Below are 115,343 nucleotides of genomic sequence, written 5' to 3' on the forward strand. Positions count from 1 at the left end.
CATCGAACTTCCTTGGTGCACCCATATCTGCATTCTCCTGGTGAGATCACAGTCTCCACCAGTCCCAGGACGGTTCAAGTTGCCCTGGGGCGGGTAGTTTCCGGGCGGGGGTGGGTAGCCACCGGGAGGCGGGTAGCCGCCCTGAGGTCCCTGCGGTGGGTAGTTGCCCTGCGGCGGATAGTTCCCGGGCGGGGGCGGGTACTGACCGCCGGCAGGCGGCGGGGTGTTTTCCGTGTTCGGCGGGGGAGTGTTCGGCGTTTCGGGGCGGTCGGGATCGGAACCCTGGCCGGGCCGCGGTTCGTCTGTCGGATCGTCGTTCACGTCGTTCTCCTGGTCTGTGGTCGGGACGCGTGGGGTGGTTCGGAGCACCGAGACCCCGTAACACTGTGAACGCAGACGAGCGGGCCTCCGCCTGATGTCGGAGGTCCGCTCGGGCGTGGACAGGTTGTTACGAGATGCTGATGACCTGGGTTCCGCCGGCGATCTCGTCGTGCTTGCCCTGTTTGGTCGGGCTGGAGTTGATGGTCACCGCAACGACGATGTACGCCACGATCACCAGGAAACTGCCGACGAACGGCACGATGTTGAGCAGAAGGAAGGCATTGCGCTTGGCCGCCTCGGCCTGAGTGGGCAGTCCGCCTGTTGGGCCGAGGGTGCGTAGGCCGAGGAGTTGCTTGCCCAGAGTCTGGCCGCGGGAGGACTCGAGCAGCGTGAAGTACGCGAAGCCGAGGAGCGCAGTCGCGAGACCCATCAGGAAAGTTCCGAAGAACCCGCTGGGGAGAATCAAGTACAGGATGATCTGGACGATCGCGAGAATGAGCAAGTCCAGGAAGCGCGCCGCGAAACGTGATCCGAGGCTGCCGGGCTGCGCGCCGCCGGGCAACTGCGAGCCCAGTCCGAATCCGGCGTTTCCGCCTACCGGTGGCGGAGGATAGTTGCCCGGGGGCGGGTAATTGCCGGGCGGTGGGTAGTTGCCGGGCGGTGGGTAACCGGACGCTGGATTCGTGGGGTACTGGGGTTGGTTCGGATCGGAGCCGTACTGCGGTCCGTTGGGTGAATTGTCACTCACGAGATTCCCTTTGGTTGCAAAGTGTGGCGTGCGTCGAACGAATACTCGATTCTCGCCGAGCGAACCCCACCACGGAGAGGGTGTCAAGCACTACACACCTGCCCGGTCAGTACATTTCGGACACGATTTCTCGCCGAGCGCACCGGGCCCGGTCCTACTAGGGTTGGGTGTTCTACCCATACCGGGACTATCACGAGGGGCTCGCCGTGGGCATCAAGGTTGCACTCGAACACCGCACCAGCTACCGATTCGACCGCACCGTCAAGATCTTTCCGCACGAAATTCGGCTGCGACCGGCACCGCATTCGCGTACTCCCATCGAGGCGTACTCGCTGAAGATCGAGCCGGCAGAGCATTTCGTCAATTGGCAGCAGGACGTGTTCGGAAACTTCCTCGCTCGGGTGGTCTTCCCCGAGCGAACCGATCACCTGTCGATCACCGTCGGACTCGTCGCGGACATGGCGTCGATCAATCCCCTCGACTTCTTCGTCGAGGAATGGGCCGAGCACTACGGCTTCGCGTACGAAGAGCACGACCTTCCCGACCTCGAGCCGTATCTACGGCCGGTGGACGAGGGCAAGGCCGGATCCGGACCGGGACCGGTGGTCTCGGCCTGGGTGGAGAAGCTGCAGGCGGCTGTCACCGAACGCGGAGAGTCGTTGCGCACCATCGATTTTCTCGTGATGGCAAACCAAGCCGTCATGGGCGACGTCGGGTACTCCGTGCGCATGGAACCCGGAGTGCAGACCCCCGATCTGACCCTGACGTCCGCTGTCGGGTCGTGCCGCGACTCGGCGTGGTTGCTGGTGTCGGTACTACGTCAGATGGGTCTGGCAGCGCGGTTCGTCTCGGGTTACCTGGTTCAGTTGTCCTCCGACGTCAAGTCGCTGGACGGCCCGTCCGGGCCGGTGGAGGACTTCACCGATCTCCACGCCTGGACCGAGGTCTATCTCCCCGGTGCGGGCTGGGTCGGGATGGACCCGACATCAGGCCTGTTCGCCGGCGAGGGCCACATTCCACTGTCGGCGACGCCGCACCCGTCGACTGCCGCCGCCATCTCCGGTGCGACGAGCAAGTGCAAGGCCGAACTCGACTTCTCGAACACCGTCGTCCGCGTCCACGAGGATCCGCGAACGACGTTGCCGTACACCGCCGAGCAGTGGGAATCGATCAAGGCCACAGCCGAGAAGATCGACGAGCGGATGCTCGATCAGGACATTCGGTTGACCGTCGGCGGCGAGCCCACGTTCGTCGCGATCGAGAATCAGGAAGCGCCCGAGTGGAACACCACGGCCGACGGCCCGCACAAGCGCAAGCTGGCAAGCGTGCTCGCCGAACGGCTTCGCACCATCTACGCACCGGACGGTCTGGTGCAGCGCAGCCAGGGCAAGTGGTACCCCGGCGAACCTCTGCCGCGGTGGCAGGTGGGACTGTTCTGGCGCACCGACGGTCAAGCTCTGTGGCACGACTCCGATCTGATCGCCGATCCCTGGTTGGCGGAGGACCTGCGCCCGGAGCCGGTGGACAATTCGGCGTCGCAGGCACTGATCGACGAGTTGGTCAAGGCGCTCGGACTGCCCGCCTCACAGGCGCGTCCCGCCTACGAGGACCCGTTGGTGAAACTGTTGGACCTGGTTCGCCAGCCCTACGGTGATCCGCCCGCCGACGACGAGGATCTCGAACCGGGAGCCGATTCCGCTGATGCCAGAAAGAAACTGCTCGAACGGCTCGATGCGAGTACCGACGAGCCTGCGGCATTCGTGCTGCCCATCTCGCGCACCGAGGACGGCTCCGGCTGGGAGAGCTCGGACTGGAAGTTGCGCCGCGGCCGAATAGTGTTGCTGGAGGGCGATTCTCCCGCGGGTCTGCGGCTGCCACTACGGGCGATCTCCTGGGACGGCGGTCCCGTCGAGAACCCGGCAGACCCCACCGCGCCCAAGCCGGATCTGCCCACACCGCAGCTGACTCAGCAACCGCCGCGAGCGGTGAACCCGGCCGAGTCGCGGTACGCGCAGTTGGTGAACGAGACGTCCGGGGTGGGCGGCACCTCCGTCACCGCACTGGTCGCCGAGGTTCGCGACGGCGTCCTGCACGTGTTCATGCCGCCGATGGATCGGTTGGACGATTTCGTCGATCTCGTCTCGCGGGTCGAGCAGGCGGCGTCGACCATCGACACGCCCGTCGTGATCGAGGGCTACGGTCCGCCGTCCGATCCGCGTATCCAAACCCTGACCGTCACACCGGATCCCGGTGTGATCGAGGTCAACGTGCAACCGACCTCCTCGTGGGCGGAACAGAACGATCTGATGGAGCGTCTCTACCTCGAGGCGCGTCAGTCCCGTTTGAGCACAGAGGGATTCGACAACGACGGCACCACACGTGGAACGGGCGGTGGAAACCACATCACCCTCGGCGGCGTGACGCCGGTGGATTCACCCGTTCTGCGTCGACCGGACCTGTTGGTCTCGCTGCTGACGCACTGGCAGCGGCACCCGTCGCTGTCGTACCTGTTCTCGGGCCGCTTCATCGGCACCACGTCGCAAGCTCCTCGCGCCGACGAGGGACGCGAGGAATCGCTCTACGAGCTCGAGGTCGCATTCAGCGAGATCGAGCGACTGACCGGGGCCGACCGATCGGCGTCGCCCTGGGTCGTCGACCGAGCGCTGCGGCACCTGCTCACCGACATCACCGGCAACACGCACCGCGCCGAGTTCTGCATCGACAAGCTCTACAGTCCCGATTCCACTCGCGGACGACTGGGACTGCTCGAACTGCGCGGGTTCGAGATGCCGCCGCACCATCAGATGGCGATGGTGCAGTCACTGCTCGTGCGATCGATGGTCTCGCGGTTCTGGGACACCCCGCTGAAGGCACCTCTCATCCGGCACGGTGCCAATCTGCACGGTCGGTACATGTTGCCGCACTTCGTCATCAACGATATCGGTCGTGTCGTCGAGGACCTCCGCGAGCACGGCATCGATTTCGACACCAGCTGGCTCGATCCGTTCACCGAGTTCAGATTCCCTCGAATCGGTACCACCGTGGTCGGTGACGCCGAGATCGAGCTTCGGGGTGCGATCGAGCCATGGAACACCCTCGGCGAAGAATCGACATCCTCGGGCACCGCCCGGTACGTGGACTCTTCGGTGGAACGAATCCAGGTTCAGGTCGCCGGAGCCGACGCGGGCCGGTACATGGTGACGTGCAACGGGGTGCCGGTGCCGATGTTGCGGACCGAGCGTCAGGACGTGCAGGTCGCCGGCGTGCGTTACCGCGCTTGGCAGCCGCCGAGCGCTCTGCACCCGACGATCGAGGTGCAGAGTCCACTTCGTTTCGATCTGGTGGAAATGCAGACCGGACGTGCGGTCGGTGGGTGCTCGTACCACGTCGTGCACCCGGGCGGTCGCTCGTACGAGGGGCCTCCGGTCAACTCGGTGGAAGCCGAAGCCCGCCGCAACGGCCGCTTCGAGGAGGGCGGGTTCACCTCGGGCAAGGTGGACGTAGCAAGATTGCTCGAGATGCACGCTCGCCAAGCGATCGATGTGTCCGCGCCCGGCATGCTCGACCTGCGCCGGACCGGAGTCATCACGTCCTGACGCGCGATTGCACAGGAGAACGAGTCGACCGGTAGCGATCTCGGTCCGACGCGTATCGGGTGGTTCCGCAGGCAGCGGAGTCACCCGGCGGCGGAGTGTGATCGACCGACGGAAGGAACAACGGCTCGATGGTGCCCGTGGATACCACCCTGAGTGGAGCCGGCAGGAACGAAGATGTTTCGGGTGGAGCCGGCAGGAACGAAGACGTTTCGAGTGGTGCCGGGTCGCCGTGGCTCGCGTATCGCGGTCGGCGTGAGGCCGTGACCGGTCGTGCCGATCGGTTCGACGAGATGCTCGATGCCGACGACTCCGTCCGTCCGCACTGGGCGGAGTTGGTCGACGGTATGCGCGAGGCCGGCTCGGGTGCCATGCAGACGTTGCAGTCGCGGGTGAGCCGTTTGGTCGACGACCACGGCATCACGTACAACCCGATTCCGTCGGGTGGCAGCGAGGCGTTGCCCAGTGCTGTTCGGTGGGGGTTGGACAGTGTTCCGTTGGTCGTCGCGGCCGACGAGTGGGACCGTTTGGAAGCAGGTTTGGTTCAGCGGTCGATGTTGCTCGATGCGATGCTCACCGACATCTACGGTGCCCAAGAAACCGTTCGTCGGGGGTTGATTCCGCCGGAGTTGGTCTTCGGCAATCCGGGCTATCTGCGGACGGCGCATGCGATCACCGTTCCGGGGCCGCATCAGCTGTTCATGCATGCCGCCGATGTCGCCCGAGGTTCCGACGGCGAATTCCGGGTCGTCGCCGACCGCACGCAGGCACCGTCGGGAGTGGGCTACGCGCTCGCCGATCGGCGGGTGATGTCGCGCGCGATGCCGGAGTTGTTCCAGGCCAGCAATCCCAGGCCGCTGTCCACGTTCGCTCGGGCGGTTCGTCTGGCGCTTCGCGATGCGGCACCCGCATCGGCGGAGAATCCGGTCGTGGTGGTGCTCAGTCCCGGTTCGCATTCCGAGACGGCATTCGATCAGGCCTATCTCGCAACGGTTCTCGGCTTTCCGCTCGTGGAGAATGCCGATCTTGTGGTCCGCGACGGCTGTCTGTGGATGCGGTCGCTCGGCAAGCTGCGGCGGGTCGATGTGGTGCTGCGCCGAGTCGACGCAGAGTTCGCCGACCCACTCGATCTGCGCCCGGATTCTCATCTTGGAGTCGTCGGCCTGGTCGAAGTGCTGCGGCGCGGGGCCGTGAGCGTGGTGAACACGCTCGGTAGCGGTGTGCTCGAGAACCCGGCTCTGATTCCGTTGCTTCCGGCGTTGAGTCGTGCCCTGCTGGACGAGGATCTGATTCTCGGTTCGGTACAGACCTACTGGGGTGGCGACCCGGATCAGCTCTCGCACATCGGAAGCCGGATGCGTTCGCTGGTGCTGCGCTCGACCACCTCACGTCGCACGGTGGTGGGGCACGATCTCACCGACGTCGCCGCGGAGGAGCTGTGGAAGCGAATTCTCGCCGAGCCGTGGAAGTGGACAGGGCAGGAAGTCCCCGAGTTCTCGTTGGCTCCGGTCGGTTCGTCGATCGACGGCGGCTCGGGTTCGCAGTTGTCGGTGGTGCCGGCGCAGGTGGGGATGCGGCTGTTCACGGTTGCGCAGCGGGGCGGGTACACGCCGATGCGCGGCGGCCTGGGGCAGGTGGTGCTCACCGCACCGGTCACCGAACCGCTCATCACGGTGGCGTCGAAGGACGTGTGGGTCAAGTCGGTGGAACGGGTCACCCCGGCCGACTCCGCTCCGCACACCCCGCCCGCCACGGTGGAGGAGTTGCCGCAGTACGCCGCGTCCAACGTCGATGTCGTCAGTTCCCCGCGTGTGCTCGGCGACCTGTTCTGGTTCGGCCGCTACAGCGAGCGTGCCGAGGACATGACTCGATTGCTCATCGCTGCGCGCGAACGCAATCAGGACTATCGATCGATGCCGTGGCTCGAAGGCAGCGAAAGTCTGCCGATTCTTCTCGAAGCGGTCACGAAGGTCTCGCGCACCTGGCCGGGGTTCCTCGACGAGAAGAACCGCGGTGATGCGAGCGTGGAAATGCGCTCGTTGATGCTCTCGACGGGACGTCTGGGTTCGCTGGCCCAATCGGTGGATCGGATGCAGCAAGCGGCGCGCGCGGTGCGCGACCAGCTCTCGAACGACACCTGGGCGGTGCTGAACCGCATCGACACCGCGCTCGAGGAGCTGGCCGAGTCGCCGGTTCACAACGGCGCGCAATTGGCGTCGTCGCAGTCGAGTGTGCTGCGCGGGTTGCTTGCGCTGGCCGGCTTGGCATCGGAATCGATGGTGCGAGACGCGGGCTGGTACCTGATGGATGCAGGCAAACGGATCGAGCGTGGTCTGCAGCTGACTGCGCTGCTCTCGGCCACGCTGAGCCACGCTCTCACGCCGTCCACCGAACAAGCGGTCATCGATTCGGTGCTGTCCGCGGCCGAGTCCTCGGTGATCTACCGCAGACGCAACAGCGGGCGCGCACGTCCGGCGGCCGTCGCGCAACTGTTGTTGTTCGACGAGGGCAACCCGCGAGCGTTGGTCTACCAGCTCGATCGGCTTCGGGACGACCTGGGTTCGTTGCCCGATGCCTCGGGTACGTCGCGGCCCGAGCAGCTCGTCGAGCAGATGCGGGTGCGGTTGCGGCGCGTGGACCCGGGCGATCTGGAATCGGTCGATGCGAACGGCAGGCGGGTGGAGTTGCTCGAGCTGGTGGACGGCATCCACGACTCGCTCGAGGAATTGTCCCGCGTCGTCCTCGCCACGCACATGTCGTTGCCCGGTGGCACGCAGCCGCTGTGGGGCAGCGCGAACATCCGAACTGCGAACGGGGTGCGGTGATGAGTCGTCGGTACCGAATCAAGCACATCACCACCTACACGTATTCCGACCGGGTCACCTCGTCCTACGGGCGCGGATTCCTCGCGCCGCGCGACATGGACGGGCAGCACTGTCTGGAGAAGTCGGTCACGGTGGAGCCGGCTCCCACCGATCAATCCTTCGGCGTGGACGTCTACGGCAACGAGGACGTGTACTTCCACGTCACGCACGACCACGAGAAGCTGGTGGTGACGGCGGATTCGCTGGTGGAGGTCTATCCCCGTCCGGCGGACGAGACGACGTCGTGGCCGGCGACTGCATCCTGGGAGTCGGCTCGGATGGCGCTGTTCGGTGCGAACGTGCCTGCGGATCCGGCCCGTGCGTCGGCCGTGGAGTTCGCTCTCGATCTGCCGACTCCGGAGATCACCGACGAGGTGCGCGCCTACGCGGCCCCCAGCTTCTGGCCCGGTCGTCCCCTCGCGGACGTCGTCGTGGATCTGACACATCGGATCTTCACCGATTTTTGCTATCTCTCCGGCTCGACGACGGTCTCGACCACCGTTGTCGACGTCCTCGCCGCGAGATCGGGAGTGTGCCAGGACTTCGCTCGCCTTGCGATCGCGTGCTTGCGGTCCCAGGGTCTGGCGGCCCGGTACGTGTCGGGATACCTCGCAACCGAGCCTCCGCCCGGCAAGGAGCGGATGATCGGTGTCGACGCGACCCACGCGTGGGCTGCGGTGTGGATGCCGAACGATCGGTGGCTCGCCTTCGATCCCACCAACGATCAGCTGGTCGACGAGCGATACGCGACCGTGGCGTGGGGACGCGACTACGCCGACGTGCCTCCCCTGCGCGGAGTGATCTACACCGAAGCGGAGGAGAGCACCATCGCCGTATCGGTGGACGTTGCACCGCAGTAGCGAACCCGGCATACTTCGGTGGCTCGGGGGTAACCGACCATCTGGTCGAATCTACGAATGCAACGTGCGAAAAGCCGCAAAACGGACAATCGTTTTCCATTCGTAGTCACCGAGACGGCACAGCAGAACACACCGAACGGGTAGCTTGGATATCGATGACCGCAACACTGGCAGACCCTGTATCAGAGGTAGTAGCAGCAGCCCAGCGACTCCTCACCAAACGCACCGGAGCTCCGGTGACGTTGATCGACCCGGTGAATCTGGGGGGTAGCGGCCAAGCGATCGTGTTGCGAGTCCGAGTGTCCGAGAACCCGTTTCAGCTGCCCCGCACCCTGGTGATCAAGCAGGTCCGGGACCTGCCCGCCGAATCGGAACTGCATGCCGAGCTCGCCGACATCTCCGGTTCCAGCGCCTTCCTGCGCGAGGCAGCGTCGTACCAGTTCGCCAACGCTCTGGCCACGGACAGCAGGCCAGGACCCGAGCTGCACGCGTACGACCTCGACGCGAGACTGCTGGTGCTCAGCGATCTCGGCGACGCCAGTCCCATCACCACTCTGCTGCGCAACTCGGACGAAGCCGCGGTGACTAATTCCTTGATGGCCATGGCGCAGGCGCTCGGCCGCATGCACGCCGCCACCGTCGGCCGTGAGGACGACTTCGCCGCTCTGCTGCGACGGGTGGGACAACCCGACTCCACCGACGGGATCTCCGCCCAGATACCCGACGCTCTCGCCGAGGTCCCCGGGCTGCTGACCGATCTTCTGGGCGTCGGAACGACCCCGGATGCAATTCTCGATCGCGTCTCTCGCAGCGGACGGCTGTTCGCGCATGGCGCCTTCCGCGCCTTCAGCCCGTCCGACCTGTGTCCCGACAACATCATCGTCAACGACGAAGGCGTTCGGTTCCTCGATTACGAGTGGGGCGGATTTCGTGACGCCACCCTCGACATCACCTACGCGTTGGCGTCGTTCCCCGGTTGCCTGTGCAGCTTCGACCTCTCGCACGCTCGAGAGCAGGCGATGATCGACGCGTGGCGTTCGGAAGTGGTGGGCATATGGCCCGCGTTGGCCGACGACACCACGCTGGCGAGCAAGATTCTCGACGCACGTCTGATCTGGGTGTGGCTGAGCACCTACTGGTTCCTGCCCGACGACCACACTCGCATCGCCGCGGCGCGTGCCCACCACCTGTCGGTTCCGCGGTCGCAGGCACTGATCTCGCGGTGGACGGCGCTGGCAGACAGTGCTGCTCGTGTCGGTGAGACCGGCATCGCCGACTACGCGACGTCGGTCGGTACCGCTCTGCGCACCAAGTGGGAGCGCTGAGCAAGACGTCGTTCGCGCATCCGCCGGTCGCATCGGTAGCGTTCGACGGGTGAGCGGCGGCATCGGTAGTGACTTCTCCGGCGGGGACATCTCGGGGAGCGACGAGTTGGGCGACGGGCTGTTCGACGCGCCTGCGCCCCCGAAGGCGATGATCGCCGAGTCCCGTCCGACGTCCACCTACGTCAGGCCCGACGCACCTCTGGCGGTGCGTATGCGTCCGACGAGCCTCGACGAGGTGGTGGGGCAGTCTCATCTGTTGGCTCCGGGTGCTCCACTGCGCCGCCTCGTCGAGGGCTCCGGTGCGTCCTCGGTGATGCTCTACGGACCACCGGGAACCGGCAAGACGACGCTCGCGTCGCTGATCTCGGGGGCGACCGGACGCAAGTTCGAGGCGCTGTCGGCCCTCTCGGCCGGGGTCAAGGAAGTGCGCAACGTCATCGAACTCGCGCGTCGCCGACTGCTCTCGGGCGAGCAGACGGTGTTGTTCATCGACGAGGTGCATCGATTCTCCAAGACCCAGCAGGATGCACTGCTTGCTGCCGTCGAGAATCGGATCGTGTTGTTGGTGGCCGCGACCACGGAGAATCCGTCGTTCTCGGTGGTGTCGCCGCTGCTGTCCCGGTCGTTGGTTCTGCAGTTGCAGCCGCTGGGATCCGAGGACATCGAGTTGTTGCTCACTCGCGCCGCGAACGATCCACGCGGCCTGGACGGTGCAGTGACCATCGCCGAGGACGCGATGGATCACCTGGTGCGTCTCGCGGCCGGCGACGCCCGACGGGCGTTGACGGCACTCGAGGCGGCAGCGGGCGCCGCGACCGACGGGATGCTCGATCTCGCGACGGTCGAGGCCAGTGTCGACAAGGCCGCCGTGCGCTACGACCGCGACGGAGATCAGCACTACGACGTCATCAGCGCGTTCATCAAGTCGATCAGAGGGTCCGACGTCGACGCAGCCCTGCACTATCTGGCGCGGATGATCACGGCAGGCGAGGACGCGCGGTTCATCGCGCGACGTCTCGTGGTGCACGCCAGCGAGGACATCGGGATGGCCGATCCCACGGCGTTGCAGACGGCGACCGCCGCTGCCAGCGCCGTGCAGATGATCGGGATGCCCGAGGCGCGGTTGGCGCTGGCGCAGGCCACGATCCATCTGGCGACTGCGCCCAAGTCCGGTGCCGTGATCGGCGCACTCGGTGCTGCCATGGCCGACGTGGCTGCAGGCAAGTCGGGGTCGGTGCCGCCGCATCTGCGCGACGGCCACTACAAGGGAGCTCAAGGGCTGGGGAACGCCGTCGGGTATCGGTACCCGCACAGCAGTCCCGGCGGCGTACTGGGGCAGCAGTATCCGCCGGACGAACTGGTGGGCGTGAACTACTACGAGCCCACCGAGCACGGTGCCGAGCGGGAAATCGCGACCAGGGTCGGGAAACTGCGCCGCATCATCCGAGGCCGATAGGCCCTCGAGTCGGTGCGGGGTCCGACGACGCTAACCTGTATCCGTGCAGACCCATGAGATCCGCAGGCGTTTCCTCGACCATTTCGTGAAGGCGGGACACACCGAAGTACCCAGTGCGTCGTTGATCCTCGACGACCCCAATCTGCTGTTCGTCAATGCGGGCATGGTTCCGTTCGTGCCGTTCTTCCTCGGTCAGCAGACACCGCCGTACAAGACGGCGACGAGCGTCCAGAAGTGCGTGCGCACCCTCGACATCGAGAACGTCGGCATCACCACCCGGCACAACACGTTCTTCCAGATGGCAGGAAACTTCTCGTTCGGCGACTACTTCAAGCGGGACGCCATCCGGCATGCCTGGTCTCTGTTGACCGACAGCGTCGAGGACGGCGGCTACGGGTTCGATCCCGAGCGGATCTGGGCCACCGCGTATCTCGACGACGACGAGGCGATCGAGCTCTGGAAGGAGATCGCAGGCCTGCCCGACGAGCGAATTCAGCATCGAGGAATGGCCGACAACTACTGGTCCATGGGCATTCCCGGACCCTGTGGCCCGTGCTCGGAGATCTACTACGACCGAGGACCCGAGTTCGGTGCCGAGGGCGGTCCGGAGGCCGACGAGGATCGATACATCGAGATCTGGAACCTCGTGTTCATGCAGAACGAACGCGGCAAGGGAATCAGCAAGGACGACTTCGAGATTCTCGGTCCGCTGCCGAAGAAGAACATCGACACCGGCATGGGCGTCGAGCGTGTCGCCTTCCTGCTCCAGGGCGTGGACAACGTCTACGAGACCGACCTCGTCCGACCGGTGATCGCCAAGGCCGAGGAACTCTCGGGACGCGCCTACGGTGCCGACCACGACAACGACGTGCGTTTCCGCGTCATCGCCGATCACGCCCGGACTGCCGCGCTGCTGATCTCCGACGGAGTCAATCCCGGCAACGACGGTCGCGGCTACGTGTTGCGCCGGTTGCTGCGCCGCATCGTCCGATCGGCACGCCTGCTCGGCGCACCCGACGAGACCATGGCGCAGTTCGTCACCGTCGTACGCGACACGATGGCCGAGTCGTACCCGAATTTGGTGACCGACTTCGATCGCATTCTGACCGTCGCAGTGGGGGAGGAGACGGCGTTCCTCAAGACCCTCACCTCGGGTTCGCGACTGTTCGAGGGCGCGGCGGAGGCAGTCAAGGCGTCGGGTGCGAAGAAGATCGGCGGTGCCGAGGCATTCGCGCTGCACGACACCTACGGTTTCCCAATCGATCTGACGCTCGAGATGGCCGCCGAGGCCGGCCTGTCGGTGGACGAGGACGGTTTCCGCTCGCTGATGGCCGAGCAGCGCAACCGGGCCAAGGACGACGCCCGTGCCCGCAAGCACGCACACGCAGACCTCACGGTCTACAAGGATTTTGTCGACGGTTCGCCGACCGAGTTCACCGGATTCGACGAACTCGGCTCCGAGGCAACGGTATTGGCCCTGATCTCGAACGGCGTCCGCGTACCGACCGCGGTTGCGGGAGACTCGGTGGAGATCATCCTCGACCGCAGCCCGCTCTACGCCGAGTCCGGTGGCCAGATCGCCGACATCGGCACGATCACCGCACCCGGCCTCGGCGTCAAGGTCAACGACGTGCAGAAGATCGCCAAGAAGCTCTGGACGCACAAGTCGGTGGTCGAGTCGGGTCAGATCACCGAGGGCGACACCGTGCACGTCGACGTCGACCACGCGTGGCGCAAGGGTGCGACTCAGGGCCACTCGGGTACTCACATGGTGCACGCGGCACTGCGACAGGTGCTCGGGCCGAACGCGACGCAGGCCGGATCGCTCAACAAGCCCGGCTACCTTCGGTTCGACTTCTCGTGGCAGGGTGCGCTGTCCGACGCGCAGCGCGACGACATCGAGAATGTCGCCAACGACGCGGTGGGATCGGACTTCGCGGTCAACACCATGGTCACCGACCTGGACAGTGCCAAGAAGATGGGCGCGATGGCCCTGTTCGGTGAGAACTACGGCGACGAAGTGCGCGTCGTCGAGATCGGCGGACCGTTCTCGATGGAACTGTGCGGTGGTACGCACGTGCAGCACTCGTCGCAGATCGGCCCGGTCACCATTCTCGGTGAATCGTCCGTGGGCTCGGGAGTGCGCCGAGTCGAAGCCTTCGTCGGCCTCGACTCGTACCGCTATCTCGCCAAGGAACGCGCGCTGCTGGCCGGCATCGCGTCCTCGCTCAAGGTGCCGTCCGAGGAGGTTCCGGCCCGCATCGAGACCCTGGTCGAGCGTCTGCGGGTCGCGGAGAAGGAACTCGACGCCGTCAAGGCCGCCGCAGTGCTGGCCTCGGCAGGTGAGTTCGTCGGCAAGGCCGAGCGATTCGGCGACGTGCGAGCGGTCATCGCGCAGGCACCGGACGGCGTCGGCGGCAACGACCTGCGCACCTTGGTCACCGACATCCGAGGACGGCTGGGCGCGGATCCGGCCGTGGTGGTGCTTTTCGGCACCGTGAGCGGCAAGGTCCCGTTCGTGGTCTCGACCAACAAGGCAGCTCAGGACGCCGGTATTGCCGCAGGCGATCTGGTGGGGGCCTTCGGTCCGAGCATCGGTGGGCGGGGCGGCGGCAAGCCCGAGCTGGCTCAGGGTTCGGGATCGGACGTCGCCGGAATCCCAGCCGGTATCGACGCAGCCCGGGCTCGATTGACCGAACTCACCACCCACTGACGATCGTGGTAGCTCAGGGGCGCGGCCCCGATCGGCCAGGAGTCGACGATCCCGGCCGCGGCCGTCGTATCGGCATCGACGTCGGCAGTGTGCGCATCGGTATCGCCTCTAGTGATCCCGACGGTGTACTCGCCACGCCGGTCGAGACCGTGCCGCGATCGAAGATCAAGGGTCCCGACGCCCCGGACGTGGCGCGGGTGGCGGAGATCGTCGCCGAATACGAGGCCGTCGAGATCGTCATAGGGCTTCCTCGGACGCTGCGCGGAGAGCGCGGCAATGCCGTCGACGCAGCCGAGAAATTCGGCCGCTCCCTGCACCGGCGATTGGGTGATGTGCCGATTCGGATGGCCGACGAGCGACTGACTACCGTGAGTGCATCGCGCGCGCTACGGGACAGTGGAGTGCGAGCCAAGAACCAACGATCGGTGATCGATCAGGCTGCGGCGGTCGCGATACTGCAGGGCTGGCTCGACGAGCGCCGTGCCGTATCGGATCGTGCAGCGAACAATTCAGGATCGACGGAGGTCGACGAGTGAACTACGAAGGGTCCGATCGGGACCGGCGAGATGCGCGCTCGGACGAGGCGCACACCGACCCGATCGGCTATCGCGTGGACGAGGGCAGCGAGTTCCACCGCACTGTGCACGGCCCGCCGCAGCGTCAGGAGCCGCATCCCCGGTCCTCTCGTGACGCAGATCGGGAGCCCGAGCACGAGGCCGAGCGCGGAGCGTTGCCACAGGAGGTCGGCCGCAGCCGTGCCGCGACCCGGAAGGACCGAGCTGCCTCCAGCCGCAAGCGCCGCGGCCGCCTGGTCGCTCTGGTACTCGGGCTCGTACTGGTCGTGGCAGTCGCGGGAGGAGCGTATTTCGCGGTGAACAAGTTCGGCAATCGCACGACACCGAACGCCGACTTCACCGCGGGCTCACCGGGCGACGGCGTTGTAATTCAGGTTCATCCCAACGACACCGCGCAACAGATCGGTACCCAGGCAGCGGACAAGGGTGTGGTCGCCAGTTCGGGAGCCTTCCTCGAAGCGGCGCTCCTGAACAACGCCATCACCTCGGTTCAACCCGGTTTCTATCTGCTCGCCAGCAACGTGCCTGCCTCGCAGGCCGTGAACGAACTCGTCGACCCCGCGTCCCGGGTGGGCAACATGGTGATCTCGGAAGGCCGTCAGCTGCACGACGCGCGCGACGTGAACACCGGTGCCGTCAAGAAGGGCATCTACACCCTGATCGCCGAGGCCAGCTGCGTGGACCGAACCGGCAGTGGAACCCCCACCTGCGTGAGCTACGACGACCTCAACGTGGCTGGAGCCGTGGACGACCCGGCCGCCTTGGGCGTGCCCGACTGGGCCACCGATCGCGTCGAGGGAGTCCCGGACCGCGATCGGCAGCTCGAAGGGCTGATCGCCGCAGGAACCTGGGACTTCGATCCCAGCGCGGCTCCGACCGACATTCTGAAGCAGCTGGTGTCCGAGAGCGCCACCCGCTACGAGGACACCGGAATCCTCACCGCGGGAGCCAACTCCGGGCTGACTCCGTACGACACCCTCGTCGCCGCGTCGCTCGTCGAGCGGGAGTCGCTGCCGCAGGACTTCAGCAAGGTGGCCCGGGTGATCCTCAATCGGCTCGCGGTGCCGCAGAAGCTCGAGTTCGACTCGACGGTCAACTACTCGCTCGATACGACCGAGGTGGCCACCACCGACGCCGATCGCGCCCGCGTCACCCCGTGGAACACCTATGCCAGCGAAGGGCTGCCGGCAACTCCGATCTCCTCGCCGAGTATCGGTGCGGTGCAGGCGGTCGAGATGCCCGCCGACGGTGACTGGCTGTACTTCGTGACCATCAACCAGGCGGGCGAAACCCTGTTCACCCGCAGCTACGAGGAACACCTGGCCAACATCACCAAGGTCGAGGGTGGCTTCCTCGACAGCGGCCGCTGACGTGCGCGCCGCTGTACTCGGAAGCCCTGTCGAACACTCGAAGTCGCCGGTGCTGCACTGTGCCGCGTACCGCGCGCTCGGCCTCGCCGACTGGACCTACGAGCGCATCGACTGCACCGGTGAGCAGTTGCCCGGCCTGCTCGACGGTTTCGGTCCCGAATGGGTCGGCGTGTCGGTCACCATGCCGGGCAAGGTCGCGGCTCTGGCGTACGCGACCGAGCGCACCGCGCGGGCAGTTCTGGCCGGCTCGGCGAACACCCTGGTACGCACCGAGTCGGGCTGGCGCGCCGACTGCACGGACGTCGACGGAATCGTGGGCGCACTGCGCGACGCCGGAATCGAGGACCTGTCCGGTCGCACCGTGACGGTGGTCGGCGCAGGAGGAACGTCGAGGCCGGCGATCGTGGCGCTGGCCGGACTCGGAGCGACTGCGGTCACTGTCGTCGCGCGGTCGGCCGACCGCGCCCGAGACACACTGGACTGCGCCGTCGCCGCGGGGATGCGCGCGGAATTCGCGGACATGACCGACCCTCGGCTCGCCACCGTCGCAGCGGAGTCCGCTGTGCTCGTCAGCACCGTGCCCGCGGCCGGGGCCGCGGACATCGCGTCGGATCTCGCCCATGCACCCCTGGTCCTCGACGCCATCTACGATCCGTGGCCGACGCCCCTGGCAACTGCCGTGGACGCAGCCGGTGGAACCGTCATCAGCGGATTGTCGATGCTGCTCAATCAGGCGTACGGGCAGGTGGAGCAGTTCACCGGCAGGCCGGCACCGCGAGCGATCATGCGGGACGCACTGTTCACCGCGTTGTGAGTTCGAGCCGGCAGTAGTCCACGGGCCGGAGTAGTCCACGGGCCGCGAGTTGTCCACAGGTTTCGAGTTGTGCACAGGGCAATGTTCCACCTGGGCTTTCGTCACAGTCGATCGCTGCCGTGGTGCAAGCCTTCGGTCATGATTGTCGTGGGTGGTGCGGTCGTGGTCGGTGCCGTTGTGGGGCTGACGATGCGCCGCTGTTTGGTCCGATGGAGTCCTCGGCTCCTACCGCTGCTGTCTGCGATCGGCACCGGATGGGTCTGGTGGCGTTTCGGCGGTACCGAGAACGCGGTTCCGTTGTGCGTGACGACGTGGTGGTTCGCCGCACTCAGCGCGGTCGACCTGCAGCGACGCCGGTTGCCGAACGCCTTGACCGTCCCCGGGGCGGTCGTGGTGACGATCGCGCTCGTGTTCACCGGTTCGCCGGGGGCACTGCTGGGCGGTGCTCTGTTGTTCGCGATCTATCTCGTCGTTCACCTCCTCGCGCCCGCGGCGTTCGGAGCGGGGGACGTCAAACTCGCCTGGTCGGTCGGCTCGATCGCGTGCGTCGGCGGCGGGGGAGGATGGGCGATCGCCGCGCTGTCGGCACCGGTGGCAACTGCCGTGGTGGGGTCGATCGCCGCGGCGTTGGGGCACAGGCGAGCCCGCATCCCGCACGGCCCGTCCATGTGCGCGGCCACCCTGCTGGCATCCGCGGCGTCCCTGGCGTGAAAAGATGTTCGAGTGCTGCGCTGGATAACTGCCGGAGAATCCCACGGACCCGCTCTCGTCGCCATTCTCGAAGGAATGGTCGCGGGAGTAGAGGTGACCTCGGACGACATTGCCTCTCAACTCGCTCGCCGTCGCCTCGGCTACGGCCGAGGTGCCCGTATGAAGTTCGAGGCCGACAAGGTGACCCTCACCGGTGGAGTCCGACACGGACGCACGATGGGTGGTCCGGTTGCGATCGAGGTCGGCAACACCGAGTGGCCCAAGTGGGAGCAGGTGATGTCGGCCGATCCCGTCGACGAGGCAGTGCTCGCGGATCTCGCGCGCAACTCTCCGTTGACACGGCCCCGGCCCGGCCACGCCGACTTCTCCGGGATGCTCAAGTACGGCTTCGACGACGCCCGGCCGGTGCTCGAACGCGCCAGCGCGCGTGAGACCGCCGCCCGAGTCGCCATCGGCACCGTCGCCCGCCTGTTCCTGAAGCAGGCGTTCGGAGTGGATGTCGTGTCCCACGTGATCTCCATCGGGGCATCCGACCCCTATGTCGGACCGCCGCCCGCAGGTGCGGACCTCGATGCCATCGACGCATCTCCGGTGCGCGCCTTCGACAAGGCCGCCGAAGAATCGATGATCGCCGAGATCGAGGCAGCGAAGAAGGACGGTGACACCCTCGGCGGCGTCGTCGAGGTCGTGGTGCACGGTCTGCCCGTCGGCCTCGGGTCCTTCGTCTCCGGAGAACGCAAGCTCGACGCAAGACTCGCCGCGGCATTGATGGGAATCCAGGCCATCAAGGGGGTCGAGATCGGGGACGGCTTCGAGACCGCGCGTCGACGCGGAAGCGTCGCTCACGACGAGATCAAGCCCGGTCCGGACGGTGTGTTGCGCTCGACCAACCGGGCAGGCGGCATCGAGGGCGGTATGACCAACGGTGAGGCCCTGCGAGTGCGGGCGGCGATGAAGCCCATCTCGACGGTTCCGCGCGCGTTGGCAACGGTCGACATGACGACCGGCGACGAGGCCGTGGCCATTCATCAGCGCTCGGACGTCTGCGCTGTCCCGGCTGCCGGTGTCGTGGCCGAGACCATGGTCGCCCTGGTCGTCGCGCAGGCAGCGTTGGAGAAGTTCGGTGGGGACTCGCTGGCGGAGACGACGAGCAACGTCGACCACTACGTGAAGGGCACCGCCGCCCGACCTCCACGATGACCCCGTACGCGGTCCTCGTCGGACCGCCGGGAGCAGGCAAGTCGACGATCGGTCGGCGGCTGGCACAGGCTCTCGACCTGGACCTGTTCGACACCGATGTGGCGATCGAGCGAGACACCGGTCGTACGATCGCGGATATCTTCTCGCACGACGGCGAACCGGCCTTTCGGCAGATCGAGGAGCGGATTGTCGCCGGTGCTCTGGCCTCGCACGACGGGATCGTCTCCCTCGGCGGTGGTGCTGTGCTGTCGCCCGCCACCCGCGCCCTGCTGTCCGGGCATACCGTGGTGTACCTGGAAATCAGTGTGGCCGAAGGGCTTCGGCGTACCGGTGCGAACACGGTCCGGCCGTTGCTCGCCGGTCCTGATCCGCGTGCGAAGTACCAGGAACTGATGCGTCATCGGCGACCTCTCTATCGATCGGTGGCCACGGTGCGCGTGCGTACCGACAGTCGCAGCCCCGCTCGGGTCGTGGGCCAGTTGGTGTCCAAGCTGACCGCCATCGCCCCTGTTCCCGGGCGCGATGCGAACGAGAAAAACCCCCAGTAGATGAAGGTGATTCGATGACAGAGCCAGTGCGCGTCCAGGTCGAGACTGCCAACCCGTACCCGGTGATCATCGGCCGAGGTCTGTTGACGGATCTCGTCGACCAGCTCGCCGGAACGGCCACCGTGGCGATCTTCCACCAGCCTCCGCTGGCAGAGACCGCGGAAGCAGTGCGAGCGGCTCTGGCGGACAAGGGAATCGACGCTCATCGCATCGAGATTCCGGACGCCGAGGACGGCAAGGATCTGGCCGTGGCCGGGTTCTGCTGGGAGGTTCTCGGCCGAATCGGTCTCACTCGCAGCGACGCCATCGTCAGTCTGGGCGGCGGCGCGGCGACGGACCTGGCCGGATTCGTGGCCGCGACCTGGATGCGCGGAGTTCGTATCGTCCACGTCCCGACGACGCTGCTGGCCATGGTCGACGCGGCCGTGGGCGGCAAGACCGGCATCAATACCGATGCCGGCAAGAACCTCGTCGGCTCCTTCCACGAACCGGCTGCCGTGTTGATCGATCTGGCGACCCTGGAGACCGTGCCGAAGAACGAGATCGTCTCGGGCCTGGCCGAGGTGATCAAGACCGGATTCATCGCCGATCCGAAGATTCTGGACATCATCGAAGCCGATCCTGCCGCGGCGCTGGATCCGACCGGCGAGGTGCTCCCGGAGCTGATTCGGCGCTCGGTCGAGGTCAAGGCGAAGGTCGTGGCGGCAGATCTGCGTGAGTCGAACCTGCGCGAGATTCTCAACTACGGGCACACGCTTGCGCACGCCATCGAGCGGCGGGAGCAGTACCGGTGGCGTCACGGTGCCGCGGTGTCGGTCGGTCTGGTGTTCGCGGCCGAGCTGGGACGCCTGGCCGGGCGCCTGGACGACGCCACTGCCGACCGCCACCGTTCGATTCTCGAATCGGTCGGCTTGCCGGTCACCTACGACGAGCATGCGTTCTCGGATCTGCTCAAGGGCATGCAGACGGACAAGAAGAACCGGGCCGGGCTGCTGCGGTTCGTGGTTCTGGACGGTTTGGCCAAGCCCGGACGGCTCGAAGGTCCGGATCCGGCACTGCTCGTCGCTGCATTCTCCGCGGTCGGCCGCGAGGCCCCGGCCGCAGGTGGGTCGGCCATCATGTTGTGACGCCGTCGGCCAGTCTCGGGGCCTGACGACAACGGGCGGTGATCGACGCGTACAGCGTCGATCACCGCCCGTAGGTCGATGTAGGGGAGTCAGGAACCGTCGGCGCTGCCGTGGCGGCCGCGCTTGTCGAGCCGCGGCTTGCCGTCCGCGTCCACTGCCGAGAACACCTCGGTGTCGGCGTCGCCGTGCTCGGGAGCCCACTGCGTGTCGGTCCGCGTGGGTTCGGTCCGCGTCGCCTCTGCCTGACCCGAACGGTTCTCCTGGCCGGCGTTGACCAGCTGGCGGTCGTGCGCGCGTTCGGCGTCCGAGGTGGCCAACTTCTTCTTGGCCTCGCGGTTGACGATCTGTCGTCCCACGAACACCGCGACGCTGGCGCCGATGAAGATGGTGAGAATCGTGAACGCGGCTCCGGACGTGAGCTCGAAGACCAGACCGTTCTGACCCAGGCTGAAATCGACGAAGAAGTCGACGATCCAGCTCAGGAGACCACCGAGGAGTCCACCGACCACAGCGGCTTTGAGCCAGACCATGGTGAGGTCCTCGCCGTCCTCGGGGTCGGGATGCTTGCGCCGGTCGCGGATTCCATCGATGCCGGCCCACACGATGATGACGAGCAGCACGAGGGCGTATGCCACCCAGCGCAGTGCCGATCCGCTCAGCGGCCACATCGACACTGCTGCCCCCAGCAGCAGTCGAACGACGACGTTGACCAATCCCATACTTATGCCACGCACTGCCCACCCAGTCATGCGGCACAGCATATCCGCACGTCGAAGTTTGTGTGTCGGGGCCCACAAGTTCGACGAGCCGGTCGAGGGAGGGGGAGCCTGTGGGGCGACCGGTAATGTCGGGCTCATGCCTGCCGATTTCGGTGCCCGTCGTGGTGCCCTACGAGAACTGTTGGCCGCCGACGGACTCGATTCGATGCTGATCACCGATCTTCTCAACGTGCGATATCTGACTGGATTCACCGGGTCCAACGCCGCGCTACTGGTCTCGGTGGCCGATTCGGCCGGTGACGAGGATCGGACGGTGATCTGCACCGACGGTCGGTACGTCACCCAGGTGGCCGAGCAGGTGCCGGATCTTCGGGCCGAGATCGACCGGGCGTCGGCGATACACCTGCTTCGATCGGGCGTGTCGGGTAGCGGCGGCCGGATCGGTTTCGAGAGTCATGTGGTGACCGTCGACGCCCATCGCGCGTGGTCCGAGCTCGACGGTGCTGCGGAGTTGGTGCGTGCACCGGGTGTCGTGGAGTCGTTGCGCATGGTCAAGGACGAGTTCGAGGTGGGGTTGCTCCGGGACGCCTGCCGCGCCGCCGACGAGGCCCTGGCTCGATTGATCGGTGGGGGCGGTATCCGGGCGGGCCGCACCGAACGTGAGGTCGCCCGCGAGCTGGAATCGGCGATGCTCGACCACGGTGCCGATGCCATCTCGTTCGAGACCATCGTTGCGGCGGGTGCCAACTCGGCGGTCCCGCACCACCGGCCCACCGATGCGGTGTTGGCCGACGGCGACTTCGTCAAGCTCGACTTCGGTGCACTCGTCGGCGGCTACCACTCGGACATGACTCGAACCTTCGTCATCGGCACTCCCGCGCAGTGGCAGCGCGATCTGTACGAGCTGGTGCAGCGGTCGCAGACTGCCGGTCGCGAAGCCCTGGCACCGGGAGTGACCACCGCCTCGGTCGACGCCGCGTCACGCTCGGTGATCGAGGACGCAGGGTACGGGGAGTACTTCCTCCACGGGCTCGGCCATGGCGTCGGCCTGGAAATCCACGAAGCGCCGGGAATCGCGAAGACGAGCACCGGTACACTGCTGAGCGGTGCAGCGGTCACCGTCGAGCCGGGTGTCTACTTCTCCGGTCGCGGCGGCGTTCGGATCGAGGACACACTCGTCGTTCGCGACGGGGGTCCGGAACTGCTCACCCTGACAAGCAAGGAACTCACGTCCGTCTAGCGCACGGGCGGGAGCGAATCCCGCACGTGACCGACGGCGCGTCACGCGCACAAACGATTGAGGAGACGCGAAGCAAGTGGCTTCCACCAGCGATTTCAAGAACGGACTGGTTCTCAACCTGGAGAACCAGCTGTGGTCGATCATCGAATTCCAGCACGTCAAGCCCGGTAAGGGACCCGCATTCGTGCGGACCAAGCTCAAGAACGTGCTTTCGGGCAAGGTCGTCGACAAGACGTTCAACGCCGGTGTGAAGGTCGAGACCGCAACGGTCGACCGCCGCGACATGACGTACCTCTACCACGACGGTAGCGACTACGTGTTCATGGACGCCGACACATACGACCAGCTCTCGATCGGTGAGGCCACCGTCGGTGACGGCGCACGCTTCCTGCTCGAGAACCTGCGCGTTCAGGTCGCCATGCACGAGGGCGTTCCGCTGTACGTCGAGCTCCCCGTCACCGTCGAGCTCGAGGTCAAGCACACCGATCCCGGCCTGCAGGGCGATCGCTCCACCGGCGGCACCAAGCCGGCGACCCTCGAGACCGGAGCCGAGATCTCGGTGCCGCTGTTCATCAACACCGGCGACAAGCTCAAGGTCGACTCACGTGACGGAAACTACCTCGGGCGTGTGAACTCCTAACGTGTCATCGAAGAAGTCGACATCCTCCGCCTCGCAGAACGGTGCCCCCGGTGCGAAGAAGCTGGGTGCACGTCACAAGGCCCGCAAGCGGGCGGTGGACTTTCTGTTCGAGGCGGAGGCGCGCAACGTCGACCCGGTGAACCTGACCACCGAGCGCATCGAACTCGCACGCGGCGACGACACGATTGCTCCCGTCAGTGAATACACCTCGACCTTGGTCGAGGGCGTAGCCGAGAATCTCGATCGCCTCGACGGCGTGATCGCCGATCACCTCAAGGACTGGACGCTCACTCGTCTGCCTGCAGTGGACAGGGCCATCCTGCGCGTTGCGGTGTGGGAGTTGTTCCACGCCACCGACGTCCCACCGGTCGTCGCCGTCGACGAAGCCGTCGAGCTGGCCAAACAGCTGTCCACCGACGATTCGCCCGGCTTCGTCAACGGCGTGCTGGGTCAGATCGTCCTGGTCGCGCCGCAGGTACGCGCCGCGGCCGCGGCCGTCTCGAGTCGTACGCAGTCCGATGCGTCCGGTGAAGCGTCGGTCGACGCCGAGCAGTGAGCGCACGGTCGACGCACGTGTGACCGAACGCTCTGCGAGCCTGCTGGTCTCGGTTCGCAGAGCGTTGCTAGGCTCTACGCAGTTGTTGTCAGACATCCTTTAACGATCCGTCCAGAGAGGCGGAGAAGGAGGTCGTAGTTTGCCTGCGCCCGAAAGCTCGTCCGCGAACCCCGCCGTTCGCGAATTGCTGTCCTCGGCCGATGTGGGACGCACCATCTCCCGCATGGCCCATCAGATCATCGAGAAGACGGCCCTCGACGCCGCGGACTCGCCGCGCGTGGTGCTACTGGGCATCCCCACGCGTGGGACCACGCTGGCGGAACGACTCGCAGAACGTATCGAGGCATTTTCGGGCGTGCGGCCTCCGCTCGGGTCCCTCGACATCACTCTCTACCGCGACGATCTGCGGAACAAGCCGCACCGACCACTCGAGCGCACCTCGGTGCCCACAGGCGGCGTCGACGACGCACTGGTCGTACTCGTCGACGACGTACTGTTCTCCGGGCGAACCGTACGGTCCGCGCTCGACGCACTGCGTGACCTCGGTCGCCCCCGTGCGGTGCAGCTGGCGGTCCTCATCGACCGCGGCCATCGCGAACTTCCGCTTCGTGCGGACTACGTCGGCAAGAACGTCCCCACAGCGCGCACCGAGGACGTGTCGGTGCTGCTCTCCGAACACGACGGCCGTGACGGCGTCAGCCTGTCCGAGGGAGGATCCGCTCGATGAAGCACTTGCTCTCGGTCGCCGACCTGACGGCCGAATCGGCCACCGAGATACTCGACGAAGCCGAACGGTTCGAGCAGGCGCTTCTCGGTCGCGAGGTCAAGAAACTACCGACACTGCGCGGGCGCACCATCATGACGGTGTTCTTCGAGAACTCGACGCGCACCCGCGTGTCGTTCGAGGTCGCAGGCAAGTGGATGAGCGCCGATGTCATCAACGTCAGCGCCAGCAGCTCGTCGGTGTCGAAGGGCGAGTCGCTCCGCGACACCGCGATGACGTTGCGCGCCGCCGGAGCCGACGCCCTCATCGTCCGACACCCGGCATCGGGTGCTGCACACCAGATCGCACAATGGACCGCCGTTCAGGGAACTGGCCTCGATGGTCGTTCCGCAGGCTCCACTCCTGGCCTCGATGGTCGTTCCGCAGGCTCCACTCCTGGTGGCGGCCCGACGGTGATCAACGCAGGCGACGGTACCCACGAACACCCCACCCAGGCCCTGCTCGACGCCTTGACGGTTCGTCAACGACTCGGGGACATCGCCGGCCGTCGGGTGGCGATCGTCGGCGACATCCTGCACAGCCGGGTGGCGCGCTCGAATGCGATCCTGCTGGCCACGCTCGGTGCCGAAGTGGTGCTGATCGCGCCACCGACGCTGCTGCCCGTCGGAGTGACCGGCTGGCCGGTGCGGGTCTCGCACGATATCGACGCCGAACTGCCCGGTCTGGACGCGGTGCTGATGCTCAGAGTGCAGGCCGAGCGAATGAACGGCGGGTTCTTCCCCTCCGCTCGTGAGTACTCGATCACGTACGGGCTCTCGCAGCGCCGTCTCGACCTGCTGCCCGAGCACGCCGTCGTCCTGCACCCGGGTCCGATGCTTCGCGGTATGGAGATCGCGTCCTCCGTGGCCGATTCTCCGAAAACTGCAGTTCTGCAACAGGTTACGAATGGAGTTCACGTGCGGATGGCGGTGCTGTTCCGATTGCTGGTCGGTTCGGACGGGGGTGCATCGTGAACGCACCTGCGACCTCCGTCCTGCTCCAAGGCGTGCTGCTGTACGGCGAGGGTCCCGAGACCGATGTTCTGATCACCGGCGAAGAGATCGCCGGAATCGGTGCGGACCTCGACGCCGACGGAGCCGAGGTGGTCGATGCCCGCGGCCAGATTCTGCTGCCCGGATTCGTCGACATGCACACGCACCTGCGCGAGCCCGGCCGCGAGGACACCGAAACGATCGAATCCGGTTCGGCAGCAGCTGCTCTGGGCGGCTACACCGCGGTGTTCGCGATGGCGAATACCGATCCGGTTGCCGACTCGGTGGTGGTCACCGATCACGTCTGGCGTCGGGGACAGGAAGTCGGCCTCGTCGACGTCCACCCGGTCGGTGCGATCACGGTCGGTTTGAAGGGCAAGCAGCTCGCCGAGATGGCCACGATGGCAGCGGGAATCGGCCGGGTCAAGATGTTCTCGGACGACGGCCACTGCGTCGACGATCCACTGATCATGCGTCGGGCGTTGGAGTACTCGAGTTCGCTCGGTGTCCTCATCGCTCAGCACGCCGAGGAGCCCAGGCTCACCGTCGGTGCCGTCGCCCACGAGGGGTCCACTGCGGCGCGGCTCGGACTGGCCGGTTGGCCGCGTGCGGCCGAGGAATCGATCGTGGCACGGGATGCCCTGCTGGCCCGTGATGCGGGTGCGCGGGTGCACATCTGCCACGCGTCCACCGCGGGCACCGTCGAGCTGATGAAATGGGCACGCGGACAGGGCATTTCGATCACTGCCGAGGTCACCCCGCATCACCTGCTGCTGGACGACTCACGGCTCGAGACGTACGACGCGATCAACAAGGTGAACCCGCCGCTGCGCGAGAAGTCTGACGTCGACGCCCTGCGCAGAGGCCTGGCCGACGGTGTGATCGATTGTGTGGCAACCGATCACGCGCCGCATGCCGAACAGGACAAGTGCTGTGAGTTCTCGATCGCCCGTCCCGGGATGCTCGGGCTCGAAACCGCACTGTCGATCGTCGTCGACACGATGGTGACCCCGGGCCTGCTCGATTGGCGCGGCGTGGCGCGGGTGATGAGCGAGCGTCCTGCCGCAATCGTCGGACTGGCCGATCAGGGTCGACCCATCGAGGTCGGTGAGATCGCCAATCTGACGCTGGTGGATGCGAATTCGAGCTGGACGGTCTCGGGCGCGAAGCTGGCCAGCGTCGCACACAACACGCCGTTCGAGGACATGACCTTCTCCTCGAAGGTGACCACGACGGTGTTGCGCGGACGAATCACCGTCCGCGACGGAGTCGTGGCGAACAGAGCGGGAGAGTAGAGCCGTGGACAGAGTTCTCATCGTCATCGGATTCGTCCTGTTCTGGGCGCTGATGATCGCCCTGATCTTCTGGGGTTGGCGAGGACGGCAGAAGCGTCAGGAAGAGCGAATCGGTGAATTCCCGGCCGTGCCCGAAAATCTGGGTGCCACTCACATCGAGCCGGCCACCGGCCTGTACGTCGGCAGCACCATCGCGCCGAGCTGGCAGGACCGCATCGCCGTCGGCGACATCGGCCATCGCGCCACCGGCGAACTGTCGCGGTACGAGAAGGGCATTCTGCTCGATCGAGACGGTGAATCTCCCATCTGGATTCCAGCGGAATCGATTCGTGCGATCCGCACCGAGCGCGGGTTGGCGGGCAAGGTCATGACCAAGGACGGGCTTCTGGTCATTCGTTGGGAGCTCCCGACGGGGACCGAGATAGACACCGGCTTCCGGGCCGACGACAAGCAGATCTACCCGGTGTGGACAGCGAGTTCCACCGGAGAAACCAAGGAGGAAACCGCGTGAGCAGCGCAGTTCTTGTTCTGGAGGACGGCCGGACATTCCGCGGCACCACATTCGGCGCACAGGGGCGCACCCTCGGCGAGGCCGTGTTCTGTACCGGAATGACCGGGTACCAGGAGACCCTGACCGACCCGAGCTATCACCGACAGATCGTCGTCGCGACCGCGCCGCAGATCGGCAACACCGGCTGGAACCAGGAGGACGGTGAAGCCGCCAGCGCGCAGGATCCCAACAAGATCTGGGTCGCCGGATACGTCGTTCGAGATCCGGCGCGCCGCACCTCGAGTTGGCGCTCGACCGGAACTCTGCAGGATCAGCTCGAGGCCCAGAACGTGGTGGGCATCGCCGGAATCGACACACGCGCCCTGGTACGGCACCTGCGCACCCGCGGCTCGATGCGGGCGGGAGTGTTCTCCGGCGACGCGCTCGGCACCTCGGAGGAGATGCTCGAGCAGGTGGTCGGTCAGCCGTCCATGCTCGGTGCCGACCTCGCCGGTGAAGTGACCACCGGAGCCGGCTACACCATCGAGCCGTCCGGTGATGCTCGGTTCACCGTCGTCGCAGTCGATCTCGGTATCAAGACCAACACTCCGCGGATGTTCGCCGAGCGCGGTATCCGAGTGCACGTGGTGCCGTCGAACACCACCATCGAGCAGGTTCTGGAACTGAACCCGGACGGTGTCTTCCTCTCCAACGGACCAGGCGACCCGGCCACGGCGGACACCAGCGTCGCGTTGACCAGGCAGGTACTCGAACGTGAGCTGCCGCTGTTCGGTATCTGCTTCGGAAATCAGATCTTCGGGCGGGCACTGGGCCGTGGCACCTACAAGATGAAGTTCGGCCACCGCGGCATGAACATCCCGGTCATCGAGCACACCACCGGACGCATCGCGATCACCGCGCAGAACCACGGATTCGCACTCGAGGGCGAAGCGGGCGAGGAGTTCGACACCGACTTCGGCCGCGCCCGCATCAGCCACACCTGCGCCAACGACGGCACCGTCGAAGGCGTCGAACTGATCAGTGGAAGCGCCTTCTCCGTGCAGTACCACCCCGAGGCCGCGGCCGGTCCACACGACGCCGCCTACCTCTTCGACCGTTTCACCAGCGTCCTTCAGGAGAAGAAGTAATGCCACGCCGCACAGACCTGAACCACGTCCTGGTCATCGGATCCGGCCCGATCGTCATCGGTCAGGCCTGTGAGTTCGACTACTCCGGCACCCAGGCGTGCCGAGTGCTGCGCGAGGAGGGACTGCGCGTCAGCCTCGTCAACTCCAACCCCGCGACGATCATGACCGACCCCGAGTTCGCCGACGCCACCTACGTCGAGCCGATCACCGCGGAGTTCATCGAGAAGATCTTCGCCCGCGAGGCCGAGCAGGGCCACCCCATCCAGGCCGTGCTCGCCACCCTGGGTGGACAGACGGCACTCAATGCCGCTGTCGCACTGCACGATCAGGGCATTCTCACCAAGTACGGCGTCGAGCTGATCGGTGCCGACTTCGACGCCATCCAGCGCGGCGAGGATCGCCAGAAGTTCAAGGACATCGTGGCCAAGGTCGGTGGCGAATCCGCCAAGTCGGCCGTCTGCTACACGATGGACGAGGTCCGTGCGACCGTTGCCGAGCTCGGCTTCCCGGTTGTCGTCCGGCCGTCGTTCACGATGGGTGGTCTGGGTTCGGGACTGGCATACAACGACGAGGATCTGACCCGGATCGCCGGCGGCGGGCTGGCCGCCTCGCCCACGGCGAACGTCCTCATCGAGGAGTCCATCCTCGGCTGGAAGGAATACGAGCTCGAGCTCATGCGCGACGGCCGCGACAACGTGGTCATCGTGTGCTCCATCGAGAACGTGGACCCAGTTGGCGTGCACACCGGCGACTCGGTGACCGTCGCCCCGGCCATGACGCTGACCGACCGCGAATACCAGAAGATGCGTGACCTCTCCATCGACATCCTGCGTGAGGTGGGCGTCGACACCGGTGGCTGCAACATCCAGTTCGCGATGGATCCGGCGGACGGCCGCCTCGTCGTCATCGAGATGAACCCCCGCGTGTCGCGCTCGTCGGCACTGGCGTCGAAGGCAACCGGTTACCCGATCGCGAAGATGGCCGCCAAGCTGGCCATCGGCTACACCCTCGACGAGATCGTCAACGACATCACCCGCGAGACCCCGGCCTGCTTCGAGCCGACCCTGGACTACGTGGTCGTCAAGGCACCGCGGTTCGCGTTCGAGAAGTTCCCCGGTGCCGACGGCACGCTGACCACGACGATGAAGTCCGTCGGTGAGGCGATGTCCATCGGCCGCAACTTCACCGAGGCATTCGGCAAGGTGATGCGCTCGCTCGAAACCAAGCGCGCGGGGTACTGGACCGGCCCCGAGGTCGAGGCAGAGAGCCTCGATGCGCTGCTGGCGGACCTGTCCGTTCCTCAGGACGGTCGGATGTACGGGATCGAGAAGGCCTTCGCGATGGGCGCCACCGTCGAGCAGCTCTTCGAGGCCACCAAGATCGACCCCTGGTTCCTCGATCAGTTCCAGCAGATCCACGAACTCGGCGTCCAGGTCCGCGAGGCGGCCGAATTCGACGAGGCGCTGCTGCGTCAGGCGAAGTACCACGGACTGTCCGACCGACAGATCGCCGCTCTGCGTCCCGAACTCGGCGGTGAGGACGGTGTGCGTGCGCTGCGTACCGAGCTCGGTGTGCATCCGGTCTACAAGACGGTCGACACCTGCGCCGCAGAGTTCGAGGCCAAGACGCCGTACCACTACGGCACCTACGAACTCGACCCCGACGCCGAATCCGAGGTGGCCCCGCAGCCGGACCGCCCCAAGGTGCTCATCCTGGGCTCGGGTCCCAACCGCATCGGTCAGGGCATCGAATTCGACTACAGCTGTGTGCACGCGGCGCAAACACTGTCCGAGGCCGGGTACGAGACGGTGATGGTCAACTGCAACCCCGAAACCGTCTCCACCGACTACGACACCGCCGACCGCCTGTACTTCGAGCCACTGACCTTCGAGGACGTCCTCGAGGTGTACCGGGCCGAGGCCGCGTCGGGCACGGTGCGAGGCGTCATCGTCCAGCTCGGCGGGCAGACCCCGCTCGGACTGGCCAAGCGACTGAAGGCCGCGGGTGTCCCGATCGTCGGAACGTCGCCCGAGGCCATCGATCTCGCCGAGGACCGGGGCGAGTTCGGCAAGGTGCTCGACGCAGCCGGATTGCCGGCAGCGAAGTACGGCACCGCAACGACGTTCGACGGAGCCCGTGAGATCGCCGCCGGAATCGGTTACCCGGTGCTGGTGCGCCCGTCCTACGTGCTCGGCGGACGCGGCATGGAGATCGTGTACGACGAGGCGTCGCTGGCCACGTACATCTCCAACGCGACGGAGATCTCGGACGACCGTCCGGTGCTGGTCGACCGGTTCCTCGAAGACGCAGTCGAAATCGACGTCGACGCACTGTGCGACGGCACCGAGGTCTACATCGGCGGCATCATGGAACACATCGAGGAGGCCGGTATCCACTCCGGCGACTCGGCCTGTGCGTTGCCGCCGATCACGCTGGGCAAGACCGACATCGAGAACGTCCGACGGTCCACCGAGGCGCTCGCGAAGGGCATCGGCGTACGCGGTCTGCTCAACGTGCAGTACGCACTCAAGGACGACATCCTGTACGTCCTCGAAGCCAATCCTCGCGCGAGCCGTACGGTTCCGTTCGTGTCCAAGGCGACGGCAGTGCAGCTCGCGAAGGCCTGCGCCCGCGTCATGCTCGGGGAGAGCATCGCCGAACTCCGGACCGCGGGAATCCTGCCCGAGACCGGGGACGGTGGCACCGTCCCGGCCGGGTCCCCGATCGCCGTCAAGGAAGCGGTGTTGCCGTTCAACCGGTTCCGCCGCGCGGACGGGACCGGAGTGGACACCTTGCTGAGCCCGGAGATGAAGTCCACCGGCGAGGTGATGGGAATCGACTTCGATTTCGGTACCGCTTTCGCCAAGAGTCAGACTGCGGCGTACGGCTCGTTGCCTGCGGGTGGCGCGGTGTTCGTATCGGTGGCCAACAAGGACAAGCGATCACTGATCTTCCCGGTGAAGCGACTGGCGGATCTGGGCTTCACGATCCTTGCGACAGAAGGAACCGCAGATGTGTTGCGGCGCAACGGAATCAAATGCGAGCAGGTCTACAAGCAGTCCGGTGAGGACGTGCCCGCAGGGGAGCGGACCGTCGTCGACCGGATTCTCGCCGGTGATATCGCCATGGTGATCAACACCCCGTACGGCAACTCCGGCCCCCGCGTCGACGGGTACGAGATCCGTAGCGCGGCAGTTGCGCAGAACATTCCGTGCATCACCACGGTGCAGGGTGCGTCGGCAGCAGTGCAGGGCATCGAAGCCGGCATCGCCGGAGGAATCGGTGTTCGCTCGTTGCAAGACCTGCACGCCGGTCTGAAGCAGGGGCTGGGAGTGGAGTGAGCCATCACACCTGGTCGGATCGGTTGCGCGCCGCGGTTGCGGCCCGTGGTCGACTGTGTGTCGGAATCGATCCGCACCCGGCGCTGCTCGAGGCGTGGGACCTGCCTCGCTCGGCGGACGGTCTCGAGGTGTTCGCCGAGCTGTGCGTCGAGGCGTTCGTCGGCGAGGTGGCCATCGTCAAGCCTCAGGTGGCGTTCTTCGAGGCGTACGGATCTGCCGGGTATGCGGTGCTCGAACGCACTGTCGGTGTGCTTCGGGATGCGGGCACCATGGTGATCTCCGATGCGAAGCGCGGCGACATCGGAACCACGATGGATGCGTACGCGCAGGCCTGGCTGGAACCCGATTCTCCGTTGTCCTCGGATGCTGTGACGGTGTCGCCGTACCTGGGCTTCGATTCACTGGGGGAGACCGTCGATCGAGCGGTGCGACACCGGCGCGGTCTGTTCGTGCTGGCTCGGACCTCGAATGCGGAGGGCTCGGCCCTGCAGCAGGCGGCGACCTCGGACGGCGAGACGGTGGCTCAGTCGATCGTCGACGCGGCGGGGAAGCGCAACCGCGTCGACGCCGACACGGTGGGCTTGGTCGTCGGTGCCACTCGTGATCACGGTCTCGACCTGTCGAACTACACCGGACCAATCCTCGCGCCGGGTCTGGGAGCGCAGGGAGCAACGGTTGCAGATCTCGCGGAGATCTTCCGCGATTCGCGTGAGCTGTTGCTTCCCAACTCCTCTCGGGGTGTCCTGGCGGCAGGCCCGTCGGTGACGGCATTGCGCGACGCGGCGACGCGGTTGCGCGACGAGATCGAAGCCGGTCTCGCATAGTCGACGCTGCCGCGCTCCGGCATTCGGGGGCGGGTTAGCGGTGAGCGGCAGTCGTCGGTACGGTCGCTAGCGCTGCCGACGAACAGTGCGGATCGCCGGTGCGGAGCGCCGATGAACGTGGTCCGTGGCAGTGGAACATCGATGGTCGACGTGCCGACAGCGATCGTGCACGTCGTATCGCCCAGAACGAGAAGACGGAGGAACCGACAGTGGCCCTTCCCCAGTTGACGCCCGAGCAGCGTGCCGCTGCCCTCGAGAAGGCAGCGATCGCCAGGAAAGCGCGCGCCGAGCTCAAGGAGCGCCTCAAGCGCGGCGGCACCGACCTCAAGCAGGTGCTCACAGATGCCGAGACGGACGAGATTCTCGGAAAGATGAAGGTCTCCGCGTTGCTCGAGGCCCTGCCGAAGGTGGGCAAGGTCAAGGCCGCGGAGCTGATGACGGAATTGGAGATCGCGCCCACCCGTCGACTGCGCGGTCTCGGAGATCGGCAGCGCAAGGCGCTGTTGACGAAGTTCGATTTCGAGGCCTGACGACGGTGAGTGACACTGCGGCGACTTCGGTCCCGGAGATCGAGCGCGGCCGGTTGGTGGTGTTGTCCGGCCCCTCCGGCGTCGGCAAGTCCAGTGTCGTTCGGCTCGTGCGTGCTGCGCTGCCCGAGCTGGTGTTCAGCGTGTCGGTCACGACGCGAGCACCGCGGCCCGGTGAGGTGGACGGTCAGGATTACCACTTCGTGTCGGCCGATGAGTTCGATCGGATGATCGCCGACGACGAGTTGCTCGAGTGGGCGAGCATTCACGGTGGTCTGCAGCGGTCGGGGACTCCGGCCGCACCGGTGGAGGCCGCGCTGGAGGCGGGTAGCCCGGTGTTGCTCGAGCTCGATCTGGCCGGTGCCCGTGCCGTGCGGGTGTCCAAGCCCGAGGCGATGCTGGTGTTCATGGCTCCACCGACGTGGGACGACCTCGTCTCTCGTCTGGTCGGGCGCGCGACCGAGGAGAGCGCGGCCACCGAGCGGAGATTGGAGACCGCACGGGTGGAATTGGCCGCACAGGACGAGTTCGACACGGTGGTTGTCAATACCGATGTCGACCATTCGTGCGAACAGTTGGTATCCTTGTTGGTCGGTAGGTCGTCGGTCGGCAACAGCTGACCATTTTCACGGCGCACGAGGCCCCGACCAGCTAGTTCGTAGCACCAACGATGCAATTTCAGGAGATCATCAGTGAGCAGCATTTCAGCGGCCGTTTCCGACTTCGACGGACGCAGCGCTCTGCCGGCCTACGACACGCCGCTCGGCATCACCAATCCGCCCATCGACGAGCTGCTCGCCCGCACCTCGTCCAAGTACGCCCTCGTGATCTACGCAGCCAAGCGTGCCCGCCAGATCAACGACTACTACAACCAGCTCGGTGACGGCATCCTCGAGTACGTGGGACCGTTGGTCGAGCCGGGTCTGCAGGAGAAGCCGCTGTCGATCGCTCTCCGCGAGATCCACGCGGACCTGCTCGAGCACACCGAAGGCGAATAAGAACCTCACAGAGGACATCTGACTTGCACGTTGTCGTCGGAGTCGGCGGAGGTATCGCCGCCTACAAGAGTTGTTCGCTCATCCGCAGTTTCACCGAGAGCGGGCACCAGGTCCGGGTGATCCCGACCGCATCCGCCCTGGAGTTCGTCGGGCGCGCGACATTCGAGGCGTTGTCCGGCCAACCGGTGCACACCGGCGTCTTCGCGGACGTGCCGGAAGTCCCGCATGTGCGACTGGGTCAGGAGGCAGACCTCGTCGTCGTCGCGCCCGCCACCGCGGACCTCATGGCCCGCATCGCCGGGGGACGTGCGGACGATCTTCTGACGGCCACCCTGCTCACGGCGCGGTGCCCGGTGGTCCTGGCCCCGGCGATGCACACCGAGATGTGGGAGCACCCCGCGACGGTCGCCAACGTCGCGACCCTTCGTTCTCGCGGTACACACGTGATCGAACCGGCATCGGGGCGTCTGACCGGGCGAGACACCGGGTCGGGTCGGCTACCGGAGCCGGACGAGATCTTCGCGCTCTCCATGCTGGTGACCGAGCGAGGGGATGCGCTCCCTCGGGATCTCGAAGGACGTCGTGTTCTTGTCTCTGCCGGGGGCACTCGCGAGCCTCTCGATCCGGTTCGTTTTCTGGGCAACCGAAGCTCGGGCAAGCAGGGATATGCGCTTGCGCGAGTGGCAGCGCAACGAGGAGCCCAGGTGACGTTGGTCGCCGGGTACACCAGCGACCTCGACGCCCCGGCCGCGGTCGACGTGGTGCACGTCAAGACGGCGTCGGACATGCAGGAAGCCGTTCGCAAACTTGCCGTCGGTGTCGACGCCGTGGTGATGGCGGCCGCGGTCGCCGACTTCCGCCCCGAATCCATCGCGGGCAGCAAGATCAAGAAGGGGGCCGACGAACCGTCGTCGATCCCGCTGGTCCGCAACGACGACATACTCGCCGGCCTCGTGTCCGCTCGCCGCGACGGTGAACTCGAACCGTCGACGGTCATCGTCGGATTCGCCGCCGAGACCGGGGACGCGAACGGAGACGTGCTGACGTACGCGCGGGCCAAGCTCGAACGCAAGGGCTGCGACCTGCTCGTGGTCAACGCCGTCGGGGACGGCAAGGCGTTCGAGGTCGACCACAACGACGGCTGGCTGCTCGGTTCCGACGGTTCCGAAGCGGCGCTCGGCGAGGGCTCGAAAGCACTCCTCGCGAGCCGCGTGCTGGATTCTGTGGCGCAGATGCTCGATGCGCGGAGTGCTCGACCGAAGTCGAATTCGTGACGATGCTGAGAGTGCACGATCGATGTCGTACCGGCTACCGTGCTGGGCACCACGTGTAGTGCCGTAGAGGTTTGCGCGGCTCCGGCAGGGGCGATAACACCGAAGGAACGTCAATTTTCGTGGAGTGCCCGACCGGCGCGAGGCGTCGGGTCGGGCAGGAACATGCGTCGAGAGGAAGTCCGTGAGCAAGTCCGGTAGTCGGCTTTTCACCAGCGAGTCCGTCACAGAGGGTCACCCCGACAAGATCTGTGACGCCATCAGCGATTCCATTCTCGATGCTCTGCTGACGGAGGATCCGCGTGCCCGTGTGGCCGTGGAGACTCTGGTCACGACCGGCCAGGTGCATGTCGCGGGTGAGGTCAACACCACCGCATACGCCGACATCCCCAAGATCGTGCGCGAGAAGGTGCTCGAGATCGGGTACGACTCGTCGGCCAAGGGGTTCGACGGAAATTCGTGCGGTGTCAACGTCGCGATCGGCGCGCAGTCTCCCGAGATCGCTCAGGGCGTCGATCACTCGCACGAGGCCCGAGTCGAGGGACTGTCCGACGACGAGATCGACCGTCAGGGCGCGGGGGATCAGGGGTTGATGTTCGGCTACGCCAACACCGACACTCCCGAGCTGATGCCGCTGCCGATCGCGTTGGCGCACCGGCTCTCTCGGCGACTGACCGAGGTCCGCAAGAGCGGAGTGCTGCCGTACCTGCGTCCGGACGGCAAGACGCAGGTGACGATCGAGTACGACGGTGACAATGCCGTTCGTCTCGACACCGTCGTGATCTCGACTCAGCACGCAGCCGACATCGATCTCGACAACCTGCTCACTCCCGACATTCGTGAGAAGGTGCTGGGCTCGGTGCTCGCCGAGTTGGACGTGCCGACACTGGACACGTCCAACGTGCGTCTGTTGGTCAATCCCACCGGAAAGTTCGTCCTCGGTGGACCGATGGGCGACGCCGGACTGACCGGCCGCAAGATCATCGTCGACACCTATGGCGGCATGGCACGGCACGGTGGCGGTGCGTTCTCCGGCAAGGACCCGTCCAAGGTGGACCGCAGTGCTGCGTACGCGATGCGCTGGGTCGCGAAGAACGCTGTTGCTGCCGGTCTCGCCGATCGCATCGAGGTCCAGGTGGCGTACGCCATCGGCAAGGCGGCACCGGTCGGGTTGTTCGTCGAGACGTTCGGCACCGAGAAGACCGATCCCGCGCGCATTCAGGCGGCGATCAGCGAGGTGTTCGACCTGCGTCCCGGTGCCATCATTCGTGATCTGGACCTGCTGCGACCGATCTACGCGCCCACCGCGGCGTACGGTCACTTCGGCCGCACCGACATCGATCTTCCGTGGGAGTCCACCGACCGCGCCGGCAAGCTCCGGGAGGCTGCCGGACTCTGAGTTCGGTTTCGACCGTTCTGCACGTACCCTGCTCGCACCGACTCGGTGCTCCGACATCGAGTGTGGGGTGAGAATCGAGGAGGAGGTGCGGTGGCGGGCGTAGCGCGGGTGGCGGCGTCGGATCTCCCGATCGCGCGCATTCTTCCGATGTTGCCGCTGCCGCATCTCGACCGCGAGTTCGACTACCTCGTGCCCGAAGAGGTGAGCAATGATGCTCAGCCGGGTGTCCGAGTTCGGGTGCGGTTCGCGGGCCGGCTGGTCGACGGTTTCGTGCTGGCCAGACTGGCCGAGACCGAGCATTCCGGCAAGCTCGGCTGGCTCGATCGGGTGGTGTCCGCGGAGCAGGTTCTGACTCCGGAGATCGCTGAACTGGCCGTGGCGGTGGCCGATCGATACGCCGGGACCAGGGCGGACGTGCTGCGGCTGGCGATCCCGGCTCGCCACGCCCGAGTCGAGGCGGAACAGACACCCGCCGTCGAGCCCCCGGCCGAGCCCGACATCGACCGGGCAGCCTGGTCGGCCTACACCCACGGCTCGAACTTCCTCGAGGCGTTGGCGTCGGGACGCATACCGCGCGCGGTATGGCAGGCGTTGCCCGGTGAGCTGTGGCCGGTGCGGTTGGCGGAGGCCGCCGCCGTGACCGTGGCCGGCGGTCGGTCCGCGGTGGTCGTGGTGCCCGATCAGCGAGACCTCGATCGTCTGGAGACGGCCTGCACGGCTCTGCTCGGTGCCGACCGGGTGGTGGCGCTGTCGGCCGGTTTGGGCCCGGCGAAGCGGTATCGGCAATGGTTGCGTGGTCTGCGATCGGGCCCGGTCGTCGTGGTGGGGACACGAAGCGCCGTGTTCGCTCCGGTGTCCACTCTCGGCATGATCGCCATCTGGGACGACGGTGACGACAGTTTCGCCGAGCCCCGTTCGCCGTATCCGCATGCCCGAGAAGTGGCGTTGCTGCGAGCGCACGTCTCCGCAGCCGCGGTGGTCATCGGCGGACATGCGCGGACTGCGGAGGCGGAAGCTCTCGTGGATTCCGGTTGGGCACACGACCTGGTGGCTCCACGTGAGCTTGTCCGTGAGCGTCAACCCCACGTCGTGGCCTTGGCCGACTCGGACCATGCGCTCGCGCGGGATCCGGCAGCCCGTGTCGCCCGGTTGCCCGCGATCGCGTTCGAGGCGGCGCGGGCCGCGCTGAAGGCCGATTCGCCTGTGCTGGTTCAGGTTCCGCGCGGGGGCTATGTGCCGTCACTGGCGTGCGCGAAGTGTCGACATCCGGCTCGGTGTCGCCGGTGCAACGGTCCGTTGGCGCTGCCGTCGGCCCCGGGGAGCGACGGAGCAGGGAGTCCGACGTGCTCGTGGTGCGGAATCGCAGACACCGCGCATCGGTGCACGGTATGCGGATCGCGCAACCTGCGTGCGGTCGTGATCGGCGCGGGCCGCACCGCCGAAGAACTCGGACGGGCATTTCCCGGTGTACCGGTTCACAACTCGGGAGGCGCCGCCGTGCTCGACGCCGTCCGACCCGGTGCCGGTCTCGTCGTGTCCACCGTCGGTGCCGAGCCGACGGTCGACGGTGGATACGGTGCGGCCCTCTTGCTGGACGGCTGGGCCCTGCTCGGCCGGGCAGACCTGCGCGCGGCCGAGGAGACACTGCGCCGGTGGATGACCGCCGCCGCTTTGGTTCGGCCGGGCACGGCAGGCGGCCGAGTGGTCGTCGTCGCCGAGTCCGAGATACCCACGGTGCAGGCACTGGTTCGCTGGGACCCGCTGTGGCACGCCAGAAGTCAGTTGGACGAACGAGTGGAGGTACGGTTCCCGCCCGCCGTGCACGTTGCGGCCGTCGACGGAACCACCGATGCGATCTCCGCGCTGGTGGAGAGCGCAGATCTGCCCGAGTCGGTGGAAATACTCGGTCCGGTCGATCTGCCGGACGGCCAACGGGCACCGGCGGGCGGTGGTGAGGACGCACTTCCCGGTGATGTGCAGCGGTTGTTGATACGCGTGCCGCGCAGCACCGGGGCGGCGTTGGCGCGCGCACTGACCACCGCGCAGGCATCGCGCAGTGCCAAGAAACTCGGCGGCGGAGTGCGGGTCCAGATAGACCCGATTCGAATCGGCTGATTCCGCCGTCCCGGCTCGACGTGGCCTAGGGTTGCCTCGGGGCGGCGCACGGGGCGCCGATGAAAGGTGGGTCGGGGACATGAAGAGAAGGCAGCTCTTTCGCCGTGCGACAACAGGTTTGGCAGTGGTGATCGGTGCCCGTCTGGCCGCACCTGCCACCGCCGACGCCCTGCCCGGTACCGGCTCGGCGCAGCCACCGACACCGACCGTTCCGTTGGACCGACTGCTACGGATCGTGTCCCTGTCACACGTCAACGATCCGGCGCTCACCCCGATCTTTCCCGGCGATCCCGAATTCTCGCTCGAGACGGCGTTCACCGTCGCAGACGACGGCTTCTACCTCCAGTACGTCAAGGAGGGCGAGCACACCGGCACGCACTGGGGCGCACCCGCGCACTTCCAGGAAGGTGGCCTGACCGCCGACCAGCTCGATCCGGAGGATCTGTTTCTGCCCGCGGTGAAGATCGACATTCGTGATCGGGCGGCGGCCGACGCCGACTACGCCGTGACCGTGGCCGACCTGCAGAACTGGGAAGCAGTCAACGGTGCCATTCCACCAGGGGCGGCTGTCGTTCTGTGGACCGGATGGGCGTCACGCTGGGGGACCGATGCGTACGCCAACGCGGACGCGGACGGTGTGACGCACCAACCCGGGTTCTCTCCGGAGGCAGCACAGTGGTTGATCGACACGGGCAGGCTAGCCGAAAGAGGTGCCCTCGGCACCGACACCTTCGGGCCCGATCTGGGCAACGACGACACCTATCCGGTGTCGGTCAAGCTCTACGACCGGCGTCGGATCAGCCTGGAGAACCTGACCAATCTGGAGTCGATTCCTACCACGGGTGCCTACGTTCTGGTCGGCGGCCCGATCAACCGAGCCGGATCCGGTTCACCTGCAACCATTTTCGGCCTGGTCCCCAGGGTCGCCTGATCGGAGGTGCTCGGCACCGCGGTGAGTGCACCCGCGGTGTCGTAGGCGTAGATGCCGGCCTTGCCCTCGCGTTTGGCCTCGTACATCGCTCGATCGGCCAGCCGCATCAGCTCGTCCTCGTCGGCGGTGTCGGAGCCGGCCACGGTCGTGGTGTCGTGGGGTGTGCGGTCGAGCTGACCGATCTGCACCACGCCCACGCACACGCCGACCGACACCGAATGGCCGTCGATCTCGTGGGCGGTCCGCATCGTCTCGGCGATGCGGACCGCCGTCGCGCGACCGGCATCGAGGTCGGCGTACACCAGGGCGGTGAACTCGTCGCCGCCGAAGCGCGCCACTACTCCGTCCACGACGCATCGGTCGAGGCGGCGTGCAAGTTCGACCAGTAGTCGGTCACCGCCACCATGTCCGAATCTGTCGTTGACGCTCTTGAAGTCGTCGAGGTCGATCAGGAGCAGGACGGCGCGGCCCCCGCCCGCTCGGGCGTCGTGCACCGCCGCTCGAAGGTGCTCGTCGAACGACGACCGGTTGAGCAATCCGGTCAGCCCGTCGTGATGCGCGCGGTACGTCAACTCGGCCTGCGCCCGAGTCAGGCTCCGCAGCAGATTGTCGTTCTGCACCAGGGTGATCACCTGGCGAACGAGTGAGAGCAACACCACTGCAACCCCGAGTACCACCACGGTCGAGTCCAGCTCCCCGGTCTGCACACGCAGTATCGCCAACACGATCCCGATCGCACCCATGAGTGCGTACGGCAACAGCAATTGCGTTCTCGCGCCGGTGACGGCCTCGGTGCAGTCCGACTCGGTGGGCTGCGATCCGTACCGCGACGATCCGTACAGCGACGAGCCGTGTGTCGACGAGTCATGCGGTGCCGGGTTGTCGTCCACGGTCCTCGGGGCAGCGGCCGCGAGGGCGATGAGCGCTGTGCCTGCGATGAATCCGCCGTCGGTCAGAACCGGCATGAAGTCCGCACCGGTGGCGACGAGATACGCGTAGATGCTGTCGGATATCGCCATCATCAGGATTCCGGCGCCGAGCAGGGTGAGCTGCGTCCGATATCGCGCGGCGATCCTCGGGATCACGGCGAGCAGCACGATCATGGCCACGAGTACCAGGTCGGTGATGGGGTACATGATCGCCACCAGGAACTCGATCGATTCGGATTCCGACGAATGCACGACCGCGCCGAGCACGGTTGCCCAGGATAGAACGAAGAGCGACCCGACGACGACGGCCCCGTCGAGCAACGACATCACCCAGACATGGCGTGCACTCGAGGCAGCCCGCCAGGGCGAAGGGCCGACGAAGGCCAGCAGGGCAGGCACGGCGAAGATCGGGAAGAGAAAGAATCCGACGTCGGCGACGGACGCGGTCGGCAGCGGCATGCCGAGAGCGGATCGATAGAAGGCCCAGACCGCCATGCCTGCACTCCAGCAGGCCATTCCGGCGGCCATCAGAACGCGCCACTGCCGTTCGGTGTCCGTTCTTCTCGACGCCGTCCGCCAGCAGACGATCGTCGCGGTAATACCTCCCGCGAGCTGTGCGATGTCGTCGATCAGTACGGAGGTTCGTTGGCCGAGAACGTTGGAGCCGGCGAGCAGGACGATGGCGAGGACGCATCCGAGCACGACGGTCACGCGTCGCCTCGTCGATCCGGCCACACGGCCTCCCTCGTTGGTGCGCGAGCGCGGTTGCGCGAGCGCGGTAGAGCCGGCCGCTGTTTCGGTCCGTTGGACGAGAGCTCGTACCGACCGCGTCATCCTAGCGAGCGTGAGCCGTCCGGGGCGCGTTCCTCGCAGTCGGGATACGTGGAGGTTGCCTCTGGACCTTGCCGAAGATCTATTGTCGATATATCGTCGACATGTCAATCGATACGAAGGAGCAGGACATGAATTACGCATTCGAAGGATTCGCACACGAATTCGGACGTCGCGCAGGAGCACGTCGACACATGCGTGGCGCGCCGTTCCAGATGTGGGTCGCGCAGAGTGAGGACCGCGGCCCGTCGGACGATCACGGTCCACGAGAGCGCGGCCGCGGCAGGAGAGGTCACGGTGAACGGAGCAGGCACGGTGCCGGTGGGCCGTTCGGACGGGGACCGGAAGGCATGCGCCCCGGCTTCGGTCCCGGTGGTTTCGGGCCGAACGCAGATTTCGGTCGAGGTCGCGGTCGGGGAGGGCGAGGGCGTCGCGGGGACGTGCGCGCTGCAATCCTCCTGCTGCTCGAGGAACGTCCGATGCACGGATACGAACTGATCCAGCAGATCGCCGAGAAGAGCAACGGCACCTGGAAGCCGAGCCCGGGCTCCATCTATCCGGCTCTGTCGCAACTCGAAGACGAGGGCCTGGTCCTCATCGACAAGGTGGCCGGTCGCAAGACCGCTGCACTGACCGACGAGGGTCGAACGCATATCGAGGCCCATCGTGCCGAACTGGGCAGCCCGTGGGACGACGTGGCAGAGTCCGTCGGAGTCGACGCCCGGGATCTGCGGGCGCTCATCGGCCAGTTGATGGGCGCAGCCGGTCAGGTCGCCGGAGTGGGCACACCGAAACAGGTGGAGCAGGCCGCCGAGATTCTCACCGAAGCCCGCAGGTCGCTGTATCGGATACTCGCCGAGGACGGTTCGACCGATCGAGATCCCGACGACACGGTCGACGCCCCCGACGCGCCGTGACCGGCAGGTGCGGAATCGTCCGCAGTGCTCGCGACTCCCTAGGATGGACACCCGAGATCCTTTCGTCCATCCCAGGGAGTTGCTCGAGTGCGCGTCGTCTTTGCCGGTACACCGGAGCCCGCGGTCCCGTCGCTGCGGGCACTGCTCGAGTCCGAACGCCACGAGGTGATAGCGGTGGTGACTCGGCCCGACGCCGCTGCCGGTAGAGGTCGCAAGACGATGCGGTCACCGGTCGGGCAGCTGGCCGACGAGCACGAAATCCCTGTGTTCACGCCCGTGAAGCCCTCGGATCCGGATTTCGTCTCACAGCTCACCGAACTCGCACCCGACGTGTGTCCGGTGGTCGCTTACGGGGCACTGCTGCCGCAGCCGGTGCTGGACATCCCTCGCTTCGGCTGGATCAATCTGCACTTCTCGTTGCTGCCCGCATGGCGAGGTGCCGCGCCGGTACAGGCCGCCATCGCCGCAGGCGACGAGATCACCGGTGCCTCCACCTTCCTGCTCGACGCGGGAATGGACACCGGCCCGGTACTCGGCGTCGTCACCGAGCGGGTACGCGCAACCGACACGACAGGTGACCTGCTCACCCGGCTGGCGTCGAGCGGAGCAGACCTACTCGCTGCCACCCTCGACGCGATCGAGGACGGGACGGCATCGGCGCATCCGCAGCCCGAGGACGGGATCTCCTACGCGAGCAAGGTCAGCGTCGACGCTGCCCGTATCGACTGGACTCGATCCGCAGCATTCGTCGATCGGCACATCAGATCGGTCACCCCCGCACCTGGCGCATGGACGACGATCGGTGAACTCCGCGTCAAGATCTCACCGGTTCAGCACTCCGAGGACACGCTCGCGCCAGGTTCGATCGAGGTGCGCAAGTCCGGCGTGCACGTCGGAACAGGTACGACGGCCGTGGTTCTCGGCGAAGTTCAACCGCAGGGCAAGAAGCTCATGAAGGCACTCGACTGGGCGCGCGGCGCTCGGCTGGACGATACGGCGGTAGCGCGATGACAGAACCCGACAGGCCTCGAAAGCGCGAGTCGAGTCCGGCCCGAAAGACCACCAAGAAGTCGCCCGGTGCGCGTGGTCCGAAGGGAAACCGGCCCCCGCAGGGCGGGGGACCTCGTGCCGTCGACGCGATAGATCCGGCCCGTCGCGCGGCCAGGGACGTGCTGAAGGCCGTTCGCGAGCGGGATGCCTACGCCAACCTCGTGCTGCCCGGTTTGCTGCGAGAGCGCAAGCTCGACTCACGCGACGCGGCACTGGCCACCGAACTCGCGTACGGCGCGTCCCGAGCGCGTGGTGTGCTCGACGCCGTGATCGCCCACGCCGCCGGTCGGCCCGCCGCCGAGATCGACGGACCACTACTCGACATTCTGCGGCTCGGCTCATACCAACTGCTGCGTACCCGGGTGGCTCCTCACGCCGCCGTCGCCACGTCGGTCGACCTGGCTCGGTCCGAATTCGGTTCCGGCAAAGCAGGTTTCGTCAACGCCGTATTGCGGCGCGTGTCCGAACGCACGGCGGCGCAGTGGGTCGACGAACTTGCGCCCGAGGCGGGGGTCGATCCCGTCGGTCACCTCGCGTTCGAGTACGCGCATCCCAAGTGGATCGCGCAGGCCTTCGCCGATGCGCTCGGTGCCGACGCCGGTGAACTCGCCGCTGTCCTCGAGGCCGACGACGCGCGCCCCTCGGTGCATCTGGTCGCCCGGCCCGGTGAGATCTCCGCCGAAGAACTGGCGCTGATCACCGGGGGAGAAGAGGGGCCCTATTCGCCGTACGCCGTGCACCTCGACGGCGGTGATCCCGGCAAGATCGACGCCGTCCGTGACGGGTTGGCCGGAGTGCAGGACGAAGGCAGTCAACTCGTCGGCCGGGCGCTCACTCTGGCGCCGCTCGTCGGCGAGGACGGTGGCCGGTGGCTGGACCTGTGCGCCGGACCGGGCGGTAAAGCTGCCCTGATCGGTGCCATCGCCGAGATCGACGGTGCCATAGTCGACGCGGTCGAACCGACCCCGCACCGAGCCGATCTGGTGTCGAAGACGACGAAGGATCTCCCGGTGACGGTGCACACCGTCGACGGTCGAGCGTCCGGACTCGACGGCGGCTACGACCGAGTGCTCGTCGATGCGCCGTGCACCGGACTCGGTGCCCTGCGCCGCAGGCCCGAGGCACGCTGGCGTCGACAACCTTCCGACGTGGCGGCCCTCGTCACGCTGCAGAAAGAACTGCTGGCAGCGGCAATAGAGCTGGTTCGCCCCGGTGGAGTGGTGCTGTACTCGACCTGCTCGCCGCATCTGTCCGAAACCACGGCCGTTGTCGCCGACGCGATCCGCCGCTACGGCGTCGAGCCGCTCGATACCCGTGAGCTGGTGCCGGGCGTGCCACAGCTCGGTGACGGTACGTCCGTGCAACTGTGGCCGCACCGACACGGCACGGATGCAATGTTCATGGCGGCGCTGCGTAAACCGATGTGACCAGCAAACCGATGTGACCGGAAAGCCGATGTCATCAGTCGCCGGCCAGGAACGTCTCGGCCACGGTTCTCGGGGCGTAGACGAGCCACCCGTCGACGATCAGTTCTCGCAGTTCGTCGTCGCCGGTGTTGTCGATGTCGACCAGAACGGCGGCGAACCCGTCGAAGTGCGGGATGGTGAAGCACGTCCGCGGGTGGGCTGCGAGGATGGCTTCCTTTTCGTTCAGATCAGCGGTGCGGACGGCGAGGATCGGCCCGCTGGGCGGGATCTGGCTGCCGAATCGCTTCAGATCGGCCTTGCTGAACGGCCGAATCCATGCGAACACGTTCTTGCCCACCGACCACGCCGGATGGCCGTACCGAACACCCTCGGTGACCTCGGGCAACTCGGCGATCACCGTCGCCGCGTAATCCATGGTGGTCATGGGCGAACGATACCGGCTGGGCTAGGCTCGTCAATCGTGGTTTCCCCGATGATTGCCCCCTCGATCCTGTCCGCTGATTTCGCTCGTCTGGCTGCCGAAGCCGAGGCGGTGGCCGGAGCCGACTGGCTGCACGTCGACGTCATGGACGCGCACTTCGTGCCGAACCTCACCCTGGGTCTGCCGGTAGTGGAGAGCTTGCTGAAGGCGACTGACATCCCCCTCGACTGCCACCTGATGATCGAGGACCCGGCCCGCTGGGCTCCGCCCTACGCCGAGGCCGGGGCGTACAACGTCACTTTTCACGCCGAGGCAACCGACGACCCGTCAGCAGTGGCACGCGATATCCGCGCCGCGGGTGCGAAAGCGGGCCTGTCCGTCAAGCCCGGAACACCCATCGAGCCGTACCTCGAGATCCTGCGCGACTTCGACACCCTGCTGGTGATGAGCGTGGAGCCGGGCTTCGGCGGACAGTCGTTCATGCCCGAGGTGCTCTCCAAAGCAAAAGCTGTTCGGGCACTTGTCGATTCCGGTGATCTCCGTCTGATAGTGGAAATCGACGGCGGCATCAACTCCGACACGATCGAGCAGGCCGCGGAGGCCGGAATCGACTGTTTCGTGGCCGGATCTGCCGTCTACAACACCGCCGACCCCGCGGTCGCCGTGCGCGACCTCCGTGCCCGCGCCGCCCGCGCATCACACCACCTGTCGTAATGAACGGCCGGGGCGCAGCACTGTCCGTCGCGGACGCCATGGCCCTCGCCGTCGAGGCATCCGAAGCCGCCCGGGGCATCAGCAGTCCCAACCCCCCGGTCGGCGCGGTGATCCTCGATGCCGACGGCATCGTCGTCGGCATCGGTTCGACTCGCCCGCCCGGCGGGCCACACGCCGAGATCGTCGCGCTGGCCGAGGCCGGGGACCGAGCTCGCGGCGGTACCGCGGTGGTGACCCTCGAACCCTGCAACCACACCGGCCGCACCGGACCGTGCTCACAGGCCCTGATCGCTGCCGGCATCGCCGCGGTCGTGCACGCCGTCGCAGATCCGAATCCGCTCGCATCGGGCGGCGGGGCAGCCCTGCGAGCGGCGGGCATTCGCGTCGAACAGGGGACCGGCGAGACCGAGGTGCGGCAGGGGCCGCTGCGCGCCTGGTTGCACAAGCAACGCACCGGGCGGCCGCACGTGACGTGGAAATATGCCGCCACCCTCGACGGACGTAGCGCGGCGGCGGACGGCACGAGCCAGTGGATCACCGGACCGCAGTCCCGGGCGCACGTCCACGCCGAACGGGCCAAGCTCGACGCGATCGTCGTCGGTACCGGGACCGTCTTGGCCGACGACCCGCGCCTGACCGCACGACGTCCCGACGGCACCCTTGCACCCCACCAACCGGTGCGCGTCGTCGTCGGATCGCGGCCGATTCCGTCGACCGCGGCAATCCGTGGATCCGACGCACCCACCGTGTTCCTGGACACACACGATCCCGCCGCCGTGATCGACGCTCTGCACGAGCACACCGACATCCAGCTCGAAGGCGGTCCGACGTTGGCCGGAGCGTTCCTCGCCGCCGGGCTGGTGGACCGCGTCGTGGCGTACGTCGCGCCGGCCGTGTTGGGCAGCGGGCCCGCAGCGGTGGAGAATGCGGGTATCGGAACAATTGCCGACGCAATTCGGTTCCGCACGGAGACAGTCACCATGATCGGCAACGACATTCTGATCGGCGTCGTGCCCGAAGGAGCGAAGTAGATGTTCACCGGAATTGTCGAAGAGCTCGGCGAGATCGTGGCCAAGGACGAACTTCCCGACGCCGCGCGGTTCACCGTCCGCGGACCGGTGGTGACCTCGGATGCAGGCCACGGCGACTCCATCGCCGTGAACGGCGTCTGCCTGACCGTCGTCGAGGTGCTGCCGGACGGCGGATTCACCGCCGACGTCATGCAGGAAACGCTGAACCGCTCGAGCCTCGGTGCCCTCGACGTGGGCAGCCGCGTCAACCTCGAACGGGCAGCCGCGCTCGGCAGCCGTCTCGGTGGGCACCTGGTGCAAGGCCATGTGGACGGCACCGGGACCATCATCGGCCGGTCCCCGTCGGAGAACTGGACGGTCGTACGCATCGCGTTGCCCACCTCGGTCGCACGCTACGTCGTCGAGAAGGGCTCGATCACCGTCGACGGCGTCTCGCTCACCGTCTCCGGACTCGGCGCCGACGACGGTGCGCACTGGTTCGAGATCTCCCTGATCCCCACCACCCTCGACCTGACCACTCTCGGCACGGCCGAGGCCGGAACGCCGGTCAACCTCGAAGTCGACGTCATCGCCAAGTACGTGGAGCGGCTGCAGACGATCGACGCACAGTAAGTACTGTTGACGTGCACGCAATCGATGGTGCATCGGAGAATTTCCAGGGCGCTGAGCCAGGCCCGAGACGTATGGAGCACACCGTGGTGACCAGGTTCGACAGTATCGAGCGCGCAGTTGCGGACATCGCTGCGGGCAAAGCAGTGGTGGTCGTCGACGACGAGGACCGCGAGAACGAAGGCGACCTCATCTTCGCCGCCGAGAAGGCCACCCCCGAACTGGTCGCCTTCATGGTCCGCTACACCTCCGGTTACCTGTGCGTTCCGCTCTCCGGTGAGGACTGCGACCGGCTCGGCCTGCCACCGATGTTCGCCACCAATCAGGACAAGCACGGCACCGCGTACACCGTCACCGTCGACGCCCGCGAAGGCATCGGCACCGGAATCTCGGCCTCCGACCGGGCGGCCACGATGCGACTGCTCGCCGATCCCGACACCGGTGCCAACGACTTCACCCGGCCGGGCCACGTCGTACCCCTTCGCGCCAAGGACGGCGGAGTGCTGCGTCGCCCCGGCCACACCGAGGCGGCCGTCGACCTCGCCCGCATGGCAGACCTGAGGCCTGCAGGCGTCATCTGTGAAATCGTCAGCCAGAAGGACGAGGGCGCGATGGCCCAGACCGACGAACTGCGCGTCTTCGCCGACGAACACGACCTCGCTCTCATCTCCATTGCCGACCTCATCGCCTGGCGTCGCAAGCACGAGAAGCACGTCGTTCGCGTCGCCGACGCCCGAATCCCCACCAGCCACGGCACGTTCCGCGCCGTCGGCTACCAGAGCATCTACGACGAGGTCGAACACGTCGCGCTCGTCCGCGGCGACATCGCGGGCCCCGACGGGGACGGCAACGACGTGCTCGTTCGAGTGCACTCCGAATGCCTCACCGGCGACGTGTTCGGATCACTGCGCTGCGACTGCGGACCACAGCTGGACGCGGCCCTGGAAATGGTCGCCGCCGAGGACCGCGGCATCGTGCTGTACATGCGCGGACACGAAGGTCGCGGCATCGGTCTGCTGCACAAGCTCCAGGCCTACCAACTCCAGGACGCAGGCTCCGACACCGTCGACGCCAACCTGCAGCTCGGACTCCCCGCCGACTCGCGCGACTACGGAATCGGTGCCCAGATCCTCGTCGACCTCGGCGTGTCCTCGATGCGGCTGCTGACCAACAACCCCGCCAAACGAGTGGGACTCGACGGCTACGGGCTGCACGTGACCGAGCGAGTGCCGATGCCGTTGCGTGCCAACGCCGAGAACCTCACCTACCTGCGCACCAAGCGCGACCGCATGGGCCACGACCTCACCGGGCTCGACGACTTCGAAAATGGGACCACCTCATGAGCGGCGAAGGCGAACCCACCCTGCAGCTGGCAGGCGCGAGTGATCTCAAGCTGGCGATCGTGGCCGGTCAGTGGCACCAGAAGATCTCCCAGGCGCTGCTCGACGGTGCACTTCGCAAAGCCGAGTCGGCGGGGATCGAGGACGTCACGGTCATCCGTGTCGCCGGAGCCATCGAACTGCCCGTCGTCGCGCAGGCGCTGGCCCGCAACCACGACGCCGTCGTCGCTCTCGGCGTCGTCATCCGTGGGGGAACACCACATTTCGAGTACGTGTGCGACGCCGTGACGGCCGGGCTGACGCGTGTCTCGCTCGACGAGGGCACTCCGGTCACCAACGGTGTGCTCACCACCAACGACGAGCAGCAGGCGCTCGATCGCGCCGGACTGCCCGGTTCGTTCGAGGACAAGGGCGCACAGGCCACGGCGGCCGCGATCGATACCGCGCTGACTCTCAAGCACCTCCGCCAACCCTGGACGAATCAGGAGTTCACGTGACCGGCAGCGCACCGTCCGCCGAGTGGGACATGGTGGTGAAGTCGCGCAAGTCGGCCCGCTACGCCATCGCGACCGCGGTACTGCTCGTGGTGGCGCACTCGACCGTCGCCGTCCTGCTGCGAGTGTCGCCGACCGGGGTGTACTTCAGGACCGCCGACCAGCTCGCGATGGCGGGAATCGGAGTCCTTCTGGGAGGCCTGGCGCTGGTGCTGACGCGCCCGCGCATTCGCGTCGGGCCGGCCGGTGTCGCGGTACGGAACCTGTTGTCGGAGCGTCTGATCGAGTGGGATCTGGTGCAGGGGCTGTCTTTCCCGGACGGAGCGATGTGGGCCAGGGTCGACATTCCCGACGACGAGTTCATCAACGTGATGGCCATCCAGTCCAACGATCGTGACCATGCGGTCGCGGCGGTCCGACAGTTCCGCACCCTCGAACGCAAATACGCACCCGCCGCCTCCGTTCCGGACGTCGCGGCCGATCAGGACTGACGTCGTACCTCCGCGCCACAGCTGAGCTGCGGATGCGGAGAACGTCGGACCCGACGGCTAACGTGGATGCCGTGTCCGACCCCGCTACCTACCGCCCGGCCACCGGAACCATCCCAGTGGAGCCGGGGGTGTACAAATTCCGCGATCCGCACGGTCGCGTCGTCTACGTAGGAAAGGCCAAAAGCCTCCGCAGTCGGCTCAATTCCTACTTCGCAGACATCGCCTCGCTGCATCCACGTACTCGCCAGATGGTCACCACCGCAGCATCGGTGGAGTGGACCGTGGTGACCACCGAAGTCGAGGCCCTGCAGCTCGAGTACAACTGGATCAAGGAATTCGATCCACGGTTCAACGTCCGCTACCGCGACGACAAGAGCTACCCGATGCTCGCGGTGACGATGAACGAGGAATACCCGCGGTTGTTCGTCTACCGCGGACCGAGGCGCAAGGGCGTGCGGTATTTCGGCCCCTACGCGCACGCGTGGGCCATTCGGGAGACGCTGGATCTTCTGTTGCGGGTGTTCCCCGCGCGCACGTGCTCGACCGGAGTGTTGAAGCGCCACAGTCAGATCGGCAGACCCTGCCTGCTGGGATACATCGACAAGTGCTCGGCACCGTGCGTCGGCCGAGTCAGCGCCGACGAGCATCGGCGCACCGTCGAGGACTTCTGTGACTTCCTGGCCGGTAAGACGGACAAGCTCGTTCGTCAGCTCGAGAAGAAGATGCAGGCTGCGTCCGAGGACCTCGATTTCGAGACCGCCGCGCGTCTCCGAGACGACGTCGGTGCGCTGCGTCGAGCACTGGAGAAGCAGGCAGTGGTGCTCGGCGACGGCACCGACGCCGATCTCGTCGCCTTCGCCACCGATGCCCTGGAAGCGGCAGTTCAGGTATTCCACGTCCGCGGCGGCCGTGTGCGAGGGCAACGCGGCTGGGTGGTGGAGAAGGCAGGCGAGGTGATCGAACGCCAGGACGAGGCCGATCTGCCCGCTCTGGTCGAACAGTTCCTGACGCAGTTCTACGGCGAGCAGGCCGCCCTGTCCGCACAGGCACCGGGCGGCGACGACGGTGGATCCAATGCCGTCCCGAGGGAAGTACTGGTTCCGGTCCTGCCGGACAACGCCGACGAGGTTCAGGTCTGGCTCAGTGAACTCCGTGGCTCGAACGTGACCTTGCGCGTTCCGCAACGCGGCGACAAGAAGGCGTTGGCCGAGACCGTCGAGCGCAACGCCAAGGAGGCCCTGCAGCAGCACAAGCTCAAGCGTGCAGGCGACTTCACGTCCAGATCGGCTGCGCTGCAGGGTATTCAGGAGGCGCTGGATCTGGATTCCGCACCACTGCGTATCGAGTGCATCGACATCTCCCACGTGCAGGGAACCGACGTGGTGGCCTCGCTCGTCGTCTTCGAGGACGGACTGCCCCGCAAGAGCGACTACCGCCACTACGCGATCAAGGAAGCGGCAGGCGACGGGCATTCCGACGACGTGGCGAGCATCGCCGAGGTGACTCGTCGCCGATTCCTGCGACATTCGGCCGACGGTACGGCCGAGGGGACAGGGGGCGATCTGGCCCCCGAAGCGGCCTTGGATCCGCAGACCGGCAGACCACGAAAGTTCGCGTATCCACCCAACCTCTTCGTCGTCGACGGCGGTGCCCCTCAGGTGGCCGCCGCCGCAGCGGTACTGGACGAGCTCGGCGTGACCGACGTCGCTGTGGTCGGTCTGGCGAAGCGTCTCGAGGAAGTATGGGTTCCGGGGGAGGAGGATCCGGTCATCCTGCCGCGCACGAGCGAATCGCTCTATCTGCTGCAACGGGTCCGAGACGAAGCGCACCGGTTTGCGATCACGTTCCATCGCAGCAAGCGATCACGGCGGATGACGGCGTCGGCCCTCGATTCGGTTCGCGGACTCGGTGAGTCGCGTCGAACAGCGTTGGTGGCACACTTCGGTTCGGTCGCCAACCTCAAGCGTGCGACGGTCGCGGAGATCGTCGAGGTTCCGGGAATCGGAGAGACCACGGCCAAGTCGGTGCTGGCCGCGCTGGGTTCCGACACGGACGACGCCGATGTAGGCGATGATGGCAACGCAAGTGCAACGACATCGGGCGAGAACACGGCGGAACATGCGATCGCACCGCGTGTGGAATCGGCGGGACAGGCTTCGTAGTGAGCGAACACCAGACACAGAGACATCCACCGTCCGAAGAACACCTCGAGCAGTCCATCGAGGGGGAGTCGCAGCACGACGAGATCGAGGTGGCGTTGGTCACCGGGGTGTCCGGCGCAGGATTGCGCACTGCGGCCAAGATTCTCGAGGATCTCGGCTGGTACGTCGCCGACAACCTACCGCCGGAGCTCATCTCCAAGATGGTCGATCTCGGACGCGAGTCCAAGCCCAGAATCGAGCGTCTGGCACTGGTGATGGACGTTCGAAGCCGCCTGTTCACCGGCGATCTGGGCTGGGTGGTGAAAGAACTCGACTCCAAGGGCGTGCGCAACAGAGTGCTCTTCCTCGACGCGTCCGACGCCGTGCTGATCCGTCGATTCGAGTCCAACCGGCGTAGCCATCCCCTGCAGAACGACGGTCAGGACGGAACGCTGACCGAGGGCATCACCGCCGAACGGTTGCGACTCGCTCAGGTCAAGGCAGCTGCGGATCTCACGGTGGACACCACGTCCCTGTCCGTGCATCAACTCCGGCGCAAGATCGAGACGGTGTTCGGTGCGGCCGAGACCACAGGAGTGGGCGTCACCGTGCAGTCGTTCGGCTTCAAGTACGGCCTGCCGATGGACGCCGACCTGGTCTGCGACGTGCGCTTTCTGCCCAACCCACACTGGGTGCCCGAGCTGCGCGAACACACCGGCCAGGACGCGGACGTTCGCGATTACGTGTTGGGGCAGGACGGGGCACGCGACTACCTGCAGACGTACACGCACCTGCTGAATCTGACCATCGAGGGATACGTGCGGGAAGGCAAGAGGTACATGACGGTGGCCGTTGGCTGCACCGGAGGAAAGCATCGAAGTGTCGCGATGACCGAGGCACTGGCGGCAATACTCGCCGACCAGGGTGATGTGTCGGTGCGCGTGCTGCATCGGGATCTGGGTCGCGAATGAGCGAGGTCGACACCGAAGTACCGGCAGCGGGCCCCAGGATCGTCGCGCTCGGCGGCGGGCACGGCCTGTACGCCACGCTGTCGGCGGCCCGGCTGCTCGGTCCCGACGTCACCGCCATCGTCACGGTCGCCGACGACGGGGGATCCTCGGGGCGTCTGCGGGCCGAGCTCGGCGTCATTCCGCCCGGAGACCTGCGCATGGCACTGGCTGCGCTGGCACGATCGGACGAGAGGACGCAGCTCTGGACGGACGTCCTGCAGCACCGCTTCGGCGGCACGGGCGCTCTGGCCGGACATTCGGTGGGCAACCTCATCCTCGCCGGCCTCACCGAGGTACTGGGCGATCCGATCGCCGCACTCGACGAGATGGTGCGGATGCTCGGAATCGACGGACGGGTGCTTCCGATGTCGCCGATCGCACTCGACATCGAGGCCGATGTCTCCGGTCTGGAGGACGACCCACGCGTGAGCCGCGTCATTCGCGGACAGGTTGCGGTGGCGACGACTCCGGGCAAGGTTCGCCGCGTTCGACTGTTGCCACCCGAACCGCCTGCCTCGGCGGATGCACTCGCTGCGATCGAGAAGGCCGACCTCGTGGTGCTCGGACCGGGATCGTGGTTCTCCAGCGTCATCCCGCACGTGTTGGTGCCCGATCAGCTCGCCGCGCTCGCTCGCACGAGCGCGCCGAAGGTACTGGTGTTGAACCTCGCACCGGAGCTGGGGGAGACCACCGGATTCTCCGCCGAGCGCCATGTCCACGTACTCTCCCAACACGCACCGGATTTGGGAATCGACTACGTGTTGGTCGATTCCGCCTCGGTCCCGGAAGGCAGCAACCGCGAGCACGTGGCGCGGGCAGCGGCCCGGCTCGGTGCCGAGGTCGTTTACGTCGACGTTGCCGAAAACGGCACCCACGCACATCATTACGGCAAGCTTGCTGCGGCTCTCGGTTCCATCGTGTCGTCCACCGACGGCACCGCACCGACTACCGCACGCAGAGAGGGGATCACTTCGTGGCCATGACAGCGGAGGTCAAGGACGAGCTGAGCAGGCTCACCGTCAGTCAGGTCAGTTGCCGCAAGGCCGAGGTGTCCGCACTCCTGCGATTCGCCGGCGGATTGCACATCGTGGCAGGCCGAGTGGTGGTCGAGGCAGAGGTGGACCTCGGGTCCATTGCGAGACGGCTGCGTCGGGAGATCTTCGAGCTGTACGGCTACTCCTCCGACGTGCACATGCTCGGAGCGGGCGGGCTCCGCAAGACCTCTCGCTACGTGGTGCGCGTGGCCAAGGACGGCGAGGCACTGGCGCGGCAGACCGGCCTGTTGGACCTGCGCGGTCGCCCGGTTCGCGGCCTGCCCGCCCAGGTGGTCGGCGGCACGGTGGGGGACTCCGAGGCGGCATGGCGGGGCGCATTCCTGGCGCACGGTTCACTCACCGAACCGGGTCGGTCCTCGGCTCTGGAGATCAGCTGCCCGGGTCCCGAGGCAGCTCTCGCGCTCGTCGGAGCCGCTCGACGCCTCGGCGTGGCCGCCAAGGCACGCGAGGTCCGCGGCACCGATCGAGTGGTCGTCCGCGACGGCGAGGCGATCGGGGCACTGCTCACCCGCATGGGCGCACAGGACACCCGGCTCATCTGGGAAGAACGACGGATGCGACGCGAGGTCAGGGCCACCGCGAACCGGCTCGCCAACTTCGACGACGCCAACCTGCGCCGCTCGGCCAGGGCCGCCGTCGCCGCCGCAGCGCGCGTCGAGCGGGCCCTGCACATCCTCGGCGAGGATGTGCCGGATCATCTGGCCGCCGCGGGCTCGCTCCGAGTGCAGCATCGCCAGGCGTCGCTCGAGGAACTCGGCCAGTTGGCCGACCCGCCGATGACCAAGGACGCCGTGGCAGGCCGAATTCGACGCCTGCTGTCCATGGCCGACCGCAAGGCGAAGGAAACCGGAATTCCGGACACCGAGTCCGCCGTCACCGCCGAGTTGCTCGACGAGGCATGACCGGCCCGATCACGTGATGCGCGCGCTCTGCCTGCGCGCACACTAGGGTGGGAACCGCGTGTGGCACCCCGCACGCAGGCACAATCAGACATCTGTTTTCACAACTTTTAGGAGCGAACAGTGACGATCCGGGTAGGCGTCAACGGCTTCGGCCGCATCGGGCGTAACTTCTTCAGGGCTGTCGATGCGCAGAAGGCGCTCGGTACCACCGACATCGAAATCGTTGCTGTCAACGACCTGACCGACAACGCATCGCTCGCACACCTGCTCAAGTACGACTCGATCCTGGGTCGCTTGCCGCACGATGTCTCGCTCGAGGGCGAGGACACCATCGTCGTCGGTGGCCAGAAGATCAAGGCGCTGTCGCTGCGTGAGGGCCCGTCCGCACTTCCGTGGGGTGACCTGGGTGTCGACGTCGTCGTCGAGTCCACCGGCATCTTCACCGACGCTGCGAAGGCACAGGGCCACATCGACGCCGGTGCCAAGAAGGTCATCATCTCCGCGCCCGCCAAGGGCGAGGACATCACCATCGTGATGGGCGTCAACGACGACAAGTACGACGGCAGCCAGAACATCATCTCCAACGCGTCGTGCACCACCAACTGCCTCGGCCCCATCGCCAAGGTTCTCGACGACGAGTTCGGCATCGTCTCGGGTCTGATGACCACCATTCACGCGTACACGCAGGACCAGAACCTGCAGGACGGGCCGCACAGCGATCTGCGTCGCGCCCGCGCCGCAGCCCTGAACGTGGTGCCGACCGGCACCGGCGCGGCCAAGGCCATCGGCCTGGTTCTCCCGCAGCTGCTCGGCAAGCTCGACGGCTACGCGCTTCGGGTACCGATCCCCACCGGCTCGGTCACCGACCTGACTGCGCTGTTGAAGAAGAAGGCCAGCGCCGACGACATCAACGCCGCCATGAAGGCCGCAGCCGAGGGCCCCCTCAAGGGCATCCTGAAGTACAACACCGATCCGATCGTCTCCTCGGACATCGTCACCGACCCGCACTCGTCGATCTTCGATGCGCCGCTGACGAAGGTCATCGACGACCAGGTCAAGATCGTCTCCTGGTACGACAACGAGTGGGGCTACTCCAACCGCCTCGCCGACCTCATCGGTCTCGTCGGCAAGTCCCTCTGACACCGATGGCTGTCAAGACACTGCAGGATCTGCTCGATGCCGGTGTCGAAGGCCGTGGCGTCCTCGTGCGATCGGACTTCAATGTCCCGCTCGAGGACGGCACGATCACCGACCCCGGCCGCATCCAGGCGTCGATCCCGACTCTTCGGGCACTGGTCGAGGCGGGTGCCAAGGTCATCGTGACCGCGCACCTCGGTCGTCCCGACGGCAAGCCGGACGCGAAGTACAGCCTGGCTCCGGTCGCAGCGAAGCTCGGCGAACTGCTGGGCCGCCATGTTCAGCTCGCGGGCGACGTGGTGGGTCAGGACGCCGAGGCTCGGGCCGAGGGTCTGACCGACGGCGACGTGCTGCTGCTTGAGAACATTCGCTTCGATCCGCGCGAGACCAGCAAGGACGAGTCCGAGCGAGCTGCTCTGGCTCGTGAGCTCGTTGCTCTGGCCGGCGACGACGCAGCATTCGTCTCAGACGGATTCGGCGTCGTGCACCGTAAGCAGGCATCGGTCTACGACGTGGCGCAGTTGCTGCCGCACTACGCGGGCACTCTCGTCGCTGCCGAGGTCGAGGTACTGGCCAAGCTCACCGAGGACGCTGCGCGTCCGTACGCGGTGGTGCTCGGCGGCTCCAAGGTCTCGGACAAGCTCGGCGTCATCGAGGCGTTGGCCCCCAAGGTCGACACCCTCGTCATCGGCGGCGGTATGGCGTTCACTTTCCTTGCCGCGCAGGGGTATTCGGTCGGCAACTCGCTGTTGCAGGAGGATCAGATCGGGGTCTGCAAGGACCTGCTCGAGCGTTTCGGCGACGTGATCCACCTGCCCGTCGACATCGTCGTCGGAGACAAGTTCGCGGCGGACGCCGAGGCGAAGACCGTGAAGGCATCCGAGATTCCGGACGGCTGGATGGGTCTGGACATCGGACCCGATTCGGTCAGCCGTTTCGCCGTCGTCCTCTCGAATGCCAAGACCGTCTTCTGGAACGGACCGGCCGGAGTGTTCGAGTTCGACAAGTTCTCGGCCGGCACCAAGGGCATCGCCGAAGCGATCATCGGAGCCACCGAGAAGGGCGCGTTCAGCGTCGTCGGTGGCGGCGACTCGGCCGCTGCGGTACGCACCCTCGGACTGCCCGACGACGGCTTCTCGCACATCTCCACCGGCGGCGGTGCATCCCTCGAATACCTCGAAGGCAAGCAGCTCCCCGGCCTATCCGTCCTGGAGGCGTAACGCATGGCACGTAAGCCGCTCATCGCGGGCAACTGGAAGATGAACCTCAACCACCTCGAGGCCATCTCGCTGGTGCAGAAGATAGCATTCTCGTTGCCCGAGAAGTACTTCGACAAGGTCGACGTGACGGTGATCCCGCCGTTCACCGACATCCGCAGCGTGCAGACCCTGGTCGAGGGCGACAAACTCCTGCTCACCTACGGTGCACAGGACGTCTCGTCCGAGGACAAGGGTGCCTTCACCGGTGAGATCAGCGGATCGATGCTGGCCAAGCTGGGGTGCACCTTCGTCGTCGTCGGTCACTCCGAGCGACGCACGCTGCACAGCGAGGACGACGCCGTCGTGCTCGCCAAGACGAAGGCGGCCCTGAAGAACGGGCTCACCCCGATCGTGTGCATCGGCGAGGGTCTGAACATCCGTGAGGCCGGCGAGCACGTGGCCTACAACGTCGCACAGCTGCGCGGGTCACTCGAAGGACTGTCGGCCGACGACATCTCCAAGGTCGTCATCGCCTACGAGCCGGTGTGGGCCATCGGTACCGGCCGGGTCGCGTCGGCGTCGGACGCTCAGGAAGTGTGCGGTGCCATTCGTGAGGAACTGAAGGCGCTGTCCTCGGACGAGGTTGCTGCGGGCGTGCGAGTGCTCTACGGCGGCTCGGTCAACGCGAAGAACGTCGGCGAGATCGTAGGACAGCCCGACGTCGACGGCGCACTCGTCGGTGGCGCTTCGCTCAAGGCGGACGAGTTCGCCACGTTGTCGGCCATCGCCGCAGGTGGACCCCTGCCCTGATCGGCCATCGGCAACGCTGTACCGAACGGTTTTCGGACACCTCGCTTCGGCGGGGTGTCCGAAGCCGTTCGCGGGGCCAGGTAGGCTGCTGAAGGCATCGAATCGAGTTTGAGGTGGACATGGATCTGTTTCTGGATATTCTGCTGGTCGTCACCAGCCTGGCACTGATCTTGCTGATCCTGCTGCATCGCGGCAAGGGCGGCGGATTGTCCAGCCTGTTCGGTGGCGGAGTGCAGTCCAGCCTCTCCGGTTCCACCGTTGTCGAGAAGAACCTCGATCGCCTCACGGTCTTCACCGGCATCATCTGGCTCATCGCCATCCTCGGTATTGGTCTGGAGATCAAGTACAGCTGATCGGATTCGGCTCCGAGTGCGAGTTGGTGACGGAGCGACGATACTGGGTGGATGAGCGAATCCTCCTACGAGTCAGTCGGTTCCCCAGCCTTCGTCCCACCGACAGCTCAGGGTCGGGAGTTGACAGAGCCTCTCCGTGAGGACATCCGCTATCTCGGCGGCATCCTGGGTGAGATCATTCGCGAGCACGAGGGCGACGACGTCTTCGAGCTGATCGAGTCGGCTCGCGTCGAATCCTTCGCGGTACGCAGGTCGGAGATAGAACGCGACGATTCCGTCGGTCGCTACACCGACGTCGAAGTGGCACAGGCAGTTCCACTGATTCGCGCGTTCAGTCACTTCTCGCTGCTGGCCAATCTTGCCGAGGACCTGCACCGCGAACGTCGTCGAGCGATTCACCTCGACCGCGAGGACCCGCCACAGGACAGCAGTCTCGACGCCACCTGGCTCAAGATCGATGCCGCAGCACCGTCGCGTGAGCAGGTGGCCGCGGCCCTGACGGATGCGTTGGTCGCGCCGGTGATCACCGCGCACCCCACCGAAACACGTCGACGCACCGTGTTCGATGTGCAGTCGAAGATCACCGAGCTGATGCGGCGCCGCGATGTCGCCGCTGCGGCACGTGAGGGCAAGGCCGCCACTGCGGCGAAGGAACTGGCCGCCATCGACGTGCAGATCCGCAGGCAAGTACTGACCCTGTGGGAGACGGCTCTGATTCGGTTGTCGCGGTTGAGGATTCAGGACGAAATCGAGGTCGGCCTCCGGTACTTCGAGTCCTCCCTGTTCGATGTCATGCCGGCGTTGAACGCCGACGTGCGGGCAGCGCTGCGGGCACGGTGGCCCGAGGACGATCTACTGCCTCGCCCCATTCTCCGGCCCGGTTCCTGGATCGGCGGCGACCGCGACGGCAATCCGAACGTGACCGCAGAGGTGGTCCACACCGCGACCCATCAAGCGGGATACGTGGCGTTCGAGCATTACCTCGACGAATTGGTCGCGCTGGAGAAGGAATTGTCGATGTCCGCGCGTCTGGTGGATGTCACCGAGGATCTCAAGGCTCTGGCCGGCGCATCGACCGAGCCGGACGACCGTCGATCGGACGAGCCGTATCGCGTCGCCGTCGCCGGTATTCGGGCGCGGCTCACGGCCACCGCCCGGGCGGTGCTCGACGCGGTGCCGGTCTCCGGGATCGACCTCGGTGCGCAGAAGTACGCCGGTCCGCAAGACGTTCTCGACGACCTCGACGTCATCGATCGGGCTCTGCGGGCCGACGGGGATGCATTGATCGCCGATGATCGTCTGCTCCGGCTTCGGCAGTCGGTCGAGACGTTCGGATTCCATCTGCAGGCGTTGGACATGAGGCAGAACTCCGAGACACACGAAGAGGTGGTCGCCGAGCTGTTGGCCTGGGCCGGTGTCCACTCCGATTACATGTCCCTCGGGGAGGACGAGCGGGTCTCGGTTCTGTCGCAGGAACTTGCGACCAGGCGGCCGCTGGTCGGCCCCAACGCGCAGCTCAGTGAGCTCGCCACCAAGGAACTGGGCATCGTCATGGCCGCCAAGGAGGCCATCGACCACCTGGGCCCCGACACCATCCAGAACTACATCATCAGCATGTGTCAGTCGGTCAGTGACATGCTCGAAGCGGCGTTGCTGCTCAAGGAAGCGGGCATCTTCGACCCCGGCACCGACGGCTCGGCACCCACGTCGACGGTGGGTGTCGTGCCACTGTTCGAGACCATCGAGGATCTGCAGCAGGGTGCCGCGACCCTGCTCGCCACGCTCGACGTTCCGATCTATCGCGCGCTGGTCGCTGGGCGCGGCATGAACCAGGAAGTCATGCTGGGGTATTCGGACTCGAACAAGGACGGTGGATACCTCGCGGCGAACTGGGCGCTGTACCGCGCCGAGTTGGATCTGCTCGAGGCCTCACGCAAGACGGGTATTCGCTTGCGGCTCTTCCATGGTCGCGGCGGTACGGTCGGCCGCGGCGGCGGTCCCAGCTACGACGCGATCCTGGCGCAGCCGCCCGGAGTGGTACAGGGATCGTTGCGGCTCACCGAGCAGGGCGAGATCATCGCGGCGAAATACGCCGAGCCGTCCATGGCGCGCCGAAACCTCGAGTCTCTGGTTGCGGGAACCCTCGAATCGACTCTGCTGGATGTGGAGGGTCTCGGAGACGGCGCAGAAGCCGCATACGACATCCTGGACGACCTCGCCGCGAAGGCGCGTGCGGCCTACGGCCGGCTGGTGCACGAGGAGCCCGGTTTCGTCGAGTACTTCCGAACGTCGACGCCGGTAGCCGAGGTCGGCGAGCTGAACATCGGCTCCCGTCCGGCATCGAGAAAGCCGACGAACTCGGTGTACGACCTGCGTGCCATTCCGTGGGTGATGTCGTGGAGTCAGTGCCGCGTCATGCTCCCCGGGTGGTACGGCACCGGTTCGGCGTTCGAGGAGTGGGTCGGAGACGACGATTCCAAACTCGAGGTGCTGACCGACCTGTATCGAAAGTGGCCGTTCTTCCAGACCGTTCTGTCCAACCTCGCGCAGGTCATGGCCAAATCGGACTTGGGCATCGCGGCTCGGTACGCGGAGTTGGTTCCCGACGCAGACCTACGCGCGCGAATTTTCGGGATGATCGAAGCCGAACATGCCACGACGGTGCGGATGTACCTGAAGATCACCGGTCACAGTCGCCTGCTCGAAGACAACCCGTCGCTCGAGCGCTCGGTGCACAACCGGTTCCCGTACCTGGAGCCGCTCAATCAGATGCAGGTCGAGATGCTGCGTCGATACCGCAACGGTGACGACGACGAACGGGTCAAGCGAGGAATTCTGCTGACGATGAACGGTCTCGCGACGGCGCTGCGCAACAGCGGTTAGCCACGCACGAGGGGCGAGGAACCGGTTGTCGGTCGATCGCGTCCAACGAGGTATGACGCAGTGCTGCAGTTCGATCGATACCTGGAGAGACGGATCCGCCTACCGCATCAGCAGTAGGCGGATCGGTCGTTCGATATCAGGATATGCCCGGAGCGTCGGCGACTACGACTGCGAGCGGCCCGGATGTGACCCCGACGCTGCCGACCCCGATTAGTCGGGTGGGATCAGACGGTGTCCAGCTTGGACGCCGCGCCTGCATCGAGGAACCAGACCGTCGATTCGGTACCCAGTGCGCCGGCCGACGGGACGTCGTCGGAATCGGCCCCACCCACCGCAGCAGCGACGGCATCGGCCTTGTTCGCTCCCGAGACGAGCAACCACACGTGCTGTGCGCGGCGAACCGCAGGCAGCGTCAGGGTGATGCGTACCGGCGGGGGCTTGGGGGAGTCCTCGACCGCCACGACGAAGCGATGCTGCTCGCGCACCGCATCGGTGTGGGGGAAGAGCGAATTGATGTGGCCTTCGCCGCCCATGCCGAGGAGATGGACGTCGAACCGGGGCGTCGGCTCACCTTCGGATCCGGAATGCAGGATCTGCGCATACGTTGCCGCGGCCACCTCGGGGTCGCTTCCGTGCGGTCCGTCCGATGCGGCCATCCGGAACACCCGATCCGGATGGACATCGACGTGATCGAGCAGCGCCTCCGCGGCCTGAACCTCGTTGCGCTCGGGATCGCCCGAGGGCAGGAAGCGTTCGTCACCGAAATAGATGTCGACTCTGCCCCAGTCGATCGAGCCGGAGTCCGTACGCAGCGCCTCCAGCAATGCGATTCCGGTGCCGCCGCCGGTCAGCACCACCGACGCGGTGCCTCGCTCGGCCTGGGCGGCTGTGACCACGTCGACGAAGCGAGATCGTGCTGCGTCGACCAGTGCCTGCGCGTCCAAGTACTGAAGTACCGATGTCTTACTCATAGCTCACTTTCGACAGTCCGTGCAGGGCGAGTTCGTAGATCTCGTCCGTGTCGAGTCTGCGTAATTCCTCGGCGAGGCACTCGCGCGTGTTGCGCCGAGCGAGTGCAACTTCCGCGTCCGGCTGACCGGTCCGCCGCAGGGTTGCGGTCTTTCCGGTCTGCGGGCGCGTCAGCGAAATGCTGCTGTTCTCTCGGATCAGCTCCACCTTCAGCTCACCCGCCCGGCGGTAGACCGGCACGTCCAGTTTTGCCGCCAGCCAGCCGGCCAGGATGTCGAGTGCGGGCTCCTCGGCCAGTCCCGACACCGTGGCCGAGACGACGGCCTCGAACGGGGCCTGGTCGAGCGCGGTGGCCAACAGACCACGCCAGTAGGTGATGCGACTCCAGGAGAGATCGGTGTCACCCTCGGTGTAGCTGCTGAGCCGTCCCTTGATCGTCGCGGTGGTGTCGGGGGAGTTCGTCGCATCGGTGATCCGCCGAATTGCCAAGCGCCCCAACGGATCCTTCGCCGGAACGGTCGGTGCCTCGTCCGGCCACCAGGCCACGATCGGGGTATCGGGCAGCAGGAACGGGATGACGACACTGTGCTCGTGATCGGCGAGTTCGCCGTTCAGGCGCAACACGACGACCTCCGATGCACCGGCGTCTCCGCCCACACGGATCTGTGCGTCGAGGCTCGATTCTGCGGATCGGTCTCCGTGAATGAGCACGATGACGCGGCACGGATGCTCGCGGCTGGCCTCGTTCGCTGCGTCGATCGCCCGTTCGGCCTTGGCCGGATCACGGCTGGCGACGATCAGTGTCAGCACCCGGCCGATGGTCACCGCACCGCCTGCTTCGCGCACCTCCACCAACTTCTTGCCGACCTCGGCCGTCGTCGTGGCGGGGATGTCGACAATCACGGTCTTCTCCATTCGCGTCCGGTGCGGTGCATCATCTCGTCACCCGAGGAAGGCCCCCAGGTACCGGCTTCGTACGGTTCCGCGGTGCCGCCGGAAGCCCAGAATTCCAGAATGGGATCGAGGATCTTCCACGACAGTTCCACTTCGGCATTGACCGGGAACAGCGACGGCTCACCGAGCAGCACGTCGAGGATGAGGCGTTCGTACGCCTCGGGCGAGGATTCGGTGAACGCCTGGCCGTAGCTGAAGTCCATGCTGACGTCGCGCACCTGCATGCTCGAGCCCGGCACCTTGGAGCCGAACCGCATCGTCACGCCCTCGTCGGGCTGGACTCGGATCACCAACGCGTTCTGACCGAGTTCCTCGGTCATCGTGGCGTCGAACGGTAGGTGCGGAGCGCGTTTGAACACCATCGCGATCTCGGTGACTCGACGCCCGAGTGCCTTGCCGGTCCGAAGGTAGAACGGCACCCCACCCCAGCGTCGCGTATCCACCTCCAGGGTGATGGCGGCGTAGGTTTCGGTGTTCGACTCGGAGTCGAAACCCTCTTCCTCCTTGAGCCCCTTCACCTTCTGGCTGCCCTGCCACCCCGCGGAGTACTGACCGCGCGCCGAGGTTCGATCGAGTGGCTCGGCAAGTTTGGTTGCCGAGAGCACCTTGATCTTCTCCGACTGCAGTTCCTTGGGGTTGAAGCTGACCGGCTCCTCCATCGCGGTGATGGCGAGAAGCTGCAGAAGGTGGTTCTGGATGACGTCGCGGGCGGCACCGATTCCGTCGTAATACCCCGCGCGACCGCCCAATCCGATGTCCTCGGCCATCGTGATCTGAACGTGGTCGACGTAATGCGCATTCCAGATCGGATCGAACAGCTGGTTGGCGAAGCGCAGTGCCAGGATGTTCTGCACTGTCTCCTTGCCGAGATAGTGGTCGATCCGAAACACGGTGTCCTCGGGGAACACTCGGTTCACGACCGCGTTGAGCTCTTTCGCGCTCTGCAGATCGTGTCCGAACGGCTTCTCGATCACCACGCGTCGCCAATTGCCGTCCTTGCTCTGCGCCAGTCCCGAGCGCGAGAGCTGCTCGAGGACGACGGGGAACGCGCTGGGTGGGATGGACAGATAGAAGGCGTGATTGCCGCCGGTGCCGCGGGTCTCGTCGAGCTCGGTCAGTGTTCGTGACAGCTCGTCGAACGCGTCGTCGTCGTCGAAGGAGCCTTGGACGAACCGGAATCCCTCGGCGAGGGTGTTCCACACCTCCTCGCTGAACGGCGTTCGCGCGTGATCGCGCACGGAGTCGTGCACGATCTTGGCGAAGTCCTGGTTCTGCCATTCCCGCCGGGCAAACCCGACCAGGGCGAAACCGGGGGGTAGAAGCCCCCGGTTCGCCAGGTCGTACACCGCAGGCATGAGCTTCTTACGCGCGAGATCGCCGGTCACTCCGAAGATGACCATGCTGCACGGGCCCGCGATGCGGGGGAGCCGCTTGTCTCGCGCGTCGCGGAGAGGGTTGAGCCAGTCCGCGGAATGGAGAGGTTCGGTTTCTGCGGTGGGCACAGTCGATCAGCTCTTCTGACCTGCTTGGCGAAGCTGCTCGCCGGTGGCCTCGAGCAACTCGTTCCAGGCGGCCTCGAACTTCTGGACGCCTTCGTTCTCCAACGTCAGGAAGACGTCGGTGATGTCGATACCGAGCGCCGAGATGCGGTCGAAGATCTCCTGCGATTCCGGTCCCTTGCCCGAAACGGTGTCGCCGACGACCTCGCCGTGATCGGCAACCGCGTCCATGGTCTTCTCCGGCATCGTGTTCACCGTGTTCGGTGAGACGAGCTCGGTGACGTACATGGTGTCGGGGTAGGCGTCGGACTTCACGCCGGTCGACGCCCACAGCGGACGCTGCGGACGCGCGCCGCTACCGACGAGCTCGCGGAATCGAGGAGCGACCTCGAAGATCTGCTGGTACGCCACGTAGGCGAGGCGCGCGTTCGCCAGAGCGGCCTTGCCCTTGAGTGCCTCGGCATCGGGGGTGCCGATCGCATCGAGTCGGGAATCGATCTCGCTGTCCACGCGGGAGACGAAGAACGACGCGACCGAGTGGATCTTGTCGAGGTCGTGACCGGCTGCGCGCGCCTTTTCGAGACCCTCGAGGTAGGCGTTCATCACCAGTTCGTAGCGCTCGACGGAGAAGATCAGCGTGACGTTGACGCTGATTCCCTCGCCGATCACCTTGGCGATTGCGGGGATTCCGGCCTCGGTGGCCGGGATCTTGATGAGCAGATTCGGGCGGTCGACGATCTTCCACAGCTCGACGGCCTGCTCGTACGTCTTGTCGGCATCGTGCGCCATGCGGGGATCGACCTCGATCGACACCCGGCCGTCCACGCCTGCACTTGCCTCGTACTGAGGCATCAGGATGTCGCAGGCCTCGCGAACGTCGTCCGTGGTGACCGTGCGGATCGTGGTCTCGACGTCGGCACCTTCACCGGCGAGCTTGGTCACCTGCTCGTCGTAGGCATCGCCCGTGCTCAGGGCTGCCTGGAAGATCGACGGGTTGGTGGTCACTCCGACGACGCTCTTGGTGTCGATCAGGTCTTTCAGGTTGCCCGAGCGGATGCGATCACGGGACAGGTCGTCCAGCCATACCGAGATTCCGGCGGCGGAGAGCTCTGCGAGATTCTTGTTCTGGGTCATGAACTATCCCTTCACATTGGTGATGGAGCGCTGTGCGGCTGCGGTGACGGCCTCGGCCGTGAAGCCGAACTCGCGGAAAAGTGTTGCAGCGTCGGCAGATTCGCCGTAGTGCTCGAGCGAGATGATCTCGCCGAAGCCGCCGACGATCTTCCACCACGGCATCGCGATGCCGGCTTCGATCGACACCCGGGCCTTGACGGTGGGCGGGATCACCTGGTCGCGGTAGTTCTGATCCTGGCTCTCGAACCACTCGACGCACGGCATCGAGACGACGCGGGCGGCGATGCCCTGCGCCTCGAGCTGCTTCTGTGCCTCCACGGCGTACTGCAGCTCGGAACCGGTGCCGATCAGCACGACGTCGGGGGTCGCCTTGGACGACTCGACGAGGATGTATCCGCCCTTGGAGACGCCCTCGTAGCTGGTGCCCTCGAGAATCGGGATGCCCTGACGCGTCAGTGCGAGGCCGACGGGTCCGCTGCTGCTGGACTTGGCCAGCACTGCCTGCCATGCGAACGCGGTTTCGTTGGCGTCACCGGGGCGTACCACCGACAGGTTGGGGATGGCCCGCAGCGCGGCGAGATGTTCGACCGGCTGGTGCGTCGGGCCGTCCTCGCCGAGGCCGACGGAATCGTGTGTCCACACGTAGATGGGGTCGATGTCCATCAACGACGCGAGCCGAACTGCGGGCCGCATGTAGTCGCTGAACTGCATGAATGTTCCGCCGTACGCGCGGGTCGGTCCGTGCATGACGATGCCGGACAGGATGGCACCCATCGCGTGCTCACGGATGCCGAAGTGCAGCGTGCGGCCGTACGGCTCGGCGTCCCAATCGTCGGTGGAGATCGACCTGGGGCCGAAGGACTTCGCGCCCTTGATCGTGGTGTTGTTGCTGCCTGCGAGGTCGGCGGAGCCGCCCCACAGTTCCGGAAGAACCGGTCCGACGGCGTTGAGAACCTCGCCCGACGCCGCACGTGTCGCGACGGCCTTGCTGCCGGGCTCCCAGGTGGGCAGAACGTCGGTCCAGTTCTCGGGCAACGTGCCCTGGGTAAGGCGATCGAGCAGCTTCTTGCGCTCGGGCTCGCGCGCGGCCCAGGCGTCGAACTCGACGGTCCACTCGGCGTGGGCCTTGCGGCCGCGTTCCTGCAACTTGCGGGTGTGGCCGATGACCTCGTCGGTGACCTCGAACGTCTTGGCGGGGTCGAAATCGAGTGCCTGCTTGACCTTTGCGATCTCCTCGTCGCCCAGTGCGGCACCGTGGACGGCACCGGTGTTCATCATGGTGGGGGCCGGGAAGCCGATGATGGTGCGCAGCACGATGATCGACGGCTTGTCGGTGACGGCCTTGGCAGCCTCGACGGCCTCTTCGATCGCGGTGACGTTCTCGCCGCCCTCGACCACCTGGACGTGCCAGCCGTAGGCCTCGTAGCGCGCGGCGGTGTTCTCGCTGAGGGCGATGTCGGTGGAGTGCTCGATGGAGATCTTGTTGTCGTCGTAGAACAGGATCAGGTTGCCGAGCTGCTGCGTACCGGCCAGCGACGACGCCTCGGACGTGACGCCTTCTTCGATGTCGCCGTCGGAGGCGATCACGTAGATGAAGTGGTCGAACGGACTCTCGCCGAGTGCAGGCTCGGGATCGAACAGGCCACGCTCGCGGCGCGCCGCCATGGCCATACCCACGGCGGAGGCGAGTCCCTGACCGAGCGGGCCGGTGGTGATCTCGACGCCGTCGGTGTGGCGGAACTCGGGGTGCCCGGGAGTCTTGGACTTGTAGGTGCGCAGCGCCTCGATGTCGGCGAGCTCGAGTCCGAAGCCGCCCAAGTAGAGCTGCAGGTACAGCGTCAGGCTCGAGTGTCCACACGAGAGGACGAATCGGTCGCGGCCGATCCAGTGCGTGTCGGTGGGGTCGTGGCGCATGGTGCGCTGAAAGAGGGTGTAGGCGAGAGGGGCCAGGCTCATCGCGGTTCCGGGGTGGCCGTTGCCGACCTTCTGCACTGCGTCCGCTGCCAGAACACGAACGGTGTCGACCGCTCGGGTGTCCAGGTCCGTCCAGTCGCTCGGGTGGTGCGCCGTGGTGAGGACGTCAATATCGTCTGTGATCGACACGAGCAGAAATCTCCTGACATTCGTTCGAGTTGTGGCTCCGAGGATCGTCGCTCGGCGACCTCTGCGATGCGCCTGGGTGGAGCGCGCACGCAGTCGGTGCCGAAGGACGTCCCCCACCAGCCTAGTTCCGTCCGACCCTACTGTCGTGCCTTCCCCCGGGCGATTGCGCGCGGGTTACTCGTAGGCGACGTATTCCTCACTTTGGGTGCCCTGCGAATTGGAGGTGCAAACCCAGCCGTCTACCATCGGTCGTAGTAGGCGTACGTTCGTCGGCTGCCGCGGTAGCGAGCGCGGGGGTCGGCGCGTGCGCGAAGGCGCCGAAGTGTCGCCATCGAGAGTCAACCCGCGTGCCGGTGGCATGCGAGCAAGTGGCCGAGCGCCAGAGAACGACAGTCGTGCGAGGAGACGCAGTGCGAATTGGGCAGCAGCCGGGCGGACACGGTTTCGCCGGCGGCCCCGGATTCGGAGCAGACGACGAGGGTGAGCCCACGCAGGCCGCGCCGGCGACGTCCGCCCCGCGCAGAGCATTCGCACTCTTTCTTGCGTATGTCGCGCTCACGAAGCCCCGGGTCATCGAACTCCTCCTCGTCACGACCATTCCGGCGATGCTGCTGGCCGACCGAGGAAACGTCGATCCCTGGCTGATCCTCACCACCCTCTTCGGCGGAATGCTGGCCGCAGCCAGCGCCAACACTCTGAACATGGTCGTCGACGCAGACATCGACAAGGTGATGAAGCGCACCGAGAAGCGCCCACTCGCGCGCGGTGCCATGCCCGTCTCGCACGCCCTGATCTTCGGGCTCGTCCTGGGCGTGTTCTCGTTCTTCTGGCTGTGGGCCACCACGAATCTGCTCAGTGGCGTGCTCGCCGTCGTGACGATCTGCTTCTACATTTTCGTCTACACGCTCGTGCTCAAACGGCGCACCTCGCAGAACGTGGTGTGGGGCGGCGCGGCCGGATGTATGCCGGTGATGATCGGTTGGTCCGCCGTGACCGGCACGATCGGGTGGCAGGCGCTGGTGATGTTCCTGGTGATCTTCCTGTGGACACCGCCGCACACCTGGGCCCTCATGCTCCGCTACAAGGAGGACTACCAGGCCGCCAACGTGCCGATGCTGCCTGCTGTCGCCTCGGAAACGAAGGTCACCAAGCACATCGTGCTCTACGCGTGGGCCACCGTTGCCGCAACGCTCGCGTTGGCCCCGGGCTCGGGCATCGTCTACGCAGCCGTCGCTGTGGCGTCGGGAGTGTGGTTCCTCGTCGTGGCCCACCGTCTCTACGCAGGCGTGCGTGCGGGAACTCCGGTCAAGCCGCTCAAGCTGTTCATTCTCTCGAACGAATACCTGGCACTGGTGTTCTGCGGCTTGGCCGTCGACTCTGTTCTCGGCTGGCAGACGCTCGCTCAGGTCCTTTCCTGAGCGAGCCGTCCGGCACAGTCGGCGTCAGGGAACCAGCACGATGGACCCCATCGTCTTGCGTGACTCCAAATCGATGTGGGCCTGAGCCGCGTCTTCCAGCGCGTACTGCGTACCGATCTCGACCGTCAGAGCGCCGCTGGCCATCGCTGCGAACACATCTCCGGCGCGCCACTCCAGCTCGTCCCGGTTTCGGATGTGATGTGCGAGCGTGGGCCGGGTCAGGAACAGGGAGCCTGCGCCGTTCAGGCGCTGCGGATCCATGGGCGGGACGGGACCGCTCGCGGCACCGAACAGAGCCAGAGTCCCTCTGATCCGAAGCGACGCAAGACTTGCCTCGAACGTGTCGGCACCCACGCCGTCGTACACCGCATGGACACCCTCGCCGTCGGTGATCTCACGCACGCGGGCGGCGATGTCGTCCTCGTAGCGCAACACGTGGGCGGCACCGGCCTGCGTCGACCGCTCGGCCTTGGCATCCGTGGAGACCGTGGTGATCACGTTCACGCCCTTCGCCACCGCCATCTGCGTCAACAACAGTCCGACGCCACCTGCGCCTGCGTGTACCAGCACTGTGTCGCCCCGCTGGGCAGGATAGGTGGACTCGATCAGGTAGTGCGCCGTCATGCCCTGGAGCAGCGCAGAGGCGGCCTGATCGGCCGGAACGTCGTCGGGAACCGCGATGGCCGACGAAGCGTCCACCAGGACGTATTCGGCGTAGCTGCCGGGTGCCGCGGCCCAGGCGACGCGAGCTCCCGGAGCAAAGTCCGTGACGTCCGCCCCGGCCTGATCGATCACTCCGGACCCTTCGTCGCCGGGAACGTAGGGGAGTGCGCGCGGATACAGGCCGCGCCGAAAGTACGTATCGATGTAGTTGATGCCGATGGCGTCCGTCCTGACCAGGAGTTGAGCAGGTCCTGGCGTCGGTATCGGAACATCGACGACGTTCATGACCTCGGGTCCGCCCGTGTTGTCTATTCGAATGGCACGCATGAAGACCGTTCTACACCGGCGCGTCGCACCCGGTGGCACGGATCCGCTCGATGCACGCACGCGGGCGAAGTTACCGATCAGTAACGGCTCGACGGGTCGATGCGGGAATTGCGAACGGTCTCGGTATCGTGTCGGCATGGCTACCGAAATCGACAGTGCGGGCATCGAGAAGAACGAGTCGAACGACGTTCCCAAGGGAACGCTCGCGGCGGTGAAGAGCTTCCTCGCCGACCACGGCAACTCTGCCAACGTGGTGATTCAGCCGGTCGGTCGCGCCGGGACTCGGCTCACCATGGTCGGTGCCGACGGAGTTCTGGGGGACCAGGTGGTGGCGAGTACCGCCATCGCCCGCGCGATCGTCGACGGTCTCGACCAGTTGACCGAGGCCGAATGGGACCGCGAGTTGACCAGTTCGGTCAATCCGGCACCCGGACACCACGAGAAGATGGCCGGGTGGGTAGCCCATCAGAAGAAGTTCCCGAAGGCGCGTAACCAGGCGATCGTCTGAGCGGAAAAAAGTCGCAAAACTTGTTCGATTAGGCGGGAACCATCTGGGCACCCGGTGCGTCGAAGTCAGTGGAGGGGCAGTCGGCCATCTGAGGGGGAGGTCGGCTGCCCCTCCACCCTGTTCGAAGATCGATCGATCGTCACGAGTGAACTGCGACGTCCTCGGTGGTCTTGATCTTGTCGGCCGCGGCCGGGCCGCGAGTTCGGCAGGCCGCCCAGACGGCAGCGGTTGCGGCGGTACACGCGCCCGCACCGGCCACATGGAAGGCGACGAGTACGGCTGGGACCCCGGTGAAGTACTGGACCAATCCGATCAGAGACTGTGCCAACACCAGAACGATCAGGACATTGAGTCGAAACGTGACCGTCTTGGGCGCACGAACGGCATACAGGGCGAAGGCCAGTCCGACGAGCAGCGCCAGGTAGCCGACCAGGAACTGCGAGTGCGCGTGCACCAGCGTCACGATCTCGATACCGAGGCGCGGTACCGGTTCCTCGATGCTCTTGTCGCCTGCGTGCGGACCTGCTCCGGTCACCATGGTGCCCGCGATCAGCACACCCGCCAGAGCGATCCCGGACAGTCCCGTCAGCGCTCGCAGAGCACCGGGCACCGTCGGCGTCGACTCCGATGCCGCATCGCTCTCGCGCACCTTGGCGTACAGCAGCGTGGCCAGCCAGACCATCGCCATCGAGACGACGAGGTGAACGGCCACGGTCCACCACAGCAGTCCGGTCAGCACGGTGAATCCACCGATGACGGCCTGCACGACGGTACCGAGTGGCATCAGCCACGCGAAGAACAGCACTCCGCGACGACGCCGCGCCCTGGTGACGGCGATCACGACAGCGGCGGCCGCGAGAACGACGACGAACGTGAGCAGGCGGTTACCGAACTCGACGGCCTGATGCAATATCGGTACCTCGGACACCCCGACGGGAGTGAAACTACCGGGGAAGCACTGCGGCCACGTGGGGCAGCCGAGACCGGATCCGGTGACGCGAACGACTGCACCGGTGACGGCGATGCCGCCCTGCGTCAGGATTGCGATGAAAGCCAGAATTCGCTGCACACGAAGCGACGGCAGTGGCAGGAGATCGACGACGCGCAGGAATACGCCATAGAGCTTCCGTAGGAGGTAAGGCACTCCACGATGGTAAACGCCGATCAACTACACAGCGTCGTTGGGTAGCGAGCGTGACTCAGGTGAACTTGAACGTGCGCACGGCGAGCGTGCTGCACACCGCAGCCCACACCAGCAGTACGACCACACCGAACACGTCGAACGACGACGCCACACCCCTGCTCAGTGCCTCGCCCAGTGCGCCGGACGGAACGATGCGCGCCACGTTCTGCAGGCCCTGCGGGATCTGGTCGTCCACGAACACCACGCTGCCGACGCCCAGCATCACGAACCAGGCGATGTTCGCCAGCGCCAACACGATCTCGGCGCGCAGGGTGCCGCCCAGCAGCAACCCCATGGACGCGAAGGTGACGGTTCCCAGAGCGATGATGACGGCACCGAGCAACAGACCCGTCACGCTCGGGCGCCACCCGAGAGCGACGCCGATCGAGCCGAGCAGAATCGACTGCAGGATCACCACGATCACCACGGCGGCGGATTTGCCGCCGATGATGCCCCACCGCGGAAGTGGTGTCGCCCCGAGCCGCTTGAGAGCGCCGTAGCGGCGATCGAAGCCGACGGCGATCGCCTGACCGGTGAACGCCGTCGACATGATGGCCACCATCATCACGGCCGGGACCACTCGGGCAACTCGGTCGACGCCGAGCTCGCCGAAGGGCAGCAGGGTCAATCCGATCAGCAACGTGATCGGGATGAACATCGTCAGCAGCAACTGTTCACCGTTGCGCAGCAACAACTTCAGCTCGAGGCGGGTCTGCGCGAGCAACATACGTGCAGCCGACGCGGGCTGCGGGCGAGGCGCGAACAGACCTGTCTCGAATCGGTTGTCGGCGAGCCGGGCTTCTCTGCGCACGGTCACTTCCTCAATTCTCTGCCGGTCAGTTCGAGGAACACGTCCTCGAGGCGGCGCTGGTCGACCTGCAGTTCGGTCGCCAACACGTCCTGCTGTGCACACCAGGACGTGACGATCACCAGTATCTGCGGCTCGATCACACCGGCGACCACATAGGAACCGGGCGTCGGTTCCGACGGTACGTACCCCGGGGGAAGAGCCGCGTCGAGCATGGAGAGTTCGAGTCCAGGGGGTGCGGTGAAGCGCAGTTGGCCCTCGGCACCCTGCTTGGTCAGCTCCGAGGGGGTGCCCGAGGCGACGACGCGGCCGTTGTCGATGATCGTCAGCCGGTCTGCGAGCTGCTCGGCCTCGTCCATCAGATGTGTCGTGAGCAGAACGCCGACTCCGTCGCGGCGCAGGGCGTCGATCAGCTCCCACACGAGCAGCCGGGCCTGGGCGTCGAGCCCGGCGGTCGGTTCGTCCAGGAACACCAGTTCGGGCCGTCCGACGATGGCGCACGCCAGGGCGAGCCGCTGCTGCTGCCCACCGGAGAGCCGCCGGTACGGGGTGCGGACGGCCGAGGTGAGGCCGAGGCAGTCGAGCAGCCATGCCGGATCGAGGGGGTCGGCCGAGTACGAGGCGACGAGTTGGAGCATCTCGCCGGCTTTGGAACCGGGGTACGCACCTCCGCCCTGGAGCATGACGCCGATGCGTGGCCGCAGCTGCGCCGACTGCGCGACGGGGTCGAGTCCGAGGACTCGGACCGAGCCGCCGTCTGGTACGACGAATCCTTCGCACATCTCGACGGTGGTGGTTTTTCCGGCACCGTTGGGGCCCAGCAGTGCGAGAACCTCGCCGGGGCCGATGTTCAGGCTGAGTCCGTCGACGGCACTGACACCGTCGTACGACTTGCGTACGTCGGTCAGCTGTACGACAGGTTGCGTCGCGTCGGACGTCCCGGAGATCACGAGGACTCAGCGTATTCGTCTGCGCTGCGGTCGCGTGCCGGTGGTCCGGTGCGGGTGGGCCACGGCAGCCGGTTTCGCGTGAACAGGTAGAGCACTGCGATCGTCAGGATGGTCATGACTGCGGCCTGCACGATCTGGAACGGCTGGTACTCACTGCCGTTCGGCATCAGGATCACACTCACCAACGAGGAGAAGGCGATGGCCGGACGCCGGAACGAGGAAGTGGTGGCCCATGCCGCGAGCGGAATCACCGCCCACAGCAGGTACCAGGGTTGGACCACGGGGAACAACAGGACGACGGCACCGAGCGCGACGCCGAGTGCGCCGACCGGATGCAGACGGCCGCGCAGAACGGCGATGAGCATGCGGACGACGATGATTCCCGCGACGACGGCAGCGATCGGGCGAGTGAGACCCAACACAGCGGTGGTGTGGTCGCCGAGGCCGAGGAGTACGCCAACGAATCCGGTGCCCAGCCCGAGAATCGTGGGAATCGACATCCAGCTGCGCACCACGCCGGCGGTCCCCAGAGTGTTGATCCAGCCGAAGCCGAGCCCACTGCCCAGGCTCACCGCGACTTGGACCGCGACGGCTATGGAGCCGAGCAGGATTGCGGCGTACACCACGGATCTGAGGGTCCCGCCCCACCTCCTCGACAGGGCCATTCCCACGAAGCCGAGCGCGATGAGCGAGGGGATCTTGATCGAAGACGACAGTGCGATCAAGCCTGCACCGCCGACGAGGAACGCGATATCGCTGTTGCGGAGGGGACCCGAACGCTCGATCGCGCGAAGCGCCAGTTCGGTACCGGCCAGCATCAGCCCGATCATCAGGGCCTCGTTGTGGATACCGGCCACCAGATGGAAGAGCAGCAACGGATTCGCGGCACCGAGCCACAGTGCCGTCACCGACGCAACCCCGCAGCGTCGGGCGAGGCGGGGCAGCGACCAGACGATCAACGCCACGCCCGCCAATGCGAGCAGGCGATGCAGAAAGATGCCGGCGACGATGTTCTCGCCGGTCAGGTACGTGATGCCACGCCCCATCCACAGGAACAGCGGGCCGTAGGGTGCCGGGGTCTCCCGCCAGATGTTGGGAACCGTTCGGGTCAGTACGTTGTCGGCCCCGAGTGCATCGACCGGACCGACCTCGTACGGGTCGAGTCCGCGTGCGGTGATCTCGCTCTGAGCCAGGTACGAGTAGACGTCGCGCGAGAACATCGGCGGTGCCACGCACAACGGCAGGATCCACAGCAGCAACGTGCGGTCCATCTGGGAGCGGGTGAGTCGCCGCGGGGTCGCTCCCGATCGCAAGCGTCCCAACGCGAATCTTCCCAGCAGCAACCACGCGAGCACCACGATGACGGTTCCGGTCATCGTGACGGTCAGTGCGGTGGTCGCCATCCGGGACGGCAGGCTCAGGAGTCGGACGCCTGCGATCGGGTTCTGCAGCACCGGCTGCGCGCCCGCGCCGAGGGCACCGATCGCCATCAGCAGTGCGCCCGCGGCACCGAAACGGCGGATGTTCCTGAGCTGGTTCGTCTCCGCCGGATTCAGCCCCGGTGCCTCCTGCTCGTCTCCGTGCAGGGTGGCGACCACCCCGCCCGGAGGCGTGGGCTCGAGGCCGATGACTCGACGTGCCGGGGCCACGACGAACCTGTGGACGAATGCAGCCGGCGCGGACTTCGATGTGCCGGACACCGGGGGAGAACCGGGACCGCCCGCGGAAGGTGAGCTCTCGAAACTGGGCTCACTGTCGGTCGATGGCACAGTGGGAGCGTAGCGGGGCACTCGGTCACCACCTGCACGGTGCTCCACCCGACGACATGCGCATCGGCCACCGCGCTGGGTGAGTAGCCCGCATAGGGCACCCTTGCTGGACCGAGTACAGCAATTCCGTCACACTGGTGTTGTGAAAACAACCGAGAGCTCGCTCGTGCGTCCGGGAAGTGTCGAGTCGTCGGCCTCCGGCGCAGGCGTTTCGTCGGTGCGACCCACGTCGGCGCCCGAGGGGCAGACGCGGAGCGCTGTGGTCACGCTGCTGCTGGAGGAAGGCCCCATCACCGCCTCCGACATCGGCACTCGACTGGGGTTGAGCGCGGCGGGTGTCCGACGTCACCTGGACGCACTCATCGACGCGGGCGAGGCCCGCATCACAACCCCCGCAGGTGCCCGGCAACGGGGCCGAGGCCGACCGGCGAAGCACTTCCAGCTCACCGCAGCCGGGCGTAACCGTCTCGGCCACACCTACGACGATCTTGCCGGTGCCGCCATGCGGCAGTTACGCAAGATCGGCGGGGATGCGGCCATCGAGACATTCGCGCGGCAACGCGTCAACACCATCGTGGCCGACGTGGAGCCGGCCACGGGTTCCGATGCGCATGCCGTGGAGGACGCTGCCGACCGGATCGCCGACGCGTTCAGCGCGGCGGGCTTTTCTGCCACCACCCGTCAGGTGGGCAACGGTGTGCAGATCTGCCAGCACCACTGCCCGGTGTCTCACGTCGCCTCCGAGTTTCCGGAGCTGTGCGAGGCCGAGCAAACCGCGTTCGCCGAGATCCTCGGCACGCACGTGCAGCGTTTGGCGACCATCGCAAACGGCAATTGCGCCTGCACGACGCACGTACCGCTGTCACCGACGCGGTACTCGAACACCGATAGTTCCGACAAGAAGACTCCCGACGCGCAGCCCCGTGTCGGAGAACGCCCACGCCTCCGGAAGGAGCCCGCATGACCGTCACACCAGACCAGGTGACACCCACCGCGCCGCTGACCCAGGACGAGACCATCGCCTCGCTCGGCACCTACGGATACGGCTGGGCCGACTCGGACGTAGCCGGTGAAAGTGCCAAGCGCGGTCTTTCCGAGGCCGTCGTTCGGGACATCTCGCAGAAGAAGAGCGAGCCCGAGTGGATGCTCGAGGCACGCCTGAAGGCGCTCAAGACGTTCGAGCGCAAGCCGATGCCGAACTGGGGTTCCAACCTCGACGGCATCGATTTCGACAACATCAAGTACTTCGTGCGGTCCAGCGAGAAGCAGGCTGCCACGTGGGAAGACCTGCCGGAAGACATCAAGAACACGTACGACAAGCTCGGCATCCCCGAGGCGGAGAAGCAGCGCCTCGTCTCCGGTGTCGCTGCTCAGTACGAGTCCGAGGTGGTCTACCACTCGATCCGTGAGGATCTCGAGGCCCAGGGAGTGTTGTTCCTCGACACCGACACCGCCCTGAAGGAGCAGCCGGAGCTGTTCCGGGAGTACTTCGGCACCGTCATCCCCGCAGGCGACAACAAGTTCTCCGCATTGAACACCGCGGTGTGGTCCGGTGGATCCTTCATCTACATCCCGCCGGGCGTCCACGTGGACATCCCGCTGCAGGCCTACTTCCGGATCAACACCGAGAACATGGGTCAGTTCGAGCGCACGCTGATCATCGTCGACGAGGGTGCCTACGTGCACTACGTCGAGGGCTGCACCGCACCGATCTACAAGTCGGATTCGCTGCACTCCGCCGTGGTCGAGATCATCGTCAAGAAGGGTGGTCGCTGCCGCTACACGACCATCCAGAACTGGTCGAACAACGTCTACAACCTCGTCACCAAGCGTGCCAAGGCCGAGGCGGGCGCAACCATGGAGTGGGTCGACGGCAACATCGGCTCCAAGGTCACCATGAAGTACCCGGCCGTCTGGATGACCGGTGAGTACGCCAAGGGTGAGGTTCTCTCGGTCGCGTTCGCAGGCCCGGACCAGCACCAGGACACCGGCTCGAAGATGCTGCACCTGGCACCGCACACGTCCTCGAACATCGTCAGCAAGTCCGTCGCTCGCGGCGGTGGCCGGACGTCGTACCGCGGTCTGATCCAGATCAACAAGGGTGCGCACGGCTCGCGCTCGACGGTCAAGTGCGACGCGTTGCTCGTCGACACGATCAGTCGTTCCGACACGTACCCGTACGTCGACATCCGCGAGGACGACGTGTCGATGGGCCACGAGGCCACCGTCTCGAAGGTCAGCGACGATCAGTTGTTCTACCTGATGAGCCGCGGCATGACCGAGGACGAGGCCATGGCGATGGTCGTGCGCGGCTTCGTCGAGCCGATCGCTCGCGAACTGCCGATGGAATACGCGCTCGAGCTCAACCGGCTCATCGAGCTGCAGATGGAAGGGTCGGTCGGATAAGTGAACAACCCCCTCACCGGAGTCATGGGTGCTGTGGCATCCGAGAATCCAGAGTCGGCCAAGGAAGACAAGTCGAAGCTCGTCGAGAACAAGGGCACTCAGTTCACGTCCTACGACGTGAATGCATTCGAGATCCCGTCCGGCCGTGACGAGCTGTGGCGTTTCACGCCGCTGCGTCGGCTGCGCGGCTTGCACGACGGTTCCGCTGTCGCCGACGGGGCCGCTCGGGTCACCGTCGGCGCCCCGGAGTCGGTGGTCGTGGAGACCGTCGGCCGCGACGACGAGCGACTGGGCAAGGCCGGTGTCCCGGCCGATCGTATTGCCGCACAGGCATTCTCGGCGTTCACCGAGGCCACGATCGTCTCCGTGCCGAACGAGGTCGAGGTGGCCGATCCGATCGAGATCACCGTCGACGGTCCCGGGGTCGACCACGTCGCCTACGGCCACGTGCAGATCAGGCTCGGCACGTTCGCTCGCGCCACCGTCGTGATCGACCAGCGGGGTAGCGGAACGTACGCCGAGAACGTCGAGTTCGTTCTCGGTGACAGCTCGCAGTTGCACGTCGTACTGATCCAGGACTGGCAGTCCGACGCCGTGCACGTCGCCGCACACCACGCGATGCTCGGACGCGACGCCGTGCTGCGGCACTACAACGTCAGTCTCGGCGGCGACCTGGTGCGCATCAGCCCGACCGTGCGCTACAGCGCACCCGGCGGCGACGCGAACATGCTCGGTGTGTATTTCGCCGACGCAGGCCAGCACCTCGAGCAGCGACTGCTCGTCGACCATTCGGCACCGCATTGCAAGTCCAACGTGATGTACAAGGGCGCGCTGCAGGGCGAAACCGGACCCGGAACCGTCGACGCGCACACCGTGTGGATCGGCGATGTTCTGATCCGAGCCGAGGCCGAGGGCACCGAGACCTACGAGCTCAACCGGAACCTGGTCCTGACCGACGGCGCTCGCGCCGACTCGGTGCCGAACCTCGAGATCGAGACCGGGGAGATCGTCGGAGCAGGCCACGCCAGCGCCACCGGCCGGTTCGACGACGAGCAGCTGTTCTACCTGCGCGCTCGTGGCATCTCGGAGGAGGTTGCTCGCCGACTCGTCGTCCGGGGCTTCTTCCACGAGATCATCGACAAGATTCCGGTCCCCGCCGTACGCGAGCGTCTCGACGCCGCCATCGAGACCGAACTCGCCGTCGCCGGCGCGTAGGTCTCACCCGAACCTTTCTCGACTGCACAAAGGAACTGTGATGTCCACACTCGAAATCCGCGATCTGCACGTCAGCGTCGCCAACTCCGACTCGACCGCGGAGCCCATCAACATCCTCAAGGGCGTCGACCTCACCGTGAAGTCCGGTGAGACGCACGCGATCATGGGGCCCAACGGTTCCGGCAAGTCCACGCTGTCCTACGCCATCTCAGGCCACCCCAAGTACACGGTGACCTCCGGCACCATCGCCCTCGACGGTGAAGACGTGCTCGAGATGAGTGTCGACGAGCGCGCTCGTGCCGGCCTGTTCCTGGCGATGCAGTACCCGGTGGAGGTGCCCGGCGTCTCGATGTCGAACTTCCTGCGTACCGCCGCCACCGCCGTGCGCGGTGAGGCCCCCAAGCTTCGGCACTGGGTCAAGGAAGCCAAGACCGCCATGAGCGAGTTGGAGATCGAGGCCAACTTCCTCGAGCGCAACGTCAACGAAGGCTTCTCCGGCGGCGAGAAGAAGCGTCACGAGATTCTCCAGCTGGGACTGCTCAAGCCGAAGATCGCCATCCTCGACGAGACCGACTCCGGCCTCGACGTCGATGCTCTGCGCGTGGTGTCCGAGGGCGTCAACAAGTACAAGGAGCGTGAAGACGGCGGAGTGCTGCTGATCACGCACTACACCCGCATCCTGCGCTACATCAAGCCCGACTTCGTCCACGTCTTCGTCAACGGCGAAATCGTGAAGTCCGGCGGTGCAGAGCTGGCCGACGAGCTCGAAGCCAACGGATACGCCGGTTACGCGCAGGCCGCGACCACCGGAGCATGAGTATGGCTGCACCCGCAGCTGCGGCGGTGGCGACATCGTTCGATGTCGCCACGGTTCGTCGCGATTTCCCCATCCTCTCGCGCACCGTCCGCGACGGGAAGCCGTTGGTGTACCTCGATTCCGGTGCCACCTCGCAGCGGCCCGTGCAGGTACTCGACGCCGAGCGTGAGTTCCTGACCACATGCAACGCCGCTGTGCATCGCGGGGCGCATCAGTTGGCCGAAGAGGCCACCGACGCCTACGAGGGTGCGCGCGCGGCCATCGCGTCGTTCGTCGGGGCGGATGTCGACGAGATCGTGTTCACCAAGAACGCGACCGAGTCGCTCAACCTCGTGACGTACGTGCTTGCCGATCAGCGATTCGATCGCCATCTCGGTCCCGGCGACGAGATCGTCGTCACCGAACTCGAGCATCACGCCAACCTCGTTCCGTGGCAGGAGCTTGCCGCTCGAACCGGTGCAACGCTGCGCTGGTACGGCGTGACCGACGACGGACGCATCGATCTCGATTCGCTCGAGTTGTCTTCCGCCGTGAAGGTTCTCGCGTTCACACATCAGTCCAACGTCACCGGCGCGGTCGCTCCGGTCGAGGAATTGGTGCGTCGGGCCAGGGCGGTCGGTGCACTCGTCGTCCTCGACGCATGCCAGTCGGTGCCGCACATGAAGGTCGATTTCCACGCGCTCGATGTCGACTACGCCGCGTTCTCGGGTCACAAGATGCTCGGACCCTCGGGAGTGGGCGTGCTGTACGGCAAGGCTGCACTCCTCGCAGCGATGCCTCCGTTCATCACCGGCGGTTCGATGATCGAGACCGTCACCATGGAGAAGACGACGTTCGCCGCGCCTCCGCAACGATTCGAGGCCGGGGTTCCCATGACCTCGCAGGTCGTCGGACTCGGTGCCGCTGTGCGGTACCTGGAGAACATCGGCATCGATGTCATCGCCGCGCACGAAAAGGCTTTGGTCGCAGCAACTCTCGCCGAGTTCGCGAAAATCGACGGTGTTCGCGTGATCGGTCCGACCGAGAACGTCGACCGCGGTTCGGCAGTGTCGTTCGTGGTCGACGGCATTCACGCCCACGACCTCGGACAGATCCTGGACGACGAGGGCGTCGCCATTCGCGTCGGGCATCACTGCGCGTGGCCCTTGCACCGACGGTTCGGTGTGGCTGCGACAGCGCGTGCCTCGTTCGCGCTGTACAACACGGTCGAGGAAGTGCAGGTTCTCGCACAGGCGATTCGCCGCGCACAATCGTTCTTCGGAACCGCTCGCTCCGACGATCACGGCGGGGGAGGGCAGCTCTAGATGCGGATGGAACAGATGTATCAGGAAGTGATCCTCGATCACTACAAGCACCCGCACGGCCGCGGACTGCGTGAGCCGTTCGGCGCGGAGGTACATCACGTCAACCCCACCTGCGGCGACGAGGTCACCCTGCGCGTGCAGATCGAGGATGGCGCCGTCGCAGACGTCTCGTACGACGGCCAGGGTTGCTCGATCAGTCAGGCAGCGACGTCCGTTCTCACCGATCAGGTCGTCGGTCTGAGCGTGGCCGATGCACTGAAGACGGTCGACGCATTCAGCGACATGGTCGGCAGCAGAGGTACCGTCGAAGGTGACGAGGATGTCATCGGTGATGGAATCGCATTCGCCGGTGTGGCCAAATACCCGGCCCGCGTGAAATGCGCTCTGCTGGGATGGATGGCTTTCAAGGACGCGGTTGTTCAAGTAGTGGACGCAGATTCGACAGCCACGACGGGCGAGACCGCCCGGTCGGCACTTTCCGGAGGACAGCAATCATGACCGAAGCAACAGAGACGACGCAGGCAGTGACAGCCGAGACCACGCCGGTGGAATTGACTGCCGACGAGATCAAAGTGCTCGAGGACCTCGAAGAAGCGATGCGCGACGTCGTCGATCCCGAGCTCGGAATCAATGTCGTCGATCTGGGACTGGTGTACGACATCAAGATCGACGCCGACGACATCGTCACCGTCGACATGACGCTCACCTCGGCGGCATGCCCGTTGACGGACGTCATCGAGGATCAGGCGCGCGGCGCGCTCGTGCGCAGCGGACTGGCCGCCGATCTCAAGATCAACTGGGTCTGGATGCCGCCATGGGGCCCGGACAAGATCACCGACGACGGTCGCGAGCAGCTCAGGGCCCTCGGCTTCACCGTCTGACGCACGGCCGAATCGGCCCCCTCACGCACCCTTTGCTTCGTCGGCTTTCGAGTCGGCGGACTTGGCCGAGGCTTTCTTCGCAGCCGCCTTCTTGGCCGGAGCCTTCTTCGCAGCAGCTTTCTTGGCGGGTGCCTTCTTCGCCGGAGCCGATGAGGCCGACCCGGACTTCGCGTTCTTGCCGGCCGCCTCGACGCTCCGCTGCAAGGCCGCCACGAGATCGACGACCTCGGCGTCCTCGCCGTCGTCGTCTTTTTCCGTTTCGGTGTGGATGACCTTCTCACCGCCGTTGGCGAGCGTCTCGTCGATCAGCTTGCGCAGTTCGGTCTGATAATCGTCCGTGTACTCGGTCGGATCGAATTCCGAGGACATGCTTTCCACCAGGGACGTCGCCATTTTCACTTCCTGCGGGCGCGCGGACGGTGCGTCCTCGAGCGAAGGAAATTCAGCGGCCCTGACTTCGTCCGGCCACAGCAGTGTCTGGATCACCAGGACGTCGTCGCGCACGCGCAGTGCGGCCAGGCGGGTCTTCTGTCGCAGAGTGAAATGCACCAACGCGGTGCGCTCTGTTTCTTCGAGAGTCTCGCGCAGCAGCACATAGGCCTTCGGTGAGGCAGAGTCCGGCTCGAGGAAGTAGCTCTTGTCGTACAGGATCGGATCGATCTGCTCGGTCGGCACGAATTCCAGAACCGGAATCTCGTGTTTCTCCGCCGCAGGCAGCTTGTCGAAGTCCTCGTCCGTGAGAATGACGCGTTCACCGTCGGGGGAGTCGTAGGCCTTGTCGATATCTGCGAACTGCACCGACTTGCCGCATTCCTGACAGATCCGGTCGTACTTGATGCGACCGCCGTCCTTCGCATGCACCTGATGGAACCGAATGTCGTGCTGCTCGGTGGCCGAGTAGACCTTCACCGGAACATTGACCAGTCCGAAGGCGATCGAGCCCTTCCAAATGCTGCGCATCTGTCCATGATCGCCGACCGGGCGCCCGCGTGTCGACCGTTGGCGAGAAACTCAGCCGCGGCCCGGCGTGCGCACTATCGTGCGCGCGATCGCGAGCCTGGCCGACGCCGGAAGCGTCGGAAACATCTTCAGCATCGCGGTCATCGTCCCGAATGCGTCGTCGTGGCCGGACAGGTACGAGCGTTGCAGTTCGACCGGGAGCGAGAAGAAGCTGGAGAAGAACTGGGGGACCATCTCGGGTTCGAGAGCCAGTGCCGTGCGCAGTCCGAGGTTACGAAGCTTCTGGACCGTCCAGACGTGCACCGGGCGGATCGGGCGCGACCGACCGCCACCTCGGAATCGCTCGACGAGGTGATCCGCCGACGCCAGCGACGCCGCGACGCTGTACCCGGTGGCGGGATGCATCAGATTCGAGCGAGAGCCGAACAGCACCGGACCGCCTCGCCCGGTGTGCAGTCGGGACCGAGGCGGCGGTTCGACCGAGAAGCGGACTCGTTCGACATCCTCGTGGCCGGTCGGTTCCAGATTGCGATGGGTCAGACGGTGGTGCAGCCGCGATCGAAGAACTGCGAGTTCCAGCGGGGGTCGGCCCACCAAGCATGTCTCTTCGAGGAGGATTCGATCGTCGTCGAGTGCCACGGCGTACAGAAAACTCGGGGCTTCACCGTGCCGAGCCCCGTTGTCGGTGCGCCAGTCCATGAACCACGCGTCGGCCCCTTCGAGGATCGGTTCGGCGCGGTCGCGTTCGACGACGATCCCGTAGGCGGTCTGCTGGGCGAGGTCGCGCGAGTCGAGTGTGCCACGGGCGTCGACGACGTGACGGGCATCGACGATCGAGCCGTCGGCGGTCGTCACCCGGGAACCGGTGACGTCGACAGCTGTCGCGGCCAGCACCCGCACGCGGTCGACAGACAAGGCCGCTTGCAGCGCAGGTGTGTCCAGCACGCAGTACGTCCGGTCGATGATCCGCTGGTGATCGGTCCACACCGCGGGTTTGCGCGCAGTCGAGGCGACCGCGGTCTCGGGCAACCACGACGGCAACTCGTCGGCCCAGGCGGAGTACGTCGGTGTCCACGTGCGCGACGGGTGTGGATCGACTGCGATCACATCGAGTCCGGCCTCGGCACATCGATGGGCGACCGCCCGCCCGGCTGGACCGAGTCCGACGACCGCGACGTCGGCCGAGAAATCGTTCACATTCCGCCGGTGGCGAGCAAACCACCGTCCACGCGCACGGTCTCGCCGGTGATCCAGGAGGAGGCGTCCGAGACCAGGAAGGCCACCAACGCAGCCACGTCCTCCGGGTTTCCCAGACGCTTCATCGGGTAGCCGGCCGCTGCCGCGTCTTCTCCGTTGGCGACGAGGGCCTCGGCGAATTTGGTTTTCACCACGCCCGGTGCCACGGCATTGACGCGAATGTTCGGACCGAGCTGCCAGGCGAGCTCCTCGGTGAGGCGGATCAGAGCGGCCTTGGATGCGCCGTACGCGGCGATCACCCCGGTCGAGCGGATGCCGGCCACGCTCGCGATGTTGACGACCGCGCCGCCGTGCTCGCCCATCCAGGCATGGAACGCCTGCTGGACGAAGCCGAGAGTCCCCACCACGTTCGTGTCGAAGATCTTGCTCACACCCGCCAGGTCGGCATCCATCAGCGAGCCGTAGACGGGATTGATACCGGTGTTGTTGACCAGGATGTCCAGCGAACCGAAGGTCTCCACCGTGCTCGCCACCGCGGTGCGTCGGTGCTCCGGGTCGCCTGCGTTGCCGTCGATCGCGAGCACGGAATCGCCGAGCTCTGCTGCCGCCGCAACGAGTGGTTCGCGCTTGCGTGCGGTGATGGCGACGTTCGCGCCGCGAGCGAGCAGTTCCGCGGCGATGGCCTTGCCGATGCCTCGGCTGCCGCCGGTGACGAGTGCGGTGCGCCCGGCGAGGTCGGGGATCGGCGCGCTGGACGGGCTGACGGTTTCGGGGGCGTCGGTCATCGATCAGACGTTACCGGTGTCACCGTCGTTCCTGGGTGAGGGCACGTGAATGCTGAGCTAAAATGGGAGTTTGCTGTGCCGTTCGACGGCACACCTGAGTTCGCTCGTCGGTCGACGGGCAACGGTCTTGTTCGGCAATCGCTAGGAGCGCACGCGTGATCACCGCCACCGACCTGGAAGTTCGTGCCGGTGTGCGGACCCTTCTGTCCACCGAGGGGCCCGCGCTCCGCGTACAGGCAGGCGACCGCATCGGGTTGGTGGGCCGCAACGGGGCAGGCAAGACCACCACGCTGCGCATCCTGGCAGGTGAGGGAGAGCCGTATGCGGGCGAGGTCGTACGTACCGGAGAGCTCGGCTACCTTCCACAGGATCCCAAAGAAGGCGACCTCGACGTGCTGGCCAAGGATCGAGTGCTCTCGGCCCGGGGCCTGGACACCCTCCTGCACAGCATGGAGAAGCAGCAGGCACTGATGGCCGAGGTGGCCGACGAGGCGCTGCTCGACAAGGCCGTGCGCAAGTACGGCGAACTCGAAGAGCGGTTCGCATCCCTCGGCGGCTACGAGGCCGAGAGCGAGGCGGCCCGAATCTGCAACAGCCTCGGTCTGGCCGACCGCATCCTCGGTCAGCCGCTGCGGACCCTCTCCGGTGGTCAGCGCCGACGCGTCGAACTGGCTCGAATTCTGTTCGCCGCGTCCGACGGCAGTGGCGGACGCTCGAACACCACATTGCTGCTCGACGAGCCCACCAACCACCTCGACGCCGATTCCATCACCTGGTTGCGCGGATTCCTGCAGAGCCACGAGGGCGGACTCATCGTGATCAGTCACGATGTCGAACTGCTCGGAGACGTGGTGAATCGGGTGTGGTTCCTCGACGCAGTGCGCGGCGAAGCCGACATCTACAACATGAACTGGAAGAAGTACCTCGACGCCCGCGCCACGGACGAGCAACGGCGTCGTCGCGAGCGCGCCAACGCCGAGAAGAAGGCGGGCGCACTACGCGTCCAGGCCGCCAAGATGGGGGCCAAGGCGACGAAAGCCGTTGCGGCACAGAACATGGCGAAGCGCGCAGACAAGCTGATGGCCAACCTCGATGCGGAGCGCGTATCCGACAAGGTTGCGCACATTCGCTTTCCCGAGCCGGCTCCGTGCGGCAAGACACCGTTGATGGCCAAGAACCTCACCAAGATGTACGGGTCGCTGGAGATCTTTGCCGGCGTCGACCTGGCCATCGACCGAGGAAGTCGAGTTGTCGTGCTCGGCCTCAACGGTGCGGGCAAGACGACGCTGCTGCGGATCCTCGCGGGCACCGAGAAAGCCGACACCGGCGAGATCGAGCCGGGCCACGGCATGCGTGTGGGCTACTTCGCCCAGGAGCACGACACCCTCGACGATCACGCGTCGGTATGGGAGAACATCCGGCATGCGGCACCCGACACCGGCGAGCAGGAGCTCAGATCGCTTCTCGGTGCCTTCATGTTCACCGGGCCCCAGCTCGAGCAGCCGGCAGGAACACTCTCGGGCGGTGAGAAGACCCGCCTGGCACTCGCCGGCTTGGTGTCCTCGGCGGCGAACGTGTTGCTGCTCGACGAACCGACCAACAACCTCGACCCGATCTCACGCGAGCAGGTCCTCGACGCACTCCGCAGCTACAAGGGTGCCGTCGTACTGGTCACCCACGATCCCGGTGCCGCCGAAGCGCTCTCACCCGAGCGGGTGATTCTGCTTCCCGACGGTACCGAGGACCACTGGTCGCAGGAGTACCTGGAACTGATCCAGTTGGCCTGACCTGCTCGCCAGGGTCATTCCGATCGGTCTTGCCTGCGAACCGACTCCTCGACCAAGTCCAGGATCGCCGAGAGGTTGGACCTACCGTGGCCCGACGCGATGCGCGCCACCAGGCCGTCCAGCACGAGATCCAGGTAGTCGGCGAGGACGTCGTTGGGAATGTCGTCGCGCAGTCTTCCTGCGGTCTTCTGACGCTCGAGTCGCCCCAGCGTCGCGTCGGTCAGCTCTGCAGACCGTTCGGCCCAGCTGCTCCGGAAGTCCGCGTCCGTGCGTAGTCGTCGGGTGATCTCGAGCCGCGTTCCGAGCCACTCGAATTGTTCGGGTTGCGCCAACATGTCTCGCATCACCTGCACCAGGCCCTGGGTGGACGCGACCTCGGCCATGCGTCGGGCATCTTCCTGCGCCAGCGCGAGGAAGAGACCGTCCTTGTCCTTGAAGTGGTGGAATATGGCTCCGCGCGACAGGCCGGTGGCCTCTTCCAGGCGCCGTACCGTCGCGCCCTCGTAACCGAACTCGCCGAAGCACTTGCGCGCGCCGTCGAGAATTTCGCTTCGACGGGCGGCCAGGTGGTCTTCGCTGACCTTGGGCACGTGTGGGTTTCCTACTTTCGATGAGGGCCTCGACCGATACGGCGATGGGCCCGGAAACACGTTGTCGGTTCCGGGCCCATCGCCGTTCGAGGCATACGTCAGACGACGCGCACTCAGCCTCTGATCATGTTGCGCAGCACGTACTGCAGGATGCCGCCGTTGCGGTAGTAGTCCGCTTCACCCGGGGTGTCGATGCGAACCACGGCCTCGAATTCGACCTTCGTGCCGTCTTCCTTGGTGGCGATGACGGTCATCGTCTTCGGGGTGGTGCCTTCGTTCAGCTTCGCGACGCCGACGATGTCGAACGTCTCGGTGCCGTCCAGCTTGAGCGACGCTGCGCTCTCACCGGCCGGGAACTGCAGGGGAACGACGCCCATGCCGATGAGGTTGGAGCGGTGGATGCGCTCGAACGACTCGGTGATGACGGCCTTGACGCCGAGGAGCGAGGTGCCCTTGGCCGCCCAGTCGCGCGAGGAGCCGCTGCCGTACTCCTTGCCGCCCAGCACGACCAGCGGGATGCCGGCCTTCTGGTAGTTCTGCGACGCGTCGTAGATGAAGGACTGCGGTCCACCGTCCTGCGTGAAGTCACGGGTGTAACCGCCCGAGACGTCGTCGAGGAGCTGGTTCTTCAGGCGAATGTTCGCGAACGTTCCGCGAATCATGACCTCGTGGTTTCCACGACGCGAACCGAGCGAGTTGTAGTCCTTGCGCTCGACACCGTGCGAATCGAGGTACTGCGCGGCAGGCGTGCCTGCCTTGATGGGGCCTGCCGGGCTGATGTGGTCGGTGGTGACCGAATCGCCGAGCAGGGCCAGCACGCGTGCGCCCTTGATGTCCTCGACCGGAGCCGGATCCATCGTCATGCCGTCGAAGTACGGAGGCTTGCGCACGTACGTGGAGTTGGGATCCCACTCGAACGTGTCGCCCTCGGGGGTGGAGAGATTCTGCCAACGGCTGTCGCCGGCGAAGATGGTGTCGTAGGACTTGGTGAACATGTCCCGGCTGATCGAGGACTGGATGGTCTCTTCGATCTCCTGCGTGGACGGCCAGATGTCCTTCAGGAACACCGGGTTGCCTTCGTGATCCTCACCGAGGGCGTCGGTCTCGAAGTCGAAGTCCATCGTGCCCGCGAGGCCGTACGCGATGACCAGCGGCGGTGAGGCCAGGTAGTTCATCTTGACGTCGGGGGAGATGCGGCCCTCGAAGTTGCGGTTACCCGACAGCACAGCGGTGACCGAGAGGTCGTTGTCGTTGATCGCCTTCGAGATCGGCTCGAGCAAGGGACCGGTGTTGCCGATGCACGTGGTGCAGCCGTAACCGCCGAGGTAGTAGCCGAGCTTCTCGAGGTACGGCCATAGGCCGGCCTTCTCGTAGTAGTCGGTGACGACCTGCGAGCCGGGTGCCATGTTGGTCTTGACCCAGGGCTTGGTGGACAGGCCCTTCTCGACGGCGTTGCGGGCGAGCAGTGCCGCGCCGAGCATGACCGACGGGTTCGAGGTATTGGTGCAGGAGGTGATGCCCGCGACCACGACGGCGCCGTGATCGAGCACGAATTCGCCTGCCTCGTCGGTGGTGACGCGAACCGGCTTGCTCGGACGACCCTCGGAGCCGTATGCGGCAGAACGAACGTCGACGGAATCCTCTTCGGCGAAGCTCAGCGAAGCGGAGTCGCTGGCCGGGAACGATTCGTCGAGGGCCTCGTCGAGCTTGCTGTCACCCTCGTGCTTGGGGTGGTTCTCCTCGACGTAGTTGTGGATGTCCTTGCGGAACGCAACCTTGGACTCGGACAACAGGATTCGGTCCTGCGGGCGCTTCGGGCCTGCGATGGACGGAACGACCGTGTTGAGGTCGAGTTCGATGTACTCGGAGTACACGGCCTCGTTCTTCGGGTCGTGCCACATGCCCTGTTCCTTGGCGTACGCCTCGACGAGAGCGAGCTGCTCGTCGCTGCGGCCGGTCAGGCGCAGGTAGTTGATGGTTTCCTCGTCGATCGGGAAGATCGCTGCGGTGGAACCGAACTCGGGGCTCATGTTGCCCAGGGTGGCGCGGTTCGCCAGCGGAACCTCGGCCACGCCTTCGCCGTAGAACTCCACGAACTTGCCGACGACGCCGTGCTTGCGCAGCATCTCGGTTGCGGTCAGCACCACGTCGGTCGCGGTGACGCCGGGCTGGATCTCGCCGGAGAGCTTGAAGCCGACGACGCGGGGGATGAGCATCGAGACGGGCTGGCCGAGCATGGCCGCCTCTGCCTCGATACCGCCGACGCCCCAGCCCAACACACCGAGGCCGTTGACCATCGTGGTGTGCGAGTCGGTGCCGACACAGGTGTCGGGGTAGGCCTGGCCCTTGCGGGTCATGATCGTCGGTGCGAGGTACTCGATGTTGACCTGGTGCACGATGCCCATGCCCGGGGGGACGACCTTGAAGTCGTCGAATGCGCCCTGTCCCCAACGCAGGAACTGGTAGCGCTCACCGTTGCGCTCGTACTCGAGGTCGACGTTGCGCTCGAGAGCATCGGCGCGGCCGAAGACGTCGAGGATGACCGAGTGGTCGATGACCATGTCGGCGGGGGAGAGGGGGTTGACCTTGTTGGGGTCGCCGCCCAGGGTGGTGACGGCTTCACGCATGGTGGCGAGGTCGACGATGCACGGAACACCGGTGAAGTCCTGCATGATGACGCGTGCAGGGGTGAACTGGATTTCGAAGCTCGGCTCTGCGGACGGATCCCACGAGGCAATCGAACGAATGTGGTCGGCGGTGATGTTCGCACCGTCCTCGGTGCGAAGGAGGTTCTCCGCGAGGACCTTCAGTGCGTAGGGCAACTTCTCGGCACCGGGCAAAGCCGACAGTCGGAAGATCTCGTACGAGTTCTCGCCGACTTCGAGGGTGCCCTTTGCACCGAATGAATCTTTACTTGCGGTCACTTCAGCTCCACTCGTCTATGAGGCACACCGCCGACGGGGCTGTGTCGACGGTTGAAGCGAGGCTCCGGCTGCGGGCCTCGGCCTCGAATCTCGGTAACGAGAGTTCGAGGCGGACGCACAGTCGGTGTCTCGATGGAAGTCTAACAGTACGCTTGTCCTGTGAAAACCTGCGGTCCGGTCCTCGGTGGGTGTCGCGAGACCGATCCACAGGACGATCCTCACGTAGTGCTCCCGGCTGCGCAATGAAGGGCGACCTCAGTAGTTGCGTCGGACCTGCGGGCCTACCAGGTACGGGCGCGGCGGTGACGTAGGGTTCGATCCGACTGGTTCCTACCGACTGGACGAGAGATGCCTGAGCCGATTCACGCCGTTTCCCCACTTGCCACCGACATACCGGCAGGTCTGGACGTCGACAGCATCGTCGCCACGGTCCGCGAGTCCGGTGTCAGTGCCCCCGCCGACGAAGAAGCAGGGTTGTCCGCGGCCGTTGCGCGCGCCGAGGACCACGGCATCGACCTGAGCATCGTGATCGTGCCGACCGAACCTCGTCACGACTCGCAACTTCGCGACCTCGCCACCGCTGTCGGAGCGCGTGAGGGTGGCACGGTTCTCGTGCTCAGTCCCGGTCAGGTGGGCACGTTCAGCGACTCGATCAGTCGGGTGACCCTCGAAGCAGGCCAGGACCGTACCTACACCGGCAACCACGTCGTCGCCGCGGACAACTTCGTCGACACCCTCGTCGAGGACCAGGCGCCGTGGGGCCTACTCACCGGCGGCCTGGTCATCGTCGTCGCCGCGGTTGCGACCCTGACCGCTGCCGTCAAGGTCCGCAGATACCGCTCTCGTTCGGAGTCGAAGGATCACGCTCACAGCGAGTCCGTCAGCGACTGAGCGCTCTGCTGCGCGTGTCGTTCGAGTGACCGACACCCGCACTGTCGGACCCGGTCGCGATCATGACCGTGAGGTCGTCCGAAAAAGTCGGAAAAATTGTTTCCGGTAAACCCCGAGTTCACGGCGTTGTGCCTGGTGGAATTACCAATGTGTCATTTGTGACTGGAGTTTCCTTAGGGTGCGAAGTGTCGTACGGTGCCATTGGCACTGCTGGGGAAGGAGTGTCGCAGAAGGCGGTTGTCATCCGTGGGGAACTCGGGAGGCCACTGCTTCGGGTGTGACTGACGTGGTTCGCACCTGTCGTATCGCTGCGTGTTTCTTTCCTGCCCGGCGAGAACGCTCACCGTCACCTGCGATCGGGGTGGAGGACGGAGAGCACCTCGACGGCACGACGGTTCGACGCGAACCCGAGTGAGTGCCGGACCCGAGGGAGACATTTGTGAGCCGACGTCAAGTCCGCGGAACTCACCGCCGTGCACTCGTCCGTACCCGATTCGTGCTGGTGGGCGTAGGCCTCGTTCTCGCGTTGACGGCGACCCTTCCCGGGGTTGCCGCCGCGGTACCTCCGCCACCGCCCAACCCCTCGGACACCGATCTCGCCGCCGCAGGCAGCGCCGTCGATTCGAGCCTCGGCCAGGTGGGTCAGCTGATCGACGCGATCGCGTCGGCCAACCAGCAACTCGCCCAACTCGACGACGAGGTGGCGTCGAAGCGGGAAGGCGTCAACAAGGCCCTTGTAGATCTGCAGAATGCGCGTGACGCGGCCGATGTCGCTGCGGCCGTCGTCGGTGCCGCGCAACAGGCTCTTGCCGATGCGGGCACCCAGATCCAGGCAGCCCAGAAGAAGTTCGACGAGTTCGCCAAATCCAGCTACACCCAGGGCTCCGGGGTTGCCTCGATGGCATCGTTCCTCGGATCCAGCGGACCCGACGATGTCCTGGACCGCGCCCAGGTCCTCAAGGTGCTCTCCAACAGCCAGAACGCGGTACTCGACGGCTTGCAACGGGCCCGTACCGAGCAGGCGAACCGCGATTCGGCGGCGCGTGAATCCAAGCAGCAGGCCGACGCGGCCGCCTCGGAAGCCGAGGCCAAGAAAGCAGAGGCCGAACAGGCCATCGCCGAGGCGCAGGCAGCGCTGCAGGCAGAGGCCGACCGGAAGGCCACGATCGAATCACAGCGCGACTCGGCGCAGTCCGAACTCGACGCCGCCCGCAGCAACGTCGCCGGTCTGCAGGATCAGCGTGCGGCGTACGGCACCTGGGAGGCGCAGAAGGCGGCCGAGGACGCGGCCATCGCCGCCGCCACGGCCGCAGCGAAGGAAGCTGCCGTGCAGGCAGCGGCGCGAGTATCGGCCAACCTGGCGGCGCAGCAACGCGCGGCGGCCATCGCCGAGGGCCAGCGTTCACACGTGGACGTGGACGAGGATTCGAGCGCATCGACCGACTCGGACAGTTCCACCGCGACCACCCCGACCACGCCGAGCACTCCCACCACGCCGAAGACGCCCGCCAAACCGAAGACGTCCACGACCCCGTCGGTGACCGGAAGCGCAGCCGTCGAATTGGCGATCGACCGCGGCATGAGTCAACTCGGCGTGCCGTACTCGTGGGGTGGCGGCGACGAGAACGGACCGACCAAAGGCATCAGGGACGGCGGAGTAGCGGACAGCTACGGCGACTACAACAAGGTCGGCTTCGATTGCTCGGGGCTGATGATCTACGCCTTCGCGGGCCTGGGGATCTCGCTGCCGCACTACACCGGTTACCAGTACACAGCGGGTAAGCAGGTGCCGTCCTCGGAGATGAAGCGGGGCGACATGATCTTCTACGGACCCAACGCCAGCCAACACGTCGCGCTCTACCTCGGCGACGGCAAGATGCTCGAAGCTCCGCAGTCGGGTTCGGTGGTCAAGGTGTCCGACGTGCGATACAGCGGAATGACGCCGTACGCCGTGCGCATGGTGTCCTGAGCGCGGATCCGGCGCGCGCGTCGGGGGTGCCTTTCGGCGCGCGTGCCGAACACCTGGAATAGTTGATTGCGGCGGTATGAAACGTGCCCGACGACGATCGACTGAAAGCGGTGAATTCTTGGTGACATCACGTGACGGCCGGATTTCGAACGACGAGGGGTCGACGCGAGTCGAGTCCGAGACGTCGAATCCACCGGGTGTGGAGCCGAAGCGGGTGGACAGTCCGGCCTTGGCCGAGGACGTCCAGCTTCTCGAGAAAGCCGTGTACGAGGTCAAGCGCGTGATCGTCGGTCAGGATCGGCTGGTAGAGCGCATTCTGGTGGGGTTGCTCGCCCGCGGACACGTGTTGCTCGAGGGTGTTCCCGGCGTCGCGAAGACCCTTGCCGTCGAGACGTTCGCACGTGTGGTCGGTGGCTCGTTCTCGCGAGTTCAGTTCACGCCCGACCTTGTTCCCACCGACCTCGTCGGCACTCGCATCTACCGTCAGGGTCGTGAGGAGTTCGACACCGAACTCGGACCCGTCGTGGCCAACTTCGTGCTGGCCGACGAGATCAACCGTGCACCGGCCAAGGTTCAGTCCGCTCTGCTCGAGGTCATGGCAGAACGACACGTGACCATCGGCGGCAAGACGTTCCCGATGCCGGATCCGTTCCTGGTGATGGCAACGCAGAACCCCATCGAGAACGAGGGTGTCTACCCCCTTCCCGAAGCGCAGCGAGACCGATTCCTGTTCAAGATCGTGGTCGACTACCCGACGGTCGAGGAAGAGCGCGAGATCGTCTACCGCATGGGAATCAAAGCCCCCGAGCCCAAGCAGATCCTGGACCCGGTCGAGTTGGTTCGCCTGCAGAATCTGGCCAGCTCGGTGTTCGTGCACCATGCGCTCGTCGACTACGTGGTGCGGGTCATCTCTGCTACTCGAACTCCCGAGCAGTTCGGCATGGACGACGTGGCCAGCTGGATCGCCTACGGTGCATCGCCGCGTGCGACGCTCGGCATCATCGCCGCCTCTCGCGCACTGGCTCTGCTCCGTGGTCGCGACTACGTCGTTCCCCAGGACGTTCTCGAGGTCATCCCCGACGTGCTCCGGCACCGTCTCGTGCTGTCCTACGACGCTCTGGCCGACGAGGTGACCCCGGAGACGGTCATCTCCCGGGTGCTGCAGACCGTCGGGTTGCCGCAGGTGTCACCGCAGGCGGTACCGGTGCCGCAGGGCAACGGAGCCGGTCCGGACGGCCCACACTTCGACGGACGTCAGCCACAGGGTCCCTACCCGAGCCAGGGTCAGCATCCTGGCCAGTTTCCCGCTCCGGGGCAGTTTCCCGCGCAGGGCCAGATGCCTCCGTCGCAGCAGCCCGGACCCCAGCAGCAGCCGGGACCCCAGCAGCAGCCGGGACCTCAGCAGCCACAGGGCGGTCAGTACGGTCAGCCGGCACCGTCGTTGCAGAAGCCGTCGGGTGACGGATCGGCGATCGGTACGCCGGGGCAGTGAGCGGATCCGACACCGCTTCCGTGACCGCATCCCGTGCCGTCGTCTCTCGGCCGCCGTCCTTCCGATCGGGTGAACTGCGCGATCCGAAACTGGCTGCCGCGCTGCGGACCTTGGAGCTGACCGTCCGCCGCCGATTGGACGGGGTGCTGCACGGCGATCATCTCGGGCTGATTCCCGGTCCCGGTTCGGAACCGGGCGACGCCAGGGAATACCAGCCGGGCGACGACGTCCGCCAGATGGACTGGTCGGTCACCGCGCGTACGACGCATCCGCACGTGCGGCAGTCCGTGGCCGACCGCGAGCTGGAGACCTGGCTCGTCGTCGACTTGTCGGCCAGCCTCGACTTCGGCACCACCGGGTGCGAGAAGCGCGATCTCGCGGTCGCGGCCTCGGCCGCCATCACTCATCTGTCCGGCGGTGGCGGTAATCGAATCGGCGCGGTGGTGGCCACCGGTTCCGAGACCAACCGCATTCCGGCACGCGGCGGACGCGTGCACACTCAGTCGATGCTCCGTGCCATTGCCACGACGCCGGCTGCGGCCGACGGTGTGCGCGGTGACCTGCGCGCTGCCATCGAAGCGCTGCGACGGCCCGAACGCCGCCGCGGGATGGCTGTGGTGATCAGCGACTTCCTCGGGCCGATCGATTGGGAGCGGTCGCTTCGGGCCATCTCCGCTCGACACGACGTGCTGGCCGTCGAGGTACTCGACCCACGTGATCTGGAACTGCCCGACGTCGGTGACGTGGTTCTCCACGATCCGGAATCCGGCCGCACTCGCGAATTCAGTACCACGCCTCGGCTGCGTGCAGATTTCGCGCGCGCAGCTGCAGCACACCGCGACGACGTCGAGAAGGCGCTACGTCGTTGCGGCGCACCCCGATTGACGCTCCGCACCGACGGTGACTGGATCGCAGACGTCGTACGGTTCGTGACCGCACGCAGGCACACCATCGGGTCCGGGTTCACCAACACTGCGCGGGCACCGCGATGAGCCTGACCGATTTCGCCTCGCCGTGGTGGCTGGGCTTTCTCCTCGTCGTCATCGCACTGACGGTCGGCTACGTCGTGATCCAGCGGCGCAAGCAGAAACACGTGCTGCGGTTCTCCAACATGGAACTGCTCGAGTCCGTTGCGCCGGATCGGCCCAATCGGCTGCGACACCTGCCGACGGCACTGGTTCTGGTCGGCCTGATGTTCCTGACCGTCGCGTTGGCCGGTCCCACAGCGGACCAGCGGGTGCCACGGAACCGAGCGACCGTCATGCTCGTCATCGACGTGTCCCTGTCGATGGAGGCCACCGACGTGGAGCCGACTCGGTTGGCAGCCGCGCAGGAAGCAGCCAAGTCCTTCGCCGACGGACTGACGCCCGGCATCAATCTCGGATTGGTCGCGTTCGCCGGAACGGCGTCCGTCCTGGTCTCGCCCACGGCCAACCGCGAAGCCACCAAATCCGCCATCGACAGGTTGCAACTCAGCGAACGAACGGCCACCGGCGAGTCGATCTTCACCTCGCTCCAGTCGATCGACACTCTCGGCGCGATACTCGGCGGCGGCGACGCGGCGCCGCCTGCGCGCATCGTGCTGCTCTCGGACGGTAAGCAGACCGTTCCGCAGAACCTCGACGACCCCCGCGGCGGGTACACCGCGGCGCGTGCCGCCAAGGACAAGAACGTGCCCATCTCGACCATCTCGTTCGGCACGAGCTACGGCTCCGTCGAGATCGAGGACGAGAACGGCGTCGAACGTGTACCCGTACCGGTCGACGATCCGTCGTTGCGGGAGATCGCGAATCTGTCCGGCGGCAGCTTCTTCTCCGCGTCGTCGCTCGAGGATCTCAGAGACGTCTACGACACCCTCGAGGAACAGATCGGGTTCGAGATCACCCGCGGAGACGCGTCGCGTCCGTGGCTGATACTCGGCGTCCTGTGCATCTCGGTCGGCCTCGGTTCGGCATTGGTGATGCGGCAACGTCTCCCGTGATCGTTGTTCTTACTCACCAGTAAGTTTCGCTTTGTCATTCCAGGACGAACAGATAGGTTGCTAGGCATGTCCACACCTGACTTCATCGCGCGATCGGTACTCGTCACCGGAGGTAACCGGGGAATCGGTCTTGCCATCGCCCAGCGACTCCAAGCCGACGGCCACAAGGTGGCCGTCACCCACCGTGGCTCCGGCGCTCCCGACGGGCTGTTCGGAGTCGTCTGCGACGTCACCGACTCCGCCTCGGTGGACGCGGCCTTCAAGGAGGTCGAAGAGAAGCAGGGACCGGTCGAGGTGCTCGTGGCCAACGCCGGTATCACCGACGACACACTGCTGATGCGTATGACCGAGGACCAGTTCCAGCGTGTGATCGACGCGAACCTGACCGGAGCCTTCCGCGTCGCCAAGCGCGCCAACCGAGCCATGTTGCGCGCGCGCTGGGGTCGGATGATCTTCCTGAGTTCTGTCGTGGCCATGGCCGGCGGACCGGGGCAGATCAACTACGCAGCGTCCAAGGCGGGCGTCATCGGAATGGCTCGATCGATCACGAGGGAACTGGGTTCGCGTTCCATCACGGCGAACGTCGTGTCCCCGGGTTTCATCGAAACCGACATGACGGCAGAGCTCTCGGACGACTTGCGCGGCAAGGCGAAGGAATACATCCCCCTCCAGCGTCTCGGTCAGCCCGAGGACGTTGCGGCAGTGGTGAGCTTCCTTGCCGGACCTGACTCGTCGTACGTGTCCGGTGCGGTCATTCCCGTCGACGGTGGTATGGGCATGGGGCACTGAAGTCCTACTCGCACAACGATTTCGACAGACGTACACCTCCGAATTAAGGAATACAGCACTATGGGCGGATTGCTCGAAGGCAAGACCATTCTCATCACCGGCATCATCACCGACGCCTCGATCGCTTTTCACGCTGCAGCCATGGCGCAGGAGCAGGGTGCCAAGGTGATCATCACCGGGTTCGATCGACTCCGACTCATCGACCGCATCGCGCAGCGTCTGCCCAAGGAGGTGCCCCCGGCGATCGAGCTCGACGCCACCAACGAGGAGCACCTCGCGGCGCTGGCCGACCGCGTACGCGAAGTGGCACCGGAAGGTATCGACGGGGTTCTGCACTCGATCGCATTCGCGCCCCGCACCCTCATGGGCCCCGATGCGAAGCCGTTCCTCGACGGCCCCGGACCCGATGCCGCGAGGGCATTCGAGATCTCTGCGTGGAGTTACGCGTCGCTGGCGCGCGCCGTGCTCCCGGTCATGAACGAGGGTGGCTCCATCGTCGGAATGGACTTCGATCCGCGCACCTCGATGCCGTACTACAACTGGATGGGTGTGGCGAAGGCCGCCCTCGAGTCCGTGAACCGTTACGTGGCACGGGAAGTGGGCGCAGCCAAGCGCATCCGCTCCAATCTTGTTGCAGCAGGGCCGATCAGGACTCTTGCCGCCAAGGCAATTGCGGGTACTGCGACCGGTGATGCCGCCAAGATGGACCAGCTCAACGTCTACTGGGACGGCGCCGCTCCCATCGGTTGGGACGTCAACGATCCCACTGTCGTCGCGAAGTCGATCGTCGCGCTGCTGTCCGATTGGCTGCCCGGCACCACCGGATCCATCGTGTACGTCGACGGTGGAGCCAGCCACAACACGTACCTCCCCGAGAACATGTGACACCGCGGTGGGCGGAACCGCACGTGGTTTCGCCCACCTAGAGGTTTCGATCGCCGATCGGACCCCCACCGGGGCCGGTCGGCGACGGGGGCACAATGGACACATGACCACCCCTGGAGACTTCGACGCATTGTTGGTGCTCTCGTTCGGCGGGCCGGAACAGCCCGCCGACGTACGCCCTTTCCTGGAAAACGTCACTCGCGGACGTGGAGTGCCGCCCGAGCGGCTCGACGCGGTCGTCGAGCATTACATGCACTTCGGGGGCGTCTCGCCGATCAACCGGCTCAACCGAGACATCATCGACGCCCTCCGTGTCGAATTCGATTCCGCCGGAGTGGATCTGCCGATCTACTTCGGGAACCGCAACTGGCATCCGATGATCGAGGACACCGTCGCGACCATGAAGTCGGACGGAATCAGGAACGCACTCGTGTTTCCCACCTCCGCGTGGGGCGGATACTCCGGATGCAGGCAGTACCACGAGGACATCGCCCGGGCCCGCGCCGCCGTCGGTGACGATGCGCCGCATCTGCTCAAGATCCGGCAGTACTACGACCACCCGCTGATGGTCGACGCGTTCAGCGACGCCGTCGCATCGGCGCGAGCCACACTGCCCGAGGAGCACCGCGCCGGCGCGCGTCTGGTGTTCACCGCACACTCCATTCCCTCGGCCGCCGACGCCAACGCCGGCCCGCCTGAGGACGGCGGTCACCTCTACAGCCGTCAGGTGGCAGAGGCCTCGAGGCTGGTCGCAGCCGCGTCGGGCGTCGACGACTACGACCTGGTCTGGCAGTCCCGCTCCGGGCCCCCTCAGGTGCCGTGGCTCGACCCCGACATCTGTGATCATCTCGAAGCGCTGTCGGAGAAGTCCGTCGACGCCGTGATCGTGTGTCCGATCGGATTCGTGTCCGACCATCTCGAGGTCGTGTGGGATCTGGACACCGAAGCGGAGGAGAAGGCCCGCGAACTCGGCATGGCCTTCGCGCGCGCAGGCACTCCCGGATCCGACGCGCGTTTCCCACGGATGATCCGCGAGCTGGTGGACGAATACCGAGTAGGCGGCCGATGCCGCGGTCTCGGCAGTGTGCCCGGCTACGGCTCGACACTGGACGGCAGTCGCTGCGCCGTCGGGTGCTGTGAGCAGCCCACCAGGCCCTCCCGGCCCGCCGCTGCCACGTCGTGAACGTTGCCGCCTGACACCGCGTCCGGACGCGGTGTCAGGCGGAATGCATCGCCGCTTCGATGCTCGTCGCGACCGCGATGGTGCGTGCGGTGCGCACCGCAGCCCAGAGCGGTCGAACGAGTTCTTCCCGTGCTGCAGCTGCCGACGCGGTCGGTGCCTCCGACGGAGCCGATCCCGCTGCAACCGTCAGAATGGCGGCCACCCGATCCGCCGATTCGAGGACGCGGAACGCCCTGTCGGACATGTCTGCGGGGTAGCGATGCCGCGCCGCGTCGGCGATCAACTCGGCGATACGAGTGCGCGGATCGGCGTCGAGGGTTCGGGTGGGTAGCGACTGCATCCGTGCGAGAGCGTCGGCCGCACCGCGTACGGCCTCACGCATCTCGTACTCGGCCTCACCCAACCCCCGATCCCGATGACCGTGCTCGGGGACGACGATCGAGTAGACGGTCCAGCGCAACGCATCCGGCCCCTCGACGACGGGTACCAACCCGATCCCGGTGTTGCCCGAGGTACCGATCACCACCGCCTGACCGGTGTTCAGGGCAGCTCGGGAGAAGTCCGTGTTGGCGGGGAGGCCGCTCACCGCGCCCGGGGCGGGCAGAACGAGCTTGATCCGATCGTCCCCGGCCGTGGGCGTCGACGCAGTTGCGGCCGCTCTGATCGCAGGCAGCAAGCCCGCTATTCCCTCGGCGTAGCCGGGGTACTGCAGCCCGAAATCGTTGGCAGCGTCCGGATCACCCGCACCGACGAGATGCATCGGTGCCCACTCGGACATCGCGTCGATGACGTCGTCGGGCGAGCTGGAACCGGCCAGCCAGGAACCGGCCCACAGGGCGAGACTTGCGCTAGAGGAACACACGACTCACGAGCATAGGTCGGCGTGGCGAACCGTGCTGGAGACGCCGGTGTCGCTAGCGTTGGTCGCCGTGAACGACATGTACGGCGGAGACATTCTCAGAGGGCACAGTCGCATGCGCAAGGTTCCGGCACCGGAGGTGTCGGCCGACCGTGGATTGGTCGTCGAAGATGCCGGTACCGGGTACTGCGGTGCCGTGGTCGGCTTCGAGCGCACCTACGACGGAGATTTCGTCCGTCTCGAGGACGGTGCCCGAACGACGCGGCTGTTCGCCCTGCGCGAGGCGGCATTCCTGATCGACGGACGCCGGGTGACTCTGGTGCGTCCGAAGCCCGCCGCTGCAACGCCGCAGCAGACGCGCTCCGCGTCCGGTTCGACCAAAGTCGAGGGGCTGCGGGCACGGACGGCCCGTGCCAGCCGCATCTGGGTCGAGGGCGTGCACGACGCGGCCCTGGTGGAAAGTGTGTGGGGACACGATCTTCGGGTGGAGGGCGTGGTCGTCGAACATCTGGAGGGTCTGGACAATCTGGGGGAGCGGTTGGCCGATTTCGGTCCTGGCCCCGGCCGTCGCGTCGGAGTGCTGGTGGATCATCTGGTGACCGGGTCCAAGGAGTCGAAGCTGACGAGGTCGCTGGGTGAGCACGTGTTGGTCACCGGTCATCCGTTCATCGACGTCTGGGAAGCGGTGAAGCCTGCGGCCGTGGGAATCGCTGCGTGGCCGAAGATTCCGCGCGGCGAGGATTGGAAGACCGGGATCTGCCGAGAGCTGGGGTGGGGTACTCCCAGGGAGGGGTGGCGTCGGGTGTATTCGTCGGTGTCGAGCTTTCGGGATCTCGAGGCACCGTTGATCGGTGCCGTCGAACAATTGGTCGACTTCGTGACCGAGTAGGGCTGTGTCCAGCAACGCACCGGCAATTGTCCGATTCATGATTGTATGGAGGCTGTGGCAGCGATCATTTGGCTCATAGCGGCAGTGGTGCTCGCCGGTGCCGAGGCACTGACGGGCGACTTCTTTCTTCTGATGATTGCCGGCGGTGCGCTCGGCACTGCCGGTGTCTCTGCTCTGACGGATTTCCCGGTGTGGGCCGATGCGATCGTCTTCGGTGTCCTGTCACTGGCGTTGGTGCTCGGGTTGAGGCCGATTCTGTTGCGGCGCTTCGCGAATCCGCCCGATACCCCGATGGGCATGGCGGCGCTCACCGGTAAGAGTGCGGTCGTTCTCGAACAGGTCACTGCCCACGAAGGCCAGATCAAGCTCGGTGGTGAGGTGTGGACGGCTCGTCCTCTCGACGAGACCGAGGTCTATGCCCCTGGCACCACCGTGACCGTGATGGAAATTGACGGCGCTACCGCCGTCGTATGGAAGGGACCGTAGCCAAGTGGAAGCACTCATCGCACTGGCTGTCATCGTCGCGTTCGTTGCGGTGTTGATGGCCAAGTCCATCTCGATCGTCCCGCAAGCCGAGGCCGCCGTCATCGAACGGCTGGGCCGCTACACACGCACCGTGTCCGGACAGCTCACGTTCCTGGTGCCGTTCGTCGACCGCATCCGCGCCAAGGTCGACCTGCGCGAGCGGGTCGTGTCGTTTCCCCCGCAGCCGGTGATCACCAAGGACAACCTGACCGTGTCGATCGACACCGTCGTGTACTTCCAGGTGACGAACCCGCAATCGGCCGTGTACGAGATCAACAACTACATCGTCGGCGTCGAGCAGTTGACGACCACCACACTGCGTAACGTCGTCGGCGGAATGACGCTGGAGGAGACGCTCACCTCGCGTGATTCGATCAACGGTCAACTCCGCGTCGTGCTGGACGAGGCGACCGGCCGCTGGGGTCTGCGAGTGGCCCGAGTGGAGCTCAAGAGCATCGATCCGCCGCCCTCGATCCAGGAATCGATGGAGAAGCAGATGAAGGCCGATCGCGAGAAGCGAGCGACCATCCTCACTGCCGAGGGCCATCGCGAATCGGCGATCAAGACCGCCGAGGGCGACAAGCAGAGTCGGATTCTCGCGGCCGAGGGTGGCAAGCAAGCGTCCATCCTCACCGCCGAGGGTGAGCGGCAGTCCCGCATCCTGCGGGCGCAGGGTGATCGAGCTGCGAAGTATCTCGAGGCCCAGGGCCAGGCCAAGGCCATCGAGAAGGTGTTCGGTGCCATCAAGGCCGGCAAGCCGACCCCCGAGTTGCTCGCGTACCAGTACATGCAGACCCTGCCGCAGATGGCGCAGGGCGATGCGAACAAGGTGTGGATGATTCCGAGCGATTTCGGCGATGCGCTCAAGGGCTTCGCCAAGACCCTCGGTGCGCCCGGCGAGGACGGTGTCTTCCGCTACGAGCCCAACGAGTCGGCGGGCAACGAGCCCAAGCCGGAGGACGACTCCGACGAGGTCGCCGAATGGTTCGAGACCAAGACCGATCCGGCGGTCGCCGAGGCGGTCAAGGCGGCAGAAGCAGTGGCGCGCAAGCCGGTCGACACGTCGCTGGCTGCGTCTCCCGAACTGTCCAAAGGGTTGGACCTCGGTGCCCTGGCGGCGTCACCCGAGGCGGAGCCGGAACAGCGCTGAGGTCCGCCCTGATCAGCTGATCAGGGCAGTTCCGACGCCGGCAGCGGCCAGGGCCCACAGCACGCTGGCGAAGGTGCCGATGATGAACTGTTCGGAGGCATGGGATTCGCGCAGTTCGGGATAGCGCGCGAGTCCCTTGACTGCCAGCACGATGGCGATCCCTTCCGGCCAACCGGCGAGAATCGACACGGCAACGGCCACGCGTTCGAGGATGCCGATGGTCAGTCCACCACGAAGCGGCTCGACCGGATCTTCTCCGGTCGAGTCGCTTCGTCGTCGTGCGACGCGAAAAACGGTGGGCACCATCGCTGTTCCACCCAAGGCCGCAGCGACGACGCTCAGGACCACTCCGATGGCGTGGCCGAGACCGTAGGCCGGTCCGGCGACAGTGGCCAGGACTGCCGCTGCCGCGAGCAGACTCGACGCGGCGGCGGTGGGCAACCATCGGCGAATTCCGGTGCCGGCGGGGACCGTAGCGGCGATTGCGGTCAGTGCAAGCAGCACGAGGGTGGCGACGATCATGACCGATGGCTTTCCGTCGTGTTCGCGGTGTCGAGCAAGCGAGTCGCCAGGGTGCGGCCCGCGTTCTCGACGTGCCAGCCGGCTACCGAGAGTCGTTGCGACATGGCTTGTTTGCTGATCTTCAGTCGTTCGGCCGCGTCGGTCTGCGACAACCCGCGAGCCATGAGTTCGACTGCTTCTCGGCCCTGGTCCGAGCGTCTGCCGACGAGCAGCGCAACCAGGGTCGATGCGGTCTCCGCATCCTCGGCTGCAGCGGCGTCGGGGCCGCTGACGGCGAGTGCAGCCGGTGCGTTCTTGGCTCTGGTCACGGCGTCCCGGGCTGCCTCGAACGCCGGTCCGCGTCCGGCGCGCGTGGTCTCGGGCAGCGGGAGTTCGACGGAGCCGATGCCGATGCCCACGCTCCAGTGCGGGGTGGATACCAGTTCGAGGGCGATCGAGACGACGATGGCGGCCTCCTCGCAGACGGCTTGCACTTCGTCTCCTGCGGTTCGCTCGAAGGGACGGATCAGCTCGTGGTCGCGGTAGCGATCGAGCAGTTCGGGTACGCGATCGATATCGCGCCTACTGCGGCGCTGGTCCACGGTCAGTACGAACATCGGACAAGGCTAGATCGTTGATGTGACCCAGTCAAGCTTCAAGGCTTGATTAGTCAGAATCAAGGTTCCCGGCCTGTCGACTGCCCGCGGGTGTGGGCTCGGGTCGCGAACCGCGCGACAGACGCCAATCCACGACCAGCCCACTGAGGCCGATCGCGATACAGACCGCGGACAGCACCAGCAGCGCCGGATGTGTCTCGCCCCCGATCGCTCCGCCGATCACGACGATTCCGAGAGTGCCCGGCAGCATCCCGACGGCCGTCGCCAGCGCGAACGGGACGGGCCGAACCGCCGACACGCCACACGCGTAGTTCACCACCGAGAACGGCACCGGCGCTATCAGGCGCAGAGAGCCGACGGCCAGCCATCCGCGCCGCCGCAGACTCTCGTCCACCGAATCCAGGACCGAGTGCGACATCCGCGCTGCCACGGCTTCTCGACCTATCGCGCGGACCAACAGCAGAGCCAGAATCGCACTGACCGTCGACGCGCCGATGGTGACCGCCAATCCGGTAAGGGGCCCGAACAGCACTCCTGCGCTGAGCGTGAACAGTGTTCTCGGGACGGGTGCGACGGTCACGATCGCGTGCACGCCGAAGAACACGAGCGGGAATGCCGGGCCGACTGAGACGCCCCAATCGCGAATCTGTTCGACACTCGGATGGGGAGCGAACACCGCCACGAGAGCGAAGACGGCAACAACCGCCAGCAGCGCGATCAGTCGAACGTCACGCAGGTGCCGGGTCACGAGAGACCAGCGTACCGGCGCGAGACGACACCTCGGTGTTTCGGCGAGTGCGAGAGCTGAGCCGTCCTACCGAACGTGAGGTGATCCTCACGATAACCTGCAAGGCGGTGGGGTTAGCATCACTTCAAGTCGGGCGCAGGACTACCCGCCGAACCGAGGGAGCAGCACACGTGTCCATCGCGTCGCACGAAGATGCCGCACGCAGCGCTCATGCGGCCTGGCAGAAGGCAGTGGCCGGTGTCCTGGCCAAATCTCGTCGGGTCGAGGTGGCCGATCTGCCCGCCGACGCCGAACATCTACTCGATTCGACGACGTACGACGGGGTCACCGTGTCCCCGCTGTACACCGCGTTCGACGAGCGCCCGGAAGGTCCACTGCCGGGGCAATTTCCCTACTTGCGGGGCCGCGACCCCCACCGCGACGTCAACGCCGGCTGGAAGGTGTGCACCCGCCACGGCTCGGTCCGCGGCGACGGTGCCGACGACGCGTCGACCCTCAACACGCAGATACTCGATTCCCTCTCCAACGGCACCAGCGCTCTGTGGTTGACGGTCGGCACCGGTGGTGTGGATCCGACTGCGCTCCCGGAGGTTCTCGGTGGAGTGTTTCTCGAGCTCGCACCGCTGACGCTCGATGCGCGCGGGGATGTTCGGGCAGCAGCTGCAGCAGTGTTCGGGGTGCTCGACTCGGCCGATATCGACGATCGCGCCGCAGTCGACATCCGACTCGGCGCGGCCACTCTCACAGCGCCGTTGGGTGGAACCGAGTCGATCGAGATGGACGAGGCACTCGAACTGGTTCGTGAATCGATCGGTCGCACCGAGACAGTTCGTGCGATCACCGTCGACGGCACCGTGTTCCACAATCTCGGAGGCGGCGACGCGCAGGAGCTCGGTGCTGCGATCGCCGCAGGCCTCGAGTACCTCCGGTCCATGACCGATGCCGGTATCGGCATCTCGGATGCCCTGAGACAGATCGAGTTCCGATTCTCCGCCACCGACGACCAGTTCCAGACCATCGCCAAGTTCCGGGCCGCTCGCACGTTGTGGGCGCGCATCGCGCAGGTCTGCGGAGCCCCCGACGCCGGTGACGCTCCTCAGCACGCGGTGACCTCGGAGGCGATGATGTCGCAGCGGGATCCGTGGGTGAACATGCTGCGGACCACGCTGGCGTCGTTCGGAGCGGGAGTCGGCGGTGCCGATTCGGTGACCGTGCTCCCGTTCGATGCGGCACTCGACGGCGGCGCAGCCGGGGTATCGAAGACGTTCGCGGCACGCATCGCCCGGAACACCCAGCTGCTGCTGCTCGAAGAGGCGCATCTCGGACGGGTCCTGGATCCGGGTGCCGGGTCCTGGTACATCGAAGAACTGACCGCTGCGGTCGCCGCGAAGGCTTGGGAGTTCTTCCAGACCATCGAAGCGTCGGGCGGATTCCGTGCCGCTGTCGCCGACGGTTCGCTCGTGGCCGCGATCGAGAAGACCCGCGCCGAACGCGATTCCGACATCGCTCACCGAGTGACCCCGCTGACGGGCGTCAACGAATTTCCCAACCTGGCTGAGGCACCACTGACCCCGGAGCAGACCGAGCCGCAGGATTCGGCAACCGTGTACAGGTACGCCAGGGCTTTCGAAGCTTTGCGGGATCGCTCGGATGCTCATCTGGCTCAGCATGATTCACGGCCGACCGTGCTTCTGGTACCGCTGGGCAGCGTTGCCGAACACAACGTCCGGACGACATTCGCGTCGAATCTGTTGGCGTCGGGCGGGATCGAGGCCGTCAACCCGGGTCCGCTCACCGTCGAGGCTGTTGCCGGAGCAGTGGAGGCGTCCGGAACTCACATAGCGGTGGTCTGCGGAACCGACAAGAGATACGCCGACGAGGCCGCCACTGCCGTGGAGGCACTGCGGGCAGCAGGCGTCACGCAGGTGCTGCTCGCCGGCCCCGAGAAGATCTTCACCGGCGTCGAGGGTGACTCGCGTCCCGATGGATTCCTGACCGCGAAGGTCGACGCCGTCGCCGTGCTGACCGAACTTCTCGACACCCTGGGAGCCTGAGATGAGCGAGCCTGAAGTGAATACCGACGAGCGCAGAATCTCGCACACCATCGGCAGTTTCGCCGAGGTGCCACTGGTCGATCCCGACGAGCCGACTCCGCCGCCGCCGTCGGCCGAGGACGTCGCCGCTCACGTGGAGAAGGGCGCGAAGGCCAACTTCTACACGCCCGAACAGGTGGTGTGGTCCACCCCCGAGGGCATCGACGTCAAGCCGGTGTTCACCGAGGCCGATCGCGCCGCCGCCGAGGCCGAGGGCTACCCGCTGCACAGTTACCCGGGTGCCCCGCCGTTCCTTCGCGGGCCGTATCCCACGATGTACGTCAACCAGCCGTGGACGATTCGTCAGTACGCTGGCTTCTCCACCGCGGCTGAGTCCAACGCGTTCTACCGTCGGAACCTCGCGGCCGGCCAGAAGGGTCTGTCGGTTGCGTTCGACCTGGCCACCCACCGCGGCTACGACTCCGATCACCCGCGAGTGCAGGGTGACGTCGGAATGGCCGGTGTCGCCATCGATTCCATCTACGACATGCGTCAGCTGTTCGACGGCATCGACCTGGGCAGCGTCTCGGTCTCGATGACCATGAACGGTGCGGTGCTGCCGATCCTGGCGCTGTACGTCGCGGCCGCCGAGGAGCAGGGCGTCGGGCCGGAGAAGCTCGCCGGCACCATCCAGAACGACATTCTCAAAGAGTTCATGGTGCGCAACACCTACATCTATCCGCCCAAGCCGTCGATGCGCATCATCTCGGACATCTTCGCGTACACCAGCGAGAAGATGCCCAAGTACAACTCGATCTCCATCTCCGGCTACCACATCCAAGAAGCCGGAGCCACTGCCGATCTCGAACTCGCGTACACCCTCGCGGACGGCGTCGAGTACATCCGGGCCGGTCTGGATGCGGGCATGGACATCGATACGTTCGCGCCGCGACTGTCGTTCTTCTGGGCCATCGGAATGAACTTCTTCATGGAGGTCGCCAAGCTTCGGGCCGGGCGTCTGCTGTGGGCCGAACTCGTCCAGCAGTTCGAGCCCAAGAGCGCCAAATCCCGCTCGCTGCGCACTCATTCGCAGACGTCGGGTTGGTCGTTGACGGCACAGGACGTGTTCAACAACGTCGCCCGCACCTGCGTGGAGGCGATGGCCGCAACCCAGGGACACACCCAATCGCTGCACACCAACGCCCTCGACGAGGCTCTCGCCCTGCCGACGGACTTCTCGGCGCGGATCGCCCGCAACACCCAGCTGCTCATCGCTCAGGAGTCCAACACCGTTCGCCCGATCGATCCGTGGGGCGGCTCGCACTACGTCGAGTGGCTCACTCATCAGCTCGCGAATCGGGCCCGGGCACACATCGCCGAGGTCGAGGAAGCGGGCGGCATGGCTCAGGCCATCGGCGAGGGCATTCCCAAGCTACGCATCGAGGAGGCGGCGGCCCGCACCCAGGCGCGTATCGACTCCGGCCGTCAGCCCCTGGTGGGCGTCAACAAGTACGTGCCCGACGAGCCCGACACCATCGAGGTGCTCAAGGTCGAGAACTCCAAGGTTCGACGTGAGCAGATCGAGAAGCTCGAGCGGCTGCGGGCCGAGCGGGACACCGCCGAGGTCGAAGCCGCTCTGGCGAACCTGACCAGAGCTGCGGCGTCGGATCAGCCGGGTATGGAGAACAATCTGCTGGCCCTCGCCATCGACGCGGCACGCAAGATGGCCACCGTCGGCGAGATCTCCGACGCGCTCGAGAAGGTCTACGGGCGCCACCAGGCCGAAATCCGGACAATCAGTGGTGTGTACCGCGACGAGGCAGGCAAATCCGAGAACATCACCCGCGCCACGACGCTGGTCGAGCAGTTCGCCGAGGACGAGGGCCGTCGGCCTCGCGTCCTGGTGTGCAAGATGGGTCAGGACGGACACGACCGCGGTCAGAAGGTGATCGCCACGGCGTTCGCGGACATCGGCTTCGACGTGGACGTCGGCCCGCTGTTTCAGACCCCCGAGGAAGTGGCCCGCCAGGCCGCCGACAACGACGTTCACGTCGTCGGAGTGTCGTCACTGGCGGCAGGCCACCTGACGCTGGTGCCCGCCCTGCGGCAGGCCTTGGCCGACGTCGGGCGCGAGGACATCATGATCGTCGTCGGTGGCGTCATCCCGCCCGGCGATTTCGACGAGCTGTACGCCGCGGGCGCCGCGGCGATCTTCCCTCCGGGCACCGTCATCGCCGACGCAGCGATCGGCCTGGTGGAGAAGCTGTCCGTTGCGCTCGGGCACGCACCACGCGAGGCCAACGCCTGAGCATGGGTTCTCCGAACGACAACACGAGTTCCTCGACCGGTGCAGCGTCGCCGAGAGGCCGAACCATCGACATCGATGCGGTGGCCGACGCTGTCCGAGCGAACGAGCGATCCGGTTTGGCGCGTGCTATCACCTTGGTCGAGTCGACCCGATCGGATCATCGAGACCTGGCTCAGCAGTTGCTGCTGCGGGTTCTGCCCGATGCCGGTGGCTCCCATCGAGTCGGCATCACCGGCGTGCCGGGGGTCGGCAAATCGACCTTCATCGACGCGCTCGGAATGCGGTTGATCGAGAAGGGGCACCGAGTCGCGGTGCTGGCCGTCGATCCGTCGTCGACGCGGACCGGTGGTTCCATCCTGGGTGACAAGACCCGGATGTCGCGTCTCGCCGTGCAGGAGAACGCATACATTCGGCCGTCTCCGACGTCGGGAACCCTGGGCGGGGTCGCACGTGCGACGCGAGAGACGATCGTGCTCCTCGAAGCGGCAGGTTTCGACGTCATTCTGGTGGAGACGGTGGGCGTCGGGCAGTCCGAGGTGACGGTCGCGAACATGGTCGACTGCTTCACGTTCCTGACGCTCGCGCGCACCGGAGATCAGTTGCAGGGCATCAAGAAGGGCGTTCTCGAACTCGCCGATCTGGTGGCCGTCAACAAGGCCGACGGCAAGCACGCGACCGACGCGAAGAACGCGGCGCGGGAACTGGCGGGCGCGCTGCGGCTGATCTATCCGCACGACGCGATCTGGAAGCCCCCGGTGTTGACGATGAGTGCCATCGAGGGCACCGGACTCGACGAGTACTGGGACACCGTGCTGCGTCATCAGCAAGTACTCAGTGACGCAGGCGAATTCGCCGAGAAGCGTCGCAAGCAGCAGGTCGATTGGACGTGGACGATGGTCAACGACCAACTGCTACGAAGGCTGGCGCAGAATCCCTCCGTCAAGGCGATACGCCGCGACGTCGAGGCCCGGGTGCGAGACGGTTCGCTGACCGCCGCGTTGGCCGCGCAGGAACTACTCGACGCCTTCGATTCCTGAATCTCCTCCGCCCGCCGATACCGCGGGGTAGAGCCGGGCGGCGAGCGCTCCGACCCGTTCGATCAAGCGGTCGAAGAATGCCTCCGGGTCCGTACGAGTCGCGATCGCGGCATTCGGTTCTCGACCCCACATCCCGCGCCAGTCGGCCACTGTCGTTCCCCGTGTGAGGGTTCCGACGAGTTCGACGTCGACGGTCGCGTGCCGGTAGGTGGCGATGTCCGCGTCCAGCGCGACAGCGGCCGCAAACGGATCGTGCATGTGCGCCAGGAAGCCTTGATCGTGATCGCGATGGAATTCCAGGTAGAACCGCACCGCGTCGGAGAAGTGCCGCACGATCGGGTTCGACGCGATCGATCGGACACCCGGAGCATCGCTCGACGAGATCGATTCGGCCGGAACGCTTCCGGCGCGTTCGGCAAGACGCCGGATGTGTTCGGGGGTCATTTCGACGGTCTCGGTGATGTCGAGCGCGCAGACGATGGGATGGCGTTCCGGCGGTAGTCCGGAGAAGGCCGCGAACACTTCTGCGGCGGCCTCGGGGTCGACGGCGATGTTCCACTCGCTGGTCGGCGTCGTGTTGCCCTGGTGCTGAAATGCGCCGCCCATCAACACCAGGCGCTTCAGCAGTCGAGGTAGCTCGGGATCCCGACGGATCGCCAGCGCGAGATTGGTCAGCGGACCGGTGACCAATCCGGTGATCTCGCCCGGCCGCGAACGAACCAGCTCGATCCACATCGTGGTGGCGTCCCGGTCGGACAGCGGCCGCGTCGACACCGGAAGCTCCGCGTACCCGATGCCCTGCGGGCCGTGGGTGTCCTCGGTGGTCATCAGCGGTGCCACGAGGGGTACCTGTGCGCCGAGCGAGACCTCGACATCGCCGGCCCGGCACAGGTCGAGCCAGGCGAGATTGTTCGCGGCAACCTGGTTCACCGGCACATTGCCCGCGGTGGATGCGATGCCAAGGATCTCGGCATCCTCACTGGCGAGCAAGTAGAGCAACGCGAGAGAATCGTCGATTCCGGTGTCCACGTCGACGATCAAGGGGACGGTCACGACGCCACCTCCGTCGTCGGGGTGTGCCGCACCGGGAAGTTGACCGATCGCGCGATGAAGCACTTCGACGACGCCGATGCGTGCAGTTTCTCGGCGCGCGGCACCATCGACGGGTCCACGACGGTCACGACCGGAGCAAGGGTGACCTCGACGAACTGACCCGAACCGTCGGATAGCTCGGTCATCACTCCGGTGGGGGAGTCGGTGTAGTCGGTGACGACCACTCCCGATGCCGCTGCCAGCCCGAGGTACCACAGCATGTGGCAACTGGACAGCGAGGCGACGAGCATCTCCTCGGGATTCCAGCGTTCGGGGTTGCCGCGAAAGCTCGGATCGGAGCTCGCGTGGAGGTCGGGCTTGCCGGGTGCCGAGACGATGTGATCGCGGTCGTAGGCGGCGGCACCGGTGGTACCGACGCCGCGGTTGCCCGTCCAGTTCACCGTGAGTCCGTAGTTGTGGTTCGGCACGGGTCCATCCTGCCAGCTGTGCGTCGATCGGTGTCGTTGCCCCGCGACGGTCTCTGTCCGGATTGGCCGAATTGCTCCAATTGTCAACGTGGTGTGGCACATTCGACGTCCTGCCGTTCACCTGGAGGAACATCGGTAGACCGAGTTCGGTCGTTTGAAATCACATCGTTTGTCTGGCTAACGTTGCTGGAATGACCGTAGCCCGAGAGCCTGAGACAACCCCGCAGCACACGCGGTGGGGACATCGACACGTCCAGCTTCTTCGACGCGACGCGTTCACGAACCGAATGCGCAGGAAGCCGGCGCTCTCGCAGGAGAGCATCACCGTCGTCGATCAGCCGATGCTCAAGCGTGCGGTGTCGGCAGCTGCTCTCGGCAACACGATGGAGTGGTTCGACTTCGGTGTGTACGGCTACCTGGCCGCGACATTGGGCAAGGTGTTCTACCCCGACGCCACGCCCGCAGTGCAGCTCATCTCGACATTCGCCACGTTCGCGGCAGCGTTCGTCGTCCGTCCACTCGGAGGCCTGTTCTTCGGACCACTGGGGGACCGAATCGGGCGGCAGAAGGTACTCGCCGCGACGATGATCATGATGGCGATCGGCACGCTGGCCGTCGGACTCATCCCCAGTTACGCGACCATCGGGATCTGGGCACCGATTCTTCTACTCGTCGCGCGCCTGGTCCAAGGCTTTTCCACCGGCGGCGAGTACGGCGGTGCCACGACGTTCATCGCCGAGTACTCCCCGGACAAGCGTCGTGGTTTTCTCGGTATTGGCTCGACTTCGGCACTTTCGTCGGTTATGCCATGGGCTCGGGCCTGGTGACGATCCTCAACGCGGTGTTGGGTGACGCCACGATGGTCGAATGGGGCTGGCGCATACCGTTCTTCGTCGCAGGACCGATGGGTCTGATCGGGCTGTACCTGCGGCTCAAGCTGGAAGACACCCCTGCGTTCCGCAAACAACTCGACGAACACGACAGCAAGGTCAAGGCGCAGGAGAGCGGTCGGAGGTCGATCGGAAAGATCTTCACCGACCATTGGCGGGCTCTGTTGATCTGCATGGGAATCGTGTTGCTGTACAACGTGACCAACTACATGGTGACGTCGTACCTACCCACGTACTTCACCGAAGTCGTCGGCCGCAGTCAGCTCAGTGCGGACTTGCTCGTCCTGTCGGCGATGGTCGTCGTGGTGAGCGTCATCGTGGGTGTTGGCAGGCTCACCGACCGAATCGGCCGCAAACCGGTGTTCGTCTTCGGTGCCGTCGGGCAGATCGTTCTCGCCGTACCCTGCTTCTTGTTGCTGCGCAGCAGCGGATGGCTGGGGCCGCTGATCGCATGCTTGCTGTTGGGCCTCGTTCTGGCCTGTTTCGCGGCGCCGAGCGCGTCGACGCTACCGGCCCTGTTTCCCACCCGGATTCGCTATGCGGCGCTGTCGATCGGGTTCAATCTGTCGGTGTCGATCTTCGGTGGTACGACGCCACTGGTCACCTCTGCGTTGGTCAGCGCAACGGGTAGCCCGATGATCCCTGCGTACTACCTCGTCGTGAGCGGTGTTCTCGGCCTCGTCGCCGTCGGATTTCTGCGCGAGTCGGCCACCCAACCGTTGGAAGGTTCACCGCCACAGGTCGACTCGACCGAGGAAGCCGAGGAGCTCTACTCCGAGCTGTCCTCGGCCTCCGCGCGGTCGTAGTTCGCCGTCGATCAGTTCCGCTTGGCCCAGATCTCCATTCCGGCAGCATTGAGACGATCGACGAGAACGTCGCCGATCGCAGTGGCGGGAGTGAGAACTCCTGCGGCCTTCGGCAAGGCGTCGCCGCCGTACACGAGTGCGAGTGCCGACTCCGCCAGCATGACCGCGGTGGCCTTGTAGCCGGGGTCTCCCGAGGCCTTGACCCGAGCCCGGTAGCGAGCCCCCGACGTGGTGAGGGTGTACAGGTCGACCGTGAAATGTCCCTTCTCACGGGCCTTTTCACTGGGGCCGGTGCCCGGCTTGGGCAGAATGCGGTCGAGCACCTTGGCCGGAAGCACAGTCATCGCAGACACGCCGACGAACAGCCCGGCAGACAGAGCACCGGCGAGGACAGGGCTGGCGAACGACGAGCCAACGCTCATCACCTCGCTGTAGCGAAACTGCTTGCCGTAGGCCCAGTCGCGAAGTGCATTGGTGCGCCGAACGACTCGTGTGTTGTACGAGGCCATCACGAAGGGAGCTTTCCAGCCACGCAGGCTCGGGTCGATCTTCTTGCCGTCGATCAGCACGGTGTCGAGTTGGCGACCGAGTTGCGGCTCGAGGCCGCGATCGGGACTGAGTGAGTACGGCCGCGCGGCGATGCGTCGGGCCCGCTTGTCCTTCTTCATCGCCTCGATCTGCCCGCGCAGCGAGTCGATGGTGCCGCCGCTGACCCCACCGGACATCGACGTCACCACCAGGGTCGTGTCGGTCAGCTCACCGGCGTTGTCTGCGGTGACGGCCTCGTACAGCGCGTGTACGCCGATGTCGGACGGGATGGAATCGAAGCCGCACGAGTGAACGATCCGGGCCCCGGTGCGCTGAGCGATCTCGTGGTTGGCATCGATGCTCTCGCGAGCGAACAGGACCTCGCCGGTGAGGTCGACGTAATCCGTCCCGGCCTCGGCGCACGCCGTTGCCAATTCCAAGCCGTACTTGGCGTAGGGACCGACCGTGGTGATGACGACTCGGGTCGATCGGGCCATGGCCTCGAGCGATGCGAGGTCGGTGGCGTCGGCCTCGAGAACGGACCACTGCTGAGCCCTGGAGCCCAGTTCCTTCCTGGCGGCCTCCACCCGCGCCGTCGAGCGCCCTGCGAGGGCGATCCGGGTGTCTGCCGGTGCATGCTCGGCGAGGTACTTCGCCGTCAATTTCCCGACGAAGCCGGTGACGCCGTAGACGACGATGTCGTGAGTGCGATCGGGGCCGATGGTCGAGTCGGATGCAGGCGAATTCATACCAGCGACACTAACGCGGGTCACCCCGGCGAGTCGACGCGCCGTCAGTTCGTCCAGGTATGCACGGGTTCTCCGGCATTCATGAGCGTGACGTAATCACCGAGCATTCCTGCGAGCGCGCGATCGCGCTTCTCACCGGCGCGTTCACGGGCGACGACGGCGTTGCGCTGCCACACCGAGCCGGACTGCTTGGCCAGGCACCGCGCTTCGATCACCCCGAGATAGCGGTCGCGGACCGTCGCGTCCACACCGTAGGCGGCCAACCCGGCGTCGGCCAGTGGCAGCAGCCGCCGCAACACCAGTTCCTGTGGACTCACCCAGCCCACCTCGGGCCAGTAGAGCATCGAATCGAACCCGCCGCGGGCGGCGGAGTGCACGTTCTCCTCGGCGGCGTCGAACGACATCTGCGACCACAGTGGGCGGTCTGCATCGGCCAGCGCGCGGACGGTTCCGTAGTAGAACGCCGCGTCCGCGAGAGTGTCGACCACCGACGGTCCGGCCGGCAGAACGCGATTCTCGAGCCGGATGTGGTGGCCGTCGCCGGACCGGTCGTAGATCGGCCGATTCCACCGGTAGACGGTTCCGTTGTGCATGCGCAGTTCGGACAGCGACGGTGTCTTGCCC

General features: G+C 66.0%; 99 protein-coding genes and 2 pseudogenes (1 of these 101 running past the window's edge). 73 read left to right on the forward strand and 28 right to left on the reverse strand.

Annotated elements, in window-relative coordinates:
* Positions 1–321, reverse strand: a pseudogene (locus R4P47_RS09705) (hypothetical protein); the annotation flags it as partial.
* A gap of 127 nt (positions 322–448) precedes the next feature.
* On the reverse strand, positions 449–1,069 hold the full coding sequence (locus R4P47_RS09710) for an RDD family protein (protein ID WP_317784664.1): 621 nt from the start codon (positions 1,067–1,069) through the stop codon (positions 449–451).
* Between the two features lie 206 nt (positions 1,070–1,275).
* Here R4P47_RS09710 and R4P47_RS09715 point away from each other — a divergent pair, with 206 nt between their 5' ends.
* The 13 genes from R4P47_RS09715 (at position 1,276) to aroB (ending at position 20,225) form a co-directional block, all read left to right on the forward strand.
* The gene (locus R4P47_RS09715; protein WP_317784736.1) at positions 1,276–4,665 is read left to right on the forward strand and encodes a transglutaminase family protein; all 3,390 of its coding nucleotides are present in this window, start codon (positions 1,276–1,278) and stop codon (positions 4,663–4,665) included.
* Between the two features lie 290 nt (positions 4,666–4,955).
* On the forward strand, positions 4,956–7,487 hold the full coding sequence (locus R4P47_RS09720; protein WP_411567318.1) for a circularly permuted type 2 ATP-grasp protein: 2,532 nt from the start codon (positions 4,956–4,958) through the stop codon (positions 7,485–7,487).
* Positions 7,487–8,386, forward strand: a complete 900-nt coding sequence (locus R4P47_RS09725; RefSeq protein ID WP_317784666.1) for a transglutaminase family protein — start codon at positions 7,487–7,489, stop codon at positions 8,384–8,386. Before R4P47_RS09720 ends, R4P47_RS09725 begins: the two co-directional genes overlap by 1 nt.
* A gap of 155 nt (positions 8,387–8,541) precedes the next feature.
* Positions 8,542–9,711 carry a kinase gene (locus R4P47_RS09730; RefSeq protein WP_317547261.1) on the forward strand — a complete coding sequence of 390 codons (1,170 nt, stop codon included), beginning with the start codon at positions 8,542–8,544 and terminating at the stop codon, positions 9,709–9,711.
* Between the two features lie 148 nt (positions 9,712–9,859).
* Entirely contained in the window at positions 9,860–11,167 is a 1,308-nt protein-coding gene (locus R4P47_RS09735) for a replication-associated recombination protein A (protein WP_262498356.1), read from the forward strand.
* Between the two features lie 43 nt (positions 11,168–11,210).
* The gene (gene alaS / locus R4P47_RS09740) at positions 11,211–13,880 is read left to right on the forward strand and encodes an alanine--tRNA ligase (protein WP_317784667.1); all 2,670 of its coding nucleotides are present in this window, start codon (positions 11,211–11,213) and stop codon (positions 13,878–13,880) included.
* Between the two features lie 5 nt (positions 13,881–13,885).
* A complete protein-coding gene (gene ruvX / locus R4P47_RS09745) occupies positions 13,886–14,416 on the forward strand; it encodes a Holliday junction resolvase RuvX (protein ID WP_068050567.1) in 531 nt (176 codons plus the stop codon).
* Positions 14,413–15,825 (forward strand): endolytic transglycosylase MltG, encoded by a 1,413-nt coding sequence (locus R4P47_RS09750; protein WP_317784668.1) that lies wholly within the window; start codon positions 14,413–14,415, stop codon positions 15,823–15,825. Before ruvX ends, R4P47_RS09750 begins: the two co-directional genes overlap by 4 nt.
* A complete protein-coding gene (locus tag R4P47_RS09755; protein WP_411567316.1) occupies positions 15,800–16,639 on the forward strand; it encodes a shikimate dehydrogenase in 840 nt (279 codons plus the stop codon). The genes R4P47_RS09750 and R4P47_RS09755 overlap by 26 nt, the downstream gene beginning before the upstream one ends.
* Before the next feature lie 138 nt (positions 16,640–16,777).
* Positions 16,778–17,350: an A24 family peptidase gene (locus R4P47_RS09760; protein ID WP_317784669.1), complete on the forward strand. Its 573-nt coding sequence runs from the start codon at positions 16,778–16,780 to the stop codon at positions 17,348–17,350.
* A gap of 12 nt (positions 17,351–17,362) precedes the next feature.
* Positions 17,363–18,550 (forward strand): chorismate synthase, encoded by a 1,188-nt coding sequence (gene aroC / locus R4P47_RS09765; protein WP_094641913.1) that lies wholly within the window; start codon positions 17,363–17,365, stop codon positions 18,548–18,550.
* Positions 18,547–19,098: a shikimate kinase gene (locus tag R4P47_RS09770; protein ID WP_068050563.1), complete on the forward strand. Its 552-nt coding sequence runs from the start codon at positions 18,547–18,549 to the stop codon at positions 19,096–19,098. Before aroC ends, R4P47_RS09770 begins: the two co-directional genes overlap by 4 nt.
* A gap of 14 nt (positions 19,099–19,112) precedes the next feature.
* On the forward strand, positions 19,113–20,225 hold the full coding sequence (gene aroB / locus R4P47_RS09775; RefSeq protein WP_317784670.1) for a 3-dehydroquinate synthase: 1,113 nt from the start codon (positions 19,113–19,115) through the stop codon (positions 20,223–20,225).
* 89 nt (positions 20,226–20,314) lie between these two features.
* Here the strand turns inward: aroB and R4P47_RS09780 are convergent, their stop codons facing one another.
* Positions 20,315–20,974: a B-4DMT family transporter gene (locus R4P47_RS09780; RefSeq protein WP_317547265.1), complete on the reverse strand. Its 660-nt coding sequence runs from the start codon at positions 20,972–20,974 to the stop codon at positions 20,315–20,317.
* Between the two features lie 106 nt (positions 20,975–21,080).
* On the opposite strand from R4P47_RS09780, the gene R4P47_RS09785 reads away from it, so the two are divergent.
* From R4P47_RS09785 to R4P47_RS09865, 17 genes are all read left to right on the forward strand, one after another.
* Positions 21,081–22,184 (forward strand): Xaa-Pro peptidase family protein, encoded by a 1,104-nt coding sequence (locus R4P47_RS09785; RefSeq protein ID WP_317547266.1) that lies wholly within the window; start codon positions 21,081–21,083, stop codon positions 22,182–22,184.
* 76 nt (positions 22,185–22,260) lie between these two features.
* Positions 22,261–22,824 (forward strand): elongation factor P, encoded by a 564-nt coding sequence (gene efp, locus R4P47_RS09790; protein ID WP_027496978.1) that lies wholly within the window; start codon positions 22,261–22,263, stop codon positions 22,822–22,824.
* Between the two features lies 1 nt (position 22,825).
* On the forward strand, positions 22,826–23,380 hold the full coding sequence (gene nusB / locus R4P47_RS09795) for a transcription antitermination factor NusB (RefSeq protein WP_149405846.1): 555 nt from the start codon (positions 22,826–22,828) through the stop codon (positions 23,378–23,380).
* A 139-nt stretch (positions 23,381–23,519) separates the two neighbouring features.
* Positions 23,520–24,107 carry a bifunctional pyr operon transcriptional regulator/uracil phosphoribosyltransferase PyrR gene (gene pyrR, locus R4P47_RS09800; protein ID WP_094641904.1) on the forward strand — a complete coding sequence of 196 codons (588 nt, stop codon included), beginning with the start codon at positions 23,520–23,522 and terminating at the stop codon, positions 24,105–24,107.
* Positions 24,104–25,117 (forward strand): aspartate carbamoyltransferase catalytic subunit, encoded by a 1,014-nt coding sequence (locus R4P47_RS09805; protein ID WP_317784671.1) that lies wholly within the window; start codon positions 24,104–24,106, stop codon positions 25,115–25,117. The genes pyrR and R4P47_RS09805 overlap by 4 nt, the downstream gene beginning before the upstream one ends.
* Complete coding sequence (locus R4P47_RS09810; protein ID WP_317784672.1) at positions 25,114–26,430, forward strand: dihydroorotase; 1,317 nt, start codon at positions 25,114–25,116, stop codon at positions 26,428–26,430. Before R4P47_RS09805 ends, R4P47_RS09810 begins: the two co-directional genes overlap by 4 nt.
* Before the next feature lie 4 nt (positions 26,431–26,434).
* On the forward strand, positions 26,435–26,941 hold the full coding sequence (locus R4P47_RS09815) for a transporter (protein ID WP_317547268.1): 507 nt from the start codon (positions 26,435–26,437) through the stop codon (positions 26,939–26,941).
* A complete protein-coding gene (carA, locus tag R4P47_RS09820) occupies positions 26,938–28,068 on the forward strand; it encodes a glutamine-hydrolyzing carbamoyl-phosphate synthase small subunit (RefSeq protein ID WP_149405843.1) in 1,131 nt (376 codons plus the stop codon). Before R4P47_RS09815 ends, carA begins: the two co-directional genes overlap by 4 nt.
* Positions 28,068–31,409 carry a carbamoyl-phosphate synthase large subunit gene (gene carB, locus R4P47_RS09825; RefSeq protein WP_317784673.1) on the forward strand — a complete coding sequence of 1,114 codons (3,342 nt, stop codon included), beginning with the start codon at positions 28,068–28,070 and terminating at the stop codon, positions 31,407–31,409. Before carA ends, carB begins: the two co-directional genes overlap by 1 nt.
* Complete coding sequence (gene pyrF, locus R4P47_RS09830) at positions 31,406–32,233, forward strand: orotidine-5'-phosphate decarboxylase (protein ID WP_188078620.1); 828 nt, start codon at positions 31,406–31,408, stop codon at positions 32,231–32,233. The genes carB and pyrF overlap by 4 nt, the downstream gene beginning before the upstream one ends.
* A gap of 209 nt (positions 32,234–32,442) precedes the next feature.
* Complete coding sequence (gene mihF / locus R4P47_RS09835) at positions 32,443–32,763, forward strand: integration host factor, actinobacterial type (protein ID WP_008716579.1); 321 nt, start codon at positions 32,443–32,445, stop codon at positions 32,761–32,763.
* A 5-nt stretch (positions 32,764–32,768) separates the two neighbouring features.
* Complete coding sequence (gmk, locus tag R4P47_RS09840) at positions 32,769–33,380, forward strand: guanylate kinase (RefSeq protein WP_094641892.1); 612 nt, start codon at positions 32,769–32,771, stop codon at positions 33,378–33,380.
* Positions 33,381–33,452: 72 nt separating this feature from the next.
* Positions 33,453–33,758 carry a DNA-directed RNA polymerase subunit omega gene (gene rpoZ / locus R4P47_RS09845; RefSeq protein ID WP_032377808.1) on the forward strand — a complete coding sequence of 102 codons (306 nt, stop codon included), beginning with the start codon at positions 33,453–33,455 and terminating at the stop codon, positions 33,756–33,758.
* A 23-nt stretch (positions 33,759–33,781) separates the two neighbouring features.
* Positions 33,782–35,032: a bifunctional phosphopantothenoylcysteine decarboxylase/phosphopantothenate--cysteine ligase CoaBC gene (gene coaBC / locus R4P47_RS09850; RefSeq protein WP_317784674.1), complete on the forward strand. Its 1,251-nt coding sequence runs from the start codon at positions 33,782–33,784 to the stop codon at positions 35,030–35,032.
* Between the two features lie 181 nt (positions 35,033–35,213).
* Positions 35,214–36,428, forward strand: a complete 1,215-nt coding sequence (gene metK / locus R4P47_RS09855; protein WP_037189390.1) for a methionine adenosyltransferase — start codon at positions 35,214–35,216, stop codon at positions 36,426–36,428.
* A 147-nt stretch (positions 36,429–36,575) separates the two neighbouring features.
* Positions 36,576–38,543: a primosomal protein N' gene (locus R4P47_RS09860; RefSeq protein WP_317784738.1), complete on the forward strand. Its 1,968-nt coding sequence runs from the start codon at positions 36,576–36,578 to the stop codon at positions 38,541–38,543.
* 79 nt (positions 38,544–38,622) lie between these two features.
* Positions 38,623–39,474, forward strand: a complete 852-nt coding sequence (locus R4P47_RS09865) for a cyclase family protein (protein ID WP_317784675.1) — start codon at positions 38,623–38,625, stop codon at positions 39,472–39,474.
* On the opposite strand, the gene R4P47_RS09870 is transcribed toward R4P47_RS09865, so the two are convergent.
* A complete protein-coding gene (locus tag R4P47_RS09870) occupies positions 39,390–41,237 on the reverse strand; it encodes a diguanylate cyclase domain-containing protein (RefSeq protein WP_317784676.1) in 1,848 nt (615 codons plus the stop codon). The two genes, R4P47_RS09865 and R4P47_RS09870, sit on opposite strands and share 85 nt — an antisense overlap.
* Before the next feature lie 191 nt (positions 41,238–41,428).
* Between R4P47_RS09870 and R4P47_RS09875 the strand changes: the two genes are divergently transcribed.
* The 3 genes from R4P47_RS09875 to R4P47_RS09885 all read left to right on the forward strand — a co-directional run bounded on the left by R4P47_RS09875 (position 41,429) and on the right by R4P47_RS09885 (position 44,628).
* On the forward strand, positions 41,429–42,151 hold the full coding sequence (locus R4P47_RS09875) for a PadR family transcriptional regulator (protein ID WP_317784739.1): 723 nt from the start codon (positions 41,429–41,431) through the stop codon (positions 42,149–42,151).
* Between the two features lie 87 nt (positions 42,152–42,238).
* Entirely contained in the window at positions 42,239–43,162 is a 924-nt protein-coding gene (gene fmt / locus R4P47_RS09880; RefSeq protein WP_317784677.1) for a methionyl-tRNA formyltransferase, read from the forward strand.
* Positions 43,159–44,628, forward strand: coding sequence for an RsmB/NOP family class I SAM-dependent RNA methyltransferase (locus R4P47_RS09885; RefSeq protein WP_317784678.1), 1,470 nt, complete (start codon positions 43,159–43,161; stop codon positions 44,626–44,628). The genes fmt and R4P47_RS09885 overlap by 4 nt, the downstream gene beginning before the upstream one ends.
* Before the next feature lie 34 nt (positions 44,629–44,662).
* Here R4P47_RS09885 and R4P47_RS09890 read toward each other — a convergent pair whose 3' ends face one another.
* On the reverse strand, positions 44,663–45,052 hold the full coding sequence (locus R4P47_RS09890) for an MmcQ/YjbR family DNA-binding protein (protein ID WP_269594159.1): 390 nt from the start codon (positions 45,050–45,052) through the stop codon (positions 44,663–44,665).
* Between the two features lie 36 nt (positions 45,053–45,088).
* Here R4P47_RS09890 and rpe point away from each other — a divergent pair, with 36 nt between their 5' ends.
* From rpe to ppc, 15 genes are all read left to right on the forward strand, one after another.
* Positions 45,089–45,763, forward strand: a complete 675-nt coding sequence (rpe, locus tag R4P47_RS09895; RefSeq protein WP_300521304.1) for a ribulose-phosphate 3-epimerase — start codon at positions 45,089–45,091, stop codon at positions 45,761–45,763.
* Positions 45,763–46,794 (forward strand): bifunctional diaminohydroxyphosphoribosylaminopyrimidine deaminase/5-amino-6-(5-phosphoribosylamino)uracil reductase RibD, encoded by a 1,032-nt coding sequence (gene ribD, locus R4P47_RS09900; RefSeq protein WP_149405836.1) that lies wholly within the window; start codon positions 45,763–45,765, stop codon positions 46,792–46,794. Before rpe ends, ribD begins: the two co-directional genes overlap by 1 nt.
* Positions 46,795–47,406, forward strand: a complete 612-nt coding sequence (locus tag R4P47_RS09905; RefSeq protein WP_300524378.1) for a riboflavin synthase — start codon at positions 46,795–46,797, stop codon at positions 47,404–47,406.
* An 86-nt stretch (positions 47,407–47,492) separates the two neighbouring features.
* Positions 47,493–48,746, forward strand: coding sequence for a bifunctional 3,4-dihydroxy-2-butanone-4-phosphate synthase/GTP cyclohydrolase II (locus R4P47_RS09910; protein WP_149405834.1), 1,254 nt, complete (start codon positions 47,493–47,495; stop codon positions 48,744–48,746).
* The gene (gene ribH, locus R4P47_RS09915; protein WP_032398003.1) at positions 48,743–49,240 is read left to right on the forward strand and encodes a 6,7-dimethyl-8-ribityllumazine synthase; all 498 of its coding nucleotides are present in this window, start codon (positions 48,743–48,745) and stop codon (positions 49,238–49,240) included. Before R4P47_RS09910 ends, ribH begins: the two co-directional genes overlap by 4 nt.
* 29 nt (positions 49,241–49,269) lie before the next feature.
* Positions 49,270–49,728, forward strand: coding sequence for a PH domain-containing protein (locus R4P47_RS09920; RefSeq protein WP_317784740.1), 459 nt, complete (start codon positions 49,270–49,272; stop codon positions 49,726–49,728).
* Positions 49,729–49,799: 71 nt separating this feature from the next.
* Complete coding sequence (gene uvrC, locus R4P47_RS09925; RefSeq protein WP_317784679.1) at positions 49,800–51,890, forward strand: excinuclease ABC subunit UvrC; 2,091 nt, start codon at positions 49,800–49,802, stop codon at positions 51,888–51,890.
* A 56-nt stretch (positions 51,891–51,946) separates the two neighbouring features.
* A complete protein-coding gene (gene rapZ, locus R4P47_RS09930) occupies positions 51,947–52,840 on the forward strand; it encodes an RNase adapter RapZ (RefSeq protein WP_094642373.1) in 894 nt (297 codons plus the stop codon).
* On the forward strand, positions 52,837–53,862 hold the full coding sequence (locus R4P47_RS09935; RefSeq protein ID WP_149405832.1) for a uridine diphosphate-N-acetylglucosamine-binding protein YvcK: 1,026 nt from the start codon (positions 52,837–52,839) through the stop codon (positions 53,860–53,862). Before rapZ ends, R4P47_RS09935 begins: the two co-directional genes overlap by 4 nt.
* The gene (whiA, locus tag R4P47_RS09940; protein WP_068050529.1) at positions 53,853–54,836 is read left to right on the forward strand and encodes a DNA-binding protein WhiA; all 984 of its coding nucleotides are present in this window, start codon (positions 53,853–53,855) and stop codon (positions 54,834–54,836) included. The genes R4P47_RS09935 and whiA overlap by 10 nt, the downstream gene beginning before the upstream one ends.
* Before the next feature lie 120 nt (positions 54,837–54,956).
* Positions 54,957–55,976 carry a type I glyceraldehyde-3-phosphate dehydrogenase gene (gene gap / locus R4P47_RS09945; protein WP_032365753.1) on the forward strand — a complete coding sequence of 340 codons (1,020 nt, stop codon included), beginning with the start codon at positions 54,957–54,959 and terminating at the stop codon, positions 55,974–55,976.
* A 5-nt stretch (positions 55,977–55,981) separates the two neighbouring features.
* A complete protein-coding gene (locus tag R4P47_RS09950) occupies positions 55,982–57,193 on the forward strand; it encodes a phosphoglycerate kinase (RefSeq protein WP_032377823.1) in 1,212 nt (403 codons plus the stop codon).
* Between the two features lie 3 nt (positions 57,194–57,196).
* Positions 57,197–57,982, forward strand: a complete 786-nt coding sequence (tpiA, locus tag R4P47_RS09955; protein ID WP_068050527.1) for a triose-phosphate isomerase — start codon at positions 57,197–57,199, stop codon at positions 57,980–57,982.
* 119 nt (positions 57,983–58,101) lie between these two features.
* Positions 58,102–58,335 (forward strand): preprotein translocase subunit SecG, encoded by a 234-nt coding sequence (gene secG, locus R4P47_RS09960; RefSeq protein WP_317784680.1) that lies wholly within the window; start codon positions 58,102–58,104, stop codon positions 58,333–58,335.
* A gap of 51 nt (positions 58,336–58,386) precedes the next feature.
* Positions 58,387–61,218: a phosphoenolpyruvate carboxylase gene (gene ppc, locus R4P47_RS09965; protein WP_317784681.1), complete on the forward strand. Its 2,832-nt coding sequence runs from the start codon at positions 58,387–58,389 to the stop codon at positions 61,216–61,218.
* A gap of 224 nt (positions 61,219–61,442) precedes the next feature.
* Here the strand turns inward: ppc and pgl are convergent, their stop codons facing one another.
* The 5 genes from pgl to tkt are packed head-to-tail and all read right to left on the reverse strand — an operon-like array spanning position 61,443 to position 67,877.
* Positions 61,443–62,189: a 6-phosphogluconolactonase gene (pgl, locus tag R4P47_RS09970; protein WP_317784682.1), complete on the reverse strand. Its 747-nt coding sequence runs from the start codon at positions 62,187–62,189 to the stop codon at positions 61,443–61,445.
* Positions 62,182–63,090 (reverse strand): glucose-6-phosphate dehydrogenase assembly protein OpcA, encoded by a 909-nt coding sequence (gene opcA, locus R4P47_RS09975; RefSeq protein WP_317784683.1) that lies wholly within the window; start codon positions 63,088–63,090, stop codon positions 62,182–62,184. The genes pgl and opcA overlap by 8 nt, the downstream gene beginning before the upstream one ends.
* On the reverse strand, positions 63,087–64,643 hold the full coding sequence (gene zwf, locus R4P47_RS09980) for a glucose-6-phosphate dehydrogenase (RefSeq protein ID WP_094615170.1): 1,557 nt from the start codon (positions 64,641–64,643) through the stop codon (positions 63,087–63,089). Before zwf ends, opcA begins: the two co-directional genes overlap by 4 nt.
* 6 nt (positions 64,644–64,649) lie before the next feature.
* Complete coding sequence (gene tal, locus R4P47_RS09985; protein ID WP_317784684.1) at positions 64,650–65,774, reverse strand: transaldolase; 1,125 nt, start codon at positions 65,772–65,774, stop codon at positions 64,650–64,652.
* Between the two features lie 3 nt (positions 65,775–65,777).
* Positions 65,778–67,877 (reverse strand): transketolase, encoded by a 2,100-nt coding sequence (gene tkt, locus R4P47_RS09990; protein WP_317784685.1) that lies wholly within the window; start codon positions 67,875–67,877, stop codon positions 65,778–65,780.
* Positions 67,878–68,287: 410 nt separating this feature from the next.
* Between tkt and R4P47_RS09995 the strand changes: the two genes are divergently transcribed.
* Entirely contained in the window at positions 68,288–69,295 is a 1,008-nt protein-coding gene (locus R4P47_RS09995) for a heme o synthase (RefSeq protein ID WP_317784686.1), read from the forward strand.
* Between the two features lie 24 nt (positions 69,296–69,319).
* Here the strand turns inward: R4P47_RS09995 and R4P47_RS10000 are convergent, their stop codons facing one another.
* Complete coding sequence (locus R4P47_RS10000; protein ID WP_317784687.1) at positions 69,320–70,285, reverse strand: quinone oxidoreductase; 966 nt, start codon at positions 70,283–70,285, stop codon at positions 69,320–69,322.
* A 136-nt stretch (positions 70,286–70,421) separates the two neighbouring features.
* Between R4P47_RS10000 and R4P47_RS10005 the strand changes: the two genes are divergently transcribed.
* On the forward strand, positions 70,422–70,793 hold the full coding sequence (locus R4P47_RS10005) for a hypothetical protein (protein ID WP_300520939.1): 372 nt from the start codon (positions 70,422–70,424) through the stop codon (positions 70,791–70,793).
* Positions 70,794–70,932: 139 nt separating this feature from the next.
* Here R4P47_RS10005 and R4P47_RS10010 read toward each other — a convergent pair whose 3' ends face one another.
* From R4P47_RS10010 to mptB, 4 genes are read right to left on the reverse strand one after another with little or no spacing between them, the layout of a single operon-like run.
* The gene (locus R4P47_RS10010) at positions 70,933–71,937 is read right to left on the reverse strand and encodes a heme A synthase (RefSeq protein WP_317784688.1); all 1,005 of its coding nucleotides are present in this window, start codon (positions 71,935–71,937) and stop codon (positions 70,933–70,935) included.
* A 55-nt stretch (positions 71,938–71,992) separates the two neighbouring features.
* Positions 71,993–72,787 (reverse strand): ABC transporter permease, encoded by a 795-nt coding sequence (locus R4P47_RS10015; RefSeq protein ID WP_411567319.1) that lies wholly within the window; start codon positions 72,785–72,787, stop codon positions 71,993–71,995.
* Positions 72,788–72,789: 2 nt separating this feature from the next.
* Entirely contained in the window at positions 72,790–73,734 is a 945-nt protein-coding gene (locus R4P47_RS10020) for an ABC transporter ATP-binding protein (RefSeq protein WP_176460513.1), read from the reverse strand.
* Positions 73,731–75,434, reverse strand: a complete 1,704-nt coding sequence (gene mptB / locus R4P47_RS10025; RefSeq protein WP_411567320.1) for a polyprenol phosphomannose-dependent alpha 1,6 mannosyltransferase MptB — start codon at positions 75,432–75,434, stop codon at positions 73,731–73,733. The genes R4P47_RS10020 and mptB overlap by 4 nt, the downstream gene beginning before the upstream one ends.
* A gap of 286 nt (positions 75,435–75,720) precedes the next feature.
* On the opposite strand from mptB, the gene R4P47_RS10030 reads away from it, so the two are divergent.
* The 7 genes from R4P47_RS10030 to R4P47_RS10060 are packed head-to-tail and all read left to right on the forward strand — an operon-like array spanning position 75,721 to position 82,126.
* Positions 75,721–76,467: a helix-turn-helix transcriptional regulator gene (locus tag R4P47_RS10030; protein ID WP_317810418.1), complete on the forward strand. Its 747-nt coding sequence runs from the start codon at positions 75,721–75,723 to the stop codon at positions 76,465–76,467.
* Positions 76,464–77,909, forward strand: a complete 1,446-nt coding sequence (sufB, locus tag R4P47_RS10035; RefSeq protein WP_032377835.1) for a Fe-S cluster assembly protein SufB — start codon at positions 76,464–76,466, stop codon at positions 77,907–77,909. Before R4P47_RS10030 ends, sufB begins: the two co-directional genes overlap by 4 nt.
* Positions 77,910–77,933: 24 nt before the next feature.
* Positions 77,934–79,124, forward strand: a complete 1,191-nt coding sequence (gene sufD, locus R4P47_RS10040; RefSeq protein WP_317784742.1) for a Fe-S cluster assembly protein SufD — start codon at positions 77,934–77,936, stop codon at positions 79,122–79,124.
* Between the two features lie 40 nt (positions 79,125–79,164).
* Positions 79,165–79,941, forward strand: coding sequence for a Fe-S cluster assembly ATPase SufC (gene sufC / locus R4P47_RS10045; RefSeq protein WP_317784690.1), 777 nt, complete (start codon positions 79,165–79,167; stop codon positions 79,939–79,941).
* Positions 79,942–79,943: 2 nt separating this feature from the next.
* The gene (locus tag R4P47_RS10050; RefSeq protein ID WP_317784691.1) at positions 79,944–81,245 is read left to right on the forward strand and encodes a cysteine desulfurase; all 1,302 of its coding nucleotides are present in this window, start codon (positions 79,944–79,946) and stop codon (positions 81,243–81,245) included.
* Positions 81,246–81,743 (forward strand): Fe-S cluster assembly sulfur transfer protein SufU, encoded by a 498-nt coding sequence (gene sufU / locus R4P47_RS10055; RefSeq protein WP_094641859.1) that lies wholly within the window; start codon positions 81,246–81,248, stop codon positions 81,741–81,743. It begins immediately after the preceding gene.
* The gene (locus R4P47_RS10060; protein ID WP_068050507.1) at positions 81,740–82,126 is read left to right on the forward strand and encodes a metal-sulfur cluster assembly factor; all 387 of its coding nucleotides are present in this window, start codon (positions 81,740–81,742) and stop codon (positions 82,124–82,126) included. Before sufU ends, R4P47_RS10060 begins: the two co-directional genes overlap by 4 nt.
* Before the next feature lie 21 nt (positions 82,127–82,147).
* Here the strand turns inward: R4P47_RS10060 and R4P47_RS10065 are convergent, their stop codons facing one another.
* The 3 genes from R4P47_RS10065 to R4P47_RS10075 are packed head-to-tail and all read right to left on the reverse strand — an operon-like array spanning position 82,148 to position 85,068.
* Positions 82,148–83,086 (reverse strand): Ku protein, encoded by a 939-nt coding sequence (locus R4P47_RS10065; protein ID WP_149405820.1) that lies wholly within the window; start codon positions 83,084–83,086, stop codon positions 82,148–82,150.
* 51 nt (positions 83,087–83,137) lie between these two features.
* Complete coding sequence (locus R4P47_RS10070; protein WP_317784692.1) at positions 83,138–84,283, reverse strand: lycopene cyclase family protein; 1,146 nt, start codon at positions 84,281–84,283, stop codon at positions 83,138–83,140.
* Positions 84,280–85,068 (reverse strand): SDR family oxidoreductase, encoded by a 789-nt coding sequence (locus R4P47_RS10075; RefSeq protein ID WP_269594141.1) that lies wholly within the window; start codon positions 85,066–85,068, stop codon positions 84,280–84,282. The genes R4P47_RS10070 and R4P47_RS10075 overlap by 4 nt, the downstream gene beginning before the upstream one ends.
* 155 nt (positions 85,069–85,223) lie before the next feature.
* On the opposite strand from R4P47_RS10075, the gene R4P47_RS10080 reads away from it, so the two are divergent.
* A complete protein-coding gene (locus R4P47_RS10080; RefSeq protein ID WP_317784693.1) occupies positions 85,224–86,855 on the forward strand; it encodes an ABC-F family ATP-binding cassette domain-containing protein in 1,632 nt (543 codons plus the stop codon).
* Positions 86,856–86,869: 14 nt separating this feature from the next.
* On the opposite strand, the gene R4P47_RS10085 is transcribed toward R4P47_RS10080, so the two are convergent.
* On the reverse strand, positions 86,870–87,445 hold the full coding sequence (locus R4P47_RS10085) for a TetR/AcrR family transcriptional regulator (protein ID WP_068282405.1): 576 nt from the start codon (positions 87,443–87,445) through the stop codon (positions 86,870–86,872).
* A gap of 113 nt (positions 87,446–87,558) precedes the next feature.
* Complete coding sequence (locus R4P47_RS10090) at positions 87,559–90,369, reverse strand: aconitate hydratase (protein WP_283346929.1); 2,811 nt, start codon at positions 90,367–90,369, stop codon at positions 87,559–87,561.
* 348 nt (positions 90,370–90,717) lie between these two features.
* On the opposite strand from R4P47_RS10090, the gene R4P47_RS10095 reads away from it, so the two are divergent.
* The 8 genes from R4P47_RS10095 (at position 90,718) to R4P47_RS10130 (ending at position 99,559) form a co-directional block, all read left to right on the forward strand.
* A complete protein-coding gene (locus R4P47_RS10095) occupies positions 90,718–91,260 on the forward strand; it encodes a DUF6676 family protein (protein ID WP_317784694.1) in 543 nt (180 codons plus the stop codon).
* A gap of 439 nt (positions 91,261–91,699) precedes the next feature.
* Positions 91,700–93,229, forward strand: coding sequence for an NlpC/P60 family protein (locus R4P47_RS10100; RefSeq protein WP_149405816.1), 1,530 nt, complete (start codon positions 91,700–91,702; stop codon positions 93,227–93,229).
* A gap of 121 nt (positions 93,230–93,350) precedes the next feature.
* Positions 93,351–94,721 (forward strand): MoxR family ATPase, encoded by a 1,371-nt coding sequence (locus R4P47_RS10105; RefSeq protein ID WP_317784695.1) that lies wholly within the window; start codon positions 93,351–93,353, stop codon positions 94,719–94,721.
* Between the two features lie 20 nt (positions 94,722–94,741).
* A complete protein-coding gene (locus R4P47_RS10110) occupies positions 94,742–95,713 on the forward strand; it encodes a DUF58 domain-containing protein (protein ID WP_068050497.1) in 972 nt (323 codons plus the stop codon).
* Entirely contained in the window at positions 95,710–96,702 is a 993-nt protein-coding gene (locus R4P47_RS10115; RefSeq protein WP_300522400.1) for a VWA domain-containing protein, read from the forward strand. The genes R4P47_RS10110 and R4P47_RS10115 overlap by 4 nt, the downstream gene beginning before the upstream one ends.
* Before the next feature lie 66 nt (positions 96,703–96,768).
* The gene (gene fabG1, locus R4P47_RS10120; protein ID WP_068050494.1) at positions 96,769–97,491 is read left to right on the forward strand and encodes a 3-oxoacyl-ACP reductase FabG1; all 723 of its coding nucleotides are present in this window, start codon (positions 96,769–96,771) and stop codon (positions 97,489–97,491) included.
* 60 nt (positions 97,492–97,551) lie between these two features.
* Complete coding sequence (gene inhA, locus R4P47_RS10125; RefSeq protein ID WP_032377850.1) at positions 97,552–98,376, forward strand: NADH-dependent enoyl-ACP reductase InhA; 825 nt, start codon at positions 97,552–97,554, stop codon at positions 98,374–98,376.
* Between the two features lie 103 nt (positions 98,377–98,479).
* Positions 98,480–99,559, forward strand: coding sequence for a ferrochelatase (locus tag R4P47_RS10130; protein WP_317784696.1), 1,080 nt, complete (start codon positions 98,480–98,482; stop codon positions 99,557–99,559).
* A 34-nt stretch (positions 99,560–99,593) separates the two neighbouring features.
* Here R4P47_RS10130 and R4P47_RS10135 read toward each other — a convergent pair whose 3' ends face one another.
* The gene (locus R4P47_RS10135) at positions 99,594–100,421 is read right to left on the reverse strand and encodes a hypothetical protein (protein WP_317784697.1); all 828 of its coding nucleotides are present in this window, start codon (positions 100,419–100,421) and stop codon (positions 99,594–99,596) included.
* Between the two features lie 76 nt (positions 100,422–100,497).
* Between R4P47_RS10135 and R4P47_RS10140 the strand changes: the two genes are divergently transcribed.
* From R4P47_RS10140 to R4P47_RS10150, 3 genes are read left to right on the forward strand one after another with little or no spacing between them, the layout of a single operon-like run.
* Positions 100,498–101,307 carry a DUF3097 domain-containing protein gene (locus tag R4P47_RS10140; RefSeq protein WP_149406020.1) on the forward strand — a complete coding sequence of 270 codons (810 nt, stop codon included), beginning with the start codon at positions 100,498–100,500 and terminating at the stop codon, positions 101,305–101,307.
* A gap of 54 nt (positions 101,308–101,361) precedes the next feature.
* Positions 101,362–101,793: an NfeD family protein gene (locus R4P47_RS10145; RefSeq protein WP_032378478.1), complete on the forward strand. Its 432-nt coding sequence runs from the start codon at positions 101,362–101,364 to the stop codon at positions 101,791–101,793.
* A gap of 4 nt (positions 101,794–101,797) precedes the next feature.
* Positions 101,798–102,982, forward strand: a complete 1,185-nt coding sequence (locus R4P47_RS10150; protein WP_068050491.1) for an SPFH domain-containing protein — start codon at positions 101,798–101,800, stop codon at positions 102,980–102,982.
* Positions 102,983–102,994: 12 nt separating this feature from the next.
* On the opposite strand, the gene R4P47_RS10155 is transcribed toward R4P47_RS10150, so the two are convergent.
* The 3 genes from R4P47_RS10155 to R4P47_RS10165 are packed head-to-tail and all read right to left on the reverse strand — an operon-like array spanning position 102,995 to position 104,848.
* Complete coding sequence (locus R4P47_RS10155) at positions 102,995–103,504, reverse strand: hypothetical protein (RefSeq protein ID WP_149405813.1); 510 nt, start codon at positions 103,502–103,504, stop codon at positions 102,995–102,997.
* Positions 103,501–104,100 carry a hypothetical protein gene (locus R4P47_RS10160; RefSeq protein ID WP_094641852.1) on the reverse strand — a complete coding sequence of 200 codons (600 nt, stop codon included), beginning with the start codon at positions 104,098–104,100 and terminating at the stop codon, positions 103,501–103,503. Before R4P47_RS10160 ends, R4P47_RS10155 begins: the two co-directional genes overlap by 4 nt.
* A gap of 49 nt (positions 104,101–104,149) precedes the next feature.
* Positions 104,150–104,848, reverse strand: coding sequence for a TVP38/TMEM64 family protein (locus R4P47_RS10165; RefSeq protein ID WP_149405811.1), 699 nt, complete (start codon positions 104,846–104,848; stop codon positions 104,150–104,152).
* Between the two features lie 170 nt (positions 104,849–105,018).
* On the opposite strand from R4P47_RS10165, the gene mutA reads away from it, so the two are divergent.
* The 3 genes from mutA to meaB are packed head-to-tail and all read left to right on the forward strand — an operon-like array spanning position 105,019 to position 110,226.
* Positions 105,019–106,902, forward strand: coding sequence for a methylmalonyl-CoA mutase small subunit (mutA, locus tag R4P47_RS10170; protein ID WP_317784698.1), 1,884 nt, complete (start codon positions 105,019–105,021; stop codon positions 106,900–106,902).
* A 1-nt stretch (position 106,903) separates the two neighbouring features.
* Positions 106,904–109,189: a methylmalonyl-CoA mutase gene (scpA, locus tag R4P47_RS10175; RefSeq protein WP_317784699.1), complete on the forward strand. Its 2,286-nt coding sequence runs from the start codon at positions 106,904–106,906 to the stop codon at positions 109,187–109,189.
* Between the two features lie 2 nt (positions 109,190–109,191).
* Positions 109,192–110,226 (forward strand): methylmalonyl Co-A mutase-associated GTPase MeaB, encoded by a 1,035-nt coding sequence (meaB, locus tag R4P47_RS10180; protein ID WP_317784700.1) that lies wholly within the window; start codon positions 109,192–109,194, stop codon positions 110,224–110,226.
* Here the strand turns inward: meaB and R4P47_RS10185 are convergent.
* Positions 110,203–111,279, reverse strand: a complete 1,077-nt coding sequence (locus R4P47_RS10185; protein WP_317784701.1) for a nucleoside hydrolase — start codon at positions 111,277–111,279, stop codon at positions 110,203–110,205. The genes meaB and R4P47_RS10185 overlap by 24 nt on opposite strands.
* Positions 111,276–111,746, reverse strand: coding sequence for an OsmC family protein (locus tag R4P47_RS10190; RefSeq protein WP_317784702.1), 471 nt, complete (start codon positions 111,744–111,746; stop codon positions 111,276–111,278). Before R4P47_RS10190 ends, R4P47_RS10185 begins: the two co-directional genes overlap by 4 nt.
* A 191-nt stretch (positions 111,747–111,937) precedes the next feature.
* On the opposite strand from R4P47_RS10190, the pseudogene proP reads away from it, so the two are divergent.
* A pseudogene (proP, locus tag R4P47_RS10195) lies at positions 111,938–113,442 on the forward strand (glycine betaine/L-proline transporter ProP).
* An 11-nt stretch (positions 113,443–113,453) separates the two neighbouring features.
* On the opposite strand, the gene R4P47_RS10200 reads toward proP, so the two are convergent.
* Together R4P47_RS10200 and R4P47_RS10205 are read right to left on the reverse strand one after the other, a co-directional pair.
* Complete coding sequence (locus R4P47_RS10200) at positions 113,454–114,719, reverse strand: saccharopine dehydrogenase family protein (protein ID WP_283346920.1); 1,266 nt, start codon at positions 114,717–114,719, stop codon at positions 113,454–113,456.
* Between the two features lie 44 nt (positions 114,720–114,763).
* On the reverse strand, positions 114,764–115,343 hold the 3' end of the coding sequence (locus R4P47_RS10205; RefSeq protein WP_317784703.1) for a glutamate-cysteine ligase family protein. Its footprint extends 917 nt past the window's final position; the window shows 580 of its 1,497 coding nt (coding positions 918–1,497); its start codon lies off the right edge, out of view; its stop codon occupies positions 114,764–114,766.

Origin of the sequence: Rhodococcus sp. IEGM 1370 (genome assembly GCF_033142325.1) — a bacterium.
GTDB lineage: Bacteria > Actinomycetota > Actinomycetes > Mycobacteriales > Mycobacteriaceae > Rhodococcoides.

What these genes read in the sequence shown, in the direction of transcription:
- inhA (WP_032377850.1), top strand. Translation starts at nt 97,552, where the DNA reads ATGGGCGGATTGCTCGAAGGCAAGACCATTCTCATCACCGGCATCATC.
- R4P47_RS10140 (WP_149406020.1), top strand. Translation starts at nt 100,498, where the DNA reads ATGTACGGCGGAGACATTCTCAGAGGGCACAGTCGCATGCGCAAGGTT.
- R4P47_RS09720 (WP_411567318.1), top strand. Translation starts at nt 4,956, where the DNA reads ATGCTCGATGCCGACGACTCCGTCCGTCCGCACTGGGCGGAGTTGGTC.
- ribH (WP_032398003.1), top strand. Translation starts at nt 48,743, where the DNA reads ATGAGCGGCGAAGGCGAACCCACCCTGCAGCTGGCAGGCGCGAGTGAT.
- meaB (WP_317784700.1), top strand. Translation starts at nt 109,192, where the DNA reads ATGGGTTCTCCGAACGACAACACGAGTTCCTCGACCGGTGCAGCGTCG.
- sufC (WP_317784690.1), top strand. Translation starts at nt 79,165, where the DNA reads ATGTCCACACTCGAAATCCGCGATCTGCACGTCAGCGTCGCCAACTCC.
- R4P47_RS09920 (WP_317784740.1), top strand. Translation starts at nt 49,270, where the DNA reads ATGGTGGTGAAGTCGCGCAAGTCGGCCCGCTACGCCATCGCGACCGCG.
- R4P47_RS10050 (WP_317784691.1), top strand. Translation starts at nt 79,944, where the DNA reads ATGGCTGCACCCGCAGCTGCGGCGGTGGCGACATCGTTCGATGTCGCC.
- R4P47_RS10115 (WP_300522400.1), top strand. Translation starts at nt 95,710, where the DNA reads ATGAGCCTGACCGATTTCGCCTCGCCGTGGTGGCTGGGCTTTCTCCTC.
- R4P47_RS09935 (WP_149405832.1), top strand. Translation starts at nt 52,837, where the DNA reads ATGAGCGAGGTCGACACCGAAGTACCGGCAGCGGGCCCCAGGATCGTC.
- R4P47_RS09735 (WP_262498356.1), top strand. Translation starts at nt 9,860, where the DNA reads ATGATCGCCGAGTCCCGTCCGACGTCCACCTACGTCAGGCCCGACGCA.
- R4P47_RS10000 (WP_317784687.1), bottom strand. Translation starts at nt 70,285, where the DNA reads ATGCGTGCCATTCGAATAGACAACACGGGCGGACCCGAGGTCATGAAC.
- R4P47_RS09870 (WP_317784676.1), bottom strand. Translation starts at nt 41,237, where the DNA reads ATGACGCGGTCGGTACGAGCTCTCGTCCAACGGACCGAAACAGCGGCC.
- tal (WP_317784684.1), bottom strand. Translation starts at nt 65,774, where the DNA reads ATGACCCAGAACAAGAATCTCGCAGAGCTCTCCGCCGCCGGAATCTCG.
- R4P47_RS10130 (WP_317784696.1), top strand. Translation starts at nt 98,480, where the DNA reads ATGACCACCCCTGGAGACTTCGACGCATTGTTGGTGCTCTCGTTCGGC.
- R4P47_RS09865 (WP_317784675.1), top strand. Translation starts at nt 38,623, where the DNA reads ATGAAGAGAAGGCAGCTCTTTCGCCGTGCGACAACAGGTTTGGCAGTG.
- ppc (WP_317784681.1), top strand. Translation starts at nt 58,387, where the DNA reads ATGAGCGAATCCTCCTACGAGTCAGTCGGTTCCCCAGCCTTCGTCCCA.
- R4P47_RS09860 (WP_317784738.1), top strand. Translation starts at nt 36,576, where the DNA reads ATGTTGCCGCTGCCGCATCTCGACCGCGAGTTCGACTACCTCGTGCCC.
- sufU (WP_094641859.1), top strand. Translation starts at nt 81,246, where the DNA reads ATGCGGATGGAACAGATGTATCAGGAAGTGATCCTCGATCACTACAAG.
- R4P47_RS09875 (WP_317784739.1), top strand. Translation starts at nt 41,429, where the DNA reads ATGCGTGGCGCGCCGTTCCAGATGTGGGTCGCGCAGAGTGAGGACCGC.
- ribD (WP_149405836.1), top strand. Translation starts at nt 45,763, where the DNA reads ATGAACGGCCGGGGCGCAGCACTGTCCGTCGCGGACGCCATGGCCCTC.
- R4P47_RS10065 (WP_149405820.1), bottom strand. Translation starts at nt 83,086, where the DNA reads ATGCGCAGCATTTGGAAGGGCTCGATCGCCTTCGGACTGGTCAATGTT.
- R4P47_RS10075 (WP_269594141.1), bottom strand. Translation starts at nt 85,068, where the DNA reads ATGACCGACGCCCCCGAAACCGTCAGCCCGTCCAGCGCGCCGATCCCC.
- secG (WP_317784680.1), top strand. Translation starts at nt 58,102, where the DNA reads ATGGATCTGTTTCTGGATATTCTGCTGGTCGTCACCAGCCTGGCACTG.
- pgl (WP_317784682.1), bottom strand. Translation starts at nt 62,189, where the DNA reads ATGAGTAAGACATCGGTACTTCAGTACTTGGACGCGCAGGCACTGGTC.
- R4P47_RS10060 (WP_068050507.1), top strand. Translation starts at nt 81,740, where the DNA reads ATGACCGAAGCAACAGAGACGACGCAGGCAGTGACAGCCGAGACCACG.
- scpA (WP_317784699.1), top strand. Translation starts at nt 106,904, where the DNA reads ATGAGCGAGCCTGAAGTGAATACCGACGAGCGCAGAATCTCGCACACC.
- R4P47_RS09725 (WP_317784666.1), top strand. Translation starts at nt 7,487, where the DNA reads ATGAGTCGTCGGTACCGAATCAAGCACATCACCACCTACACGTATTCC.
- sufB (WP_032377835.1), top strand. Translation starts at nt 76,464, where the DNA reads ATGACCGTCACACCAGACCAGGTGACACCCACCGCGCCGCTGACCCAG.
- R4P47_RS09730 (WP_317547261.1), top strand. Translation starts at nt 8,542, where the DNA reads ATGACCGCAACACTGGCAGACCCTGTATCAGAGGTAGTAGCAGCAGCC.
- R4P47_RS09885 (WP_317784678.1), top strand. Translation starts at nt 43,159, where the DNA reads ATGACAGAACCCGACAGGCCTCGAAAGCGCGAGTCGAGTCCGGCCCGA.
- R4P47_RS10095 (WP_317784694.1), top strand. Translation starts at nt 90,718, where the DNA reads ATGCCTGAGCCGATTCACGCCGTTTCCCCACTTGCCACCGACATACCG.
- tpiA (WP_068050527.1), top strand. Translation starts at nt 57,197, where the DNA reads ATGGCACGTAAGCCGCTCATCGCGGGCAACTGGAAGATGAACCTCAAC.
- carB (WP_317784673.1), top strand. Translation starts at nt 28,068, where the DNA reads ATGCCACGCCGCACAGACCTGAACCACGTCCTGGTCATCGGATCCGGC.
- R4P47_RS09785 (WP_317547266.1), top strand. Translation starts at nt 21,081, where the DNA reads ATGCCTGCCGATTTCGGTGCCCGTCGTGGTGCCCTACGAGAACTGTTG.
- R4P47_RS10005 (WP_300520939.1), top strand. Translation starts at nt 70,422, where the DNA reads ATGGCTACCGAAATCGACAGTGCGGGCATCGAGAAGAACGAGTCGAAC.
- R4P47_RS10200 (WP_283346920.1), bottom strand. Translation starts at nt 114,719, where the DNA reads ATGAATTCGCCTGCATCCGACTCGACCATCGGCCCCGATCGCACTCAC.
- R4P47_RS09950 (WP_032377823.1), top strand. Translation starts at nt 55,982, where the DNA reads ATGGCTGTCAAGACACTGCAGGATCTGCTCGATGCCGGTGTCGAAGGC.
- R4P47_RS09905 (WP_300524378.1), top strand. Translation starts at nt 46,795, where the DNA reads ATGTTCACCGGAATTGTCGAAGAGCTCGGCGAGATCGTGGCCAAGGAC.
- R4P47_RS09780 (WP_317547265.1), bottom strand. Translation starts at nt 20,974, where the DNA reads ATGACTGGGTGGGCAGTGCGTGGCATAAGTATGGGATTGGTCAACGTC.
- fabG1 (WP_068050494.1), top strand. Translation starts at nt 96,769, where the DNA reads ATGTCCACACCTGACTTCATCGCGCGATCGGTACTCGTCACCGGAGGT.
- R4P47_RS09760 (WP_317784669.1), top strand. Translation starts at nt 16,778, where the DNA reads ATGATTGTCGTGGGTGGTGCGGTCGTGGTCGGTGCCGTTGTGGGGCTG.
- R4P47_RS10160 (WP_094641852.1), bottom strand. Translation starts at nt 104,100, where the DNA reads ATGTTCGTACTGACCGTGGACCAGCGCCGCAGTAGGCGCGATATCGAT.
- sufD (WP_317784742.1), top strand. Translation starts at nt 77,934, where the DNA reads ATGGGTGCTGTGGCATCCGAGAATCCAGAGTCGGCCAAGGAAGACAAG.
- R4P47_RS10155 (WP_149405813.1), bottom strand. Translation starts at nt 103,504, where the DNA reads ATGATCGTCGCCACCCTCGTGCTGCTTGCACTGACCGCAATCGCCGCT.
- R4P47_RS09890 (WP_269594159.1), bottom strand. Translation starts at nt 45,052, where the DNA reads ATGACCACCATGGATTACGCGGCGACGGTGATCGCCGAGTTGCCCGAG.
- aroB (WP_317784670.1), top strand. Translation starts at nt 19,113, where the DNA reads ATGACAGAGCCAGTGCGCGTCCAGGTCGAGACTGCCAACCCGTACCCG.
- R4P47_RS09770 (WP_068050563.1), top strand. Translation starts at nt 18,547, where the DNA reads ATGACCCCGTACGCGGTCCTCGTCGGACCGCCGGGAGCAGGCAAGTCG.
- R4P47_RS09805 (WP_317784671.1), top strand. Translation starts at nt 24,104, where the DNA reads ATGAAGCACTTGCTCTCGGTCGCCGACCTGACGGCCGAATCGGCCACC.